The 87,793-nt window shown below is 74.7% G+C and carries 70 protein-coding genes and 3 pseudogenes; 61 read left to right on the top strand and 12 right to left on the bottom strand.

Translation table 11 applies throughout. From position 1 onward, the window contains the following. Nucleotides 1-925, bottom strand: a 925-nt coding sequence (locus IE330_RS08020) for an SDR family oxidoreductase (RefSeq protein ID WP_190135170.1), incomplete at its 3' end; no start/stop codon positions are given. Nucleotides 926-1,133: 208 nt separating this feature from the next. Continuing rightward, complete coding sequence (locus tag IE330_RS08015) at nucleotides 1,134-1,328, bottom strand: DUF2795 domain-containing protein (protein WP_190135169.1); 195 nt, start codon at nucleotides 1,326-1,328, stop codon at nucleotides 1,134-1,136. Between the two features lie 404 nt (nucleotides 1,329-1,732). On the opposite strand from IE330_RS08015, the gene IE330_RS08010 reads away from it, so the two are divergent. From IE330_RS08010 to IE330_RS07955, 12 genes and pseudogenes are all read left to right on the top strand, one after another. Further along, a complete protein-coding gene (locus tag IE330_RS08010; protein ID WP_190135168.1) occupies nucleotides 1,733-2,629 on the top strand; it encodes a glycosyltransferase family 2 protein in 897 nt (298 codons plus the stop codon). Further along, on the top strand, nucleotides 2,599-3,495 hold the full coding sequence (locus IE330_RS08005) for a glycosyltransferase family 2 protein (protein ID WP_190135167.1): 897 nt from the start codon (nucleotides 2,599-2,601) through the stop codon (nucleotides 3,493-3,495). The genes IE330_RS08010 and IE330_RS08005 overlap by 31 nt, the downstream gene beginning before the upstream one ends. Before the next feature lie 208 nt (nucleotides 3,496-3,703). Continuing rightward, nucleotides 3,704-4,687 (top strand): UDP-glucuronic acid decarboxylase family protein, encoded by a 984-nt coding sequence (locus IE330_RS08000; RefSeq protein WP_190135166.1) that lies wholly within the window; start codon nucleotides 3,704-3,706, stop codon nucleotides 4,685-4,687. A 112-nt stretch (nucleotides 4,688-4,799) separates the two neighbouring features. Continuing rightward, nucleotides 4,800-6,461, top strand: a complete 1,662-nt coding sequence (locus tag IE330_RS07995; protein WP_190135165.1) for a carbamoyltransferase family protein — start codon at nucleotides 4,800-4,802, stop codon at nucleotides 6,459-6,461. After that, nucleotides 6,461-7,639, top strand: a complete 1,179-nt coding sequence (locus tag IE330_RS07990) for a glycosyltransferase family 2 protein (protein ID WP_190135164.1) — start codon at nucleotides 6,461-6,463, stop codon at nucleotides 7,637-7,639. Before IE330_RS07995 ends, IE330_RS07990 begins: the two co-directional genes overlap by 1 nt. Then, entirely contained in the window at nucleotides 7,636-8,319 is a 684-nt protein-coding gene (locus tag IE330_RS07985; RefSeq protein ID WP_190135163.1) for an HAD family hydrolase, read from the top strand. The genes IE330_RS07990 and IE330_RS07985 overlap by 4 nt, the downstream gene beginning before the upstream one ends. Next, nucleotides 8,316-9,332, top strand: a pseudogene (locus IE330_RS07980) (glycosyltransferase family 9 protein); the annotation flags it as partial. The gene IE330_RS07985 and the pseudogene IE330_RS07980, both read left to right, overlap by 4 nt. Before the next feature lie 230 nt (nucleotides 9,333-9,562). After that, a complete protein-coding gene (locus IE330_RS07975; protein WP_190135162.1) occupies nucleotides 9,563-10,528 on the top strand; it encodes a glycosyltransferase in 966 nt (321 codons plus the stop codon). Then, a complete protein-coding gene (locus IE330_RS07970; protein WP_190135161.1) occupies nucleotides 10,525-11,802 on the top strand; it encodes a glycosyltransferase in 1,278 nt (425 codons plus the stop codon). Before IE330_RS07975 ends, IE330_RS07970 begins: the two co-directional genes overlap by 4 nt. A 157-nt stretch (nucleotides 11,803-11,959) precedes the next feature. Next, a complete protein-coding gene (locus IE330_RS07965) occupies nucleotides 11,960-12,682 on the top strand; it encodes a D-sedoheptulose-7-phosphate isomerase (protein ID WP_190135160.1) in 723 nt (240 codons plus the stop codon). Next, nucleotides 12,679-14,190: a D-glycero-beta-D-manno-heptose 1-phosphate adenylyltransferase gene (rfaE2, locus tag IE330_RS07960; RefSeq protein ID WP_190135159.1), complete on the top strand. Its 1,512-nt coding sequence runs from the start codon at nucleotides 12,679-12,681 to the stop codon at nucleotides 14,188-14,190. Before IE330_RS07965 ends, rfaE2 begins: the two co-directional genes overlap by 4 nt. A 1-nt stretch (nucleotide 14,191) precedes the next feature. After that, complete coding sequence (locus IE330_RS07955; protein WP_229925471.1) at nucleotides 14,192-15,277, top strand: glycosyltransferase family 9 protein; 1,086 nt, start codon at nucleotides 14,192-14,194, stop codon at nucleotides 15,275-15,277. Between the two features lie 41 nt (nucleotides 15,278-15,318). On the opposite strand, the gene IE330_RS07950 is transcribed toward IE330_RS07955, so the two are convergent. Beyond that, nucleotides 15,319-16,599 carry an MFS transporter gene (locus IE330_RS07950; protein ID WP_229925472.1) on the bottom strand — a complete coding sequence of 427 codons (1,281 nt, stop codon included), beginning with the start codon at nucleotides 16,597-16,599 and terminating at the stop codon, nucleotides 15,319-15,321. Between the two features lie 689 nt (nucleotides 16,600-17,288). Here IE330_RS07950 and IE330_RS07945 point away from each other — a divergent pair. The 14 genes from IE330_RS07945 (at nucleotide 17,289) to IE330_RS07880 (ending at nucleotide 29,763) form a co-directional block, all read left to right on the top strand. Beyond that, complete coding sequence (locus tag IE330_RS07945; protein WP_190135157.1) at nucleotides 17,289-18,035, top strand: SDR family oxidoreductase; 747 nt, start codon at nucleotides 17,289-17,291, stop codon at nucleotides 18,033-18,035. Nucleotides 18,036-18,086: 51 nt separating this feature from the next. Beyond that, nucleotides 18,087-19,151, top strand: a complete 1,065-nt coding sequence (locus tag IE330_RS07940; protein WP_190135156.1) for an NAD-dependent epimerase/dehydratase family protein — start codon at nucleotides 18,087-18,089, stop codon at nucleotides 19,149-19,151. Nucleotides 19,152-19,242: 91 nt separating this feature from the next. Next, nucleotides 19,243-20,253 (top strand): glycosyltransferase family 9 protein, encoded by a 1,011-nt coding sequence (locus tag IE330_RS07935; RefSeq protein ID WP_190135155.1) that lies wholly within the window; start codon nucleotides 19,243-19,245, stop codon nucleotides 20,251-20,253. A gap of 79 nt (nucleotides 20,254-20,332) precedes the next feature. Further along, nucleotides 20,333-21,115: a DUF72 domain-containing protein gene (locus IE330_RS07930; protein ID WP_190135154.1), complete on the top strand. Its 783-nt coding sequence runs from the start codon at nucleotides 20,333-20,335 to the stop codon at nucleotides 21,113-21,115. 70 nt (nucleotides 21,116-21,185) lie between these two features. After that, complete coding sequence (locus IE330_RS07925) at nucleotides 21,186-21,713, top strand: GNAT family N-acetyltransferase (RefSeq protein ID WP_229925470.1); 528 nt, start codon at nucleotides 21,186-21,188, stop codon at nucleotides 21,711-21,713. Nucleotides 21,714-21,963: 250 nt separating this feature from the next. After that, on the top strand, nucleotides 21,964-22,110 hold the full coding sequence (locus tag IE330_RS07920) for a hypothetical protein (RefSeq protein ID WP_190135153.1): 147 nt from the start codon (nucleotides 21,964-21,966) through the stop codon (nucleotides 22,108-22,110). A 208-nt stretch (nucleotides 22,111-22,318) separates the two neighbouring features. After that, a complete protein-coding gene (locus IE330_RS07915; RefSeq protein ID WP_229925469.1) occupies nucleotides 22,319-23,665 on the top strand; it encodes a helix-turn-helix domain-containing protein in 1,347 nt (448 codons plus the stop codon). A 255-nt stretch (nucleotides 23,666-23,920) separates the two neighbouring features. Continuing rightward, nucleotides 23,921-24,085 (top strand): lysine biosynthesis protein LysW, encoded by a 165-nt coding sequence (locus tag IE330_RS07910; protein ID WP_190135151.1) that lies wholly within the window; start codon nucleotides 23,921-23,923, stop codon nucleotides 24,083-24,085. Further along, the gene (locus IE330_RS07905; protein ID WP_190135150.1) at nucleotides 24,082-24,948 is read left to right on the top strand and encodes a RimK family alpha-L-glutamate ligase; all 867 of its coding nucleotides are present in this window, start codon (nucleotides 24,082-24,084) and stop codon (nucleotides 24,946-24,948) included. Before IE330_RS07910 ends, IE330_RS07905 begins: the two co-directional genes overlap by 4 nt. Next, nucleotides 24,936-25,967 (top strand): N-acetyl-gamma-glutamyl-phosphate reductase, encoded by a 1,032-nt coding sequence (gene argC / locus IE330_RS07900; protein WP_190135149.1) that lies wholly within the window; start codon nucleotides 24,936-24,938, stop codon nucleotides 25,965-25,967. Before IE330_RS07905 ends, argC begins: the two co-directional genes overlap by 13 nt. Nucleotides 25,968-25,986: 19 nt before the next feature. After that, nucleotides 25,987-26,808, top strand: a complete 822-nt coding sequence (locus tag IE330_RS07895; RefSeq protein ID WP_190135148.1) for a [LysW]-aminoadipate kinase — start codon at nucleotides 25,987-25,989, stop codon at nucleotides 26,806-26,808. Next, a complete protein-coding gene (locus IE330_RS07890; protein WP_229925468.1) occupies nucleotides 26,805-27,869 on the top strand; it encodes a M20/M25/M40 family metallo-hydrolase in 1,065 nt (354 codons plus the stop codon). Before IE330_RS07895 ends, IE330_RS07890 begins: the two co-directional genes overlap by 4 nt. After that, entirely contained in the window at nucleotides 27,866-28,675 is an 810-nt protein-coding gene (locus IE330_RS07885; RefSeq protein WP_190135147.1) for a transketolase, read from the top strand. The genes IE330_RS07890 and IE330_RS07885 overlap by 4 nt, the downstream gene beginning before the upstream one ends. A gap of 125 nt (nucleotides 28,676-28,800) precedes the next feature. Beyond that, on the top strand, nucleotides 28,801-29,763 hold the full coding sequence (locus IE330_RS07880) for a transketolase family protein (protein ID WP_190135146.1): 963 nt from the start codon (nucleotides 28,801-28,803) through the stop codon (nucleotides 29,761-29,763). Between the two features lie 16 nt (nucleotides 29,764-29,779). Here IE330_RS07880 and IE330_RS07875 read toward each other — a convergent pair whose 3' ends face one another. Then, nucleotides 29,780-31,183, bottom strand: a complete 1,404-nt coding sequence (locus IE330_RS07875; protein WP_190135145.1) for a DegT/DnrJ/EryC1/StrS family aminotransferase — start codon at nucleotides 31,181-31,183, stop codon at nucleotides 29,780-29,782. A gap of 223 nt (nucleotides 31,184-31,406) precedes the next feature. Here IE330_RS07875 and IE330_RS07870 point away from each other — a divergent pair, with 223 nt between their 5' ends. From IE330_RS07870 to IE330_RS07790, 17 genes are all read left to right on the top strand, one after another. Then, nucleotides 31,407-33,191 carry a condensation domain-containing protein gene (locus IE330_RS07870; protein WP_229925467.1) on the top strand — a complete coding sequence of 595 codons (1,785 nt, stop codon included), beginning with the start codon at nucleotides 31,407-31,409 and terminating at the stop codon, nucleotides 33,189-33,191. A gap of 16 nt (nucleotides 33,192-33,207) precedes the next feature. Further along, complete coding sequence (locus IE330_RS07865; protein ID WP_190135143.1) at nucleotides 33,208-41,187, top strand: non-ribosomal peptide synthetase; 7,980 nt, start codon at nucleotides 33,208-33,210, stop codon at nucleotides 41,185-41,187. A 39-nt stretch (nucleotides 41,188-41,226) separates the two neighbouring features. Continuing rightward, the gene (locus tag IE330_RS07860; protein WP_190135142.1) at nucleotides 41,227-42,207 is read left to right on the top strand and encodes a helix-turn-helix transcriptional regulator; all 981 of its coding nucleotides are present in this window, start codon (nucleotides 41,227-41,229) and stop codon (nucleotides 42,205-42,207) included. Nucleotides 42,208-42,425: 218 nt separating this feature from the next. After that, nucleotides 42,426-42,638 carry an MbtH family protein gene (locus IE330_RS07855; RefSeq protein WP_190135141.1) on the top strand — a complete coding sequence of 71 codons (213 nt, stop codon included), beginning with the start codon at nucleotides 42,426-42,428 and terminating at the stop codon, nucleotides 42,636-42,638. Between the two features lie 62 nt (nucleotides 42,639-42,700). Beyond that, complete coding sequence (locus IE330_RS07850; RefSeq protein ID WP_229925466.1) at nucleotides 42,701-43,471, top strand: thioesterase II family protein; 771 nt, start codon at nucleotides 42,701-42,703, stop codon at nucleotides 43,469-43,471. Between the two features lie 10 nt (nucleotides 43,472-43,481). Next, nucleotides 43,482-47,453 (top strand): non-ribosomal peptide synthetase, encoded by a 3,972-nt coding sequence (locus IE330_RS07845; protein WP_190135140.1) that lies wholly within the window; start codon nucleotides 43,482-43,484, stop codon nucleotides 47,451-47,453. Next, nucleotides 47,450-48,730 (top strand): MFS transporter, encoded by a 1,281-nt coding sequence (locus tag IE330_RS07840; protein WP_190135139.1) that lies wholly within the window; start codon nucleotides 47,450-47,452, stop codon nucleotides 48,728-48,730. Before IE330_RS07845 ends, IE330_RS07840 begins: the two co-directional genes overlap by 4 nt. Before the next feature lie 128 nt (nucleotides 48,731-48,858). Continuing rightward, nucleotides 48,859-49,830 carry an aspartyl/asparaginyl beta-hydroxylase domain-containing protein gene (locus IE330_RS07835; RefSeq protein ID WP_229925465.1) on the top strand — a complete coding sequence of 324 codons (972 nt, stop codon included), beginning with the start codon at nucleotides 48,859-48,861 and terminating at the stop codon, nucleotides 49,828-49,830. A gap of 69 nt (nucleotides 49,831-49,899) precedes the next feature. Then, nucleotides 49,900-50,676 (top strand): 2OG-Fe dioxygenase family protein, encoded by a 777-nt coding sequence (locus tag IE330_RS07830; RefSeq protein ID WP_190135137.1) that lies wholly within the window; start codon nucleotides 49,900-49,902, stop codon nucleotides 50,674-50,676. Nucleotides 50,677-50,743: 67 nt separating this feature from the next. Next, nucleotides 50,744-51,787 (top strand): hydroxymethylglutaryl-CoA lyase-like TIM-barrel protein, encoded by a 1,044-nt coding sequence (locus IE330_RS07825; RefSeq protein WP_190135136.1) that lies wholly within the window; start codon nucleotides 50,744-50,746, stop codon nucleotides 51,785-51,787. A gap of 13 nt (nucleotides 51,788-51,800) precedes the next feature. Beyond that, nucleotides 51,801-52,649 carry a fumarylacetoacetate hydrolase family protein gene (locus tag IE330_RS07820; protein WP_190135135.1) on the top strand — a complete coding sequence of 283 codons (849 nt, stop codon included), beginning with the start codon at nucleotides 51,801-51,803 and terminating at the stop codon, nucleotides 52,647-52,649. Nucleotides 52,650-52,829: 180 nt separating this feature from the next. After that, nucleotides 52,830-54,593, top strand: a complete 1,764-nt coding sequence (locus tag IE330_RS07815; protein WP_190135134.1) for a non-ribosomal peptide synthetase — start codon at nucleotides 52,830-52,832, stop codon at nucleotides 54,591-54,593. A gap of 4 nt (nucleotides 54,594-54,597) precedes the next feature. Beyond that, on the top strand, nucleotides 54,598-56,373 hold the full coding sequence (gene asnB, locus IE330_RS07810) for an asparagine synthase (glutamine-hydrolyzing) (protein WP_190135133.1): 1,776 nt from the start codon (nucleotides 54,598-54,600) through the stop codon (nucleotides 56,371-56,373). A 133-nt stretch (nucleotides 56,374-56,506) separates the two neighbouring features. Continuing rightward, the gene (locus tag IE330_RS07805) at nucleotides 56,507-57,307 is read left to right on the top strand and encodes a phytanoyl-CoA dioxygenase family protein (protein ID WP_190135132.1); all 801 of its coding nucleotides are present in this window, start codon (nucleotides 56,507-56,509) and stop codon (nucleotides 57,305-57,307) included. Further along, on the top strand, nucleotides 57,304-58,821 hold the full coding sequence (locus tag IE330_RS07800) for an AMP-binding protein (protein WP_190135131.1): 1,518 nt from the start codon (nucleotides 57,304-57,306) through the stop codon (nucleotides 58,819-58,821). The genes IE330_RS07805 and IE330_RS07800 overlap by 4 nt, the downstream gene beginning before the upstream one ends. Nucleotides 58,822-59,167: 346 nt before the next feature. Further along, nucleotides 59,168-59,341: a hypothetical protein gene (locus tag IE330_RS07795; RefSeq protein WP_190135130.1), complete on the top strand. Its 174-nt coding sequence runs from the start codon at nucleotides 59,168-59,170 to the stop codon at nucleotides 59,339-59,341. A 263-nt stretch (nucleotides 59,342-59,604) separates the two neighbouring features. Then, the gene (locus IE330_RS07790) at nucleotides 59,605-60,120 is read left to right on the top strand and encodes a hypothetical protein (protein WP_190135129.1); all 516 of its coding nucleotides are present in this window, start codon (nucleotides 59,605-59,607) and stop codon (nucleotides 60,118-60,120) included. 31 nt (nucleotides 60,121-60,151) lie between these two features. On the opposite strand, the gene IE330_RS07785 is transcribed toward IE330_RS07790, so the two are convergent. Further along, entirely contained in the window at nucleotides 60,152-61,231 is a 1,080-nt protein-coding gene (locus IE330_RS07785) for a helix-turn-helix transcriptional regulator (RefSeq protein ID WP_190135128.1), read from the bottom strand. Nucleotides 61,232-61,479: 248 nt separating this feature from the next. On the opposite strand from IE330_RS07785, the gene IE330_RS07780 reads away from it, so the two are divergent. The 3 genes from IE330_RS07780 (at nucleotide 61,480) to IE330_RS07770 (ending at nucleotide 64,039) form a co-directional block, all read left to right on the top strand. Beyond that, the gene (locus tag IE330_RS07780) at nucleotides 61,480-61,968 is read left to right on the top strand and encodes a GNAT family N-acetyltransferase (protein ID WP_190135127.1); all 489 of its coding nucleotides are present in this window, start codon (nucleotides 61,480-61,482) and stop codon (nucleotides 61,966-61,968) included. A 200-nt stretch (nucleotides 61,969-62,168) separates the two neighbouring features. Then, nucleotides 62,169-63,584: a DEAD/DEAH box helicase gene (locus IE330_RS07775; protein WP_190135126.1), complete on the top strand. Its 1,416-nt coding sequence runs from the start codon at nucleotides 62,169-62,171 to the stop codon at nucleotides 63,582-63,584. Between the two features lie 206 nt (nucleotides 63,585-63,790). Further along, nucleotides 63,791-64,039 carry a DUF5302 domain-containing protein gene (locus tag IE330_RS07770; protein ID WP_190135172.1) on the top strand — a complete coding sequence of 83 codons (249 nt, stop codon included), beginning with the start codon at nucleotides 63,791-63,793 and terminating at the stop codon, nucleotides 64,037-64,039. A gap of 122 nt (nucleotides 64,040-64,161) precedes the next feature. On the opposite strand, the pseudogene IE330_RS07765 reads toward IE330_RS07770, so the two are convergent. Then, nucleotides 64,162-64,875: pseudogene (locus IE330_RS07765) on the bottom strand (GNAT family N-acetyltransferase); the annotation flags it as partial. 148 nt (nucleotides 64,876-65,023) lie between these two features. Beyond that, the gene (locus IE330_RS07760; RefSeq protein WP_190135125.1) at nucleotides 65,024-65,830 is read right to left on the bottom strand and encodes an SDR family NAD(P)-dependent oxidoreductase; all 807 of its coding nucleotides are present in this window, start codon (nucleotides 65,828-65,830) and stop codon (nucleotides 65,024-65,026) included. Nucleotides 65,831-66,470: 640 nt separating this feature from the next. Here IE330_RS07760 and IE330_RS07755 point away from each other — a divergent pair. The 12 genes from IE330_RS07755 (at nucleotide 66,471) to IE330_RS07700 (ending at nucleotide 77,746) form a co-directional block, all read left to right on the top strand. After that, a complete protein-coding gene (locus IE330_RS07755) occupies nucleotides 66,471-67,217 on the top strand; it encodes a GAF and ANTAR domain-containing protein (protein ID WP_190135124.1) in 747 nt (248 codons plus the stop codon). Between the two features lie 729 nt (nucleotides 67,218-67,946). Beyond that, the gene (locus IE330_RS07750) at nucleotides 67,947-68,909 is read left to right on the top strand and encodes a helix-turn-helix domain-containing protein (RefSeq protein ID WP_190135123.1); all 963 of its coding nucleotides are present in this window, start codon (nucleotides 67,947-67,949) and stop codon (nucleotides 68,907-68,909) included. Nucleotides 68,910-68,965: 56 nt separating this feature from the next. Continuing rightward, nucleotides 68,966-69,931, top strand: a complete 966-nt coding sequence (locus IE330_RS07745; protein ID WP_190135122.1) for a helix-turn-helix transcriptional regulator — start codon at nucleotides 68,966-68,968, stop codon at nucleotides 69,929-69,931. Between the two features lie 288 nt (nucleotides 69,932-70,219). Beyond that, nucleotides 70,220-71,515 carry a bifunctional 3-oxoadipate enol-lactonase/4-carboxymuconolactone decarboxylase PcaDC gene (gene pcaDC, locus IE330_RS07740; protein WP_190135121.1) on the top strand — a complete coding sequence of 432 codons (1,296 nt, stop codon included), beginning with the start codon at nucleotides 70,220-70,222 and terminating at the stop codon, nucleotides 71,513-71,515. A gap of 117 nt (nucleotides 71,516-71,632) precedes the next feature. Continuing rightward, nucleotides 71,633-72,265 carry an MBL fold metallo-hydrolase gene (locus tag IE330_RS07735; RefSeq protein ID WP_190135171.1) on the top strand — a complete coding sequence of 211 codons (633 nt, stop codon included), beginning with the start codon at nucleotides 71,633-71,635 and terminating at the stop codon, nucleotides 72,263-72,265. A gap of 137 nt (nucleotides 72,266-72,402) precedes the next feature. Further along, nucleotides 72,403-73,182 carry an exodeoxyribonuclease III gene (locus tag IE330_RS07730; RefSeq protein WP_190135120.1) on the top strand — a complete coding sequence of 260 codons (780 nt, stop codon included), beginning with the start codon at nucleotides 72,403-72,405 and terminating at the stop codon, nucleotides 73,180-73,182. 146 nt (nucleotides 73,183-73,328) lie between these two features. Further along, nucleotides 73,329-73,772, top strand: coding sequence for a DUF3093 domain-containing protein (locus IE330_RS07725; RefSeq protein WP_190135119.1), 444 nt, complete (start codon nucleotides 73,329-73,331; stop codon nucleotides 73,770-73,772). A gap of 140 nt (nucleotides 73,773-73,912) precedes the next feature. Further along, on the top strand, nucleotides 73,913-74,353 hold the full coding sequence (locus IE330_RS07720) for a DUF6278 family protein (RefSeq protein WP_190135118.1): 441 nt from the start codon (nucleotides 73,913-73,915) through the stop codon (nucleotides 74,351-74,353). A 160-nt stretch (nucleotides 74,354-74,513) separates the two neighbouring features. Then, nucleotides 74,514-75,257 carry an amino acid ABC transporter ATP-binding protein gene (locus tag IE330_RS07715; protein ID WP_190135117.1) on the top strand — a complete coding sequence of 248 codons (744 nt, stop codon included), beginning with the start codon at nucleotides 74,514-74,516 and terminating at the stop codon, nucleotides 75,255-75,257. Between the two features lie 15 nt (nucleotides 75,258-75,272). After that, on the top strand, nucleotides 75,273-76,187 hold the full coding sequence (locus tag IE330_RS07710) for a glutamate ABC transporter substrate-binding protein (RefSeq protein ID WP_190135116.1): 915 nt from the start codon (nucleotides 75,273-75,275) through the stop codon (nucleotides 76,185-76,187). Nucleotides 76,188-76,196: 9 nt separating this feature from the next. Beyond that, nucleotides 76,197-76,841, top strand: a complete 645-nt coding sequence (locus IE330_RS07705; RefSeq protein WP_190135115.1) for an amino acid ABC transporter permease — start codon at nucleotides 76,197-76,199, stop codon at nucleotides 76,839-76,841. Beyond that, the gene (locus tag IE330_RS07700) at nucleotides 76,838-77,746 is read left to right on the top strand and encodes an amino acid ABC transporter permease (protein ID WP_190135114.1); all 909 of its coding nucleotides are present in this window, start codon (nucleotides 76,838-76,840) and stop codon (nucleotides 77,744-77,746) included. Before IE330_RS07705 ends, IE330_RS07700 begins: the two co-directional genes overlap by 4 nt. Nucleotides 77,747-77,782: 36 nt before the next feature. On the opposite strand, the gene IE330_RS07695 is transcribed toward IE330_RS07700, so the two are convergent. The 3 genes and pseudogenes from IE330_RS07695 to IE330_RS38775 form a co-directional block, all read right to left on the bottom strand. Next, a complete protein-coding gene (locus tag IE330_RS07695) occupies nucleotides 77,783-79,417 on the bottom strand; it encodes an alpha/beta fold hydrolase (protein WP_190135113.1) in 1,635 nt (544 codons plus the stop codon). Nucleotides 79,418-79,581: 164 nt separating this feature from the next. Then, nucleotides 79,582-80,778, bottom strand: coding sequence for a L,D-transpeptidase (locus IE330_RS07690; RefSeq protein ID WP_190135112.1), 1,197 nt, complete (start codon nucleotides 80,776-80,778; stop codon nucleotides 79,582-79,584). Nucleotides 80,779-80,917: 139 nt separating this feature from the next. Continuing rightward, a pseudogene (locus IE330_RS38775) lies at nucleotides 80,918-81,441 on the bottom strand (hypothetical protein). 104 nt (nucleotides 81,442-81,545) lie between these two features. Between IE330_RS38775 and ggt the strand changes: the two are divergent. Beyond that, nucleotides 81,546-83,432 carry a gamma-glutamyltransferase gene (gene ggt, locus IE330_RS07680; protein ID WP_190135111.1) on the top strand — a complete coding sequence of 629 codons (1,887 nt, stop codon included), beginning with the start codon at nucleotides 81,546-81,548 and terminating at the stop codon, nucleotides 83,430-83,432. A gap of 144 nt (nucleotides 83,433-83,576) precedes the next feature. Here the strand turns inward: ggt and map are convergent, their stop codons facing one another. Further along, nucleotides 83,577-84,344, bottom strand: a complete 768-nt coding sequence (map, locus tag IE330_RS07675) for a type I methionyl aminopeptidase (RefSeq protein ID WP_190135110.1) — start codon at nucleotides 84,342-84,344, stop codon at nucleotides 83,577-83,579. Nucleotides 84,345-84,392: 48 nt separating this feature from the next. Here map and IE330_RS07670 point away from each other — a divergent pair, with 48 nt between their 5' ends. Next, complete coding sequence (locus IE330_RS07670; RefSeq protein WP_190135109.1) at nucleotides 84,393-84,644, top strand: helix-turn-helix domain-containing protein; 252 nt, start codon at nucleotides 84,393-84,395, stop codon at nucleotides 84,642-84,644. On the opposite strand, the gene IE330_RS07665 is transcribed toward IE330_RS07670, so the two are convergent. Beyond that, nucleotides 84,565-85,797, bottom strand: coding sequence for a Cmx/CmrA family chloramphenicol efflux MFS transporter (locus tag IE330_RS07665; RefSeq protein WP_190135108.1), 1,233 nt, complete (start codon nucleotides 85,795-85,797; stop codon nucleotides 84,565-84,567). The two genes, IE330_RS07670 and IE330_RS07665, sit on opposite strands and share 80 nt — an antisense overlap. 571 nt (nucleotides 85,798-86,368) lie before the next feature. On the opposite strand from IE330_RS07665, the gene IE330_RS07660 reads away from it, so the two are divergent. Further along, complete coding sequence (locus IE330_RS07660) at nucleotides 86,369-87,772, top strand: hypothetical protein (RefSeq protein WP_190135107.1); 1,404 nt, start codon at nucleotides 86,369-86,371, stop codon at nucleotides 87,770-87,772. The last annotated feature ends 21 nt before the right edge of the window (nucleotides 87,773-87,793 follow it).

Genomic DNA, 87,793 nt, shown 5'->3' with positions numbered 1-87,793 from the left:
CGGCGAGCGCGAGGCGGCGCAGCGCGGTGCGGCGCCGGCCGCCCCAGCCGCCGTGTACGGCGCCGTCGCCCGGCGCCGGTACGTGCAGGTTGCCGTGGCCCGCCGGGGCGGACTCCTCGCGGGACAGGTGCGTCTTGTCCGCCTGCCGCGCCATCATCCGCTCCACCGCGCCGGGCGCCACCCGCGACTGCCACACCAGCGAGCGGCCCAGCGGCCCGACGACCACCTCGCGCCGCGGCTTCCGTACCAGGTCCACGACGGCGCGGGCCACGCGCTCGGGGCTGTAGACGGGCGGCATCGCCAGCGCCTTGCGGCCCGTGTAGTTCGCGGCGTGCTCGAACAGCGGCGTGTCGATCGTGGCGGGCAGCACCGTGCAGACGCGCACGTGCCGCGCCCCGTCGAGGCGCAGCTCCTGGCGCAGGCTCGCGGCCAGCGCCCGCACCGCGTGCTTCGACATGCCGTAGGCGTGCGTGTACGGCTGGGCGACCACGCCCACGATCGAGGACACGTTCACCAGCGTGCCCCGGCCCTGCTCGCGCATCACCCGCAGCGCGGCCCGGGCACCGTGGACGTACCCCATGACGTTGACGTCCAGAACCTTGCGGACGTCCTCCAGCGGAACCTCCAGGAACGGGCCGAAGACCGTCACCGCCGCGGAGTTGACCCACACGTCGATCCGGCCGAACCGGTCCACGGCGCTCCGGGCGAGGTCGTCGACCGCCTTGGCGTCCGTCACGTCGGTCGGCACGACCAGCGCCCGCGCGCCCCGGTGGCGCTCGCACTCCTCCCGGACCGCCTCCAGCGCCTCCTCCCGCCGCGCGGCCAGCACCACCGAGCAGCCCTTGCGGGCGAACGCCAGGGCGGTGGCCCGTCCGATGCCGCTGGACGCCCCGGTGATCACGACCACGGAATCACGTACGCGCACGGCCGACCCCTCTCTGTCGCTTCTCTGCTTCTCCCCGGCACGTCCCGCGGCCATGCGGCCCGGGACGTCCGTCGACCGCTGAGCGGGTGCCCACGAGAGCCGATGCCACGCCGGGCGGCGGGCGGCGACCGGGAGGCACCCGGGCCGCCCTCCCCGCCGCTGCCCGGAGCAGCGGCGGGGAGGGCGTGCGCGGGTCCGGCCCGGCGGGCTACTCGTTGTCGAAGACGGCCTTCTGGACCTCGTCCGGCCCGTCGAAGCTGTCGGTGGAGGCGTTGGACAGCTTCTCGACGAGGCCGTCGTCCGCGCCGTTGTCCCTGGCCAGCGAGACCAGGTCGTCGCGGCTGGAGGGATAGGTGGCGCCCTTGAGCGCCTTCTGCAGGTCGATGGGGCTGATGCTGGCCATCACGGTCTCCTTGCTGAACGGGAAAGCTGGACGGGAAAGCCGAACGGGAATGCCGAACGGGAGAGCCGAACGTGGAACAGGCCCCCCTGTGCACCGCTGTACGCCGGTCTCACCGGCGGCTCCATCGTGTCCACAGCCGGTGACGCCGCGCACGTCGAAGGCGGTCCGCCGCGTCCACAGCCGGTGACGCCGCGCACGTCGAAAGCGGTGCGCCCGGCGTCCGCAGGCGCGGACCGCCGGACGGAGCCCCGGGTGCTCCCGGGGCGCGAGCGGGGCCCGCGGCCGGGCCGCGCCCACCCACCCGTTCGGCGCAGCATGCCTGGGCACGGGGTCACCCGTGCCCCACACAGTGGTCGCATGAACCGCCGCACCCGACGTCGCCGACCCCCGACGTCCCCCGGCTCATGAGCCGCCGCCCGCACACCGGCATCGTCATCGCCACCCGCAACCGCGCGGACAGCCTGGCCCGCACGCTGCGCCAGCTCCTCGCCCTGCCCGAGCAGCCCGAGATCGTCGTCGTCGACAACGCCTCCACCGACGACACCAAGGTCCGGCTGGCCCGCGACTTCCCGCAGGTCACGCTGGTGCCCCTGCGCGCCAACCACGGCGCGGTCGCCCGCACCCACGGCGTGCGCGCCCTGCGCACCCCCTACGTGGCCTTCAGCGACGACGACTCCTGGTGGGCCCCCGGCGCCCTGGAGCGCGTGGCCGAGCTGATGGCCGCCCACCCCCGCCTCGGCCTGGTGTCCGCCCGCACCCTCGTCGGCCCCGCCGAGGAGCCCGACCCGCTCAACGACGTCCTCGCCACCTCCGCCCTCGGCCCGGCGCACGACCTGCCGGGCACCCAGGTGCTCGGCTTCCTGGCCTGTGCCTCCGTCGTCCGCCGCCACGCCTACCTGGACGTCGGCGGCTTCCACCCGCTGCTGTTCTTCGGCTGCGAGGAGACCCTGCTCGCCTACGACCTGGCCGCGCGCGGCTGGGGCGTCGCGCACTGCGCGGACGTGGTCGCCCACCACCACCCCGACCCGGCCCCGCGCAGCGGCCGCCCGGTCATCATGCGCCGCAACGAACTCCTCACGCTCTGGCTGCGCCGCCCCCTGTCGCACGCCCTCGCCCGCACCCGCGAGCTGGCCGCCGAGGCCCGCGCGGACCCGGCCGCCCGGCAGGCCCTGCGGCAGACCCTCGCCCGCCTGCCGGCCGCCCTGCGCGCCCGCCGACCCCTGCCGCCCCACCTGGAGCGGGCCGCCCGCACGCTGGACGGAGCACAGCCATGTCCGATCCCCGTACCACCGTCGTCGTAATCACCCACAACCGCCGCCCCGAACTCCTGCGCACCCTCGGCCACCTCGCCGACCTGCCCGAGCGGCCCCCGGTGGTCGTCGTCGACAACGCCTCCACCGACGGCACCGCCGACGCCGTCGCCCGCCACCACCCCGGGGTACGGCTGCTGCGCCCCGGCCGCAACCTCGGCGCCGTCGGCCGCAACCTCGCCGTGCGCGACGTCACCACGCCCTACGTGGCGTTCTGCGACGACGACTCCTGGTGGGCCCCCGGCTCCCTGTCCGGCGCCGCCGACCTGCTCGACCGGCACCCGGCCCTCGCCACCGTCACGGCGCGCATCCTGGTCGAGCCGCAGGGCACCGAGGACCCCATCGTCGAGGAGCTGCGCCACTCGCCCGTCCGCGGCCCGCACTGGCTGCCCGGCCCCGCCCTCGGCTCCTTCCTGGCCGCCGCGACCACCCTGCGCGCCGACGCCTTCCGCGCCGCGGGCGGCTTCCACCCGCGGCTCTGGCTCGGCGGCGAGGAGGAACTGCTCGCCGTCGACCTGGCCGCGAACGGCTGGTGGCTGACGTACGCGGACCACCTGACGATCCACCACCACCCGTCGCTCGCGCGGGACGCGACCAAGCGCCGCGCGCACGGCATCCGCAACACCCTCTGGTTCACCTGGCTGCGCCGCCCGGCAGGACCCGCGCTGCGCCGCACCGCGCACCTGGCCCGCACGGTCCCGCGCGACACCGTGTCGCTGCGCGCCTTCGCCGAGGCGGCCGCCGCCCTGCCCTGGGTGCTGCGCGAGCGCCGGGTGCTGCCCCGGGACGTCGAGGCGCGGATGCGGGTCCTCGAAGAGGCCCAGCGCCGCTCGACGGCCCGCCGCTACGTGGGCTGAGAGCCGCCACCCCCGCGCGGGGGCCGCCCCTCGCGCTGCGTCACCACCCGGACGGTGCATCCGGCCGTGCCGCCCCCGCCCCCGCGACGGACGCTGATGCGGAGATCGCGGAAACCTCCACGGGACCCGCCCGCCCCGAGGGCGCGGGCCGGGAGCCCGTACCGCTGTCGCCGCGTGCGAAGGAGCAAGACGTGCGAAGGAGCAAGAGATGAGCAGTGGTCAGTCCCGGACCTGGGAACACGCCGTCGTCACCGGCGGCGCCGGTTTCGTCGGCTCGCACCTGTGCACCGCCCTGCTGGCCGCGGGCACGGCGGTGACCTGCGTGGACGACTTCAGCACCGGCCGGCCCGAGAACGTCACCGAGCTGCTCGACCGCCCCGGCTTCCACCTGGTGCAGGCCAACGTCTCCCAGGAGCTGATAGTCGAGCGACCGCCGGACCTGGTCCTGCACTTCGCGTCCCCGGCCTCCCCGGCGGACTACCTCCGGCTGCCGCTGCACACCATGGAGGCCGGCAGCCAGGGCACGCGCAACGCCCTGGAACTCGCCCACCGCGCGGAGGCCCGCTTCGTCCTCGCGTCGACCTCCGAAGTCTACGGCGACCCCGAGCAGCACCCCCAGGACGAGCGGTACTGGGGCCATGTGAACCCGGTCGGCCCCCGCAGCGTGTACGACGAGGCCAAGCGGTTCGGCGAGGCCCTGACCACGGCCCACGCCGAGACCCACGGCACGGACACCTGCATCGTGCGCCTCTTCAACACCTACGGCCCCCGGATGCGCGCCCACGACGGCCGCGCCGTGCCCACCTTCGTCCGCCAGGCCCTGGACGGCGAGCCCCTGACCGTCACCGGCGACGGCGGCCAGACCCGGTCCCTGTGCTACGTCGACGACACCGTGCGCGGCATCCTCGCGGCCGCGGCGCACGGCATGCGCGGCCCGGTCAACATCGGCAACCCCACCGAGACCACCATGCTCGACCTGGCCCGGTTCGTCATCGAGCTCACCGGCTCCCGCTCGGACATCCGCTTCATCGAACGCCCGGCGGACGACCCGGCCGTGCGCTGCCCCGACATCACCCTCGCCCGCGACAAGCTCGGCTGGGAGCCGCGGGTGTCCGCCGAGGAGGGCCTGCGCCGCACCATCGACTGGTTCCGCTCCGCGCAGAGCCGCGGGGCGCCGGCCCGGGCGCGCTGACCCGGCGCGCCCGCCCCGCGCGCCCGACCCGGCCCCGCGCCACCGCCCGCCGCCGGCCCCGCCCCCGATCCGCCGAAGGTTCGCCTCCCTACGCCGAAAGACCTGGGACCCCATGCGCATTCTCGGAATCAACGCCCTCTTCCACGACCCCGCCGCCGCGCTGCTGATCGACGGCCGGACGGTCGCCGCCGCGGAGGAGGAACGGTTCTCACGCCGCAAGCACGGGAAGCGGCCCCTGCCCTTCTCCGCCTGGGAACTGCCGGAGCAGGCCGCCGCCTGGTGCCTGCGCCGGGCCGGTCTGCGCCCCCAGGACCTGGACGCCGTCGCGTACTCCTTCGACCCGCGGCTGGCCCGCCCGGCCGACGCCATGGGCCTGGACGACCCCTGGGACCACCTGCGGCAGACCTACGCGCGGGAGGCCCCCAACTTCCTGCGCACCGCGCTGCCCGGCCTGGACCCGGACATCGTGCGGTTCGTCCCGCACCACATGGCCCACGCCGCGTCGGGCGCCTTCGCCGCACCCGACGCCGGGGCGTCGTCCGTGCTCGTCCTGGACGGCCGCGGCGAACGCGCCTCGCACCTCGCCGCCCGCCGCGTCGGCGACCGCCTCGAACCCCTCCACGCCCAGGACCTGCCGCACTCCCTGGGCCTCGTCTACGAGGAGCTGACCGAACACCTCGGCTTCCTGCGCTCCTCCGACGAGTTCAAGGTGATGGCCCTCGCCTCCCACGGCACCCCGCGGATGCTGCCCGAGCTGCGCCGCCACGTGTACGCCACGGGCGACGGCGGGTTCCGGGCCACGGGCGTGCCCTGGCACGAGCTGTGTGCGCCGCGCGGCGCCGACGAGCCGTGGACGCAGGCCCACGCCGACGTGGCGGCCAGCGCCCAGGCCGTCCTGGAGGAGACCCTCCTCGACCTGGCCCGCTGGCTGCACGGCAAGACGCACGACAGCGTGCTCACCCTCGCGGGCGGCGTCGCCCTCAACTGCGTCGCCAACTCCCGCATCGCCCGCGAGGGCCCCTTCTCCCGGGTGTGGGTCCAGCCCGCCGCCGGTGACGCGGGCACCGCCCTCGGCGGCGCCCTGCTCCTCGCCGCGGGCGGCGGCGACGCACCCGAGCCCATGGCAGGGGCCGACCTCGGCAGGGACTGGTCGGACGCGGAGCTCGGCGCCTGGCTGAAGACGGCGGCCGTGCCGTTCGACCGGCCGCCGGACATCGCGGCCACCGTGGCCCGCGCCCTCGCGGACAACCAGATCGTGGCCTGGTTCCAGGGCCGCTCCGAGTACGGCCCGCGGGCCCTCGGCCACCGCTCCCTGCTCGCCCACCCCGGGCACGCGGGCAACCTGGAACGGCTCAACGACGTCAAGGGCCGCGAGCAGTTCCGCCCCGTCGCGCCGATGGTCCTCGCCGACCGGGCCCCGGACATCTTCGACGGCCCGATGCCGAGCCCGTACATGCTGTTCGTGCACGACGTGGCCGGGGAGTGGCGCGAGCGCATCCCCGCGGTCGTGCACGTCGACGGCACCGCGCGGATCCAGACCGTGGACCCGGCCGCGGAGCCGCTCGTCGCCCGCATGCTCCAGGAGTTCGAGCGCCTCACCGGCCTGCCCGTGGTCGTCAACACCAGCCTGAACACCGCCGGGCGCCCCATGGTCGACGACCCGCGCGACGCCCTGGAGTGCTTCGGCTCCTCGCCCGTCGACCTCCTGGCCATGGGCCCGTACGCCATCCGGCGCGGGGACGCCTTCCGCACCCACGACGACGAGGAGCTGTGATGGCGCACCCCCCGCGGGAGGCGCCGGACGCCGCCCACGACGGCGGCGCGTACGACGGCGGCGCGTACGAGGCGGTGCCGGGTGACGCCGCGTACGGCGACGGCGGGCCCGGGGAGGGCGGGTCCGGCGACACCGCGTACGCCGTGGTCGTGCCGACCCTCGGCCGGCCGAGCCTCGGCGCGTGCCTGCGGGCCCTCGCCGACGCCGGCCCGCCGCGCCCGGTGCGGATCGTCCTCGTCGACGACCGGCCGGACGCCGGTGCCGCGCCGCTGCCCGTGGACGTCCCGGTGCCGCTGCGCCCCCTCACCACCGTCGTACGGGGCCGCGCCCGGGGCCCCGCCGCCGCGCGCAACACCGGCTGGCGGGCGGCGGGCCGCGTGCCCTGGATCGTCTTCCTCGACGACGACGTGGTGCCCGGTCCCACGTGGGGCGACGACCTGGCCCTCGACCTGGCCCGGGCGACACACCGCACGGCCGCGGTCACCGCCCGCATCGAGGTGCCGCTGCCCGAGGACCGCAGGCCCACGGACTGGGAGCGCAACACCGCCGGGCTCGCCACCGCCCGCTGGATCACCGCCGACATGGCGTACCGGCGCCCGGCGCTTGAGGCCGTCGGCGGCTTCGACGAGCGGTTCCGGCGCGCCTTCCGCGAGGACGCCGACCTCGCCCTGCGCGTGCTCGCCGCCGGGTGGACCGTGGCCGCGGGGGACCGCACCACCACCCACCCCGTGCGCCCGGCCGACCGCTGGGTCTCCGTACGCGTCCAGGCGGGCAACGCCGACGACGTCCTGATGACCCGGCGCCACGGCCCCACCTGGTGGCGCCGGGCGGACGCGCCCCGGGGGCGCCTGCCCCGCCACCTCGCCGTGACCGGCGCGGCGGCGGCCGACCTCGCCTGCGCCGCCCTGCGCAGGCCCGCCGCGGCCTCGCTGTGCGCCGCCGCCTGGCTGACGGGCACCGCGGAGTTCGCCCTGGCCCGCATCGCCCCCGGCCCCCGGACCCCCGACGAGACGGCCACCATGGCCCTGACCAGCGTGCTCATCCCACCCGCCGCCACCTGGCACTGGCTGCGCGGGCAGGTCGTCCACCGCGCCACGCCGCCGCTCGGGCCGCACGAGCTCGCCGGGCCGCCGCCGCGCGCACCGCACCGGGCGGCCGGGGAACGGGTGCGCCCATGACCCGACCCGCCACCCCGCACCCGCCCGAGGCCCGCGGGCCCGCCCCGCCCGGCCCCTGGCTGTTCGACGGGCCCGCGGCGCCCCGCCCCGCCCGCGGCGCGCTGCCCGCGGCGGTCATCTTCGACCTCGACGGCACCCTCGTCGTCGACGTGCCGTACAACGGCGACCCGGCGCGGGTCGCGCTGATGCCGTCGGCGCGCGAGGCCGTCGCGGCGGTGCGCGCCGCGGGCGTCCCCGTCGGCGTGGTCAGCAACCAGTCCGGCGTCGCCCGCGGCCTGCTGACCCGCCGTCAGGTGGAGGCGGTCCGGGACCGGGTGGAGGAGCTGCTCGGGCCGTTCGCCGTGTGGGCGGTGTGCCCGCACGGCCCCGGCGACCACTGCGGCTGCCGCAAGCCCGCGCCCGGCCTGGTCCTCGCCGCGTGCGCCCGCCTCGGTGTCCGCCCCGCGCACGCCGCCGTCGTGGGGGACATCGGCGCCGACCTCGCGGCCGCCGGGGCCGCGGGCGCCCGCGGCATCCTGGTGCCGACCCCGGTGACCCGCCCGGAGGAGGTCGCCGCCGCCGGGACCACGGCCCCCGACCTGCTCGCGGCGGTACGCCTGCTGCTGTCCGCGCCCCCCACCGCGCACCCGGCCCGCCCGGGCGCCGCCGTCTCCCTCGACCGAGCGGCGGGTGCGTCGTGACGAACGGAGCCCGACCCCTGCCGCGGACGCTCGTCGTCCGCCTGGACAGCGCCGGTGACGTGCTCCTCGCCGGTCCCGCCGTCCGGGCCGCGGCGGCCGGTTCCTCGTACACCGCGCTGCTCTGCGGGCCGCAGGGCGCGCAGGCCGGGCGGCTGCTCCCGGGGGTGGACGAGGTGCTGGTGCACGACGCCCCCTGGGTGGGCCTCGCACCGGCACCGGTGTCCCGCCGGGAGACGCTGGACCTGGTGGACGCCGTGGCGGCCCGCCGCTTCGACCGGGCCCTGGTGCTGGTCTCGTACCACCAGAGCCCCCTGCCGATCGCCCTGCTCCTGAAGCTGGCCGGGGTCGGCTGGACGGCCGCCGACAGCGAGGACTACCCGGGCGCCCTGCTCGACCTGCGCCACCACCGCAGGCCCCGCCGCCACGAGGCCCTCGCCGCCCTCGACCTGGCCCGTGCCTGCGGCCTCGACCTGCCGCCCGGCGACGACGGGGGGCTGCGGGTGCAGCCGCCGCCCGACACCACCTCCCTCACCGGACCGGAGCCGTACGTGGTGTTCCACCCGGGGGCGGCGGTGCCCGCGCGGGCCTGGAGCCCCGAGCGGGCGGTGCGCGCCGCGGCCGCCCTGCACGCCGCGGGCCACCGGCTCGTGGGCGCCGGCGGCCCCGGCGAGCGGGACCTCACCGCGAAGGTCGCGGGGGAGCACGGCCTGGACCTCGGCGGCGCGACCGACCTGCGGCGCCTCGCGGGCGTCCTGGCCGGCGCGCGGGTGGCGGTGACCGGCAACACCGGACCCGCCCACCTCGCCGCCGCCGTGGGCACCCCGGTGGCCTGCCTGTTCGCGCCGGTGGTGCCCGCCGAGCGCTGGCGCCCCTTCGGCGTGCCGCACGTGCTGCTCGGCGACCAGGCCGCGCCGTGCGCGGAGAGCAGGGCCCGGCACTGCCCGGTGCCCGGCCACCCCTGCCTCGACGGGGTGGACGACGCGGAGGTGCTCGCCGCGGTGGCGGCACTCGCGGACGGCCCGGCCGAGCGGGTCGGCCCCTCCAGCCCTGCCAGTCACTCCGGCCGCTCGGACCACATCAGCCAGTCCAGTCGCACCGGCGAGTCCGGTCACACCGGCCAGCCCCGTCACATGAGCCGCACCGGCCACATCAGCCGCACCGGTCCGGCCCGCCCGCCGGACCCCGACGCGGACCCGCCGCCCCCACCGGGCGGCCACCCCGACACGGAACGAGGAGCGAGCATATGAACATCCTGCTGTGGCACGTGCACGGCTCCTGGACGACGGCGTTCGTCCAGGGCCCCCACACCTATCTCGTTCCCGTGACGCCGGGGCGCGATCCGGACGGGCTCGGCCGCGCCCGTACGTTCGCCTGGCCCGAGTCCGTGCGGGAGGTGACCCCGGAGGAGCTGCGGGACACGCCCGTGGACCTGGTCCTCCTCCAGCGGCCGCACGAACTGGAGCTCGCCGAGCGCTGGCTCGGCGGCCGCCGCCCGGGGCGGGACGTGCCCGCCGTCTACCTGGAGCACAACGCGCCGGACGGCGACGTCCCCGACACCCGGCACCCGTGCGCCGACCGCGCCGACCTGACCCTCGTGCACGTCACCCACTTCAACCGCCTGTTCTGGGACAGCGGTTCCACCCGCACCGAGGTGATCGAGCACGGCATCGTCGACCCGGGGCACCTCTACACCGGCCGCCTCGACCGCGCCGCCGTCGTCGTCAACGAGCCCGTCCGGCGCGGCCGGTACGTCGGTACGGACCTGCTGCCCGCCCTGTCCGAGGCCGCGCCGCTGGACGTCTTCGGGATGCGCACCGAGGGCCTCGCCGCGCACCTCGGCATAGCGCCGGACCGGTGCCGCACCGCCGACCTGCCCCAGGCCGAGCTGCACGCGGCGCTCGCCGAACGCCGCTTCTACCTGCACCCGGTGCGCTGGACGTCCCTCGGCCTGTCGCTCCTGGAGGCCATGCACCTGGGCATGCCGGTCGTCTGCCTCGCCACCACCGAGGCCGTCGAGGCGGTGCCGCCGGGCGCGGGGACGCTGTCCACCCGCCCCGACGTCCTGGCCCGGGCCGCCCGGCACTACCTGCGCGAGCCGGAGGCCGCCGCCGAGGACGGCGCCCGCGCCCGGCAGGCGGCCCTCGAACGGTACGGGCTCAAGCGCTTCCTGCACGACTGGGAGCGCGTGATGACGGAGGCACGCTCATGACCCCCTCGCTCGACTCCCTCGGCCCCGGCCCCCTCGGCGCCGGCCCCCTCGCCTCCGGCGCCCTGTCGATCGCGCTCGTCTCCGAGCACGCGAGCCCCCTCGCCACCCTGGGCGGGGTCGACGCGGGCGGCCAGAACGTCCACGTCGCCCGCCTGGCGGGCGCGCTCGCCGACCGGGGCCACCGCGTCACGGTCTACACCCGCCGGGACGACCGGGACCTGCCCGACCGGGTGGCGCTGCGGGCCGGCGTGCAGGTGCACCACGTGCCCGCCGGGCCGCCGGAACAGCTCCCCAAGGACGAACTCCTGCCGTACATGGCCGACTTCGGCCGCCACCTGGCCCAGGTCTGGCGACGGCAGCGGCCCGACGTGGTGCACTCCCACTTCTGGATGTCGGGCCTCGCCTCGCTGCGGGCGGCACGGGAACTGGGCCTGCCGCTGCTGCACACGTACCACGCCCTGGGCACCGTGAAGCGGCGGCACCAGCGGCGGGCCGACACCAGCCCGCCCGAGCGCGTCGCCTGCGAGACGGAGGTGGGCCTCGGCTGCGACCGGGTCGTCGCCACCTGCCGGGACGAGGTCGGGGAACTGGCCCGGATGGGCATCCCCGCCGCCAAGGTCAGCGTCGTGCCGTGCGGCGTCGACACCGAGCTGTTCACCCCGCGCGGGCCCGTCGCGGAGCGCGGCGCGCACCCGCACCGGCTGCTCCAGCTCGGCCGGCTCGTCCCGCGCAAGGGCGCCGCCGTCACCGTCGCCGCGCTCGCCGCACTGCCCGAGACCGAACTCGTGGTCGTCGGCGGGCCCCCGCCCGGCCGCATCGGCACCGACCCCGAGGCGCGCCGGCTGCGGGAGCTCGCCCGCGAGGCCGGGGTGAGCGACCGGGTCCGCTTCACCGGGGGCGTGCCCTGCGAGGACGTGCCGCCGCTGCTGCGCAGCGCCGACGTGGTGGTGTGCCCCGCGGACTACGAACCGTTCGGCATCGTCCCGCTGGAGGCCATGGCCTGCGGCAGACCGGTCGTCGCCAGCGCGGTGGGCGGCCAGCTCGACACCGTCGCGGACCCCGCCACCGGCCGCCTGGTGCCGCCCCGCGACCCGAAGGCCCTGGCCCGCGCCGTCGCGGAGCTCCTCGCCGACCCGGCCGCACGGGAGGCGTGCGGGGCCGCGGGCCGCCGCCGGGTCCTCAGCCGGTACGGCTGGGGCAGCGTCGCCGCCGCCACCGAGGCGGCGTACTGCACGGTCCTCGACCCCCAGCCCGCGGTGACCGGGGCGGTCTGACCCGGGGCACGCCCCTCCGCCGCTCCCCGGCCGTCCCGCGCGGCCCCCGCCGTGCGGTCCCCACCGGGCCGGGGAGCTCCGACGTACCGACGCACCGACGCCCGAAGGAGGTGCGGGTCCGGCCGCCGTCCCCGCGACGGCGGCACGCCCGATCAGCATGACCGAACCCTCTGCGCCCTCCGCGCCCACAGCACCGTCCGCGCCCACCGCGCCCAGCACCCCGCCCGTGACCTCCGCGACCGCCGCGCTCTCCGCCCTCGACGCCGCGCACGTGCACTGCCGCGCGCTGGAGCAGGCCCTCGGCCGGTTCCGGCGCGACGGGCTGCACCGGGTCGCCGCCTGGGGCGGCCGCCTGGCCGCGGTCCTGCCGTCCGGCGGGCGGCTCCTGGCGGCCGGCAACGGCGGCAGCGCCGCCCAGGCCCAGCACCTGACCGCCGAGCTGGTGGGCCGCTACCGCCAGGAGCGGCCCGCGTACTCGGCCATCTCGCTGCACGCCGAGACGTCCAGCGTGACCGCCATCGGCAACGACTACGGATTCGACCACGTCTTCGCCCGGCAGGTCTCCGCCCACGGCCGCCCCGGGGACGTGCTCCTGCTGCTCTCCACGTCCGGCCGCAGCGCCAACCTGATCACCGCCGCCGTGACGGCCCGCGCCGCCGGGCTGCGCGTGTGGGCGCTGACCGGGCCGGGCCCCAACCCCCTGGCCGACGCCGCCGACGAGGTGCTGTGCGTCGACGCCGACAGCACGGCGGCCGTGCAGGAGACGCACCTCGTCGCCGTGCACCTGCTGTGCGAGTGCTTCGACGCGGCCCTCGCCGCCCCGCAGGCGGGCGCGGTCGCGGGCCGGGCCGTCGCCGCCGTCCACCAGGGGGCGTCATGACCGCGGCGAAGCCGCTCGTGGTCGTCGGGGACGTCCTGCTCGACGAGGACATCGAGGGCGTCGCGACCCGGCTCTCCCCGGACGCCCCCGCACCCGTCGTCGACGTCACCGCCGACCGCCGCCGCCCCGGCGGCGCGGGTCTCGCCGCCGCGCTCGCGGCCCGGGACGGCCGCGCCGTGGTCCTGGTGACGGCCCTCGGCGACGACCCCGCCAGCGACGCCGTACGCCGGGCGCTGCGGGGCCGGGTCACGCTCGTGGAGCTGCCGCTGCACGGCACCCTGCCGGTGAAGACGCGCGTCCTCGCCGGTGGCCGCCCCCTGGTCCGGATCGACCGGGGCGGGGGCACGCCCGGTGCGCCGGACGACGAGGTGCGCGACGTCCTGGAGCGGGCCCGCACCGTGCTCGTCGCCGACTACGGCCGCCACACCGCCCGTGCCGTCCGCGCCCACCTGGCCGCCGTCGCCTCCCGTACGCCCCTGGTGTGGGACCCGCACCCCAAGGGCGGCGACCCCGTCCCCGGCGCGCGGCTCGTCACCCCGAACGCGGCCGAGGCGCGCGCCCTGTGCCCGGGCGACGGCGACTCCCTGCGCGCGTACGCCGAGCGCGGCCGCGAGCTGGCCCACCGCTGGCGGGCGGCGGGCGTCGCCGTGACGCTCGGCGCCCGCGGCGCCCTGCTGGCCAGGACCGGCACCGGTACGCCGATGTTGGTGCCGCCGCCCTACCGGGCCACCGGCGACCCGTGCGGCGCGGGCGACTGCTTCGCCGCGACGACGGCCGCCGCCCTGGCGGACGGCGCGCTCCCCGAGGAGGCGCTCCAGCGGGCCGTCGCCGAGGCCGCGGAGTTCGTGGCGGCGGGCGGGGCGGGCAATCCGGGGCTGTGGTGCACGGCGTCCGCATCGGACGCGGGGGTCTCCTCCGGGGCCGGGTTCGGGCCCGTGTCCGGGCCGGGTTCCGCAGCCGGGCCGGGTTCCGCGGCCGGGGCCGCGTCCGTGTCCGGGCCGGGGGCCGGTTCCGGCTCCTCGGAGGCCTTCGGGGCCGACGCGTTCGCCCTCGCCGAGCGCGTCCGGGCGCGCGGCGGCACCGTGGTGGCGACCGGCGGCTGCTTCGACCTGCTGCACGCCGGCCACGTCGGCCTGCTGGAGAGCGCCCGCCGCATCGGCGACTGCCTCGTCGTGTGCCTCAACTCCGACGCGTCGCTCGCCCGCCGCAAGGGCCCGGGGCGCCCGCTCAACCCCGCCGCGGACCGCGCCCGCGTCCTCACCGCCCTCGGCAGCGTGGACGCCGTCGCGGTCTTCGAGGAGGACACGCCCGAGGCCCTGCTGCGCCGGCTGCGCCCCGACGTGTGGGTCAAGGGCGGCGACTACTCCGTCCAGGACCTGCCCGAGGCCCGGGCCCTGCGCGCCTGGGGCGGACAGGCCGTCGTGCTGCCCTACCTCGACGGCAGGTCCACCACCCTCCTCGCGCGCCGGGCGGCCGAGGCCGCCGCGGCCCCGGAAGGCAGGCCGTGACGTGACCGCGGCGAACCAGCGGCGGCCCGGCCCGGCCGCGCCCGACGGCACCGCCCCCGGACGCCCCCGGGCCCTCGTGCTGCGCGCCCTCGGCCTGGTCGACCTGCTGGCCGCGGTGCCCGCGGTGCGGGCCCTGCGGCGGCACCTGCCCGAGCACGAACTGGTCCTCGCCGCGCCCGGGCGGCTGACCGCCGCGGCCGCCGCGACCGGCCTGGTGGACCGGCTGCTGCCCACCGCCGCGCCCGGCCGGGCGGTGCCCGGGGAGCTGTCCTGGACGGGGCCGGAGCCCGACCTCGCCGTGGACCTGCACGGCAACGGCCCGCCGAGCCATCTGCTGCTCCAACGGCTGCGCCCCCGGCGGCTGTTCGCGTACGCGCACCCGGGCACGCCCGACATCCCGGGCCCCGTGTGGCGGGACGACGAGCACGAGCGGGACCGCTGGTGCCGGCTCCTCGGCTGGTACGGCGTCCCCGCCGACCCCGGGGAGGTGGCGATCCCGCGGCCCGAGGCGCCCTCCCCGGCGCCCGGCGCCGTCGTCGTGCACCCGGGCGCCGACGCCGCCGCCCGCCGCTGGCCGCCGGAGAGGTTCGCGCCCGTGGTGGCCGTGCTGCGCCGCCGGGGCCACGAGGTGGTCGTGACCGCGGGGGCGGGGGAGGAGGACCTGGCGCGCTTCGTGGCGCAGGCGGCGGGGCTGCCGCGGGGCGCGGTGCTCGGCGGCGCGGCCGACGTACCGTTCGGCGCCCTGGCCGCGCTCGTGGCGCGGGCCCGCTGCGTGGTGGTGGGGGACACCGGCCTCGCCCATCTGGCGACGGCGCTCGGCACGCCCTCGGTGGTGCTGTTCGGGCCGGTCGCCCCCCGGCTGTGGGGGCCGCCGTGCCACCCGCGGCACCGGGTCCTCTGGCACCCCGGGGGCGACGGCTCAGCCCGCCCCGGGGACGCCCACGGCACGCGGCCGGACGAGCGCCTGCTGCGGATCACCGTCGACGAGGTCGTCGGGGCGGTCGAGGCACTGCCGGAGCCGGGCGTGATGACGACACCGGACCGGGGCGCCCCGGCCCCCGCACCCGTCCCCGGGCACGCCCCCTGACGGGAGCACCCGGGTGACCGGGCCGGGGGCGGGCCGTCCGGTCAGGCGGCCGTGCCCAGGACGGGCCGCTCCGCGGCCGCGCGCTCCCCGGTCCGCAGGATCACCGGTGCGGCGGTCCCGCGGCGGCGGAGCGCGTGGCCCGCGCCGATCGAGGCGACGATGATCAGCCCGCCGGCCACGAGGGCGCCGCGCGCCCCGGCCAGCTCCATGAGGAGGCCGAGCGCGGGCGGGCCCGCGAGCCCCCAGACCGTACGGATGCTGCCCCACACGCCGAGCACGCGCCCGCGCAGGTGGGCGGGCGGGTCGGTCTGCAGGACGGTGGTCCCCGCGGTGTCGGAGACGGACTCCACCACGGCCATGGGCAGCACGACCACCAGCAGGACGGCGAGCGACGGCGAGAGCGCCGCGACCATCTGGAGCAGGGCGCCGGCCGCGGCCAGCGTGCCCACGAGCCGCACGGAGGGGCTGCGCAGCCGGGCGCCGAGCACGGCGCCGACGATGCCGCCGACGGCGAGGACGGTGGAGACCGTGCCGAACGCCCCGGCGCCCCCGGCGAGCGGCCCGGTGACGAGCACGGCCAGGGTCAGCCCGTAGTTCCGGCCGAAGACGGCGCTGATGCCGGTGATGCCCGCGAGCGCGACCAGGCGGGGACGGCGCAGGAAGAACACCAGGCCCTGCCGCACGGTCAGGTCCGGCTCGGCGGGGTGCGGGGACTCCTCGCCCCGGGCGCCGTCGCCGCCGGGCGCGGAGGCTTCACCGGCGCCCCGGACCGCCTTGCAGGCCGGGCGCAGGAAGGGGATCACGGCGGCGACGAAGAGGAAGGACACGCCGTTCGCGGCGTAGGCGGCGGCCGTCCCGAGGAAGCCGACGGTCACACCGGCCAGCGCGGTGCCGGCGAGCCGGCCCGCGTTGGACACCAGCGAGCCCACTCCGATGGCCGAAGGGACGTCCTCTTTCCGGACCAGGTCGTTGCCGAGCAGGGCGCACGCGGGCCCGTCCACGGTGGCGATGACGCCCGTGACGGCGGCAAGCACCATCAGCACGGTCAGGTCGAGCCGGCCGACCGCCACGAGGGCGGCCGTCACGAACGCGACGGCACCGAGCAGGGCCTGGCTGACGGCCGCGGTCACCTTCCGGGGCCAGCGGTCGACGGCGGCGCCGCCCGCGAGGCTCATGAGCAGCGCGGGCGCGGCCTGCACGGAGATGGACAGGCCGGTGGCGGCGGCGGACCCGGTGATCTGGAGGACCAGCAGGTTCTGCACCGTGAGCTGCATCCAGGTCCCGGCGTTCGACACGAAGTTCGCCAGCGACCACCAGCGCATGCTGCGGTACCGCAGCGAGCGCCACGGCGCGTGCGAGGCGGGACCGGGCGCGGCGGGGCCGGTGGCCTTGGCGACGGCGTCGGCGACGGCGGCGGGAACGGCGTCCGGAGCGGGCACGGGCCCGGAGACGGGCAGGGGGGAGGGCACGGGCACAGGGGAGGGCACGGGAACAGCGGAGGAGGAAGGCACAGTGACGTTCTCGGAGGACGGGTCCGAAGACTCGGCGGGGAGGTCCGGGAGCTCGGAACACCGGCTGCACTGCGCGGCCCGCTCCTCGGGGATCTGTCTGGCGCCGTACCACCGGCGGGGGGTGTCACCCGGCTCACCGGCGCGGGGACCACCTGTGGTACTGCGTCAAACATGGTGGCAGACGGGATCGGGGAACCGCGGTCCGAGCGGCCCCGCCCCCCGCCCCGCGCGCCCCAACAGCCGTGCGGCACAAGGCATCCGGCACTTCGGGTGGGCTTGCTCACAGGCTCCGGGAGCGGGCCGCCGACCCCGCCCGGACGCCCGTACCGAGTGACGGCCGCCACAGCGCCGAGCCGCCCCGGGACCGGCCCTGGACCGCCCCGGGGCCGGTCCGTCCCGGCGTGCCGGACCCCGCGCCCCGGGTCACAGTGGGAGCAGCGTGACGCGGTCGCCCGGCGTGGGCCGCGTCGACCGGCACGAGGAAGGGCTGAGGTGGCGGCATGGACGGCGGAGTGCGGGTGGACCTCCACGGCAAGCGGGCGCTGGTGACCGGCGGCGCCCGGGGGCTCGGCGCGTCGATCGTGCGCCGGCTCGCCGGGGCGGGCGCGGACGTCCTGGTGGCCGACGTCCGCAAGGACCTGGCGTACGAGCTGTGCGAGGACCTGGCCGAACAGGGGCGCTCGGCGCGCCTGGTGGAGCTGGACGTCCGCGACCCGGCCGCGGTCGCGGAGGTCTTCCGCGACCTGGAGGACGCCGGGGAGGCGGTGGACGTGCTGGTCAACAACGCCGCCGTCGACGTCTCCAAGCCCATCGAGCACCTGACGGCCGACGAGGTGACCCGGGTGATCACCACCAATCTGCTCGGGCCGATGTACCTGTGCCTGGAGACCTACCGGCGGATGGTCGCCCGCGGCGGCGGCCACATCGTCAACATCCTCTCCACGGCGGCGAACCGGACCTGGACCGAGGCGGGGCCCTACGCGGCGGGCAAGACGGGCCTGCGCGCCTTCACCCACACCCTGTTCAAGGAGGCCCAGCGGGACTGCACGGGCATCGGCATCACCGGGATCATCGCCGGCGGCATGGAGACGCCGTTCATCCTGGAGCGGTTCCCGGACGCCGACGTGTCGATGCTCCAGAGCCCGGACATCGTGGCCGACACGGTGCTGTACGCGCTGTCGGTCCCGTCCGGGAGCGCGGTGTCCGAGCTGGTCGTCGTCCCGCGCAAGGAACCGTCCTGGCCCTGAGGCCCCGCCCGGCCCGCCCGCACCCCCACCGGTGGAAGGAAGGACGCTCCCATGGGCCCCACCAGGACGTTCCCCGCCGCGCCCGTGGCCCGGCCGCCCTGGGGCCGCGCCCTGGTGACCGGGGGCGCAGGGTTCCTCGGCTCGCACCTGTGCGAGCGCCTGACCGGCCTCGGCGTCGCCGTCGACTGCGTCGACAACCTGTCGACCGGAGGGGCCGAGAACATCGCGTTCCTGGCCGCCCGCCCGGGCTTCCGGTTCCTGGAGCACGACCTGACCCGGCCGGACTGCGTGGCCGCGCTGCCGGGCCCCTACGACCTCGTCCTGCACTGCGCCTGCCCCGCCGGGCCCGCCGACTGCCGACGCCTGCCGCTGGAGACGCTCGACGCCGGCAGCGCCGGGACGCGCCACGCCCTGGCCGTCGCCCACCGCGACCGCGCGCGGCTCCTGTTCGCCTCCGCGTCCGCCGTCTACGGGGACCCGCTGGTCTCCCCGCAGCGCGAGGACCACCCGGGCGACGTCGACCCGGTCGGCCCGGACAGCGCCCGCGCCGAGGCCCACCGGTTCGCCGAGGCCCTGGTCACCGCGCACGTCGCGGCCCACGGCACCGACGCGGGGATCGTCCGGCTCTTCGGCACGTACGGGCCCCGGATGCGCGCGGACGACGGCCGGCCGGTCCCCGCCCTCGTCGCCCGGGCGCTCGCCGGGGCCCCGGTGACCCTCGCGGGGGACGGGCGCCGCACCCACTGCCTGTGCTACGTCGACGACGTGGTCGACGGGGTGCTGCTGCTGGCCGCCAGCCGCTCGGTGCGGCCCGTGAACCTCGGCGGCACCGACGTCGTGACCGAGGCGGAGCTGGCCCGCCGGGTGATCGAGCTGACCGGCTCGACGTCACGCGTCATGTGCACCGGCGCCGCCGACGCCGGGCCCCGGCCCCACCTGCCCGACACCGGACTCGTCCGCGAGCTCTTCGGCTGGGCGCCGGTGATCGGCTGGGAGGAGGGGCTCAGGCGGACCGTCGCCCACCGCACCGGCCCGCCCCTGGACGGCGGGCCGGTCCCCGGGCCGTACGAGGAGATCGCAGCGGGCTCGGCCGCCGGGCCGGGCCCCGGGTGCTGACGGAGGTGCCGCGCATGCAGCTCGCCCACGCCCGCGCACCCGGCGGGCCCGCGCCGGGGACCGCGCCCGCCGACCGGATCAAGGGGGCCCGGTGAAGGCGCTCGTGGTCTGCGGGGACGACTTCGGCGGCGTGCTCCTGGCCGGTCCGGCCGTCCGGGCCGTCGCCGCCCAGGCCTCCCCGGTGACGCTGATGACCGGGCCGCGCGGCGCGCCCGCCGCCCGGCTGCTGCCCGACGTCGACGACGTCCTGGTGTGGGAGGCGCCCTGGGAGGGCGCCCGCCCTCCCGCCGCCGCGGACGCGGACACCGACGGCGTGGTGCGGCGCGTGCGCGAGGCGGCGTACGACGTGGCGCTGATCCTCGCCCCCGACGGCATGAGCCCCCTGCCCGCCGCGCTGCTGCTGCGCATGGCGCACGTCCCCCGCATCGGCGCCGCGGGCGACGGCCCCGCCGGGACCCTCCTCGACGTCCACGCCCCGCGCCCGCGGGACCGGCACGAAGCGCGGGCGGCCCTCGACACGGCCGCCGCCCTGGGCTTCCTCCCCCGGACCGGGGACGACGGCCGGCTGCGGGTCCTGCCGACGCCCGACACCACCGCCCTGACCGGCAACGGCCCGTACGTCGTCGTCCACCCGGGGGCGGGCGCGGCCTCCCGCGCCTGGAGCCCGGACCGCTGCGCGGAGGCCGTCGCGCTGCTCGCGGACGCGGGCCACCGCGTGGTCGTCACCGGCGGCCCGGACGAGACCGCCCTCACCCGGCACGTCAGCGGGGCCACGGCCGTCGACCTCGGCGGCCGTACGGACCCGCGGCACCTGGCGGGGGTGCTGCGCGCCGCCGACGCCTTCGTCGGCGGCGACACCGGGGTCGCGCACCTGGCCGCCGCGACCGGCACCCCCGTCGTCTCGCTGTTCGCGCCGGTGTTCCCGGCGGAGCGGTGGGCGCCCTACGGTGTGCCGAGCGTGCTCCTGGGCGACCAGAAGGCCGCCTGCGCGGGCACCGGCGCCCGCCACTGCCCCGTGCCCGGCCACCCCTGCCTGAACGAGGTCACGCCCCAGGACGTGGTGAGCGCCGTGCACAAGCTTCTGCGGGCGGACGACGCGTGAGCGGCGACCGGCCCCGGGTGCCCGGGCCGGGATGTCCTTCGACCGGCCCCCGGGCGCCCGCCCGTGCTTCGATGGCTCCATGCCTCTCTCCGTCGGCACCTCGGGATGGCAGTACAAGGACTGGCGCGGCGTCCTCTACCCGGAGAAGCTGCCCCAGCGGCTGTGGCTGGAGGAGTACGCGCGGGCGTTCGCGACCGTCGAGAGCAACAACGCCTTCTACCGGCTGCCCACCCGGGAGAACTTCGCCGCCTGGCGCGACCGCACCCCGGACGACTTCGTCATCGCGCTCAAGGCCAGCCGGTTCCTGACGCACGTCAAACGGCTCCGCGAGCCCGAGGAGCCCGTGCGGCGGCTCCTCGACCACGCCGAGGGCCTCGGCGACCGCCTCGGCCCCGTCCTCCTCCAGCTCCCGCCCACCCTCCGGGCCGACGCGGCCCTTCTCGACGACTGCCTGCGCTGCTTCCCCGCCGACGTGCGCGTCGCCGTCGAACCCCGGCACGCCTCCTGGTGGACCCCCGCGATCCGCTCCCTCCTCGACGCCCGCGGCGCCGCCCTGTGCTGGGCCGACGTCGGCTCGCGGCCCGTCGCGCCGCTGTGGCGCACGGCCGGCTGGGGCTACCTCCGGCTCCACTCGGGCCGCGCCCGCCCCTGGCCGCGCTACGGCAGGCAGGCGCTCGCCACCTGGGCCCGGCGGCTGGCGGACACCTGGTCCGACGCCGAGGACGTGTACGTGTACTTCAACAACGACCCGGGCGGCGCCGCCGTCCACGACGCCACCGCCTTCGCCGCCGCCGCGCGGGCGGCCGGGGCGACCGTGACGCGGACCCCGCCCCGGCGGGCACCCGCACCGGACCGCGGGTGAGCACGCGCCCCGACCGCCCCTGCGGAAACCCGATTGAGGACCGCGGCCGCGCTCGCGTACGTTACGTGCTGTGACGGAACCCTCACTGCCCCGGGACGCGGCCCCCGACTCCCCGCCCGACCTCCCTACCGCGCTCCCGGGCCTGGTCCTGCGGCCCCTGACGGTGGACGACGCCGACGCGTACTACGCCCTCCTGGACCGCAACCGCGACCACCTCGGCCGCCTCGGCGACTACCGGGCCGAGTGCCGCGCCACCCCCGCCTGGGTGCGCGCCCACCTGCGCGAGGACCCCGCCCCCGGCCTGCGCTACGGCATCCGCCTGCACGGCGACCTGATCGGCAGGGTCGACCTGGTCGCCGTCGACCCGCCGCGCTACGGCACCGGCTACTGGCTGGACGCCGCCCATCTCGGCGCGGGCCGCGCCACCGCCGCGTGCGCCGCCCTGTACGCGTACGCGGTCCGCGCGTTGGGCGCCACGGACGTCTACGCGGGCGTCACCCACGGCAACCACCGCAGCGTCGCCCTGCTGACCCGGCTCGGCTTCGCGCCGGTGGCCGACTTCGCGGAGTACACGCGCTTCCACTGGTCGCCCGAGTAGCCCCGGCGGCAGGCGCTGCACCGGCGCGGGCGGCGTTCCGGAGGACCATGCCCGTCCGTCTTGTCGCCAATTGCCCTTTGGCGGGCGTTGTGCGCACCCCTCGCTTTGGTGCCGGAGGACTTGGTGAATGGCTCCGCCGGTGGATCCCGGGACGGGCGCCGACCATGCTGGAAGAGCGGAAGGGAAACGGCCGGACGGCATCGGCCGGGACTTCTCCAGCATTCCTCACTCTGAATTCCCAGGAGAAACCATGAAGTCTGTCCGCGCGTTCGTGGTCGCCGTTCTCTGCGTCCTGACGGTCGGCGCCGTGGCCGGGACCGCCGCCGCCGAGAGCGCCCGCGCCGACTCCCGGTCGGCCTCCGCCATCCTGCTCAACGGCGACAGCGGCTGGGGATGACCTGCGGATACGCAGAGGGAAGCCGGCTCGTGAGGGGTTCCAGAAGCCTGCCGCCGCAGGACCCGGAACGCGGAAATCGTACAGAGAGAGGGCGCCCGAATCCGTGAGCAACGAAGTGCGGGAAGCAGTCCGCGAAATCTGTGACCGGGAAAGCAAACCGCTCGGACGCGTCATGTACGGGGACGCCCACGGGGAGACCGGCCGGCGCGTGAACGCCGGTCCGCGCACTGCCGGAAAGAAGCAGAACCCCAGACCTTCGCCGCGCGACCGCGCGGCCCGCGGCCGACCGGAGCAACCCGCCCCGGCACCGGCGCAGGGGGGCGCCGGAGCGGTTCCCTTCGCCGAGCTCCTGAAGCGCCACCGGGGCCGGTCCGGACTGACCCAGCAACAGCTCGCGGACTTCGCCACGTTGAGCGTCCGGGCCATCCGGGACCTGGAGAGCGGCCGGGTGCGGCGACCACGGCGGGAGAGCGTGGGGCTCCTCGCCGACGCGTTGCGGCTGGGCGACCCGGAGCGCCTGCAACTGCACGCCGCCGGGGGGAGCCCGGCGGACCACCGGGGCACGCCGTTCACGCTGCCCGCGCCGCCCGCGCCGCCCGGCGCCCTGGTGGGCCGGGAGGCGGAGCTGCAGGTGCTGCTCGACCAGGTGACCGTGCACGGCCACCGCCTGGTGAGCGTGGTCGGCATCAGCGGCATCGGCAAGACGCACCTGGTCCTCGAAGCGGCCAGGGTGCTCCGCGCCCGGGGCCGACGGGTCGGGTGGCACTCCCTGGCCGGGGACCCCCTGTGCTGCGGCGCGGCCCCGGCCGCCGACTCCCGTACCGGCGAACCGCCGACGGGCGCCACCGGCCCGACCGACGACCTCGCCGGGGCGATCGGCGAGAGCCACGAACTGCTCGTGATCGACGGCGACGACGCCCCGGGACCCGGCGGGGTGGACGTCGGCGCGCTGCTCCGGCGGTGCCCGAACCTGCGCGTGGTGGTGACCGGTCTGACGCCGCGCCACGTGCCGGGCGAGCGCGTCCTGCCGCTCACCGCGATGGCCGTGCCGGAGGAGGCACCGGACCACGACCACGCCCGGCTGAGCGAGGTCGCGTCCGTGGCGCTGTTCCTGTCCCACATGCGCCGCTCGCGGCCGGGGTTCCGGCTGCGGGACGACAACGCGGACGCGGTGGCGCGGCTGTGCCGAAGGCTCGACGGCGTACCCAGGGCGCTGGAGTACGCGGCGGGCTGGTGCCTGGTGTACTCGCCGGAGGTCCTGCTGGCCCGGGCCGGCCGCGACACCCACCTCCTCTCCTCGCCGACGGGCTGCCCCTGCCAGAACCTGCTGCGCTCCCTGGCGCGCAGCGTCGACGTCGTGGCCGAGCGCCACCGCCACGTGCTGGCCGAGGTGGCGGACCGGCCGCACTGGACGGCCGCGGACATCGCCCACCTCGTCCCGGACCCGGCCGCCGCCCTGCACGCCCTGCTGATCCACGGCCTCGTGCGGCCGGCGGGCGCCCACCTGCCGGAGCGGTTCACGGCGCTGGAGCTGGTGCGGCTCCTGTACGCGTAGGACCGCGCCCCTGCCCACGCGGGATCGCCCCCTGCCCGCACGGGACCGCCCCCTGCCCGCACGGGACCGCGCCCCGCTACGGGACCGCGCCCCCGACCCGGGACCGCGCCCCGGTCCAGGACCCCGCCCCGGTCCGGGACCACGCCGACGGGGCAGGCCGGGCCGTCGAGACTGCCGCTGGTTCTGCCGGTCGGGACCCGCGAGGGCTCTTACGTTCTACCCGTATCCCTTGGCGGCCGACGAAAGGAACGGGACATGGTCACCTGCCCTGAATGCGAGAGCGCGGTGGTTCCCGCCGCGACACCGGTGATCGGCGAGATCGTGGAGTGCGGCGAGTGCGCCAGCGAGCTGGAGATCCTCACGCTGGACCCGGTACGGGCCGCGCTCGCCCCGGAGATCGAAGAGGACTGGGGCGAGTGAGCCGCACCGTGCCCCTCGCCGTACTCGCCTCCCGGGTACGGGCCAGCGAGAAGCACATCCTCGAAGCCCTCGGGCGCAGGAGGATCGCCCACCAGCACGTCGACAGCCGCCGGTGGTGGCACGAGCTCGGCGACCTCGGCCCCCGCCCGACCGTCCTGAACAGGGAGATCGGGCTCGCCAGGGCGACGTACGCGGCCCACGCGCTGGAATCCGCGGGCGCGACGGTGGTCAACTCGGCGCGCGCCACCGAGCTGTGCGGGGACAAGTGGCGCACCTCCGCGGCGCTGGCCGGGGCCGGGCTCCCGACGCCGCGCACGGCCCTCGCGCTGACCCCGGAAGCGGCGCTGACGGCTCTGGAGACCCTCGGCTACCCGGCCGTGGTGAAGCCCCTGCAGGGCTCGTGGGGACGCCTGGTCGCCGCGCTGCCGGACCGGCGGACCGCGGAGACCGTCCTGGAGTACGTCGCCGCCCTGCCCTCGCCGCAGGCCCGGATCGTCTACCTGCAGGAGTGGATCGCCAAACCGGGGCGGGACATCCGGGTCGTCGTGGTGGGCGGCGAGGCCGTCGCCGCGACCTACCGGCGCAGCGAGGACTGGCGGACCAACGTGGCCCGGGGCGCCGTGAGCGAACTCTGCGCCCTCACACCGGACATCGCGAAGCTCGCGGTCTCGGCCGCGCAGGCCGTGGAGGCCGAGATCGCCGGCGTCGACCTGATCGAGGACGGGACGGGAGCCACGCTCGTCCTTGAGGTCAACCACGGCGTCGAGTTCTCCGGCCTCCAGCAGGCCCTCGGCGACACCGTCTCCGTCGCCGACCGGATCGTCGACCACCTCCTGACGAAGGAACACCCATGCTCCGCGTAGCGATCGTCGGGGCGTCCGGCTACATCGGCGGCGAGCTGCTGCGCCTGCTGCACGGCCATCCACGGGTCACGGTCGTGGCCGCCACGTCCGACCGCCTCGCCGGGCGCCGGGTCGACGGCCCGCACCCCAACCTGCGCGGCCACACGGACCTGTGCTTCGTCGGCCACGACGCCGTCGAGGACGCCGGAGCCGACGTGCTCCTCCTGGCCGCGCCCCACCGGGAGACGATGGGAAGGATGGCCGGCTACCTGACGCTGGCCGGGACCGTCATCGACCTGTCCGGGGACTTCCGCCTGCGCGACCCCGGCACCTACGCGGCGTACTACGGAGTCCCGCACACCGCGCCGCACCTGATCCCCGGATTCACCACCGGGCTGCCGGAGTGGCACCGCGCCGAACTGGCCGCCGCCGACCGGATCTCCGTACCCGGGTGCATGGCCACCGCCGGGATCCTCGCGGTCCGGCCGATGGCCGAGGCCGGTCTGATCGAGGGCCCGGTCCAGGTGGACGCCCGCACCGGGTCCAGCGGATCGGGGGCCTCCGGCGGGCCCGCCGCCGCGCACGCCGAACGCAGCGGCGCCCTAAGGGTGTTCGCCCCCTCCCGGCACCGCCACGAGGCCGAGATCGCCCAGGCCACGGGGCACACCGTACGGATGACCGCCACCGGCGTCGAGGCGGTCCGCGGCGTGCAGGTGGTGTGCCACGCGAAGCTGGCGCCCGGCGCCTCGGAGCGGGACGTCCGGGCCGCGTTCCATGCGGCGTATGCGGACGAGCCGTTCGTCCGGGTCGTCGCCCGGCGCCAGGGCCTGTACCGGCTGCCGGAGCCGAAGATCCTGACGGGCTCCAACCACTGCGACGTCGGCTTCGCGGTCTTTGCGGACGACGGCACCGTGGTCCTCGTCGGCGCCCTGGACAACCTCGTCAAGGGCGGCGCCGGCGGCGCGGTGCAATGCCTCAACGTCCGCTTCGGCTGGCCGGAGCGGACGGGTCTCGAATTCCCCGGACTGCACCCGAACTGACGTGAGGTCGATCAAGCGCATGCGGGACATACTCGTGGTCAAATGCGGGGGCAACGCCGCCGTACGGTCGGAGGAGATCTGCGCGGACGTCGCCGCCGCGCACCGCGGCGGCAGGCAGGTGATCCTCGTCCACGGCGGCTCGGCCGACATCGACGGCCTCGCCGAACGCCTCGGCGTGCCCTCCCGCCGGCTCGTCGCCCCGGACGGGGTGTCGACCCGGTACACCGACGAGCGCACGCTCGAAGTGGTGCAGCTCGCCCTGGCCGGCTCCGTCAAACCCCGGCTCCTGACCGAGCTGCGCGCCCGCGGGGTCGACGCGGTCGGGCTGACCGGCCTGGACGCCGGGCTCCTCGTGGCCGCGCGCAAGCCGGCGCAGCGGGCCCTCGTCGGCGGACGCCGGGTCGTGGTCAGGGACGACCACAGCGGACGGATCGTCGACGTCAACGGCGACCTGCTGGCCACGCTGCTCACGGCGGGCCTGCTGCCCGTGGTGTCGCCACCGGCCATGGACCGGGACGGCCGCGTGGTCAACACGGACGCGGACCGCGCCGCCGCGGCCGTCGCGGGCGCCGTCCGGGCGAGCACCCTCGTCCTGCTCACCGGGGCGAGCGGGGTGCTGGCCGACCGGCACGACGAACGGTCCGTGCTGCCCGTCTGCCGCGTTCCCCGGCGGGGCACGCCCCCGGTGGTCACCGGAGGCATGGGCATCAAGCTGGTCGCGGCGCGCGAGGCGCTGCTGGCCGGCGCGCGCCGCGTCCTGATCGCCGACGGCCGACGGCCGCACCCGGTGCGGGAGGCCCTGGCGGGCTCGGGCACCGAAGTGCTCCTGGAGGAGGAGTGACGACGTATCCCGCCCCGGCCGCGGTCGACCTGCTCCACGGCATGCTGCGGATCCCCTCACCGTCGTACGCGGAGTCCGAGCTGGCCGGCTACGTGGTGGACGCCATGCGCGGAGCCGGTCTCACCGCGCGGATCGACGCGGCGGGCAACGCCGTCGGGGAGATCCGGCGCGGCCCCGGACCGACGGTGATGCTGCTCGGGCACATGGACACCGTGCCGGGGGACGTCCCGGTGCGCAGAGTCGGCGACCGCCTGTACGGCAGGGGCGCGGTCGACGCCAAGGGGCCGCTCGCCACGATGATCTGCGCGGCCGCCGCGAGCACCGGGTTCCGCGGCCGCGTCGTCGTGGTGGGCGCGGTGGAGGAGGAGACCTCGCTGTCCCGGGGCGCGGTGGAGATCCGCCGTACGCACGAGCCGCCGGACGCGCTGGTCATCGGGGAGCCCAGCGGCTGCGACACGGTCGTCCTGGGGTACAAGGGAAAGATCGACCTCCGCTACGACGTGCGGTGCGAGGCGACCCACCCCAGCAACGTCGTGCCCAAGGCCTCCGAGCTGGCGGCCCGGGCGTGGACGGAGCTCTTGGACCTGCTCGGCCCGGAGGCGAGCCATGCCCGGTTCGACGCACCCGGCCCGACCCTGATGTCGATCGAGGGCGGACTGACCTCCGCCGGCGCGGAGTTCAGCATCCGCGTCCCCCCGGGCTTCGACGGCGACGGCCTGGTGGCCGCGCTGGAGAAGCGGACGGCCCCGGGCACGCTCCAGGTCGTCAACGCGGTGCGCGCCTGCCGCGTCGGCCGCAACGACCCCGTGGCGCGGGCCCTTACGGTCGCGATCCGCGCACAGGGCGGCAGCCCGAGGGCGAAGGTGAAGACCGGCACCTCCGACATGAACACCCTGGCGGAGGAGTGGACGACACCCATGGCCACCTACGGCCCGGGCGACAGCGGCCTGGACCACTCCGACCACGAACACATCCGACTGCCCGAGTACCTGTTCGGCATCCGGGTGCTCACCCGGGCGCTGGCCGAACTGGACGGGCACTTCACCAGGCAGGGCCGATGAGCGACGACCACGCGCGCAGGGCACGGGAACGCATCGTGCGCATGTGCGCCAACCCCGAAGGCGGCCACCTCGGCGGATCGATGTCCCTGGTCGAGATCCTGGTCACCCTCTACCACGACGTGCTGCGGATCGACCCGCGGCTGCCGCGGGACCCGGACCGGGACATCCTCCTGCTGAGCAAGGGCCACGGCGCGATCGGACTGTACGCCGTCCTCGCCGGGCGCGGCTTCTTCCCCGAGGAGCGGCTGGCCACCTACGGCGCCCCGGACAGCGTCTTCACCGCGCACCCGAACCCGGCCGTCCCCGGGGTCGAGATGCCCACCGGGTCGCTCGGGCACGGACTGCCGCTCGGCGTCGGCTTCGCCCTCGCCGCCCGCCTGGACGGCAGCGACCGGCGGTGCTTCGTCGTGCTCGGCGACGGCGAACTGCAGGAGGGCTCGGTCTGGGAGGCCGCGATGGCCGCCGGCGCCCAGAAGCTGGACCGGCTGGTGGCGATCGTGGACCGCAACGGGCTCCAGATCAGCGGCGACACGGAGGAGACCGTGGCCCTCGAACCCCTGGCGGACCGCTGGCGCAGCTTCGGCTGGACGGTGCGCGAGGTCGACGGGCACGACACGGACCAGGTGCGGACGGCCCTGACGGACGTCCCGCACACCCCCGGCCGACCGACCGTCGTGCTGGCCCGCACGGTCAAGGGCAAGGGCCTGCCCTACATCGAAGGCCAGGCCCGCAGCCACTACGTCCGGCTCACCGAGCGCGGGCACCGGCGTGCCCACGCGGCGGTGACGCGCGGCCGACGCGCCTGAGCCGACGCCCGCGAAACGACGCGTCTGAGCCGACGCCCCTGAGCCGACGCCCCTGAGCCGACGCGCCTGGGCCGACGCCCGCGAGCCGACGCCCCTGAGCCGACGACCCTGAACGGAGACGACACATGTCCGTCGTGACAGCCGAACGCACCGCGCCGGAGCAGACGCGCGCCGCCCGGGAGGTGTACCGGGACGTCCTGGTGAAGCTGGTCGCCGAGGACGACCGCTACGTGTGCCTGGACAGCGACACCGGTCTGTTCACCGCGGCCTCGTGGGGCGGGGGCGCGCGGCGCTACCTCAACCTCGGCATCGCGGAACAGAACCTGATGGGGGTGGCGGCGGGCCTCGCCAGGTCCGGCCGGATCCCCTTCGTCAACACCATGGCGACCTTCGCCGCCACCCGGGCGCTGGAGGCGGTGAAGCTCGACATCGCCTACAACGACCTGCCGGTGCGGATCGTCGCCACCCACGGCGGGCTCTCCGCGGGCCACCTCGGCTCCACGCACCACGCGCTGGAGGACCTTGCCCTCATGCGGCTGCTGCCGCACATGACGGTCCTCGTCCCCGCGGACGGCCCCGCCACCGAGAGCATGGTGCGCGCCGCCGCAGAGCTGCCGGGACCGGTCTACCTGCGCCTGGGGCGCGGCGCGACGCCGGACCTCGACGCGCGGGAGCCGGTGCGGATCGGCGTCGCGCAGCCCCTGCGCCGGGGCGCCGACGTGACGCTGATCGCCACCGGACCCCACCCCGTGCTCGCCGCGGCCGAGGCCGCCGACGAGCTGGCAGGCGACGGCATCGACGCGGCCGTGCTCAATATGCACACGGTCAAACCGCTCGACCGGGAGGCGATCGTCACGGCCGCCACCCGCACGCGCGGCATCGTCACCGTCGAGGAGCACTGGGCGGCCGGGGGCCTCGGTTCCGCCGTGGCCGAGGTCGTGGCCGAGCTGGGCGTCGCCTGCCCGGTACGGCGGGTGGCGGTGGCCGACCGGTTCGCCGCGGGCACCGGCGGGCACCGCCACCTCCTGGCGCGCAACGGGATCTCCGCCGCGGCGGTGGCGGTCCAGGCGCGGCGGCTGCCGGCCTGAACCGCCACCGCCGCGGTCACCGGCCCGGGAACGCCGCGGACCACTCGGCGTCGGCGATCCGCGAGGCGCGCTCCCAGTGCGGCGTGTGGGCCGTCGTCGCGGCGACGGCGGCCAGTGCGTCGCGGTGCTCCCAGACCTTCTCGAACGCGTCGGCGTACCGGTCGAGCAACGGCCCCGCCTCCGGGTGCAGATGCGCCTTCTGCAGGGTGAAGGAGTCGTCGAGGACCCGCAGGGTGGCCGGGTAGTCCTCGGCGCGGTAGGGGCGGTCCACGACGCCGGGCAGCGACCGGACGTCGCCGGGGTGGCCGCCGCCGAACCCGCGCCGCTCGGTGAACACCCGCTGCGCGGGCAGCGGCTGGAGCTGGTAGGGCGCGGCGGGCACCCCTTCGGCACGCAGGGCCCGCTGGACGACGGCGCGCAGCGGGCCCGCGAACGCGTCGGCGAGGTCGAAGGCGGCGGGGTCCACCCGGAAGCGCAGGATGTGCCAGGCGTGGGTGCGGTCCCGCGGGACCTCGGGCACCAGGAAGCCGGGGCAGGAGGCGAGGCGGCCGAGGAGCCGGCCGACGTTCTCCTCGCGGACGGCCGCCTCGGCGGGGAAGCGCGTGAGCCGGCTGCGGGTGAAGGCCGCCTGCACGGCGTTCGGCTTGCAGTTCCAGCCCAGCAGGTGCGCCACGTAACTGCGGTCGCCGTCGGCCGGGATGAGCTCCCCGAACTGCCGCAGCATGGTCGCCCGCGTCGCCACGTCCGCGTCGTCGGTCGTGATCAGGCCGCCCTCGCCGCAGGTGGCGAGGTTCTTGCTGACGTTGAGGCTGAAGGTGTTCGCGGCGCCGATCGAGCCCACCGCCCGGCCCCGGTACCGCGCGCCGTGCGCCTGCGCGGCGTCCTCGACCACGGCGATCCCGTGCCGGGCGGCGATCGCGGTGATCCGGTCCAGGTCGGCGGGCAGGCCGTGCAGATGGACCACGACGACCGCCTTGGTGCGGGGCGTGATCGCGGCCTCGAACGCCGCGGGGTCCAGGTTGAACGTGACGGGGTCGATGTCCGCGAACACCGGCACGGCCATGAGGTGCAGCGGAGCGATGGCGCTGCCGATGAAGCTCAGGGCGGGCACGACGACCTCGTCACCGGCGCCCACGCCCACCGCGCCCAGCGCGACCGACAGCGCCGCGGTGCCGTTGCTCACCGCCACGCAGTGCCCGGTGCCGACGTGCCGTGCCCACTCCCGCTCGAGCCCCGCGATCTCCCGCTCCCCCGACGAGGCGGAGGTGAACCGGCCGGAGCGCAGCACCCGCCCGACCGCCTGCTCGTCCTCCTCGGTCACCCTCGGCCAGGGCCTGATCCGCAGCTCCCTGGGTACGGCTCGGGCGCCGCCGAACATCGCGAGGTCGGCCACCGACCGGGCCGGTTGCTGGATTGTCACCGTTGCGCCTCTTCTCACTGTGCTGCCGGGGTTCCGTGGTTCCGTGCGAACGTCGCGCCTGTCAGTGTCGGCGCCCGCCGTCGCGCCCGGCGGCAATCGCACCGGCAATTCAGCCGCCCTTTCCCGTAGCCCTCCCGGTATTGCCGCCGCTACTGCCGCCGGCTCCGGCCGCCGCTGGATAGCTTCGTCCTCGATTCCAGACGGACTCGGAATGAGGGAATACGTGACCAGCCCTTTCGATGCACCGAATGCGGGTGACGCCGGGCGCGTTCCGGTCACCGCGCGCCAGCGTCTCCTGTGCGAACTGGTCGCCGACGTGCTCCGGGTGGACGACGTCCGGCTCGACGACGGCTTCGTGGCGCTCGGCGGCGACAGCATCATCGCCATGCAACTCGTCAGCCGGGCGCGCAAGGCCGGTCTGCGGATCGCCGTCGGCGACGTGCTGACGCACCGGGACATGGAGGCACTGGCACAGGCGGCCACCCCGGTCGACCGGGAGCCGCCGCCCGTCGCGGACAACGGGGTGGGACCGGTCGTCACCACCCCCATCGCGCACTGGTTCCGGGAGCGCGGCGGCGGGGTGGACACCTACCACCAGCTCGCGGTCCTGCGGACCCCCGCCGGACTGACGCAGCCGCACCTCGTCTCCATGGCCCAGGCCCTGCTCGACCACCACGACGCCCTGCGCCTGCGCCTCACCGTGCGCGGCGGCGCGGGGGACTGGGCCCTGGAGACCCTGCCGGCGGGCGCGGTCGACGCGGCCACGGCCGTCCGGCGGGTCGACGTGGCACAGCACCCCGAGGACGACTGGCCCGCACTCGTGCGGCAGGAGTCGGACGCGGCGCGCGACAGGCTGCGCCCGCGCGAGGGCACCGTCCTCCAGGCCGTGTGGTGCGACGCAGGACCGCGACGCCGGGGCCTGCTCGCGCTGGTCGTCCACCACCTGGCCGTCGACTCCATCTCCTGGCGCGTCCTGGCCGCCGACCTCGCGACGGCCTGGCGGGCGGTCGAGGAGAACACCGCGATCGCCCTCGACCCGGTGCCGACCTCGTTCCGCCGCTGGTCCGCCGTGCTCGGCGAGCAGGCACGCGCCCGGTCCTGCGTCGGCGAACTCCCCGGCTGGCTCGACCGGTTGCGCCCCGGCGCCGCCCGGTTCGGCGACCGGGCGCGGGTGCCCGGCCGCGACCTGGAGAGCCAGGACCGGTGCTTCACCGAGTCCCTCCCGGCCGAGGTCACGGAGGAGATCCTCACCACGGTCCCCGCCCTGTTCCACGCCGACATCAACGACGTGCTCCTCACCGGTCTCGCGCTGGCGCTGGACGACTGGCACCGCCGGCGCGGCACGGAGGGCGACGGCACCGCGCTGCTGCACCTGGAGGGCCACGGCCGCGAGAGCGCGCTCGGGGACCTTGACCTGTCCCGGACCGTGGGCTGGTTCACCAGCATGTTCCCGGTCAGGCTCGACCTCGGGGAGCTGGACCGGGCGGAGGTCGACGCCGCCGGGCCCGCCGTGGGCGCCGCGGTCAAGCGCGTCAAGGAGCAGGTGCGCGGCATCCCCGACAAGGGGGTCCGGTACGGCATCCTCCGCTATCTGGACCCGGACACCCGACCGCTCCTGGAGCAGGCGGCCCGGCCGGAGTTCGTCTTCAACTACCTGGGCCGCTTCGCGGTCCCGGACGACGCCGACTGGTCGGTCGTACCGGAGTACGGCACCGGCCTGGACGGCACCGGGCCCGGCATGCCCATGGCCCACAGCGTCGAGGTCAACGCGGCCACGGTGGACGGGGCGGACGGCCCGGTGCTGCGCGCCACCTGGACCTGGGCCGACAGCGTCGTGTCCGAGGCGGACACCCGCGAGCTGGCCGCGACGTGGTTCCGGATGCTGCGGCTCCTGGTCACGCACGCCCGCGAACCCGGAGCGGGCGGACTCACCCCGTCCGACCTGACCCTGAGCTCGCTCAGCCAGCACGAACTCGAAGAAATCGAATCCGAACTGCGGGCTATCTGAGGAAGTGGCACGGAAAATGAGCCGATCAGTGGTCGAGGACGTCCTTCCCCTGTCGCCCCTGCAAGAAGGGCTGCTCTTCCACGCGTCGTTCGACCGGGAAAAACACAGCCCCTATCTCGCGCAATTCGCGGTGGACCTCGACGGGCCGGTGGACACCGCGCTCCTGAAGGCGGCCGCGGAGACCGTGCTACGGCGCCACGCCACGCTGCGGTCCGGATTCCGCCACCGGGCGTCGGGCGAACCGATACGCGTGGTCCGCCGCGACGCCCCCCTGGACTGGCGGGAGGTGGACCTGGACGGGGAGGGCGACGCGCGGGAGCGGTTCGCCGAACTGACCGAGCGGGACTGGGCGCGGGGCATCGACGTCGGCGGGTCCTCGCTGATCCGGTTCACCCTCGCCCGGCACACCGCCCGCCGCCACCGGCTCCTCGTCACCGCCCACCACCTCCTGCTGGACGGCTGGTCCTTCGCCCTGCTGTTCCAGGAGCTGTTCGCGGTGTACTCCCGCGGGGGCGGCACCACCGGCCTGGCGCCGGTGCGCCCGTACCGGGACTACCTGGCGTGGCTGGCGGCACAGGACCGGGCCGCCGCGGAGCGCCACTGGGCGGCGGCCCTGCGCGGGGTCGACGAGCCCACCTCCGTCGCGCCCGCCGACACCCGGACGGGACCGCCGCCCGAGGAGGTGGCGGTGCTGCTGCCGGCGGAGACGACCGCCCTGCTCACCGCGTACGCCCGGCACCACCACGTCCTGCTCAACACGGTGTGCCAGGGCGTGTGGGCCGTCCTGGTCGGCTCGCTCACCGGGCGCGACGACGTCGTGTTCGGCTCGACGGTCAGCGGCCGCCCGGCGGAGCTGACCGGCGCGGACGCGATGATCGGGATGCTCATCAACACGGTCCCGGTGCGGGTGCGCCTGGACCCGGCGGCCACGGTCAGCGAGCTGTTCGAGCAGATCCAGGCGGGACGCGCCGCGTCGCTCGACCACGACCACCTCGGCCTGACGGACATCCAGCGCCTCACCGGGTGCCCCACCGCGCTCTTCGACACCAACGTCGTCTTCGACAACTTCCCGATGCACGACTACCAGGTCGACTCGCCCGACGGCGACCTCCACGTCGGCGTCACCTTCCGCGACAGCGCGCACTACCCGCTGACCCTCGCCGTCGAACCGGGCGAGCGGCTCTCCCTGCGCCTGCACCACCGCCCGGACCTGTTCACCGCCGCCGAGGCGGCCGACATCGCCGGGCGCCTCAGGCTGCTCCTCGAACAGGTGGCCGCGGACCCGGACCGGCCGCTCGCCGCGCTGACCCTGCTGACGCCCGGCCGGCGCGACCTGGTCGTACGGCGGTGGAACGACACCGCGGCCGCGCTGCCCGAGGTGACGCTCGCCGAGCTGTGGGCCGAGCAGGTCCGGCGCACGCCGCACGCCACGGCCCTGGTGGCCGCCGGCGAGCGGCTGACCTACGCCGAGCTGGCCGCGCGCGTGGACCGGCTGGCGTCGCGGCTCGCCCACGCGGGCGCCGGACCCGAGCGGGTCGTGGCCGTGGCGCTGCCCCGGTCGGTGGAGCTCGTGGTCGCGGTCCTCGCCGTGGTCAGGGCGGGCGCGGCCTACCTGCCGCTGGACCTGGACCACCCCGCCGGGCGGATCGCCGCGATGGTCGAGGACGCCGGGCCGCTCCTCGTCCTGACCGACACCCGGAGCGCCGGGGCCCTGCCCGCCTCCCCGCCGCGGCTGCTGCTCGACGAGCTCGACGAGCCGGCCGCGTCCGCCCCCGCCCGGCCGGTGCCGCCGCGCCCTGCGCACCCCGCCTACGTCATCTTCACCTCCGGCTCCACCGGGCGGCCCAAGGGCGTCGTGGTCCCGCACGCGGCCGTCGTCAACCGCCTGCTGTGGATGCAGGAGCGGTACCGGCTCACCGGCGCCGACCGGGTGCTGCAGAAGACCCCGGCCGGTTTCGACGTATCGGTCTGGGAGTTCTTCTGGCCGCTGATCTCCGGCGCGGCCCTGGTCGTCGCGGAGCCCGGCGGACACCGCGACCCCGGCTACCTCGCCGACCTGATCCGGCGCGAGGCGGTGACCGTCACCCACTTCGTGCCGCCCATGCTGCACGCCTTCCTCCAGGAGCCCGCCGCGGCCCGCTGCACGGGCCTGCGCCTGGTCGTCTGCAGCGGCGAGGCCCTGCCCGCGCCGACGCAGCGCGCGCTGTTCGCCACGCTCGCCACCACCGAGCTGCACAACCTCTACGGCCCCACCGAAGCCGCCGTCGACGCGACCCACTGGGCGTGCCGCCGTGGCGACGAGAGGCGTACGGTGCCCATCGGCCGGCCGCTGGCCAACGTGTCGGCGTTCGTGCTGGACGGCGCGCTGCGGCCGGTGCCCCCCGGCGTGGTGGGCGAGCTCCACCTGAGCGGGGTCCAGCTCGCCAGGGGCTACACCGGGCGGCCCGGACTGACCGCCGAGAGGTTCGTGGCCTGCCCGTTCGCGGCGGGGGAGCGGATGTACCGGACCGGTGACCTGGTCCGGTGGACCGCCGACGGGGAGCTGGAGTACGTCGGCCGCGCGGACGCGCAGGTGAAGATCCGGGGCTTCCGCGTGGAGCCCGGCGAGGTCGAGGCCGTGCTCGCCGGCCACCCCGAGGTGGCCCAGGCCGCGGTCGTCCTCCGGGAGGACCGGCCGGGCGACCCGCGCCTGGTCGCGTACGCCGTGGCCCGCTCCGGGAGCCTCACGGAGCGGGAGCTGCGCCGGTTCGCCGCGGAGAGCCTGCCCGAGTACATGGTCCCCGCGGCCGTGGTCCTCGTCGAGGCCGTGCCGACGACGGTGAACGGGAAGCTCGACCGTGCCGCCCTGCCGGAGCCCGACCGGACCGCGGGCGCCGCCCGGGAGCCGCGCGGCCCGCGCGAGGAGATCCTGTGCTCCCTCTTCGCGGACGTGCTCGGCGTGGACCGCGTGGGGATCGACGACGACTTCTTCGACCTGGGAGGGCACTCCCTCCTCGCGCTCCGGCTGCTCTCCCGGATCCGGTCGGCCCTGGGCGAGGGGTTCGAGATCCGGGACCTGTTCGCCGCGCCCACCGCGGCCGGACTGGCCCGGCTGACCGGCGCCGCGCGCCCGGCGCTGACCGCCCGGGCGGGGACGGACCCCGTGCCGCTGTCGTCCGCCCAGCGACGGCTGTGGTTCCTGAACCGGATGGAGCGCGGCGAAGGCACGTACAACGTGCCCGTCGCGGTCCGGCTCACCGGGACGGTGGACCACGACGCCCTGGCGCGGGCGCTCGCCGACGTCGCGCGGCGGCACGAGAGCCTGCGCACGGTCTTCCCCGACGAGGGCGGCGAGCCGCGCCCGGTGCCGCTCGACGCGGTGCCCGGGATCGAGGTCGTCGAGGTGGCGCCGTCCGGCCTCGCCGACGCCATGACCGAGCGGGTCCGGCACCGCTTCGACCTCACGCGGGACGCGCCCCTGCGGGCCACGCTGTTCCGGCTCGCCCCCGAGGAGCAGGTGCTGCTCCTGGTCGTCCAGCACATCGCGGCCGACGGCTGGTCCCTGCGCCCGCTGCTGGGGGACCTGGGCGTGGCGTACGGCGCCCGCCGCGAGGGGACCGCCCCCGTCTGGCCGCCGCAGCCGGTGCGCTACGCCGACTACACGCTGTGGCAGGCCGAGCTGCTCGGCGACGCGGCGGACCCGGCGAGCCCGCTCAGCCGCCAACTGGACTACTGGCGCGGGCGACTGGCCGGTCTGCCCGCGGAGCTGACGCTGCCGGTGGACCGGCCGCGCCCCGCGGTGGCGGCACACTCCGGCGGAACCGTGGCCGTCGACTGGGGACCGGAGCTGCACACCGGGCTGCTCGACCTCGCCAGGTCCGCCGGCTGCACGCTGTTCATGGTGGTGCAGGCGGGCTTCGCGGCGCTGCTGACCCGGATGGGCGCGGGCACCGACATCCCCTTCGGCACCCCGGTGGCGGGCCGGACGGACAGCGCGCTCGACGACCTGGTCGGGTTCTTCGTCAACACCCTGGTGCTGCGCACCGACACCGCGGGCGACCCCGCCTTCGCCGAACTGCTGCGGCGGGTCCGGGAGACCGATTTGGAGGCGTTCGCCCACCAGGACGTCCCGTTCGAGCGCCTCGTCGAGGAGGTGCGGCCCGAGCGGTCGCTGTCCCGCACCCCCCTGTTCCAGGTCATGGTCCAGGTGCAGCACGCCGACACCACCGCCCCGGACTTCGCCGGCCTGGTGGCCGAGCGGGCCCCGGTGGACTGGGACGTCGCCAAGTTCGACCTCAGTCTTGAACTGGTCGACGAACGCGACGCGCAGGGCGCGCCGGCCGGCCTCACCGGCTACCTGGAATACGCCGACGAGCTGTTCGACCGGGCCACCGCCGAACAGCTCGTGGCACGCCTGCGGCGACTCCTGGAACAGGTGCTCGCCGCCCCGGACCGGCCGATCAGCGCCGTCGACGTGCTCTCGGCCGAGGAGCGGCAACGCCTCCTGCCCGGGGCCCCCGCGCCCGCGCAGCCGTCCCCGTTCCTGCCCCACGCGTTCCAGGCACAGGCCGCCCGTACGCCGGACGCGACCGCGCTGGTCTTCGAGGACACCGCGCTGACCTACGCCGAACTCGACGCGCGCGCCACCCGCCTCGCCCGTCGCCTCGCGCACCGGGGCGCGGGCCCCGACCGGGTGGTGGCGGTGGCCCTGCCCCGGTCCACGGACCTGGTGGTCGCGCTGCTGGCCGTGCTGAAGTCGGGCGCCGCGTTCCTGTTCGTCGACACGGCGTACCCGGCTCCGCGGATCGCCTATCTCCTGGAGGACTCCGGCGCCGCCCTGGTCGTCACCGACAGCGCGTCCGCCCCGTCGCTGCCCGCCCGCGACCCGGTGCTCGTCGACGCCCCCGCGCCCGACGACGAGCCGTCGGCGGAACCGAGGACACCTGTCGCCGCGGACCACCCTGCCTACGTCGTGTACACCTCGGGGTCCACCGGCCGCCCCAAGGGCGTGGTGGTGACCCACGGCGGGCTCGCCAACCTGCTGGCGTTCTACCGTACGGAGGTCATCGCGACCGCCGAGCGGAACCGCGGCTCCCGGCGCTGCCGGATGGCCCTGACGGCGTCCCTCTCCTTCGACACCTCCGTCGTCGGCCTGCTGTGGCAGGCCGTGGGCCACGAGCTGCACCTGATCGGCGACGACACCCGCCGCGACCCCGCCGCCATGGCCCGGTACCTGGACCGGTGCGGCATCGACGCCCTGGACGTGATGCCCAGCTACGCCGAGGAGCTGATCCGGCAGGGGATGCTCGACCCGGCCCGGACACCGCCCGCGGTGGTGATGACCGGCGCGGAGACGGTGGGCGAGAAGCTGTGGGCACGCCTCCGGGAGACCGAGGGCGTCACGGTCTACAACATCTACGGGCAGACCGAGACCACGGTCGACACGTGCTTCTGGTCGTCCGACGAGAGCGACCGGCCCCTCATCGGCCGCCCGATCGCCGGGGTGGACGCCTTCGTGCTCGACGAGGGACTGCGGCCCGTCCCGCCGCGCGTGGTCGGCGAACTGTACGTCGCGGGCGCCCAGGTGGCGCGCGGCTACGTCAACCGTCCCGGCCTGACCGCGGAGCGGTTCGTGGCGCACCCGTTCGCCCCGGGCCGGCGCATGTACCGCACGGGTGACCTGGTGCGGTGGACCGGCGACGGCGCGCTGGAGTTCCTCGGCCGCGCCGACGACCAGGTCAAGATCCGCGGCTTCCGGGTCGAACTCGGCGAGGTCGAGGCGACCCTGGCCCGCCACGAGGGCGTCGCCCACGCGGTGGCGGTGCTCCGCGAGGACCACCCCGGGGACAAGCGCCTCGTCGGGTACGTGCTCGCGCGGGACACCGCACTCGACGCGCGGCGCCTGCGCGACTTCGCCCGGCAGCACCTGCCGGACCACATGGTGCCCGCCGCGGTCGTCGTCATCGACGAACTGCCGCTGACACCCAACGGCAAGGTGGACAGCGCCGCGCTGCCGCGGCCGACGTACCCCACCGGCACCCGGCGCGCGCCGCGCGACCCGCGCGAGGAACTCCTGTGCGGGCTGTTCGCTGACGTGCTCGGCCGCGAGACGGTGGGCATCGACGACGGGTTCTTCGACCTCGGCGGCCACTCCCTGCTGGCGGTGCGGCTGAGCGGCAAGGCGCGCTCCGTCCTCGGCGTGGAGCTGCCGGTCCGGCTGCTGTTCGCCACCCCGACCGTGGCCGGCCTCGCGGAGAGCCTCGACGACATGCTGCCCGCCCGGCCCGCGCTCCGGGCGGCAGACCGCCCCGACGCCCTGCCGCTGTCCCACGCCCAGCAGCGGCTGTGGTTCCTCAACCAGTGGGAGGAGACGGGCACCAGCTACAACCTGCCCGTCGCCCTGCGGCTGACCGGGCCGCTGGACCGGGAGGCCCTCGCGCGGGCCCTGGCCGACGTCAGTGACCGGCACGAGAGCCTGCGGACGGTCTTCGTCGAGCAGGGCGACGGGCCGGTGCAGTCGGTGCTCGCACCGGGACAGGCCCGGCCGGAGCTGGTGCGCCGCGAGGTGCCCGAGGCCGACGTCGAGGCGGCGGTGCGCGCCGCCGCGGACCACCGCTTCGACCTGGCCGCCCAACCACCCCTGAAGGCGCATCTGTTCACGACGGGCCCGCAGGACCACCTCCTGCTGCTCGTGTTCCACCACATCGTCTGCGACGGCTGGTCGCTCGGACCGCTGCTGCGCGACCTCTCCACCGCCTACGCCGCCCGCACACGGTGCGAGGCCCCCCGGTGGGGCGCCCTGCCGGTGCAGTACGCCGACTACGCGCTGTGGCAGCGGGACCTCCTCGGCGACGAGGACGACCCGGGCAGCCTGCTGTCCCGCCAGCTCGGCCACTGGCGGGCCGCACTGGACGGCCTGCCGGTGGAACTGGCCCTGCCCACGGACCGGCCCCGGCCCGACGTCGCCGACGCCGCGGGAGGGTCGGTGGCCGTGGAGTGGGGCCCCGCCCTCCACCGCGACCTGCTCGCGCTCGCCAAGGAGCACCACTGCACCCTGTTCATGGTGGTCCAGGCCGGCTGCGCCGCGCTGCTCAGCAGGCTGGGCGCGGGGACCGACATCCCGATCGGCACCCCGGTGGCGGGCCGCTCGGACAGCGCGCTCGACGACCTGGTCGGGTTCTTCGTCAACACGGTGGTCCTGCGGACCGACGTCTCGGGCACCCCCAGCTTCGCGGAGCTGCTCCGCCGCGTCCGGGCCACCGCCCTCGCGGCCTACGAGCACCAGGACGTCCCGTTCGAGCGGCTGGTCGAAGCGGTGAACCCGCCGCGCTCACCCGGCCGCCACCCGCTGTTCCAGGTCATGGTCCAGCTCCAGCACGCGACCGATGGGCCCGCCTTCCCCGGGCTGCGGGCGGCCGAGCGGCCGGTGGAGTCGACCACCGCGAAGTTCGACCTGGTGGTCGACGTGGAGGAGCGGCTCGACCCGGACGGGGCACCGGCCGGTCTGGCCGGCGCCCTCACGTACGCGACCGCGCTGTTCGACGCCGCGACGGGGGAGCGGCTCGCGGACGGCCTGCGCCGGCTGCTCACCCAGGCCGCTCGGGACCCGGAGCGGCCGGTCGCCGACCTCGACGTACCCCCCGTCCAGGACCGGCCGGCCCCCGCCGCCACCGCGCACCCGGCTCCGGCGACTCCGGCGGATCCGGCGACTCCGGCAGCTCCGGCGCGGGACGCGGCACCGGCCGCCACCGGACCGCGTACGGAGCGCGAAGAGGTGCTCGGCGAGCTGTTCGCCGCGGTGCTCGGCCTGGACTCGGTCGGCGTCGACGACAACTTCTTCGCCCTGGGCGGGCATTCGCTGCTGGCGACCAAGCTCATCGCCCGGGTGCGCTCGGCCCTGGGTCGTGAGCTGCCGGTCCGCGCGTTCTTCCGGGCCCCGACCGTCACCGGGGTCGCCGCGTACCTGGAGACCGCCCGGCCCGCCCGCCCGGCGCTGCGGCCGACAGCCGCGCGCTGACCGCGGGGCGTACACCGACACACCTGGGAGACGGAGCCCATGCTCACCATGTTCGGACTGCAACGGACGGAAGAAGCGGTGTACCGGGAGACGCGCACCTCGCCCGCGCCGGACGCCGAGGCGATCGCCCACCGGCTGGCCCTCGCGCCGGACCTGGTCCGCGCCTGCCTCGACCGGCTGCTCGAACTCGGCCTGGTACGGCACTCGTTCGAGGTGCCGGACGGGTTCGCCGCGGTGGACGCGGTCCTCAGCCTGCGCCAGTCGCTGGCCGGCCAGCACGAGGAGCTGATGCGCCGGCAGCGGCGGCTCGCCGAGACCCACGCCGAGGTCGTCGGCCTGCTCATGTCCGGGGCCTCCGGCCCGTCGGGCAGGGCCGAACAGGTCGAGCGGCTCCTGGGCAGGGACCAGGTGCAGGGCCGCGTGGACCGCCTGGCCGGGGAGGCCACCCGCGAGGTGCTGACGTTCCGGCCCGGCGGCGCGCGCTCGGCACCGGAGCTGATGGCGTCGCGCCGCAACGACGCGGCGCTGCTGAGCCGCTCGGTGTCGATCCGCACCGTCGGCACGGACACCGGCTCCTACGACGCCGCGACGCTGGCCCACGTGCACTGGCTGACCGGCAACGGGGGCCAGTTCCGCGCCTGCGAGGCCGACCTGCCGCACCTGACCCTGGTCGACGGCTCAATCGCCCTGGTCCCCGCCGACCCGCACGACCCGGCGGCGGGCGCGCTCCACGTGACCGACCCCGGCCTCGTCGCCCCGCTGCTCGTGCTGTTCGAACAGACCTGGTCGTCGGCCACCCCGCTGGGCGCCGCCCGGCCCGCGGCTGGCGACGCCCCGAGCGGCACCGAACTGGCGCTGCTCCGGCTCGTCGCCCAGGGGTGCACCGACGCCGCCGCCGCGGGCCGGCTCCACATCTCCCACCGCACCGCCCGCCGCATCATGGCGGCGCTGATGGAGCGCCTCGGCGCCCGCAGCCGCTTCGAGGCCGGCGTCAAGGCCGCCCGGCTCGGCTGGCTCTGAGCGCCGACTCCGACCACCGGGGACGGCGCCGCCCCGCTCCGGCCGCCGTACGTACCGACCCCACCCGCTCACGTACCGACCGCACCCTCTTACGTACCGACCCCGCCCGCTCACGTACCGACCCCGCCCCCCTACGTACCGACCCCACCCCCTTCCGACCTCGTGACACACCGCACCGGGCCGCCCCCGAGGCCCGGCCCCCTCGAAAGGACCCTCCCGTGCACAACCCGTTCGACGACGACAACGGCTCCTACCTCGTCCTGGTCAACGCGGAGCGCCAGCACTCCCTGTGGCCCGCGGCCATCGACGTGCCCGCCGGCTGGTCCACCGCGTTCGGAGCGGACACGCGCACCGCGTGCCTGGACTACGTCGAGGAGCACTGGACGGACATGCGGCCCGCGAGCCTCGTGGCCGCGATGAACGGGGCCTGACCGATGGCGGCGCACACGACCCTCGCCCCCGGCGCCGGGCCGATACCCGCCGGGGCGTCCCGGTGAACGGCGTACGCGACACCACGGTGGTGCCCCTGCACCGGGCGCCGGACGCCGGGCGCACGCTGGTCGGCCTGAGCTTCTTCGGCGGCGGCACGGCCGCGTACCGGCCCTGGACCACGAGCATGCCCGCCGGGACGGACCTGGTCGTGCTCTGCTACCCCGGCAGGGAGGGGCGGTTCACCGAGCCCTTCGCCCGGGACTGGGACGAGCTGGCCGACGGCGTCACCCGCGCGCTGGCCGCCGCCGGCCTCGGCCCGTACGTCCTCTTCGGCCACAGCATGAGCGGCTGGCTGGCCTTCGACGTGGCCGCCCGCCTGGAGCGGGCCGGGGCGCCGGGGCCGGACGCGCTCGTCCTGTCCTCCTGCAACGCCCCCGACCGGGGCCTGACCGACGCCGAACGCTTCCCCGCCCTCCAGGACGACGACGACCGCATCCTCGACTGGATGGGCACCTACGGCCTGCTGCCCCCGCACGTCCGCGACGACGACGACCTCACCGAGCTCGCCCTCGAGCTGATGCGGGCCGACATCGCCGTCCGGGACACCTTCGCCTACGCCGGCGCCGCGGTGAGCGTGCCGCTCCAGGTGTTCTCCGGCGCCGACGACCCGCTGATCGGCGCCGACGCCGGCGCCCGGTGGAGCGGCCTGACCTCCGGCCCGTACCGGCACGACGTGCTCGGCGGCGGCCACTTCTACACCCCGGAGACCTGGCGGACCCTGCCGAGCCGCATCCGTCCCGCCCGCCCCGCCGCATCCGGCTCTGCCCCCTGAGGAGTGACCCGTGTCCCCCGTGTCCTACGCCCAGCGGAGGCTGTGGTTCCTGAACCGCGTGGACGGCCGGTCGGCGGTCTACAACTGCTCGCTCGTGCTCCGGGCGCGAGGCGACCTGGACCACGCCGCCCTGGCCGCGGCGCTCGCCGACCTGGCCGACCGGCACCACGTACTGCGCACCGTGTACCCGGCCGTCGACGGCGAACCCGTACCGCGGCGGCTCGACCGGCGGCCCGCACTCGACGTGGTCGCGTGCGCGGAGGGAGCCCCGCTCGCCGAGGCGCTCGCCGCCACCGTCGACCGCGGCTTCGACCTGACGACGGAACTCCCCGTCCGGGCGACGGTCTTCGCCACGGCCCCCCGCGAGCACGTCCTCGCGCTGGTGCTCCACCACATCGCCTGCGACGAGTGGTCCTGGCAGCCGCTGCTCGACGACCTGGCCACCGCCTACGCGGCCCGCGCCGCGGGGCGGGCGCCGCGGTGGACGCCCCTGCCCGTCACCTACCCCGACTACGCGGTGTGGCAGCGCGAACTCCTGGGCGACCAGGACGATCCGGCGAGCCTGCTCGCGACGCAGCTCGCCTTCTGGCGGGAGCGCCTCGCCGGGCTGCCCGCCGAGCTGGACCTGCCGTACGACCGCCCGCGCCCCGCGGTGGCCGACCACCGCGGTGCCGGGGTCCCGCTGAAGCTCGACGGCGACCTGCACCGCCGCCTGCTCGCGGTCGCCGCCGACCACGGGTGCACCACGTTCATGGTCCTCCAGGCCGGCCTCGCCGTCCTGCTGTCCCGCCTCGGAGCCGGCACGGACATCCCGATCGGCACCGCGGTGGCCGGGCGCCTGGACGAGGCGCTGGAGGACGTGGTCGGCTTCTTCGTGAACACGCTGGTGCTGCGCAGCGACGTGTCCGGGGACCCCACCTTCAGCGAGCTGCTGCACCGCCTGCGGGACGCGGACCTCGCCGCCTTCGACCACCAGGACGTGCCCTTCGAGCGGCTGGTCGAGGACCTGAACCCGGAGCGGTCCCTGGCCCGCCACCCGCTCTTCCAGGTCATGCTGACCCTGTCCCGGGCACAGGAGGCGACGCTGTCGCTGCCGGGCCTGACCTGCGCCGAGGAGCACCTGGACGGGAAGGTCGCGAAGTTCGACCTGTCCGCGGACTTCCGCGAGCACTACACGCCCGACGGCGAGGCCGCGGGCATCGACGGCGCCCTGGAGTACGCCACCAGCCTGTTCGACCGGGCCACCGCCGACCTGATCGCCGACGCCCTGCCCCGCCTCCTGGGGCAGCTCGTGTCGGCCCCGCACCGCCCCGTCGGCGAGGCCGACCCGCTCTCCGCCGAACACCGCCACCAGGTCCTCGTCGCGTGGAACGACACCGACAGGCCCGCGGCGCGGGCCACCGTGACGGAGGTGTTCGAGGCGCAGGCCGCGCGCACGCCCGAGGCGACCGCACTGGTGTGCGGGGACACGCGCCTCACCTTCGCCGAGCTCGACGACCGCGCCGGCCTCCTCGCGCACCACCTGCGCGCCGCGGGCGCCACGACGGAGCGCCTCGTCGGCCTCGCCCTGCCCCGCTCGGCCGAGTCCGTCGTGGCGATGCTGGCGGTCCTCAAGACCGGCGCGGCGTATCTGCACCTCGACCTCGCCTACCCACCGGACCGGATCGGGCACATGCTGCGGGACGCCGCCCCCGTCGTGGTCGTCACGGACACCACGACCGCGGCCGTGCACGACTTCGGCACGCTGCCCGCGGTACTCGTCGACCGGCTCGCGGCACCGACCGGTCCCGCCGCCGCCCCGAACCGCCGCGTCCTGCCGTCCAGTGCGGCGTACGTCATCTACACCTCCGGCTCCACCGGCCGCCCCAAGGGCGTGCTGACCCCGCACTCCGCGCTGAGCAACCTGTACGCCTTCCACCGCGACGGGCTGATCGCGCGCACCGAGGCCACCGCGGGCCGACGGCTGCGGTCCGCCGTCACCGCCTCGCTGTCGTTCGACACGTCGTGGGAGGCGCTGTTCTGGATGCTGGCCGGACACGAACTCCACGTCATCCGCGACGACGTGCGGCGCGACGCCGACGCCCTGACCGCCTACGTCCACACCGCCGGGATCGACGTCCTGGACGTCACCCCCACCTACGCGGAGCACCTGCTCGACGCGGGCCTGCTGTCCGGGCCCCACGTGCCGCCGGTGCTGCTGCTCGGCGGCGAAGGCGCCGGGCAAACGCTGTGGACCCGCGTCCGGGAGGCGACCGGCACACGCTGCCTCAACCTCTACGGCCCCACCGAGTGCACCCTGGACGCGCTGTGGTGGGACGCCGCGGACAGCCCGCACCCGCTGATCGGCACGCCGATCGGCAACACCAGGGCCTACGTGCTCGACGAGCGGCTGCGCCCCGTCCCGCCCGGCGTCCCGGGCGAGCTGTACGTGACCGGGCCCGGCCTGGCCCGCGGCTACGTGAGCCGTCCGGACGCCACCGCCGAACGCTTCGTCGCCTGCCCCTTCGCCGCGCCCGGGGAGGCGGGGAGCCGCATGTACCGCACCGGTGACCTGGTCCGCCGGGACCACCGGGGCAGGCTGGACTACCTGGGCCGCATCGACGACCAGGTCAAGGTGCGGGGCTTCAGGATCGAACTCGGCGAGGTGGAGACCGCGCTCGCCCGCTGCCCGGAGGTGGCGCGGGCCGCCGTGGCCGTGCACGAGGCCGCCGGGGGCGACAAGCGCCTCGTGGGCTATGTGCAGCCCGCGACGGACCGGGCGCCCGACCCGCGCGACCTGCGCAGGCGCCTGGCCACGGCCCTGCCCGACCACATGGTCCCGTCGTTCCTCCAGGTGGTGGAACACCTGCCGATGACGCCCAACGGAAAGCTCGACCGGAGCGCGCTGCCGCCCCCCGACCTCGCGCACCGCCCGCCCTCGCGCGGCCCGCGCGGACCCTACGAGGAGGTCCTCTGCGCCCTGTTCGCGGAGGTGCTCGGGCTGGGCCGGGTCGGCGCCGAGGAGAGCTTCTTCGACCTGGGCGGCCACTCCCTGCTCGCCACCAGGCTGCTCGCCCGGGTGCGGGCGGTGCTGGGCGGCGAACTCACCGTCCTGGACCTGTTCCAGGCGCCCACCGCGGCCGACCTGGCGGTCCGGCAGGCCGCCGGCGCACGGCACGACCCGCTGGCGCCGCTGCTCCCGCTGCGGACGGGAGCCGACCGGCCCGCCGTCTTCTGCGTGCACCCGGCCGCCGGCATCGGCTGGGGCTACGCGGGCCTGCTCGGCCACCTCGACGCCGGCCACCCCGTGTACGGCCTCCAGGCGCGGGGCCTCACCGACGCGGCGGCGACCGGCCGGCCCTGGCGGGACATGGTCGAGGACTACGTGGAACAGGTCAGGTCCGTCCAGCCCGAGGGGCCCTACCGGCTGATCGGATGGTCCTTCGGCGCCGTCATCGCCCACCTGATGGCCACCGAGCTACAGGCCGCGGGGGCCCAGGTCGACCTGCTCGCCCTGCTCGACGGCTACCCGCCCGCCGCGGTACCCGGCCACCGGCCCCTCGCCGAAGGAAGTCCCGAGGCCTACGCCGAGCTCCTGGAGTCCCTGGGGTACGACCCGGCCGCGTGCGGCGCGGGACCGCTCGGCCCCGACGCCTACGAGCGGGCCCTCCGCCGGCCGGGCAGCGCGCTCGAACGGCTGACGCGGCCGGAGACCGCCGCCCTGGCCCGGGTGTTCGCGGACAACGACCGGATCTACGGAGAGCTGAAGCCCCGCCTGTACCGGGGAGACATGGTCTTCTTCTCCGCCACCGAGGGCAGGCCGCAGGACGCGCCCACGCCGGAGGCCTGGCGGCACCACGTGACAGGACGGATCGACGTGCACGAACTCGCCTGCGCCCACGGCGAGATCACCCGGCCGGAGCCGATCGCGCGGATCGGCGCCGTCCTCGCCGCGGAACTCGCCCGCCTCGACGGCCCGCGGACCGCGGCGGGAGAACGATGACCGGCGAGCCCCGCCGAGGGGGCGTGTCCGGGCGCGCGTTCCGCCTGTTCTGGCTCGGGGAGACCACCAGCCTGTTCGGCAACGGCATCGCGGTGGTGGCGCTGCCCCTGGTCGCCGTCCTCACCCTGCACGCGGACACCCTCGTCGTCGGACTCCTGACCTCGGTCGCCTACCTGCCCTGGCTGCTCCTCGGCCTGCCCGCGGGCGCCTGGGTGGACCGGCTGCCGCGCCGCCCGGTGATGCTGGCCTGCAACGCCGTCTCCTTCGTCGCCTTCGCCAGTGTCCCGGCCGCGGCCTGGGCGGGCGTCCTCACCGTCCCGCACCTGCTCCTGGCCGCCTTCGCCGGCGGCTGCGCCAACGTCTTCTTCACCACCGCGCAGCGCGCGTACCTGCCGACGCTGCTGTCCGACGAGGAGCTGCTGGCCGGCAACGCGCGGCTGCAGGGCAGCGAGTCGACGGCCGAGGTCACCGGCCCCGGCCTGGCCGGCGTGCTGGTGCAGGCCTTCGGCGCCGTCGCCGGACTGCTGGCCAACGCGCTGAGCTTCGTGGTGTCCTGGCTCTGCCTGCGGGCGATCAGGACGGCCGAGCCGCCGCCCCCGGCCGTCGCGCGGCGCCGCCTGCGCGCCGAGGTCGGCGACGGCCTGAGGTTCCTCTTCCGCGACCCCGTGCTGCGCACCCTCGCGCTGTTCAGCGCGGTGTCCAACACCGCGCTGACCGGCATGAGCTCCATCGAAGTGGCCTTCCTGGTCCGGACGGTCGGCACCGGCGAGGCCGTGGTGGGCGCGGTCCTCACGCTGTGCGGCCTCGGCGGCATCCTCGGCGTGCTGATCTCCCCCCGGGTGTCCCGGCGCTTGGGCACCGCACGGGCCGCGCTGCTCTGCCAGGTGGCCGCCGCGCCCTTCACGCTGCTCTTCCCGCTGACCGGCCCCGGCGCCGGACTCGCCTTCTTCGTCGTCGGCGGGGTCGGCGCCGGCGCCGGTGTGGTCGCGGCCAGCATCCTCACCGACACCTTCCGCCAGCGGTACTGCCCACCGGAGTTGATCGGGCGGATCAGCGCGAGCGCGGCCGTGATCAGCTTCGGCGCCATCGCCGTCGGCGGACTGCTCGGCGGCGCGCTCGGCTCGACGGCCGGTGTCCGGGAGACGCTGTGGATGATGAGCGGGCTGCAGGTCCTGTCGACGGCCATTCTGCTGTGCAGCCCGATCCGGAGAATGCGCGATTTCCCGGAATCCCCGCGCGCGATTTCCGCGGACGCCGCCGAAAAGGTCATGTCCTAAAGAGTCCTGGCCGTTTCCGCGCGCCCCGACAACCCTTTCCCGGTGCAGTGCGGACGTACGATATCGATAGCAAGGCACAAGCGAACGAAGCTCATTGAAGCGAGGCTTTCATGCAGGAGAGCGGATCCTTGCGGAATCTCCCGGCGGCGGTGCTGCTCCGGGACGACCTGGACATCGACCGGATGAATGCGGATCTCGCGGAACTCGGCACTTCCGAGTTCTGGGCACTGCAGCGGTCCTTCGAGGACGGCGTCGTCGGGGAGGAGTCCGACGTGGACTGGAAGGTCCTCCCGCTGCGCGCGCCGAACGGCGACGTCCGGCGGACCGACCCCGGCGGCCCGGGACGCGACGGGTTCGCCGACACCCCGCTGATGGCGAAGGCGCCCTACCTCCGCCAGGTCCTGGCCGAGCTGGGTACCGAACTGCGCAGCGTCCGCCTGATGGCCCTGGCCCCCGGGGTGTCCGTCGCGGAGCACTCGGACACCCCGATCGGCCTGCCCTACGGCTACGTACGGCTGCACGTCCCGCTGGTCACCAACCCCGGCGCGGTCCTGGTGATGGACGGGGCCGAGCAGCGGTGGCAGCCGGGCACGCTCTGGTACGGCGACTTCGACCGGCCGCACTCCGTGCGCAACACCGGTGACCGGGCCAGGATCCACCTGGTCGCCGACTGCGCGACCAACGACAGGCTGCTGTCCCTGTTCCCGGAGAGCTTCCGGGCGCTGCTCCCGGCCAGCGACATCGCCTACTACCGGCCCGTGCTGCCGCTGACCCCGCCCGAGCTCGACGAGTTCGGCTGCCGCTTCGCCGTCCCGCTCTCCTTCATGGAGTGGGGCCTTCAGGTGGTCGACGACGAGGAGACCGACCTCGTCGCCGACGTGGCCGCCGAGGACGGCGGGCTCGTGCTGCGCGTCGCGGGGCGCGCGCCGGTGGAGCTGCTGCACCTGGGCGCCGGCGAGTTCCGGCTGCTCGGCTGGAGCGAGGAGCGGCTGCTCCGCCTCGACCTCTTCGACGACCACCCGCGGGTGGAGCTCTCCACCCGGTGCGGGCGCCGGCGCCAGGTGGTCGTCCGCCCGGCCCGCCGGCTCGCCGCGGCCTGAAGGACCGGGCCGCCGTCCACCGCAGCCCCCTTTCCCCTTTCTTGTATCCGACTACCGCTTGGGACAGTCATGCAGACGCTCACCGAAACCTCCACCCTCGTCGAGCACGGATTCGCCCGCTACGACCTCGCCACGGAATTCGGGATCGCCGAATCCGACCCCGCCTTCCGGAGCCTGCGCGCCGAATTCGCCGACCTGCCGCCGGACCCCTACGCGACGGAGGCGGGACGCAACCGCCGCTACGCCCGCGGTGTGTTCCTGCCGTGGTCGCGGGAGTTCAGTTGGATACCCGACACGCACCTCGACGCGGCGGGCTGGATGAACGGCTACTACCAGGCCGACCACAATCCCGAGTACGTCGGCGTGGTCCGCAAACTGCCCGCGATGACGGAGACCGCCAGGAACAACCCGATCATCCACGACATCCTCTCCTTCGACTTCGCGCAGACGCGCTGGTCGCAGGACGACGCGGCGTTCCCGCTGCACGTCGGGGTGCACCTGATCAAGCTGGCCGTGGACGACCCGGGACACGAGGCGATCTCCTCGCCCAACGAACTCCACCAGGACGGCGAGCCGTTCGTCTTCGCGCACCTGGTGTACCGCCGCAACATGGTCGGCGGCGTGAACGTGATCGCCCCGCCGAAGTACCGGGGCAAGCTGCCCGCGGACGTGCCCGCGGGCGAGGCCCTGGCCGAGTTCGAACTGAGCGAGCCGCTGGAGTCGTACGGCGTCACCGACGAGAAGGTCAGCCACTACGTCTCGCCCATCAGGCGCGGGGACGGCCCGGAGACGGGCGAGCGCGCGGTGGTCCTCGTCGACTTCACCCCGATGCGGCAGCACATCTGAGCCCGCGTCCCGCACCACCCGACTGTCCGTGTGTACGTCCGTGCCGAACCGAGGAGGGCGAAGGCCCATGACAGACAGCCGATCCCGGGCGATGTCCGAGATGGAACTGCTCGACTGCACCTTGCGTGACGGCGCCTACGCCGTCGACTTCGAGTTCGACGAGGACTTCGTGGCGGAGCTCCTCGCCGGGCTCGACGAGACCCCGGTGTCCCGGGTCGAGATCGGTCACGGAATCGGCCTGGAGGCCGAGCGGACCGGCATCAAGGCGGGCAACATCGACCACTTCGCCTGGTGCGACCTCGCCCGGTCGACGCTGACCGCGAAGCCCTGGGGCATGTTCGCGCAGCCCGGCTTCACCCGGCCGGCGACCATCAGGCAGATGTGCGACCGCGGGATGTCCTTCGTGCGGGTCGGGGTGGAACCGGAGCGCGTCCAGGAGCACCTGCCCTACCTCCGCGAGGTCGCGGACGTCTGCGGGGAGGTCCACCTCAACCTGATGAAGTCCAGCGCCACACCGGTCGACCGGCTGCTCGGCGCGCTCGACGGGATCGGCCCGGAGATCGCGGGCGTCTACGTGGTCGACTCCTACGGCGCGATGACCCCCGAGACCGTGGAACGGTACGTGGGCGCGGTCGCCGACCGGTACCCCGTCGTCGGCTTCCACGGTCACGACAACCTCGGCCTGGCCAACATCAACACCGTCACCGCCTTCCGGGCGGGCGCCACCCTCCTCGACGGGACGCTGAACGGCATCGGCCGCGGCTCGGGCAACGCCGCCACCGAGTCCCTCGCCGCGATCAGCAACCTCCTGGGCGAGGACCGGTTCGCGTACCAGGAACTGGCCGCACTCGCCGAACTGTGCCGGGTCAACATGCGGGTGATCGGGCAGGAGCGCGCGATGCAGGTCCTCGGCGCGGTGATCGGCATCCACTCGGGCTTCTTCCCCCTGGTCGAGGAGCTCGCCGTCAAGTACCGCACCGATCCGGCCCGGCTCATGGAGACCGCGGTCGGGGTGGCGGAGCAGGAGAGCCCGCGGGCGGCCGACTTCCACGCGGCGGCGGCCCGCATCGCCGACGGCGACCGCCCGCGCCCGCTCCAACTGACGAACTGAAAGGGGGCGCGCCATGAGGCTCGCCAAGAGCGGCACCGGGCAGGACATCCTCGTGGGCGTCGACGACCGCTGGCTCCCGCTGCGGGAGATCGACGGGTACGAGGGCCTCACCCGCATCGGGGACCTGATCGCGGACCGGCGGTTCGGCGACCTGGAGGCCCGGGCCAGGCAGCGGGCGGCCCGCTCCGAAGGCCCCGCCCCCGGCCCCGGTCCCGACCTGTCCGGCGCGGCGACGATCGCCGACGGCGACGCCGGCATCTGGGGCGCCGGGCTCAACTACCGGCGCCACTCGGACGACCTGGAGACCGCACAGCCCGGCTCCGGCCCCGGCTCGTACCTGCGGCCCGCGTCGTGCCTCATCGGCAACGGCGGCACCATCCGGCTGCCGGCCCGCTCGCGGCGGGTGACCGCCGAGGCCGAGCTGGGCCTGGTCGTGGGCGCCCGCTGCAAGGACGTCCCGCGCGACGAGTGGCGGTCCGTCATCGCCGGGGTGACGGCCGTCCTCGACATGACGGCGGAGGACGCCATCCGCGAGAACCCGCGCTACATCCCGTGGGCCAAGGGGTTCGACACGTTCTGCAGCATCGGCCCGGCCCTGGTGACCCTGGACGAGTTCCCCGGCGACGGCCTGGACGCGATCCGGATCTCCACCGTCAGGAACGGCGAGGTCGTCGCGGCGGCGACGCCGCGGGACATGAAGTACGACCTGGGCTTCCTGGTGGAGTACTTCACCGCGGGCCGGACCCTCGCACCGGGAACGGTGCTCTGCACCGGCACCCCGGGCGCCGTCCCGATCAGCCCGGGGGACACGGTGCGGGCCGTGGTCGAAGGCGTCGGCACGCTCACCCACCCGGTCGGCTGAACCCGGGCGCCCACCCGGTCGGCTGAATCTTGGCGCCCACCCGGTCGGCTGAACCTCGGCGCCCACCCCGTCGGGTGTCCCGGGGGCGCGCGGGCCCGCCGAGGCCCGGCCGGGAACGCCCCCCTGCTGTCTCACGTCCGTACGACCCTGCGCGTCGGCGGCGAGTGGAACTGGAGTCTCATGTCCCTGATACACGGATTCGCACGCGCGGTGCGCGAGCATCCCGATGCCGACGCCGTGCGCACGGCGGACCGGACGGTCAGCTACCGGGAGTTCGACAAGCTGACCCAGGTGTTCGCCGACGACCTGGGCGCGGAGGTCCCACCCGGCGCGTTCGTCGGGATCGAGGCGGCCAGGGGGCTCGGCGCGATCACGGCGATGATCGGCGCACTGCGGGCGCGACGCCCGTTCGTGTTCCTCGACAGCCGCGACAGCGTGGCGTCGAACGCTGAGAAGGTCAAGGTGCTCGGCGTGCGCCGACTGGCCCGGTCGCGGGACGACGGCGACGTGTACCTCACCGACGTCCCGCAGGCCTGGTGCCCCGACGGAACCGGCCCCGCGTACGGGCTCTCCGCCGTCGAGGGCGAGCTCTGCTACGCCATCCACACCTCCGGCTCGACCGGCGAGCCCAAGTGCGTCCTGGTGCGCCCGGGCCCGCTCGCCGCGGTGGTCCGCGACCACGTCGAGCGGCTGTCCGTGGGGCCGGACGCGCGGACCCTGCAGTTCGCCCGCCTGACCTTCGACGGGTGCATGACCGAGATCCTGTGGACCCTGACGGCCGGCGCCTGCCTCGTGGTGCTCGACGAGGCACGCCTGGCGCCCGGCGCCGAGCTGCGGGACACCCTGGAGCGGTTCGGCATCACGCACCTCAAGACCACCCCGTTCGCGCTGACCGCGACGGAGCCCGGCGGCGCGCTGCGGCTGCGCCACGTGATCAACGGCGGCGGGGCCTGCCGGTCGGCGGTGGTGGCCAAGTGGTCCGCGGTGGCCGCGCTGCACAACGCCTACGGCGCCACGGAGACCACGGTGTGCAACCTGCTCACCGGCCCGCTCGACCCGGCACGGTGCCGTGCCGGGGTGCCCCTCGGCGACCTCGTGGGCGAGGGCGCGTACCACCTGCGCGACCTCGGCGACGGGGCCGCGCCCGCGGAGGCAGGCGGCCCGGTGCGCCGGGGCGAGATCGTGATCACGGGGCCCGCCGTCGCCGCCGGATACCTGACCGGCGACGGCGTGCGGCCGTTCGGTCCCGCGGGTGACGGCACGGAGTACCGGACCGGCGACGTCGCCGAACTCCGCGACGGCGAGCTGTACTTCGTGGAACGCCTGGACCACCAGGTCAAGCTCCGCGGCTACCGCCTGGACCTCGGCGAGATCGAGAACACCGTGTGCCGGGCGGAGGCGGTCGTCGAGGCGGTGGTGACCGTGGAGTCGCACGACGGCACGGGAGGCACCGGGGACGACGCCCCGGCCGGTACCGGGAGCAACGCCCCGGCCGGTACCGGAGGCAACGCCCCGCCCGGCGCCGGGGACGACGCGCTGGTCTGCTACTACCTCGGCGCCGCCGACCCGAGGGAACTCCGCCGCCACCTCGAAGGCGCCCTGGACCCGTACAAGGTCCCCTCGGTGCTGCACCGCGTCGAGGCGCTGCCGTACACCCCGAACGGGAAGGTCGACCGCGACGCCCTGCGAGGCCTGCGCACCCGCGGCGAGGACACCGCGTCCACCCCCGTGCAGCAGGTGCTCACCCTCGTGGGCCGCCTCACCGGCATCGGCGACGCCGTCCTCGACGACAACTTCTACGCCCTCGGCGGCGATTCGGCGTCCACGCTGCGGCTGGTCACGAAGTTGCGCGAGCTGGGCTGGCTGGACGCCGGGGTGCGCGACGTGCTGCGCGCGCGGGACCTGCGCGCGCTCACCGACCAGTTGCCGCAGCGGAGCGTGTAGCGCGATGTGCGGCCTGTGCGGAACCTACGCGCCGGACGGCGGCCCCGACCGCACCGTCACGGCGACCATGCACTCCCGGCTCACCCACCGCGGACCCGACGAGACGTACTCGCTGAGCACGCCCGTGCTGACGGCGAAGCTCGCCCGCCTCGGCATGACCGCGCTCAAGGACGGCTGGCAGCCCGCCGAGGACGACGGCGGACGGTTCGTCGCGGTCACCAACGGCGAGATCTACAACGCCGACGAGCTGCGCGGCCGGCTCGGCCTCGCGCGGGCCGCCAACCGCGCCGACGTGGCCGTCGTCCCCGAACTATTCGCGCGCCACGGCCCCGCCGGACTCGCCCTGATCGACGGGCAGTTCGCCACCGCGATCCACGACCGCGCCGAGGGCACGCTTCACCTGGGCAGGGACCGCTTCGGCGTCAGCCCGCTCTACTACACCGAGGCGGACGGCCAGGTGCACTTCTGCTCCGAACTCGGGCCCCTGGTCCGGTCGGTGCCGGGCACCTGGCGCCTCGACCTCGGCGCCGTCGACCAGTACCTCCAGCTCGGCAACATCGTCGCGCCGCGCACCCTGGTGCGTGACGTTCTCGCCGTGCCGCCGGGGACCGTGGTGCGGTTCGGCGGCGGCGCGCCCGAGACGGTCCGCTACTGGCGCTACGGCGACTTCGTGACGGACGGGCCCGCGGTGACCGCGGCGGAGCTCCGGCACGGGGTGCGGCGGGCGGTACGCGACCGGCTGCGCGGGGACGTCGAGATCGGGGCCTGCCTCAGCGGCGGCTTCGACTCCTCCACGCTGGTCGTGGAGGCCGCCGCGGCCGTGGAGAAGCCGCTGCGCACGTACTCGGTGGTGTTCGGCGACGCCCTCCTGGACGAACACCGCTTCCAGCGCGAGGTGGCCGGTGCCGTGGGCAGCGAGCACCACGAGATCTCCTGCCTTCGCGAGGACGTCACCGCCGGGTTCGAGCAGATGGTGCGCCGCTGCTGCTACCCCCAGCGCGAGACGTACAACGTGGCGGCCCTGATGCTGTCGCGGGAGGTCCGGGCGAGCGGGCTCAAGGGCGTGCTGTCGGGGGAGGGGGCCGACGAGCTGTTCTTCGGCTACGACTCGTACGCCTTCGACGGGCTCGGCCGGGCGCCACGACCGAACCGGGAGGAGAACGAGAGCGCCTGGGGCCGGGCCGACTTCTCCTGGGAGGTCGACTGGCGGCAGGTGGACCGCCGCCGGGCGGACAGCCTCACCCCGGAAGGCGCCGAAGCCCTGGTCGGCCAGGAGTTCTGGCGGGACAGGCTGATTCCGTTCTCCGACGGCGAGGCCGCGGGGCTCACGTCGATGCAGATGCGGTCGGTGGCCGACACGTCCGTGCAACTGGGCAGCCATCTGCTCGGCGACCACGGCGACGCGATGCTGATGGCGCATTCCGTGGAGGGCAGGTACCCGTTCCTCGGAAATCCCGTGGTCGACCTGGCGCTGCGCGTCGGCGACGACGAGAAGGTCGTCGACTTCGAGGGAAAGGCCTGCCTCAAATCGGCCTACGCGGGCGTCGTCCCGGAGACCGTCCTGCGCCGCGCGAAGCAGGGCTTCACCGCGCACGGCCTGTCCGCGCTCGCCGACGACCGCCTCCTGGCCAGGTGGCGCGACCTGGTCGCGGCCAGCGGTGTCTTCCGTACGGATGCCCTCGAACGGCTCGGGTCGCACGGTGCCACGGGCAAAGGGGACACGCGGCTGAGTGTGATCAGCATCAGCATGGTGATCGACGAACTGGGCCTGCGCATCTGAACAACGCAGCACACGCAGGAATGCGCAGAGCAACGCAGAGCAACGCGGAAAATCGCAGACCAGCGCAGAACAGCGCAGAAGAACGCAGCCCAAGGCTGGACAAGGCTGAACGAGGCAGAGAGGTCATCGAGTTATGCTCACCGAAAGCCAGATAGCGGAATACCGTTCCCAGGGATTCCTGCTCATCGAGGACGTCTTCGACGCCGCCGACATCGCCGCTCTGCGTGACGAGGTGGCCGGCCTCTACGCGACCGAGCACCCCGGCCGGATCTTCGAGGAGGACGGCACCACCGTGCGGGGCATCCACGGCTGCCACACCACGGGAGCGCTCTTCTCCCGGCTGGTGCGGCTGCCCGAGCTGCTCTGCGCGGCGGAGGAGCTGCTTGAGAGCAAGGTGCACGTGTTCCAGTGCAAGGTCAACGCGAAGCAGGCGCTGCGCGGCGAGGTCTGGCAGTGGCACCAGGACTACAGCGTCTGGGGTGCCAAGGACGGCATGCCGGAGCCGCGGGCGGTCAACGCCGCGGTGCTCCTGGACGACGCGACCGAGCACAACGGCCCCCTCCTCGTCGTGCCCGGTTCGCACCGGAACGACGCGACAGCCCCATGGCGCCCCGACGCCGCGGGCCCCTCCGGGTGGGAGGCCGACCTGTCGGCGAAGCTGGAGTTCGCCCTGGACGCCGAGCGGATGGCCGAGGTGACCGCGGAGTCGGAGATCCGGTCCATCGTCGGACGCGCCGGAAGCCTGCTGTTCTTCCACCCCTGCATCGCGCACGGCTCCGGCGCGAACATGTCGCCCACCGACCGCACCATGGCGTTCGTCAGCTACAACAGCGTCGACAACGAACTGCGCGACGTGCCGCGCCCGCGCCCGGAGTTCGTGGCGTCGCGCGACTACCGGCCGCTGGAGCTCGTCGAGGGAGGCCTGATCGCATGAGCGGCCTCGAAGGGACACTGATCCGGGCCCTGGTCGACGCCCTCGCCCGGCACCGGGACGCGGTGGCGGTCGTCGACGACGGCACCGCCCACACCTACGCCGAACTCGACGACGTGTCGGCCGAGATCGCCGGCGGCCTCGCCGCACAGGGCATCGGCCCCGGAGACGTGGTCGACGTGCACGCGACGCGCTCGTGGTCCCGGTGCGCCGCGGTCCTTGGGGTCTGGCGCGTCGGCGCCGGCGTGCTCTCCATCGACCCGGCCATGCCGCCCGCCTGGACCACCAAGCTGGTGAGCAGCGCCGACTGCGCCCTGGTCCTGCGGGACGACGCGTGCGCGCCCGTCGACGCCGGGGTCCCGGAACACACCTTCCGGTCGATCCGGGGACCGAGGCGCGACGAGGTCGCGACCGGCCCGGTCTGCTACGTCATCCCCACCTCCGGGTCCACCGGCGAGCCCAAGGCCGTCGCGGTGCCGCCGGTGGTCCTGGCGGACCTCGGCGCCTGGCACGTCCGCCGGTGGAGCCACGACCGCCCCCCGCACACCCTGCACATGTCGTCCATCGGCTTCGACATGGTGTACGAGGACACGGTGGCGACCTGGCTGGCCGGGGCGGCCCTGGTCGTGGTGGACGACCACGACCGGCTCGACCCCTTCACGCTGCTCGACATCATCCGCGAGCACGACGCCGCCCGGCTCTTCCAGCCGGTGGTCGGACTGCACGGACTGGCCGCCGCGGCGTGTGCCGCGGGCGAGGCGACACCGAGCCTGCGGGAGATCTCGGTGGCGGGCGAACAGTTGGTGATCAACGACGAGGTGCGGCGGTTCTGCGCCGCCGGCGGCCTCACGCTGGTGAACCAGTACGGGCCGAGCGAGACCCATGTGGTCACCCAGTACCGGCTGACGGGCGACGTCGCCGACTGGCCCGACCGGCCGCCCATCGGGACCGCGGTCGTCGACGCGGAGCTGCTGCGCCACGTGGACGGACGGCTGCGCCCGTTCGCGCCCGGCGAGACCGGGGAGCTGGTCATCGCAGGGAACTGCGTCGGCATCGGGTACGCCGGTGACGAGGCGCTCACCGCGCGGAAGTTCCGGGAGGTGGAGCACCAGGACGGCGGCGTGCGGCGCTGCTACTTCAGCGGGGACCTGGTCACCTTCGACGGTGCCGAGTTCCGCTTCGTCTCCCGGCTCGACGACCAGCTCAAGGTGAACGGCTACCGGGTCGAGCCGGGGGAGGTGGAGTCCGTGATCGCCGGGGTCGCCGGTGTCCGCCGGGCCGCGGTCGTCGGGGTCAAGGTGGCCGCGTCCACGCAACTGGCGGCGTTCTACACCCTCGTGCCCGGCGCGGAGGTGGACCGGGACGCCCTGCTGAGCGCGTGTGCCTCCCGGCTGCCCCGGTTCATGGTCCCCCGGCACTTCACGGAGCTGGACGCGCTGCCGTCGACGCGGAACGGGAAGATCGACCGCGCGACGCTCCGGGAGTCGTTCCGGGAGCCGTCGCTGAGCCGTCGCTGAGCCGTCGCTGAGCCGTCGCTGAGCCGCCGACGAACTGTCGCTGAGCCGCCGACGAACTGTCGCTGAGCCGCCGACGAGCCGTCGGTGAGCCGCTGCTGAGCCGTCGGTGAGCCGTCGACGGGCCGCGGCGGCCGGAGGCGTCGGACGGCGGCCCGTGTCGTCAGGTGTTGAGGCGCTTCAGGCGATTCGTCCACCCCCCGCTTTGGTGCCGGAGAACTTGGTGAACGGTGCCGGCGGTGGTTTCCGGGACGGGTGCCGACCACTCTGGAGGAGCGGGAAGGGAACGGTCGGACGGTACCGGCCGGGACTTCTCCACCATTCCTCACTCTGCGTCCCAGGAGAAGTCATGACGTCTGTCCGCGCGTTCGTGGTCGCTGTTCTCTGCCTGCTGACGGTCGGCGCCGCTGCCGGAACCGCTGCCGCCGACACCGGCCGTACCGACACCGGCCGTACCGACACCCGGCCGACGTCCTCCGTCGAGCCCACCGGCGACAGCGGCTGGGGCCGCTTCCAGGGGTGACCCGCGGGTGGGGGCGGGGCGGGCGGGCCGGATATGCGGCTGCTGTGACGGGTGCTGGACCGGCAGAATCCTCGCCACGGCCACAGCCACGGCCACGGCCACGGTGTCGGTGTCGGCCACGGCCCCGGTGTCGGCCACGGCCCAGGTCCATGCCGAGGCCGCGGGCGCCCGGGCGGCCGCCTCCCCTTCCCCGGTGTGTCCGGGAGCCCTGCTACACCTCACCCACCCCGCACCGCCCGGACGTGCGGCGAGATCGGAGAACCGTGCCAGGAGAGCGAGGCCTCAGCCAGCCGATGCAGTCCTTCGTCGAGGAGCTGGCCTTGTGCGTGGCGGCCAACGGGGCCAAGGGGCCCGCCCTGCTGTGGCCCGAGGACCCGACGACCCTGTCGGCCCTGCTCGGCCTCGGCCGGCCGGCCCGCCCGGAACCGGGCGCCGGTCCCTCCGTGCCGGGCCGGCCCGGCACGGAGGAACTGGCGGCGGCGCTGGGCCGCAAATTACATCTGCGGGTGCGCTACTCCTACCGCTTCCTGGCGGCAGGCTCCCACGTCGTGGAGGGGGGACCGCGGGGCGCCGAGTCCACGGTCACGGTCCTGGAAGGGGCCTGCCGCTGCGTCCTGTCGCGCATCGGTGAGGACCCGGCGCCCGGCCCCGCGCACCCGCTGGGCATGCGACTGCGTTCCGGCGGCACCCTCTTCGTACCCCGGGACCACACCTACCGGCTGTCGGAGGTGCACGTCCCGACCACCCTGCTGGAACTCCACCTGGAGTGCCTGGACTGACGGCCCGCGCCCCCGCACGGCGGCCACCGCATCAGGCCGGGGCGGTCGTGGGCCCCGCCTCCGGCTCCGGGCTGCCATCGGCATCGGCATCGACGTCGTCATCGTCCAGCAACCCCCTCGCCGACACCGCGACACCGGCCTGGAAACGGCTCTGGACGCCGAGCACCTGCATGATGTCCGCGATGTGCTTGCGGGTCGTACGCAGCGACATGCCGAGCCGCCGCGCGATGGTCTCGTCCTTCAGACCCGCCGCGAGCAGCCGCAGGATGGTGCGGTCCAGGTCCTTGGCGACCGCCTCCAGACCGTCGGTGGCCGCGTCGGAGAACGGCTGGGCCTGCGACCACATCTGCTCGAACAGCTCGTACAGGAAGTGCACCACCGACGGTTCGCGCACCACCACCGCGCCGAGCCGGTCGTTGCGGTTGGCCATGAACGCCAGTTCCCGGTCGAAGATGATCACGCGGCCGACGAGCTGGTGAGCGGTCCGGTACTCGCCGCCCAGCGCGCTCATCGTGGCCACGTACGCCTGGCTGGGGCTGTTGAACCGGGCGGTGTGGTGGTAGAGGGTGCGCATCCGCACCCCCCGGGCGAGGAGCTGGCTGTCCCGGAGCAGGGCGTCCTGGAGCACTTCGGGCGGGCGGGTGCCGCCGGGCTGGACGGTGACCATGTCCTCCCGGCACTGCTCGGCCGCCCGGTTCAGCGCGGCCCGCACCTGGGTGAGGCCGGGGATGGCCTCCACGTCCCTGAAGGTGCCGTTCCGCCCCTCCTCGTAGTCGGACGCCAGGCGGGCGAACTGGTCGCGGAAGACGCGCAGCCGCGTCTGCTGCTCCGCGATGGCCCGCTCCACCGGCGCGGTGGCCACGGAGGCGACGAGGTGCGGGTCGACGGCCCACAGCCGGTCGTCGCCCTCCTCGCCCCGCTGCACCAGGCCGACGCGGACGAGGTAGTCCACCGCGCCGTGCACCGCTCTCTCACCGACCCCCGTCTCCTCGGCCATCCGGACGGGGTCGAGCTGACCGTGCAGGGCCAGCCAGCGGTAGACGGCCACCACCTCGGCGCTGAGCGTGTCCTCCACGGTTAATACGTCGTCACCATCGGTCTGCGTGCCCATCAGTCCTCCAGGTCCCTGCCCGTAGCGGTGGTCGTGCCTGCCGTCGTCGATCAGCTTCTGTGCCTCCGAAGAGCCGGAGCCAGGGGAATCGGTTGCTCCGAGGGCGCGAGGAGGCACCGCCACCGATGCACGGCACCGACCCCGGCGGTACCTCCCCCCGGCCACCGCGGCCCGCCCGCCACCACGAGGACGCGCTGGTGAACAGGCCCGCCGCACGGAGGCACCTCCCGGTGCGACATACTCTCCCGGTGAGTTCACGCACTCCCCCGATCAGCCGGCCGGTCACGATACGGAGGGCGGTCGCGCGGGATGCCAAACGGCTCACCCGGCTCGTGCGTGGCTCAGGCGCCTATCAGGGCAAGTACGCAGCCGCGGTCGCGGGCTACCGGGTCGGTCCCGATTACCTGGAGGCCCACCGCGCCTTCGTGGCCGTCGACGCCGAGGAGCAGGGAGGCCGGATCCTCGGGTTCTACTCGCTCGTCCTCGCTCCACCGGAGCTCGACCTGCTGTTCGTCGCCGACGACGTGCAGGGACGGGGCATCGGACGGATGCTTGTGGCGCACATGCGGTCCGAGGCCCGTGCTGCCGGGATCGACCGTCTCAAGGTCGTGTCGCACCTTCCCGCCGAGGACTTCTACCACCGCGTCGGCGCGGTGCGGACCGGGACCGCGCTCGCGAACCCGCCCGCCGTGCCGTGGGACCGTCCCGAATTCGAGTTCCGCATTCCTTCGGGATGACGCTGTGTGCCGCTCGGCGGGGCACCGGCTTCGCAGGCAGGCAAGCACGGCAAGCACCGGCGTGCCGGGCTCGATGTGTTACTGTCAGACGTTTGCGTGGTCGTCGCGGTGGGCGATGCTGCTTGTTCCGTTCGGCTTCCGCGTGCGCTGTCCACACCTGCCGGGCCTTCCTCGGTACGTTCCCTCGCGGAAGGCTGTTCATGAAGCATCCCCATGACTCCGGCACCACCCACGGCAGTCCCACCCGGCCCCGGACAACGACCCCGGAGCTGCTCCCGGCCGTCACCTTCGCCGGTCTGGAGCTGCCGACGGAGGTGCTGCGGACGCTGAGCGAACGCGGGGTGCGCGAGCCCTTTCCGATCCAGGCCGCCACACTGCCCGACGCCCTCAAGGGGCGCGACATCCTGGGACGCGGACGCACCGGATCGGGCAAGACGCTCGCTTTCGGGCTGCCGCTGCTCGTACGGACGGCCGGGCGGCGCGCGGAACCGAAGCAGCCCCTTGCGCTCATCCTGGTGCCTACCCGGGAGCTGACCCAACAGGTCGCCCAGGCGCTGGCGCCGTACGCCGAGGCACTGCGGCTGCGGATCGCCACGGTCGCCGGCGGAACGTCGATCGGCCGGCAGATCGCCGCGCTGCGCCAGGGAGCCGAGGTGGTCGTCGCCACCCCCGGACGCCTGCACGACCTGATCGAGCGCAACGCCTGCCGCCTGGGACGGGTGCGCATCACCGTGCTGGACGAGGCGGACCAGATGTGCGACCTGGGCTTCCTGCCGCAGGTGGCCGACGTGCTCGACCAGGTGCACCCCGACGGTCAGCGGATGCTCTTCTCGGCCACTCTCGATCGCGACGTCGACCAACTGGTCGGCCGCTACCTCCACGACCCCGTCGTCCATTCGGTCGACCCGGGCGCGGGCACCGTCACGACGATGGAACACCACGTCCTGGTCGTCCACGGCCCTGACCGCTACGCCGTCATCACGGAGATCGCCGCCCGCGACGGCCGCGTACTGCTGTTCCTCGACACCAAGCACGCCGTCGACCAGCTCACCCGGCACCTGCGGGCCAGCGGGGTGCGCGCGGGGGCCCTGCACAGCGGCAAGTCCCAGCCGCAGCGCACACGGACCCTGGCGCAGTTCAAGAACAGCCAGGTCACCGTTCTGGTGGCGACCAACGTCGCGGCCCGTGGCCTGCACGTCGACGACCTCGACCTCGTGGTCAACGTCGACCCGCCCACCGAGGCCAAGGACTATGTGCACCGGGCGGGCCGCACCGCCCGCGCCGGTGAGTCCGGCAGCGTGGTCACGCTCGTACTGTCGGGCCAGCGCCGTGAGACGAGCCGCATGATGGCCGAGGCCGGCATCGAGCCGACCGTCACCAAGGTGCGCTCGGGCGAGGCGGAGCTGAGCCGGATCACCGGCGCGAGGACTCCCTCCGGGATCCCGCTCGACGGCGAGCCCGCCGTCCCCCGGCCCAAGAACACCAACGCTCCCTTCCGCGGCCTGGGCACCAGCAAGGGCGCCTCCCGCGGCGCCGGCGGCAAGTCCCGAAAGGCGGGCGAGGCCCGTAAGCTCGCCGAGGCCCGCAAGGCCGCCCTCGTACGTCGCAACGGCTGAGAGCCGTCGCCCTGGCGGCCGGGCCACGGGATCGACACCCCGCGGCCCGGCCCGAAGCCGTCCCGTGTGCCTCACCTACGAAGTCACGCGTTCGACCGCGAGAGATGCCCGCCGAAGCGGAGCAGGATGATGGTGCCGGTGCTTCGCACCGCGCCCGGCATGACAAGCTGTGCTTGTCGCCCACCCCCCGAACCCAGGAGGTCACCATGACCGCAGAGCCCACATCTACGGAAGGTTCGGAGTCGGAGTCGGCTGCCCCCGAGACGCCCTCTCTGGAGCCGGACAGCGACGGCAACTACGACCTCAAGCGCAAGTTCCGCGAAGCCCTGGCGCGCAAGCGCGGTGCGCAGGCGGATGCCGCTGACACGGCCGCCAACTCCGACACCTCCAAGGTGCGTTCGGCGCACGGCCCGGCTGCGAGCCAGCGGTCGTTCAGGCGCAAGAGCGGCGGCTGAATCGACGAGTCCCGCCACCCGACCGCTGCACCGGCACTCGCGCCATCCACGCGCGCGTCCGGTGCAGTGGGCGGGTCTCCACTGACGGGGACAGGTCCCGTTGCGTGCTGGACGTACTCGCGGGCGAGGCGGAAGCCGGCCGTCCAGGCGAGGAGACGGCCGGCGCGGTTGTCGCCGGCACAGCTCCAGGTGGCGGTCCGGCCGCGAGCGGTGACGTCGGCGACCAGGCCCTGGACGCAGGCGAGGGAGAGGTGTTGCCGTCGTCCGTCAGGGGTGGTGGTGCAGGCCACGTCCTCGTACCGGGTTCCGGTGAAGCGTGTGCAGGCCATGGCGAGCACGCGGTCCTTACGGAAGGCGGCCCAGCCGTACCCGGAGGCGGCGAGTGCGGCAGGGCCGCCCCAGCTCGCGTGGAGCCGTGCTGTCGCCGGGGCGGCCGCGGCGAGCACCGGTCCGTCCTCGGGGCGGAGGCGGCGCACCGTCACTCCGCGGGGCAGGCGCGGTGGTACTCCGGCCGCACGGTGGATGTAGAGCATGCGGTGCCGGGGGTGCAGGCGGTCGAAGGCGGCAGCGAGGACCGGCAGGAACCGTTCGGGGGCCTCGACGCGGCGACCGGCCAGTGGTGCGAGGTCAGCCGGGGTGAGGGCTGTCGGGTCGCCTGCCAGGAGGGCGTGGTCACCGCAGGTGACGGCGATGGCGCGGGGGCGTTCGGCGCGGTCGGTCCACCAAGTGCCGTGACCGGTGGCGAGGACGTGCTCGGCGAGGGCGGCGGTGCCCGGTCCGCCGCTGCGGAAGAGGCGGGCGGGGCCCGGTGGCTGGTGGGCGGGGTGGGGGATCACGGAAGAACCTCCGGGGACGGGGTGGGGCGGCCCATGGTGCGGGCCGCCCGGCCGGGTCAGCTCTGGCCGGCCTTGCGGCCGTGGTCCGCCTTCTTCTTGCGGCGGGCCCTTTTCTTGCGGGCGGGCCGGGACATGCCGCGGACTCCCTTCAGGCGGTGTGGCCGACGAGCAGGTCGGCGAGTTTGTTGAGCCGCTTGACCGTGCGCTCTTCCGTTGCGGCGGGCGCCGGTGTGACACGCTGGTCGCGGTCGTAGTAGGCACCGTTGACGATCTCGACGGCCGGGTCGCAGAGCCGTACGACGTGCGCCGCGCCCTCGGCGGGGGAGGCGCCTTCGTGGGAGTACAGCGGCAGGAGGCTCGTGTCGCAGATGCCGGGGTGGACGGAGACCGCTGTGACGCGCGGGTCGGCGGCGAAGACGGTGAGGGCGAGCTGGGACTGGGCGTAGGCGGCGAGCCGGGAGTAGCGGCGGGCGCGGTTGGGGTCGTTCCACTGGATGGAGCCGGTGCGGTGGAGCGCGGAGGAGACGTTGACGACCCGGCCGCCGGGGGTGCTGGTGAGCGCCGGTTCGAGGAGGTGGGTGAGGAGGTAGTGGGCGAGGAAGTTGACCTGGAAGGCGATCTCGTTGCCGTCGGCGGTGACGGTGTGCCGTTCCGGGGCCGCCATGGCGGCGTTGTTGACCAGTACGTCCAGGTGCGGGTGGGCCGCCGTGACCCGTGCGGCCAGTCGCTCGACCTCCTCCAGGCGGGCGAAGTCGGCCCCGTACGCGCACAGCCGCTCGGCCGGCATCCCGGACCGGGTGAGGAGACGGTCGACGGCGGCGTGGGCCTCCTCGGCGGTGCGGCCGTGCATGAGGACGGTGGCGCCGTGTTCGGCGAGGAGCCGCGCGGTCTCGTAGCCGATGCCGGAGGTGGCACCGGTGACGAGGAGGGTGCGGCCGGACAGGGAGGAAGACATGGTTCGTCCAGGGATAGGTGGGGTGGTACGTCAAAAAGGAGGGGCGCCGAACCAGTACGGTCACGGCGCCCGGAACAGCGGTGCGGCGGGAGGGCGTCAGCGGGGAGCGGCCAACGCGCCCAGGCAGCGGGGCGTGCGACACGGCCACGCCTGATGAGGCGGCCGGTCAAGCAGGAGCCACGCGCTGTTCATGCCTCCCATCGAACCGGGTACCCCCTGGCCGGACAAGCCCGGCGGGCCTTCTCTGACGCCGCCCTGACGGCCTCTCGGCCCAGGCCGGGACCGAGGGGACGAGGAGGCCGATCGGCTTGATGCCGACGAACGGCAGGCAGGCCACCCAGCCCGTACACGGTCAGAAGGGGGGCGTCGGGCCACGGGGTCACCGAACCGGTGCAGGCTTGACGGTAGCTGTCCGGGGGCGCTGTAGTAGAGGAGTTGATTGAGCCGTGGACTCGTCCAGGCAGGCGGCATCGTCCGGTGTGGCGGCTTCGGGACGGGCTGCCGCAGAAGGAGGCGAGGAGCGTCCTTCCCGCCAGCGGCCAGGTTCCGTGGTCGGCACCGTCCCTTTCCCCCGCCCCCGGGGCGGGGCGCCTGACCTGCCGCGTCCGTGAAAACGGAGCCCGTCGATCGGTAGTCTCCCGTGTCCACCACTGATCGTGAAATGCGTATCGCGGCCGCCGTCCTCGACTTGGCCCATCGGCCGGCCGGCTTCGAGCCGCTGGATCTGCTGCACGACCTGACCACACACGCACGGGCGTTGCTGCCGGTGCTGTGCGCCGGCGTCATCGTGCTCGACCCCCTGGACGGCAACAAGCAGGCCGCTCACGTCACAGCGCCTGACGACCTGTGCCGTCGGATCGTGGAATTCCAGGTCGACGCGGGCGAGGGCCCGTGCCTGGACAGCGCACGCTCCCAGCGGCAGCTTCCCCTCACTCTGCTGACCCAGTCGGGCCCCTTCCCCTCGGGCTGGTCGCGCTTTGCCTGCTACGCCCGTGAGCGTGGTATCACGGCGGTTGCCACAGCGACCCTGCGACTGCCCGGCCTGCTGCTCGGTGCCCTCAGCCTGTTCATGGCCGGCCCGCCTTACTGCACCGCCAGTGACCTGCGTCTGGCCCAGACGCTGGCGGACGCCGCCGTCGCCGCCCTCTCCGGCCGACAGGCACTGGCCCACCAGCAGGAGACCATCGATCAGCTCCAGCACGCGTTGGACAGCCGCGTGGTCATTGAACAGGCCAAGGGCATCCTGTCCGTACGGCTGGGTGTCAGCGTGGACGAGGCGTTCGCCCGGCTGCGCGGTCACGCCCGCTCCCGGCGGCAGAAGATCGCCCTGCTGGCGAGCCAGATCGCTCAAGGCGGCGGGCCGCCCGAACTGAACCCGACCCCTTGAGAGCCCCGGTGCTCGACGTCCTCGTCGTGCCGCTGCCGGGCCCGCGCTCCGCGGCCCGAAGCCGGTGTGCCGCCGGAGGCAGCCTCGAACTGTTCCGGTGGCCCTGACCATCCTCCCGGGAAGTGACCAGCCCTGTTGACGACACCTGCGCCAGTCAACCTCACCGGCCGCTGAGAGCGGGGTCCGGGCTCCACGGCCGGGAGGCCGCGCGGCACCGTCGCACGGGCGATCCTCCCGCGCCCCGTCGAGGCCCGTCAGCACACGGAACGAAGTCGTGAACACGCAGCTCACGCCGGACATCATCCACGCAGCGAAGCCTTGCGCCGCCCAGGGGGCGCCCCGTCCCGCCCGCGCCGTCGAGGAGCACGGGATCCGCCCGTTCGGATCGCGCCGACCCCGGAACGCGCCCTGACACGGAGTGCGGGCAACGCAGTACGGTGAGGGCTGGGGCGTAGGGCAGACCGAACCGCCGACACGAGGGGGCGGTCGCATGAACACTCCTCAGCCAGGCCGGCTCGGCGCGAGGCGGCCACTGCCACCACCGACGCCGACAACGGACCGGCGCACACGGGACACGCCGGCTGAACGCCGTGCGACCGGCGCTCCGGCCCGGTACGCCGGGCCACCACCGTCCACAGGCGGACCACGGGTGAGGACGCACCGCGTCCCCCGTCCCGCCCCGTCCGTGGGAGCAGCCCATCACCCGCACCCTCAGGAACTGAGGACACCATGGGCACCTTGCACTTCGACAGCGAAGACCTCGGCCTGACCGAGGAGTTCCTCAGCAGGGCCTACACGAGGATGAAGATCGGCGGCGCCGCCGAGCACACCAGGGTGCGGGTTACGCGGAACAGCGCGGGATCGACCAGCGTGGACCGGCTCACGATGGAGTACGACATGAGCCACGACGCGCAGCCGATCGGCAAGGTCTGCCTGTGCACCGTGCAGGACGGCACCATCGTGCGCCAGTACGACGGCGGTACGGAGAGCCTGTTCGGTCCCGGGGACGCGTTCCTGTACACCCCGCACGACCGGCCCTACAAAGGCGTCATCCAGCGCACCGACTACCACCTCATCATGTTCGATCCCACACTCCTGGACCAGGTGGCCGAGAGCCTGCCCGGCCACAGGACGTCCCCGGTCCGGCTGACCGGCGACCGCCCCGTCTCGCGGGCCGCGGCGAAGAACCTGCAGCGCACCATCGAGCACCTGCGCGACGACGTGCTGGCCGTGCCCGAGATCCGCGACGCACCGCTGATCACCTCCGCCGCCTCACGGCTGCTGGCGGCCAGCGTGCTGAACGCCTTTCCCAGCAACGCGCTGACCGACCCCACCATCGAGGACCGCCACGACGCCCACCCGGCCACCCTCCGGCGAGCCGTCGCCTTCATCGAGGACCACGTCGACTCGGACATCAGCGCCGCCGACATCGCCGCCGCCGCCCGGGTGAGCCTGCGCGCCCTCCAGCTCACGTTCCGCCGCCACCTGGGCACCACGCCCCTCGCCTACCTGCGTCGCGTCCGCCTGGCCCACGCCCACCAGGAACTGCTGGCCGCCACACCCATAAGCGGTGCCACGGTGACCCTGGTGGCGAACCGGTGGGGCTTCCTCCACCCCGGCCGCTTCGCCGCCGCCTACCGCCGGGCCTACGGCCGCACTCCGCGGGAAACCCTCAACCAGCTCCCGCCCTGACCGGCGACGGGACCACCCGCCCCTCCATGTCTCCGCGAGGTCAAGGAGCCTCCACCATGGAAGCGTTCGACTTCGACAGCGACAGCCTCGAACTCACCGAGGAGTTCCTCAGCAGGGTCTACACCAGAATGCACCTCCGCAGCGACACCGAGCACACCCGTATCCACGTCACCCGCGACGTGCTGGGCCAACTCGCCCTGGACCGGCTGGACGTCACCTACGGCATGGCGCACCAGGCGGAGCCCATCGGCAAGATCCTGGTGTGCAGCGTGCACTCCGGCGGCATCGTCCGGCAGTACTTCCCCAACGGCGACGAGGGCACCTTCGGCCCCGGAGACCTCTTCCTGTACACCCCCCACAACCGGTCCTACGAGGGCGTCATCCACCACGCCCGCTACGACATCCTCACCCTCGAACCGGACATCCTGTCGAAGGTGGCCGCCGCCTCCCCCGGCCGTACCCCCGACCGCGTCCGGCTCACCGATGACAAGCCGGTCTCACCCGCGGCCGGCCGCCACCTCAAGCGCGCCATGAGCTACCTGCTGCAGTCCGTCCGCGGCCGGTCCGACACGCCCCAGCACGATCTGTTCGCCTCCACTGCCTGCCAGTACGTGGCAGCCGGCGTCCTCAACACGTTTCCCAGCAACGCGCTGACCGACCCCACGATCGAGGACCGCCACGACGCCCACCCGGCCACCCTCCGGCGAGCCGTCGCCTTCATCGACGAGCACGCCCACACCGACATCAGCGTGGCCGACATCGCGGCCGCCGTGTCCGTCAGCATCCGAACCCTGCAACTCGCCTTCCGCCGCCACATGAACACCACGCCGATGAGCTACCTGCGCAGGACCCGCCTCGCCCACGCCCACGCCGACCTGATGGCCGCCGACGCCACCACGGGCGTCACCGTCGCCGCGGTCGCCACCCGTTGGGGCTTCCACCAGCCCTACCGGTTCACCCGCACCTACCACGCCGCGTACGGCCGCACACCCCAACAGACCCTCCGGGACCACCACGCGTGAGCTTGACCCTGTCAGGGGTCTTCAGGACGCGGATGACCAGCGCGCCGAGCACGGCATGAGACGGTGGTGAACACGATCGAGCCGCCCTCGGACATCAGCGGCTGAACACCGACCTGATCCGCGAGGTGCTGCCCTGCATGGCCGAGGGCGCCGTCCTGGCGCCGACCTGTGAGGGTACGGCGGAGGGGCGAGTGTGAGCCAGGCGGTTCACCAGTCGCGAGCGGGGCACGGTCCGCTAGGTTCACCCCGGCGATGTGACGTCTCGTGACAGATGAGAGGGTCTGGCGGGTGAGTGAGACACCGTTGAACACCCTGCAATACCGCGCTGACGGGCCAGAAGACGCTCCGGTCCTGGTCCTGGGTCCCTCACTGGGCACCACATGGCACATGTGGGACCGGCAGGTCCCCGAGTTGAGCAGACACTGGCGGGTCCTCCGCTTCGACATGCCGGGACACGGCGGCGCCCCCGCGCACCCCGGGCACTCCGTCGGCGAGCTCGCCGCCCGGGTGCTCGCCACGCTCGACGACGCCGGCGTGCAGCGCTTCGGCTACGCGGGCTGCTCGCTCGGCGGCGCCATCGGCGCCGAGCTCGCCCTCCGCAACCCCCACCGGGTCGCCTCGCTCGCGCTCATCGCCACCTCGCCGCGGTTCGGCACCGCCGACGAGTGGCGCCAGCGCGGGGTGATCATCCGTACCAACGGCCTCGACCCCATCGCCCGGACCTCGCCCGAGCGCTGGTTCACGCCCGGCTTCGCCGCCGCCCAGCCCGCCATCACCGACTGGGCCGTCCAGATGGTCCGCACCACCGACCCCGGCTGCTACATCGCCGCCTGCGAGGCCCTCGCGGCCTTCGACATCCGCGCCGAGCTCGGCAGCATAGGGGTTCCCACGCTCGTCCTGGTCGGCTCCGAGGACCAGGTGACCGGCCAGGGCGAGGCCCGCACCCTCGTCGCGGGCATCCCCGACGCCCGCCTCGCCGTCGTGCCCGGCGCCTCCCACCTCGCCCCGGTGGAGCAGCCCGGCGCGGTCACCGACCTCCTGGTCCGCCACTTCTCCAGCGCCTGGCAGGCCGCGCCGGACCTCGGCGCGACCGGGCAGCACGCGATCGCGGCGCCGCCCGTCAAGCCCGTCCTAGCGCCGCCGCCCGCCGCCCCGGCCACCGCGTCCACGGCGGTGGCCCAGCCCGAGGCGACGGCCGCCCGGCCCGACGCGTACGCGACCGGCATCAAGGTGCGCCGCGAGGTGCTCGGCGACGCGCACGTCGACCGGGCCCTGGCCGGCGCCGACGAGTTCTCCGGCGACTTCCAGGACCTCGTCACCCGCTTCGCCTGGGGCGAGGTCTGGAGCCGCCCCGGCCTCGACCGCCGCACCCGGAGCTGCGTCACGCTCACCGCGCTCGTCGCGGGCGGCCACCAGGAGGAGCTCGCCTTCCACGTCCGCGCCGCGCTGCGCAACGGCCTCACCCCGGCCGAGATCAAGGAGGTGCTGCTCCAGGCGGCGGTGTACTGCGGCGTGCCCGCGGCCAACACCGCCTTCCGGGTCGCGCAGGCCGTGATCCGCGAGGAGACGACTCCCCAGGAGTAGCGACCGTCCGCCCGCGCAGCCGCGCCGCACCCGGACGGAACCACAATGGGACAAAACGGGCCGAATCGATCCGGATGCGGCCCCGTCGACGAAGAAGGAGCCATGGCGACCACCGGTATCAAGCTCACGAAGCAGTCCCACGCGTGCGTGCGCCTCGACAAGGCGGGGCGGTCCCTCGTCATCGACCCGGGCGGGTTCGGCGAGGCGGACGCGGCGGTCGGCGCCGACGCGATCCTGATCACGCACGAGCACCCCGACCACTTCGACGAGAGCCGTCTGCGCGTCGCCATGGAGGCGGACCCGGCGACCGAGATCTGGACGCTGGCCGCCGTCGCCGACCAGGTCGCGGCGGCCTTCCCGGGCCGGGTGCACCGGGTCGGCCACGGCGACACGTTCGAGGCGGCCGGGTTCTCCGTCCAGGTCCACGGCGAGCTGCACGCCGTCATCCACCCGGACCTGCCGCGCGTCACGAACGTCGGCTACCTGGTCGACGGCTCCGTCTTCCACCCCGGCGACGCCCTCACCGTCCCCGACCACCCCGTGGACGTCCTCCTGGCGCCCGTGATGGCGCCGTGGAACAAGATCGCCGAGGTCATCGACTACGTCCGCGAGGTCGCGCCGCGGCGCGCGTACGACGTGCACGACGCGCTGCTCACGGACCTCGCGCGGCCCATCTACGACGGCCACATCGGCCGCCTCGGGGGCGCCGAGCACGTGCGGCTCGCACCCGGCGAGTCGGCCGAGCTGTGACCGTGACCGGCCGTGGCCGTGTCCGGCCGTGCCCGGCCGTGCCCGTGCCCCACCGCGGGCGTGACCGGATGTGACCGCGACCGGCTGTGACCTGCACGGATCGATGACTGTCGGACCCGGCGGGTAGGTTGTCCGTCATGCGCATCGCCACCTGGAACGTGAACTCGATCACCGCTCGCCTCCCGCGGCTCCTCGCCTGGCTGGAGAAGAGCGGTACGGACGTCCTGTGCGTCCAGGAGACCAAGTGCGGCGCCGAGCAGTTCCCCACCGAGGCCCTGCGCGAGCTGGGCTACGAGTCGGCGGTCAACGCCGACGGCCGGTGGAACGGCGTCGCGCTGCTCTCCCGCGTCGGCCTTCAGGACGTCACCGTCGGCCTGCCCGGCGGCCCCGACTACGACGGCGTCCAGGAGCCCCGGGCCGTCTCGGCCACCTGCGGCCCCGCGCGCGTCTGGTCGGTCTACGTGCCGAACGGCCGCGAGGTCGACCACGCGCACTACGCGTACAAGCTCCAGTGGTTCGAGGCCCTCAGGGCGGCCGTCGCCGGCGACGCGGGCGGCTCCCGCCCCTTCGCCGTCCTCGGGGACTACAACGTCGCGCCGACGGACGACGACGTCTGGGACCTCGCCCAGTTCGACGGCGCCACCCACGTCACCCCCGCCGAGCGCGCCGCCCTCGCCGCCCTGCGCGAGACGGGCCTCACGGACGTCGTCCCGCGCCCCCTCAAGTACGACCACCCCTTCACGTACTGGGACTACCGCCAGCTCTGCTTCCCCAAGAACAAGGGCATGCGCATCGACCTCGTCTACGGCAACGAGGCGTTCTCCCAGGCCGTGACGGACGCCTACGTGGACCGCGAGGAGCGCAAGGGCAAGGGCGCCTCCGACCACGCCCCGGTCGTGGTGGACCTCGACCTCTGAGGCCCCGGCCCCGGCCACGGTCCCTGAGCCCCCGGGCCACGGCGGCGCCCGCCCGCGCGCCGGGCGCCGCCAACTCCCGCCGCCCGCCGGGCGGAACGCCCGGCCCCCCGCTCCCGCGCCCCGAAGGCCTTTGCCAGGATGGGCCCATGCATCTTTACGATGAGCGCCTGAGCGTTCCGGCCGCGTGGTGGTTCCTCGTCGTGCTCGGCGGCGGGCTGTTCGCCGGACTGCTGCTGCCGTTCGGCCCCGTGGCCGCCGGGTGCGGACTGCTCCTCGTCGTCGCCGTCTTCGGCCCGCTGGTGCACCGGTACGGCTCGGCGCGCATCGTCGTGACGCCGGGCACGCTCGTGGCCGGGGACCGGGCCATCCCGATCGACGAGCTCGGGACGACCGAGATCCTCGACGAGGGCGAGGCCTTCGAGTGGCGCACCCGCAAGGCGAACGCCTACGCGCACCTGCTGCTGCGCAGTTACGTGCCGACCGCGCTGCGCGTGGAGCTGCGGGGTCCGCACCACCGGGCGCCGTATCTGTACCTGTCCACGCGCCGTCCCATGAACCTGGCCACCATCCTGGCCTTCACCCGCCGCTGAGGACGCGCGGCCCGTGCCCTGGGCAACACGGGAGCCACGTGGAGCGATTCACCTGATTCCGTGATCAACTGCCGCAAGATACATTCCTGGGAACGCGGATCCGCCGTCCGAACGCCCGGCGCCCCACGGAGAGGCTGATCATGAACATTCCGTTCCTGGACAAGTGGCGCAAGCGGCACGCGAGCGAGCCGGGGCCGAGGCTCGCCGCGGCCTTCGAGGCCGATCCGGACGAGATGGCCGAGCTGTTCTCGGAGTGCGAGCTGCTGCGCTCCCAGGCCGCGCGCGCCGGGCTCGAACTGGACGACAGCCCGGCCTCGTTGGCGGCCCTCGACCAGCTCACGCCGCGCTGGCGCGACGACCCCGAGACCCTTCCCTGGCTCGGCAACGACGCGGGCCTCTACCTCGGCACGGTCATCGTGCGCACCGTGCCCGGCGCCGCGTGGCACGTCCTGCCCGGCGGCGACCCGGTGGTCCGGCTCGCCTCGGGCCGCGAGCTCCCGGTGGTCGAGGCGGGCCTCGACTGGGCCGTGCAGGGCACCCCCGAACTGTCGCAGACGTACGCCGAGGCGTCCGAGGCGTAGCCCCGGCGCCCCGGCCGAGCCCTGGCCACGCCTTCACGCAACGGGCCCGCCGACGTCGCAAATACGGTTAATGGCCATCAGTGCGTGTCGTCCCGAAAGTGCCGTTTTGCCCTGAGTAGGTTGCGCGGACCGACACCGCTGAGAGTGGGCAGGTCCGGCCATGACCGTCGATCCGTTGATCGAGCTGCGTGACGTGAACAAGTACTACGGCGAGCTGCATGTCCTGCGGGACATCGACCTCACCGTCGGCAAGGGGGAGGTGGTCGTGGTCATCGGCCCCTCGGGGTCGGGGAAGTCGACGCTCTGCCGGACGATCAACCGGCTCGAGACGATCCAGTCCGGCAGCATCCGCCTCGACGGGCAGCCGCTGCCCGACGAGGGCAAGGCCCTCGCCCGGCTGCGCGCCGAAGTCGGCATGGTGTTCCAGTCGTTCAACCTCTTCGCGCACAAGTCCGTGCTGCAGAACGTCTCCCTGGCCCAGATCAAGGTCAGGGGCCGCAAGAGGGAGGAGGCGGACCAGCGCTCCCGCGCGCTCCTGGAGCGGGTCGGGCTCGCCGCGCACGCCGAGAAGTACCCGGCGCAGCTCTCCGGCGGCCAGCAGCAGCGCGTGGCCATCGCCCGCGCCCTCGCCATGGACCCCAAGGTCATGCTCTTCGACGAGCCGACCTCCGCGCTCGACCCCGAGATGATCAACGAGGTCCTCGACGTCATGCGGCAACTGGCGCGCGACGGCATGACCATGGTCGTCGTCACCCACGAGATGGGCTTCGCGCGCTCGGCCGCCAACCGCGTCGTGTTCATGGCCGACGGCCGCGTCATCGAGGACCGCGCCCCCGAGGACTTCTTCACCCGCCCGGAGAGCGACCGGGCCAAGGACTTCCTCTCCAAGATCCTCAAGCACTGACCGGGGGAACGGCCCATGCGTACGACACGTCTCCTCGGGGCGCTGACGGCCCTCGCGCTCGGCGCGCTCGCCACCGCCGCCTGTGGCAAGGACGGCAGCCCCCCGACCAAGGGCCCCGCGCCCTCCGAACTGCCCCGCTACCGCGTCGCCGAGGACTTCGCGCTGCCGGGGTCCGGCACCTGGCGCAAGGCCGCAAGCCGCGGCCACTTCGTCGTCGGCGCCAAGGAGGACCAGCCCTACCTCGGTGAGAAGGACCCGGCGAGCGGCCGCTACTCGGGGTTCGACATCGAGATCGCCAAGATGGTCTCCGCCTCGCTCGGCCTGGACCCGAAGGGCATCACCTTCAAGACCATCGCCTCCGCCAACCGCGAGACCGCCCTGCAGAACGGGCAGATCGACTACTACGTCGGCACCTACACCATCAACGACAACCGCAAGAAGCTCGTCGGCTTCGCCGGCCCCTACTACATGGCCGGCCAGGGCCTGCTCGTACGCCACGACGAGGACGGCATCAAGGGCCCCGGGGACCTCGACGGCAAGCGCGTCTGCTCCGCCGCGGGCTCCACCCCGTACCAGCGCATCCAGCAGGACCACCCGAAGGCCACGCTCGTCGCGTACGACACGTACTCGGTGTGCGTGGACAACCTGCTGACCTACCAGGTCGACGCGGTCACCACCGACGACGCGATCCTCATCGGCTACGCGGCCAAGGTCCCCGACGAGCTGAAGGTCGTCGGCAAGCCCTTCTCGAAGGAGCCCTACGGCATCGGCGTGCCCCGCGGCGACAACGCGCTGCGGCTGGCGATCGACGACGCGCTCGCCGCGCGCGAGAAGAACGGCGACTGGAAGAGGGCCTACGACGCGACGCTCGGCCTGTCCGGGGTCCCCGCGCCGAAACCGCCCGCCATCGACCGCTACCCGGCGAGCTGAGGAGGCGTCGTGGACGTACTGACGGACAACTTCTCCACCTACGGCGAGGGCTTCCTCGGCACCGTCGAACTCACCGTGTTCGCCTCGCTCCTGGCGCTCGCGCTCGGCTTCGTCATGGCCTCCTTCCGGGTGGCGCCCGTCGGGTCCCTGCGGGCGTTCGGCGCGGCGTGGGTGGCGGTGCTGCGCAACACGCCGCTGACCCTGCTGTTCTTCGCCGTGCTGCTCGGCCTGCCGCGCTTCGGCCTCGTGCTGCCCTTCAAGGTGTTCGCCGTCCTCGCGCTCGGCTGCTACACCTCGGCCTTCATCTGCGAGGCGCTGCGCTCCGGCATCAACACCGTGCCCAAGGGGCAGGGGGAGGCCGCCCGCAGCCTCGGCATGACGTTCGGGCAGACCCTCTCCCAGGTGGTGCTGCCGCAGGCCTTCCGCTCGGTCATCCCGCCGGTCGGCTCCACCCTCATCGCGCTGGCCAAGAACTCCGCCATCGCGGGCGCGTTCAGCGTCACCGAGCTGCTCGGCACGTACAAGACGCTCAGCGAACTCGGCTACGACATCATCTGGACCTTCCTCTGGATCGCCCTCGGCTACCTCATCATCACCCTCACCATCAGCGCCGTCTTCACCGTCCTGGAGAAGCGCTGGGGAGTCGCCCGATGACCGCCACCGCCCCCGCCGACGAAGCCACCGCCCTCTACGACATCCCGGGCCCGCGGACCCGCAGGAGGCACCGGCTCTACGGTGTCCTGTCCACCGCCGTCCTCCTCGGACTGCTCGCCTGGATCCTCTACCTGCTGTTCGACACCGACCAGTTCACCCACACCAAGTGGACGCCGTTCCAGTACGAGGGCATCCAGGAGCTGCTGCTGCGCGGGCTCGGCAACACGCTCAAGGCGTTCGCCGTGGCCGCCGTGCTCTCGCTGGCGCTCGGCGCGCTGCTCGCCACCGGCCGGCTCTCCGACCACCGCCCGGTCCGCTGGCTGGCCGCGCTGTTCGTGGAGTTCTTCCGGGCCATGCCCGTACTCGTGATGATCTTCTTCGTCTTCGTGGCGCTGAAGGTCCAGCCGCTGCCGGCGCTGGTCGCCGGGCTCACGCTCTACAACGGCTCCGTGCTCGCCGAGGTGTTCCGCTCCGGCGTCAACTCCGTCGAGCGCGGACAAAGGGAGGCCGCCTACGCGCTGGGCATGAGAAAGACCCAGGTCATGTCGTACGTCCTGGTGCCACAGGCCGTGCGGGCCATGCTGCCCGCCATCATCAGCCAACTGGTCGTGGCCCTGAAGGACACCTCGCTCGGTTATCTGATCACCTATGAGGAGTTCCTCCACGCCGGGAAGCTGATCGCGTCGAACCTCGACTACGATTTGCCTTTCATCCCCGTGGTCATGGTGATCTCACCGATCTACATCGGGATGTGCATGCTGCTGTCGTGGTTCGCCTACTGGGTGTCCAAGCGCCAGCGGCGCAGTCCCAAGACGGAGGCCGTGGACGTCGCCCCGGCCGAACCAGGGACGCTGCTGCCGGGAGGGTACCCACCAGGGCCCCCGCCCCATCGGGGTGCGCAGTAGCTCGAAGGGCCAGGCCCGCCCGGCAGCAGCCGGAGATCACTGCTCGCGCAGGGGGATCGACACGTACGACGGGTCGGTCCGCGGCGAGGAGAAGGTCAGCTGCGCGCCGGTCGGGTTGTGCTCGACGTAGAGCGGGTCGACCGTGTCGACCACCAGGGCGAGCCGGTGCCCGGCCGGGACGTCGTAGGCCGTGGAGAACAGCTCCAGGTCCACGGCGAACGGCTCACCGGGGGTCTTGCCGTGGAAGGTGTACGGCGCGCTGCTGACCAGCTTGCCGAGGCCGAGCGGGCCCACGTCGTAGAGGTAGGCGACGAGGGTGCCGCTCTCCTTGGTTCCGGTGACCGTGGTGTGCAGCTTCGCCGTGCCGCGCACGCGCTGCGGCCGCTCGGAGCGCGGTGACTGCCACACGGCCGCGTACCGGCGCGGCAGCAGCGGGATCGACGCCGTCGGCGGCAGCTTCAGGAACTGGTCCAGGGCGTTGGAGAGCAGCACGGTGCCGCCGTTGGCCCCGGAGTCCACGTTCGCGCGGACCGTGTGGGTGCCACCCAGCTCCATCTCGCGCTGGACGGCGCCCACCGACTTCCAGTCCGGGTAGCCCTCGTAGCCGCCCGTCGAGCGGGACATGAGCTGCACGGGCTGCTCCTGGTCGATGCCGTTCCGCTCGCCCTTCAGATGGCGGTCGAACCACCGCCGGGTGTGCGACCAGGTGTCGTTGGGCAGCCCCAGCAGGCCCGTCACCTCGGCCGTGGCGTGGTCGCCGGGGCGGAACTCCAGGCGCTTGGGGCCCTTGAGCTTCTCGTAGAAGGCGGCGTACCCGTTGGGCGGGAAGATGGTGTCGCCCCAGGCGTTGGCGAGGAAGACCGCGGTGCCGTGGGCGTTGATGCGGTCCAGGTAGGTCACGGGGGAGCGCTTGGCGCCCCAGGCGACCATCTCGTCCTCCTGGTCGAGGTTCGAGGCGAGGAAGTCCTTCAGGACCCGCCGCAGTTCGGCGCTCGGGCGGCCGGTGAGCGCGCCCGCGCCGCCGAGCAGCGCGGCCGCCTGGACGTGCTGGGTACGGCCGCTGTAGATGGAGCCGACGAGGTCGCCCCAGCCGCTGAGCGCGGCGACCGCCTTGACGCGCTTGTCGTGCGCGGCGGCCAGCAGGCTGATGCCCGCGCCGTAGCTGACGCCCGCCATGCCGACCTTGTCCGGGTCGGACGGGGTGTTCTCCAGCGTCCAGTCGATGACCCGGGAGGCGTCCGCGATGTCCTCGGGGCCGCCGACCTCGATCTCGCCGCCGGACTGCCAGAAGCCGCGCGAGTTGTAGCTGACCACCACATAGCCCGTGTCGGCCAGCTTCTTGGCCTGCGCGAGGTACTCGATCTGCGGCACGGCCCAGCTCGTGGGCAGCACCACGACCGGGTGGACGGCGCCGGGGCCGGCCCCCTCGGGGGTGACGACGTTGGCCTTCAGGACGGTGCCGCCGTCGCCGGGGATGTCGACGAAGCGCACCCCCGACGAGGCCGACACGGCCGCCGTCGCGCCTGGCACGGCCGCCGGGGAGGCCGCGGGCGCCGACGGCGGGGGCGCCGCGTGGGCCACGTGGGCGGGGCCGAGCGCGGCACCGGCGAGCAGGGCGGTGGAGACGGCCCCCGCGGCCAGCGGCCGCAGGGACGGGTGGGGGTCTCTCACGGGTCACCTCTCACTGCTGGGGCACTTCCCACCGCTGCACGTGGTGGGAGTGCCGGAAGTGCAAAGTGACCGAACGGTAACCGCGAATGTTTACCAGGGGTAACCCTTCAGTAAGTTACGCCCCGGTAACGATTGTTGACACCGCTGTCAGCGCAAGAGGCCCGTCACAGCGCGCTCTTGGCCTGCCAGTCCGCCCAGGAGAGGTTCCACTCGCCGAAGCCGTTGCCCGGGTCCGGCGTGCCCTTGGAGCCGTTGCCGGAGACCTCGAACGGGTCGCCGATCTGGGCCTGGCCGTACAGCCACGCGGCGTTGCCGGTGCTCATGCCGACGCAGCCGGAGCTGTGGTTGGTGTTGCCGAAGTACGCCGCGTTCCAGGGCGCCGCGTGCGCGTACATGCCCGACCAGGTCAGGCGCATCGAGTAGTCGACCATCTTGTCGTAGCTGTCGCCGAGGCCGACGGTCTCGGAGCGCATGTTGATCGTGCCCTCCTTGGACATCAGGACCGACGTGCCGCCCCAGGAGGCCTTCTCGCCGCCGGGCGTGCCCGCGGACATCGGGAGGGTCCTGACGGTCCTGCCGTCGCGGGTCAGCGTCGCGGTCTTGGCGTCCAGGTCGACCTTGACCACCTGGTTCCTGCCGACGGTCATCGCCGTGTCGTAGTCGCGGACGAACCAGCCGCCGCCGGACCCGGAGTCGACGCCGTTGAGCCGGGCGTCCAGGGTCACCTTCGTGCCGGACTTCCAGTACTCCTTGGGGCGCCAGTCCACGCGGTCCCTGCCGTCGTAGTTCTTGATCCAGCCCCAGGAGCCGACGGTGTCGTTCGACGTCTTGACCTTGAGGTTCTTCTCGACCTCCGCCTTGTTCGCGACGGGGTGGTCGAAGACGATCGACAGGGGCTGGGCGACACCGACGGTCTTGACGTTGCGGCCGGGGGTGATGGTGACCTTGTTGACCTTCTCGGGCGCCGCCGTCGCGAACTTCCCGCCGGCCTCGCCGCCCCCGTCCGTCGTGGCGCGCACGGTGTAGCTGGTGCCGGGCGCGGCCTTGCGCGCCGAGGTCCAGCCGCGGCCGTCGGCCGAGATCTTCCCGGCGAGCCGGGTGCCCTCGGCGTCGGCGACCGTCACGTCCTTCAGCTTGGCGTCCGCGGACGTCAGCTTCACGGTGACCGGGACGCCCGCCTTCGCCTGCTGCCCGGTGAGGTTCACGGCGATCTTCGGCTTCTCGGCCTTGGCCGCGCCGTCACCGGAGCCGCCGCCGGAGCAGGCGGTCAGGGCGGCCGCCAGGGCCGCGGTGCCCGCCACGGCCGCGTGCCGGGTGCGTAGGGGGCGGCGGCTGGGGCTCAGGGACCTGCGGGACCTCAAGGGAAACTACCTCCGTGCGGATGTTCACTGCCTGCCCGGGGAGAGAGGGCGGAAGGTCCGCTTCGGTTGCCCGATGGCCGGAAATCGCCGACTACGTCACAGTGGCGCCGTACGCGGCATGCGTAACGTGGGCGCGCGCTCACTTGGCGCGATGGGAGGCACGCCCGGCCGGCGCCGGTATCGGCTCCCGCGCGGCCCGGGTCACGTCCTCGACCAGCTCCACCACGTCCGGGCCGTGGGCCTGGGAGTGCACCACCTTCAGGAGCAGCACGAAGGAGGCGTTGCCGTGCTTGCGGGCGAGGCGCTGGTGGTGGCGGGCCAGCGGGTCGCGGCCTGGTTGGTGATCGCGCGCTGGCCGCAGAAGAGGAACACCGGCCGCGCCTCCTGCCCGGCGGTGAGCCCCCGGCCCTGCACCGGCGCATGGCCGCGCACATGCACTCGCTGCTGCCCGGCGTACGCGTCAACGCCGACCCGGAGCCGGGCCCCGACCGCGGCGCCGCGGTCGACCACCAGCAGCGACTCGGCGTGCTCGGGCAGCCCGAGGAAGGCCCGCTTGCGTCCGAGCCTGTGCCGCGCCAGGTACGCACGGACGTACAGGGCCGGGGCGGCGCCGACGGCGGCCGCGCCCGGGCCGAGGGCGATGAGGCGTACGTCTTCCGTCATGGGCGGGCATGCTGGCGGCCGGAGGAGGCCGCCACGGCCGGTGCCGTGGCGGGTCCGGTGGCCTGAAGTTACGCTGCGCGGACGGTCGTTGACTGGAGGTGCTCATGCGGCATGACGTGGTACGCAATCTGACGCTGTTGGCGGTCGGCGGGGTGTTGGTGACGGTCGGTGCGGCCGCGCCCCCTTCGCCTTCGCGCACAGCGGAACCGGGCACGGCGGCCGCATCGGTCACGCGGGCCGAAGCGGGACCGAGAGCGGACGCCGCCGCGGCCACGGCGGCCGGGCGGACCCCGCCCAAGGTGCCGGAGGCCGTTGGCTACGGGGGAGCGGTCGCGAGCGTCGACGCGGACGCCTCCGCCGCGGGCATCGAGGTGCTGCGCAAGGGCGGCAACGCCGTGGACGCGGCCGTCGCCACGGCCGCCGCGCTCGGCGTCACCGAGCCGTACTCGGCGGGCGTCGGCGGCGGCGGGTACTTCGTGTACTACGACGCGAAGTCCCGCACCGTGCACACGATCGACGGGCGCGAGACGGCGCCGCGCACCGCCGACGCGGACCTGTTCCTGGAGGACGGCAAGCCGCTGCCGTTTGCGCAGGCCCAGACGAGCGGCCTCGGCGTCGGCACGCCGGGCACGCCCGCCACCTGGGAGGCCGCGGTCGACCGGTGGGGCAGCAAGCGGCTCGGGACGCTCCTGAAGCCCGCCGAGCGGCTCGCCCGCGACGGCTTCACGGTGGACAAGACCTTCCGCGCGCAGACCGAGTCGAACGAGGAGCGGTTCCGGGACTTCCCGGACACGGCGAAGCTGTTCCTGCCGGGCGGCGAGCTGCCGGTGGTCGGCTCCACGTTCAAGAACCCCGACCTGGCCCGCACCTACGCCGAGCTGCGGCGCGAGGGCGTCGACGCGCTGTACCGCGGGGACATCGGCAGGGACTTCGTCCGCACCGTCAACAAGCCGCCGGTGGACCCGGACTCCGGCCGTAATGCGCGCCCCGGCGACCTGTCGATGAAGGACCTGCGCGCCTACGGGGTGAAGCACCAGGCCCCCACGAAGACCACCTACCGAGGCCTCGGCGTCTACTCGATGGCGCCGTCCTCCTCCGGCGGCACGACCGTCGGCGAGGCCCTCAACATCCTGGAGCGCGGTGACCTGTCACGCGTGAGCCAGGCGCGCTACCTGCACCGCTTCATCGAGGCGAGCCGCGTCGCGTTCGCCGACCGGGGGCGCTGGGTGGGCGACCCCGCCTTCGCGGACGTGCCCACCCGGGAACTGCTCTCGCAGCGGTTCGCCGACTCCCGGGCCTGCCTCATCAAGGACGACGCGGTGCTCAAGAGCCCGGTCGCGCCCGGCGACCCGCGCGACCCCGTCCCCTGCGGGAAGGGCGGCAAGGCGGCCCCGACGACGTACGAGGGCGAGAACACCACGCACCTGACGGCGGCCGACAAGTGGGGCAACGTCGTCGCGTACACCCTCACCATCGAGTCCACCGGCGGCAGCGGGATCACCGTGCCCGGGCGCGGCTTCCTGCTCAACAACGAGCTGACGGACTTCTCCTTCGCGCCCGCCCGGCCCGGCGTGCCCGACCCGAACCTGCCGGGGCCCGGCAAGCGGCCGCGCTCGTCGATCTCGCCGACGATCGTCCTCGACGAGCACCGCAAGCCGGTCGTCGCGCTCGGCTCGCCCGGCGGCGCGACCATCATCACGACCGTGCTGCAGACCCTGACCGGCTTCCTCGACCGCGACCTGCCGCTGGTCGACGCCATCGCGGCGCCGCGCGCGAGCCAGCGCAACGCCGCGCAGACCGAGGTGGAGCCGGGGCTGTGGGACAGCGGGCTGCGGCGCGACCTGGAGGCGCTCGGCCACTCCTTCAAGAAGAACCCGGAGATCGGGGCCGCCACCGGCGTGCAGCGGCTCCCGGGCGGGAAGTGGCTCGCGGCGGCGGAGAAGGAGCGCCGGGGCGGCGGGTCGGCGATGGTGGTGCGGCCCGCGTCGTAGCCCGTACGCCCGCCCGCGGAACGTAGAACCTCGGACGGATGCCGTTCGTCCGCCGGGCCCGTGCCGCTCAGCCGGGCGGCACGGGCCCCGTGCGTCTTCGCGGCCCACGGGGCCGCCAGGGGCTCATGACAGGACCGGCGGGACCTAGAGGGCCGTCAGGACGCGCGGGCCCGCGGTCGTGATCGCGACCGTGTGCTCCGCGTGGGCGGCGCGGCTGCCGTCGTCCGTGCGCAGCGTCCAGCCGTCCGGCGCCGCGTGGAACCCGTCCGTGCCCCCGGCGATCAGCATCGGCTCGATGGCGAGCACCATGCCGTGCCGCAGCGGCATGCCGCGGCCCGGGCGGCCCTCGTTCGGCACCGAGGGGTCCTCGTGCATCTCGCGGCCGATGCCGTGGCCGCCGAAGCCGTCGGGGATGCCGTACCCCGCGTCCCGGCAGACCGTGCCGATGGCGTGCGCGATGTCCCCGATGCGGTTGCCCACCACGGCCGCCGCGATGCCCGCCGCCAGGGCGCGCTCGGCGGTCTCGATCAGGCGTACGTCCTCGGGGCGCGGGGTGCCGACGGTGAAGCTGATCGCGGAGTCGCCCGCCCAGCCGTCCAGGACCGCGCCGAAGTCGGCGGAGAGCAGGTCCCCGTCACGCAGGCGGTAGTCGCCCGGGACGCCGTGCACGATCGCGTCGTTCACCGACGCGCACAGCGTGGCCGGGAAGGGGACCGGGGCGAACTCCGGGTGGTAGTGCAGGAACGGGGAGGTCGCGCCCGCCTCCTTGAGGACCTGGTGCGCCACCTCGTCCAGGTCGCGCAGGCGCACGCCCACGGCCGCGGCCTCCCGCACCGCGGCCAGGGCGCGCGCCACCACGCGCCCGGCCTCCCGCATCGCGTCGATCGATGAATCCGTCTTGAGCTCAACCATGCCAATTACTATACCGGTATTTGAATGGGGTCCGGGTAGGATGGGCCCATGGTGCGCACCCCTCTGACCCCTGAAGAGCGCGAGCGCGGCGAGCGGCTCGGCCGGCTGCTGCGGGAGGCGCGCGGCGAGCGGAGCATGGTGGAGGTCGCCGCGAGCGCCGGGATCTCCGCGGAGACCCTCCGCAAGATCGAGACGGGCCGGGCGCCGACGCCCGCCTTCTTCACGGTCGCGGCGCTCGCGGTGACCCTTGAGCTGTCCATGGACGAGGTGGCACGGATGTGCGCTCCGGTGCCGGTGTGACGCCCGGCCCGCGCCGGCCCGCCCGGAGCGCCGCGGCGCCCGCCGTCAGCAGCGCGAGCGCCACCAGCAGGGCGCTGACCCACAGCGGCGACCGGTAGCCGAGCCCCGCGTCGATCGCCCGGCCGCCGGCCCACGGGCCCAGGGCCGCGCCCACGTTGAACGCCGCCGTGGCGAAGGCGCCGCCCAGCGTGGGCGCCCCTGTCGCCGCGTACAGCGCACGGGCGATCAGCGTGGAGCCGACCGCGAACGACAGCGTGCCCAGGGCGAAGGTGAACGCGACGGTCGCCACCGGGTGGTGGGCGGTCAGCGCGAAGGCCGCCCAGCCCGCGAGCAGCGCCAGGGACCCGGCCACGAGCAGCGGCACCGGGCGGCGGTCGGCGACGCGCCCGCCGAGCGCGACCCCGGCGAACGAGCCGAGGCCGAACAGCGCCAGCAGCCCGGGCAGCCAGGCCTGAGAGACCCCGGTGACGTGGGTGGCGAGGGGTTCGAGGTAGGTGAAGGCGCAGAAGGTGGCGCCGTTGACCAGGGCGCCGAGCAGCAGCGTCACCAGCAGGCGCGGGGAGCGCAGGGCGCCCAGCTCCGCGCGGGCGTCGGCGGGCGCGCGGTCGGCGGTGTCCGCCGGGACGGACCGCGCGACCGCGACGACGGCGGGCAGCGACACCAGCGCCACCGCCCAGAACGCCGCGCGCCACCCCCAGACCTGGCCGAGCAGCGCGCCGCCCGGCACGCCCGCGACGCAGGCGAGGGTGGTGCCGCCGAGCAGGACCGAGGTGGCCCGGCCCTTGGCGTCCGGCGCGACCAGGCTCGTCGCGGTCGCGAGCGCCACCGCGAGGAAGCCGGCGTTGGCGAGCGCGCTCACCACGCGGGTGGCGAGCAGCACGCCGTAGCTGGTGGTGAGGGCGCCCGCCATGTGCGCGAGCAGGAACGTCACCAGGAACGCGAGCAGCGCCCGACGGCGCGACCGCATGCCGAGCACCGCCGCCAGCGGCGCCCCGACGATCATTCCCACGGCGAACGCCGAGGTCAGCGACCCGGCGGCCGGGACCGACACATCCAGGTCGGCGGCGATGTCCGACACCAGGCCGGACAGCATGAACTCGGACGTGCCCTGCGCGAACACGGCGAGACCGAGCAGATAGAGAACCAGAGGCACAGCGGGACTCCAGGGCCATGTCCGCCACGGCGTGGACGCGGTGCGGTACCGCTGGGTGTGCGGGCGCGCGGGCTGCGCGGGCTGCGCGGCAGAGCGCGGCTCACGGCGCGGCGTGCGGCACAGCACCGCACGGCTTACCGCACGGCACAGCACGGCTCACCGCACAGCGCAGCGCGACTCACGGCACGGCGTGCTCCACGGTGTGGCGGAGGGGGCGGGAAGGGGGAAGGTCCGTGGCTGCGGCGCGAAGGCGGTCCCGGGCCGGTGCGGCCGCGGAGCCCCGTGGGGCTGCGACGCGGCGTCGGCCGGATCGAACGACTCGGAAGGGGGCCACCGGAGCGCGCCGGCGGCTAGCGTCTGCTGGCCTCGGGACTGGACATGTGCGCAGACTAGCCACGCCTACCGCCGCACGTCCACGTAATTAACCAGGGCCGGGGAGCACCGTGTGCGGCCGTCCCGTGACACATCTGGTGTTATCTTCCGGACCGGCAGACTCCAGTCTCCCAGGGGGCGGTGCCCGACGATGGCAGTGGGACAACTCCCGGCACAAGTCCGGGAGTTCGCACGGTACTTGAACGAACTCCTGGCGCGCCTCGACCAGAGCGCGGGGTGGTGCGGCGTGTTCTGGTCCCGCGACCCCGACGGCATGCGGGCCTGCCTGGACGGCGCCGAGGTGCCGCCGTGGGACGTGGTGCAGGCGCTGCTCCACGACCTCGCGGCCGACGCGGGCGTGGGCGTCGCGGAGGCGGAGACCGGCCGGGCGCGGGCGCTGCACGCCGCGTCCGTGGCCGCGCACGACGACCGCCCCGGGGGCCGGGAGCTCCTCAGCGACCGGCTCGACATGATGCTCCAGGAGCAGCGCTTCGCCCAGGAACGGGAACAGGAGCTGGCCCGTTCCCTCGCGGTGGCGGCGACGCCCGAGGAGGTGGACCGCATCCGCCTGGACATGGCGTGGGTACGGGACGACCACGAGCGGGCAGCGGCACGCTGCGGCGAACTGCGCGAACGCATGGAGCGCCTGGACCGGGCCCGGGCACCCCGGTGGGTGGACTTCGGCGGCCCGCCCGCGGCCACCCCGGAGCTGCCCGCCGCGGCGGGGGAGACCCCGCCGGTCGTGCTCCCCGCGGACGAGACGCCTGCGGACGGCTTCCGCGCGGGCGCGCACGCGAGGGCGTACGGGCGGACGTACGACGCGGACGGCGGGGACGCGGACACCGACGGCGGGGGCGCGAACGCCTACGGTGCCGTGGGTGCGGACGGGGGCGTCTTCGGCGCCGACGTGGACGGGGACATGTTCGGCGCGGCCCCGGACGCGCTCGGCGTGGACGTGGGCGCCGTCGGCGCGGACACGGACGTGCGCGCAACGGATGGGGGCGTGAGCGGTACGGGCGCGGACGTGACCGGTACGGACGTGACCGGTACGGACGTGGACGCGTTCGGCCGGGGCGGCGGCGCGTACGGGGCCGCCGGTGCGCGGCCGGACGGGTACGGCGGCGGCGAGGGCGCACGGCCGGGGCCGGAGGCGTACGGCGGTGATGGTGCCGGGCCGGGTCCGTACGGCGGCGGCGACGGCACACGGCCAGGGCTGGAGGCGTACGGCGGCGCCGGTACCCGCCCAGCCCTCCACACCCCCGGCGGCACCCGCCCGGCCCTCCACACCCCCGACGCCTACGGCACAGGCACCGACACCGGCACAGGCACCGGTACCGGCCCCCCCAGCACACAGCACCCCGACACCCCAGGCAGGCCCGCCGCCGACGCGGCGGCCTACGACCTCCCCGGTCACGAGCCCGCCCACGGTCACCCGCAGGCCCCTGAGTCCCGGCCCGACACAGGGCAGGACACCGCCGAGGGGCCCGGGCGGGCCCCGGCCCCGGGGCCGGCCCCCGCGTCCGCCGAGGTGTCCGCGCGCGTCCCCGAGCAGCCCACCCGCTCCCGCCTGGGCATCCGGCGCCGCCCCCGCGGGGGCAGATAGCCCGCGGTGCGGGACATGAGC

The organism is Streptomyces longispororuber, assembly GCF_014656095.1.
Lineage (GTDB): Bacteria > Actinomycetota > Actinomycetes > Streptomycetales > Streptomycetaceae > Streptomyces > Streptomyces longispororuber.
Note: the sequence above shows the minus strand (reverse complement) of the source record. Positions and strands in the feature narration are given on the sequence as shown.

Excerpts from the sequence above, each read along its gene's own strand:
- IE330_RS07970 (WP_190135161.1), top strand. The coding sequence starts at position 10,525 with ATGACCCCCTCGCTCGACTCCCTCGGCCCCGGCCCCCTCGGCGCCGGC.
- IE330_RS07750 (WP_190135123.1), top strand. The coding sequence starts at position 67,947 with ATGGGCACCTTGCACTTCGACAGCGAAGACCTCGGCCTGACCGAGGAG.
- IE330_RS07820 (WP_190135135.1), top strand. The coding sequence starts at position 51,801 with ATGAGGCTCGCCAAGAGCGGCACCGGGCAGGACATCCTCGTGGGCGTC.
- IE330_RS07670 (WP_190135109.1), top strand. The coding sequence starts at position 84,393 with ATGGTGCGCACCCCTCTGACCCCTGAAGAGCGCGAGCGCGGCGAGCGG.
- IE330_RS07730 (WP_190135120.1), top strand. The coding sequence starts at position 72,403 with ATGCGCATCGCCACCTGGAACGTGAACTCGATCACCGCTCGCCTCCCG.
- IE330_RS07785 (WP_190135128.1), bottom strand. The coding sequence starts at position 61,231 with ATGGGCACGCAGACCGATGGTGACGACGTATTAACCGTGGAGGACACG.
- IE330_RS07725 (WP_190135119.1), top strand. The coding sequence starts at position 73,329 with ATGCATCTTTACGATGAGCGCCTGAGCGTTCCGGCCGCGTGGTGGTTC.
- IE330_RS07815 (WP_190135134.1), top strand. The coding sequence starts at position 52,830 with ATGTCCCTGATACACGGATTCGCACGCGCGGTGCGCGAGCATCCCGAT.
- IE330_RS07700 (WP_190135114.1), top strand. The coding sequence starts at position 76,838 with ATGACCGCCACCGCCCCCGCCGACGAAGCCACCGCCCTCTACGACATC.
- IE330_RS07975 (WP_190135162.1), top strand. The coding sequence starts at position 9,563 with ATGAACATCCTGCTGTGGCACGTGCACGGCTCCTGGACGACGGCGTTC.
- IE330_RS08015 (WP_190135169.1), bottom strand. The coding sequence starts at position 1,328 with ATGGCCAGCATCAGCCCCATCGACCTGCAGAAGGCGCTCAAGGGCGCC.
- IE330_RS07800 (WP_190135131.1), top strand. The coding sequence starts at position 57,304 with ATGAGCGGCCTCGAAGGGACACTGATCCGGGCCCTGGTCGACGCCCTC.
- IE330_RS07920 (WP_190135153.1), top strand. The coding sequence starts at position 21,964 with ATGAAGTCTGTCCGCGCGTTCGTGGTCGCCGTTCTCTGCGTCCTGACG.
- map (WP_190135110.1), bottom strand. The coding sequence starts at position 84,344 with ATGGTTGAGCTCAAGACGGATTCATCGATCGACGCGATGCGGGAGGCC.
- IE330_RS07885 (WP_190135147.1), top strand. The coding sequence starts at position 27,866 with ATGAGCGACGACCACGCGCGCAGGGCACGGGAACGCATCGTGCGCATG.
- IE330_RS07865 (WP_190135143.1), top strand. The coding sequence starts at position 33,208 with ATGAGCCGATCAGTGGTCGAGGACGTCCTTCCCCTGTCGCCCCTGCAA.
- ggt (WP_190135111.1), top strand. The coding sequence starts at position 81,546 with ATGCGGCATGACGTGGTACGCAATCTGACGCTGTTGGCGGTCGGCGGG.
- IE330_RS07945 (WP_190135157.1), top strand. The coding sequence starts at position 17,289 with ATGGACGGCGGAGTGCGGGTGGACCTCCACGGCAAGCGGGCGCTGGTG.
- IE330_RS07965 (WP_190135160.1), top strand. The coding sequence starts at position 11,960 with ATGACCGAACCCTCTGCGCCCTCCGCGCCCACAGCACCGTCCGCGCCC.
- IE330_RS07775 (WP_190135126.1), top strand. The coding sequence starts at position 62,169 with ATGAAGCATCCCCATGACTCCGGCACCACCCACGGCAGTCCCACCCGG.
- IE330_RS07985 (WP_190135163.1), top strand. The coding sequence starts at position 7,636 with ATGACCCGACCCGCCACCCCGCACCCGCCCGAGGCCCGCGGGCCCGCC.
- IE330_RS07995 (WP_190135165.1), top strand. The coding sequence starts at position 4,800 with ATGCGCATTCTCGGAATCAACGCCCTCTTCCACGACCCCGCCGCCGCG.
- IE330_RS07710 (WP_190135116.1), top strand. The coding sequence starts at position 75,273 with ATGCGTACGACACGTCTCCTCGGGGCGCTGACGGCCCTCGCGCTCGGC.
- asnB (WP_190135133.1), top strand. The coding sequence starts at position 54,598 with ATGTGCGGCCTGTGCGGAACCTACGCGCCGGACGGCGGCCCCGACCGC.
- IE330_RS07830 (WP_190135137.1), top strand. The coding sequence starts at position 49,900 with ATGCAGACGCTCACCGAAACCTCCACCCTCGTCGAGCACGGATTCGCC.
- IE330_RS07940 (WP_190135156.1), top strand. The coding sequence starts at position 18,087 with ATGGGCCCCACCAGGACGTTCCCCGCCGCGCCCGTGGCCCGGCCGCCC.
- IE330_RS08000 (WP_190135166.1), top strand. The coding sequence starts at position 3,704 with ATGAGCAGTGGTCAGTCCCGGACCTGGGAACACGCCGTCGTCACCGGC.
- IE330_RS07720 (WP_190135118.1), top strand. The coding sequence starts at position 73,913 with ATGAACATTCCGTTCCTGGACAAGTGGCGCAAGCGGCACGCGAGCGAG.
- IE330_RS07745 (WP_190135122.1), top strand. The coding sequence starts at position 68,966 with ATGGAAGCGTTCGACTTCGACAGCGACAGCCTCGAACTCACCGAGGAG.
- IE330_RS07795 (WP_190135130.1), top strand. The coding sequence starts at position 59,168 with ATGACGTCTGTCCGCGCGTTCGTGGTCGCTGTTCTCTGCCTGCTGACG.
- argC (WP_190135149.1), top strand. The coding sequence starts at position 24,936 with ATGCTCCGCGTAGCGATCGTCGGGGCGTCCGGCTACATCGGCGGCGAG.
- IE330_RS08010 (WP_190135168.1), top strand. The coding sequence starts at position 1,733 with ATGAGCCGCCGCCCGCACACCGGCATCGTCATCGCCACCCGCAACCGC.
- IE330_RS07825 (WP_190135136.1), top strand. The coding sequence starts at position 50,744 with ATGACAGACAGCCGATCCCGGGCGATGTCCGAGATGGAACTGCTCGAC.
- IE330_RS07715 (WP_190135117.1), top strand. The coding sequence starts at position 74,514 with ATGACCGTCGATCCGTTGATCGAGCTGCGTGACGTGAACAAGTACTAC.
- IE330_RS07910 (WP_190135151.1), top strand. The coding sequence starts at position 23,921 with ATGGTCACCTGCCCTGAATGCGAGAGCGCGGTGGTTCCCGCCGCGACA.
- rfaE2 (WP_190135159.1), top strand. The coding sequence starts at position 12,679 with ATGACCGCGGCGAAGCCGCTCGTGGTCGTCGGGGACGTCCTGCTCGAC.
- IE330_RS07895 (WP_190135148.1), top strand. The coding sequence starts at position 25,987 with ATGCGGGACATACTCGTGGTCAAATGCGGGGGCAACGCCGCCGTACGG.
- IE330_RS07950 (WP_229925472.1), bottom strand. The coding sequence starts at position 16,599 with ATGCGCTGGTGGTCGCTGGCGAACTTCGTGTCGAACGCCGGGACCTGG.
- IE330_RS07805 (WP_190135132.1), top strand. The coding sequence starts at position 56,507 with ATGCTCACCGAAAGCCAGATAGCGGAATACCGTTCCCAGGGATTCCTG.
- IE330_RS07880 (WP_190135146.1), top strand. The coding sequence starts at position 28,801 with ATGTCCGTCGTGACAGCCGAACGCACCGCGCCGGAGCAGACGCGCGCC.
- IE330_RS08005 (WP_190135167.1), top strand. The coding sequence starts at position 2,599 with ATGTCCGATCCCCGTACCACCGTCGTCGTAATCACCCACAACCGCCGC.
- IE330_RS07930 (WP_190135154.1), top strand. The coding sequence starts at position 20,333 with ATGCCTCTCTCCGTCGGCACCTCGGGATGGCAGTACAAGGACTGGCGC.
- IE330_RS07840 (WP_190135139.1), top strand. The coding sequence starts at position 47,450 with ATGACCGGCGAGCCCCGCCGAGGGGGCGTGTCCGGGCGCGCGTTCCGC.
- IE330_RS07770 (WP_190135172.1), top strand. The coding sequence starts at position 63,791 with ATGACCGCAGAGCCCACATCTACGGAAGGTTCGGAGTCGGAGTCGGCT.
- IE330_RS07760 (WP_190135125.1), bottom strand. The coding sequence starts at position 65,830 with ATGTCTTCCTCCCTGTCCGGCCGCACCCTCCTCGTCACCGGTGCCACC.
- IE330_RS07860 (WP_190135142.1), top strand. The coding sequence starts at position 41,227 with ATGCTCACCATGTTCGGACTGCAACGGACGGAAGAAGCGGTGTACCGG.
- IE330_RS07990 (WP_190135164.1), top strand. The coding sequence starts at position 6,461 with ATGGCGCACCCCCCGCGGGAGGCGCCGGACGCCGCCCACGACGGCGGC.